Origin of the sequence: Streptomyces sp. NPDC017940 (genome assembly GCF_044328435.1) — a bacterium.
In the GTDB taxonomy this organism is placed as follows: Bacteria; Actinomycetota; Actinomycetes; order Streptomycetales; family Streptomycetaceae; genus Streptomyces.
In genome coordinates this window covers 1-115,343 of sequence record NZ_JBIRHJ010000011.1, presented here as the reverse complement: position 1 = coordinate 115,343, position 115,343 = coordinate 1, and the positions used below count along the sequence as shown (strand labels likewise).

At 71.5% G+C, this 115,343-nt stretch carries 88 protein-coding genes, 1 tRNA gene, 1 rRNA gene and 2 pseudogenes (1 of these 92 running past the window's edge); 35 read left to right on the top strand and 57 right to left on the bottom strand.

The genetic code is table 11. The annotated features are described in order from the left end of the window. The 4 genes from ACH4DX_RS31955 to ACH4DX_RS31940 form a co-directional block, all read left to right on the top strand. On the top strand, positions 1–1,143 hold the 3' portion of the coding sequence (locus ACH4DX_RS31955) for a citrate synthase (protein WP_398157657.1). The gene continues 141 nt to the left of window position 1, outside the view; the window shows 1,143 of its 1,284 coding nt (coding positions 142–1,284); the start codon falls outside the window, past its left edge; its stop codon occupies positions 1,141–1,143. 37 nt (positions 1,144–1,180) lie between these two features. After that, positions 1,181–2,086, top strand: a complete 906-nt coding sequence (locus ACH4DX_RS31950) for a sucrase ferredoxin (RefSeq protein WP_398157656.1) — start codon at positions 1,181–1,183, stop codon at positions 2,084–2,086. 259 nt (positions 2,087–2,345) lie between these two features. Then, positions 2,346–4,016 carry an ATP-binding protein gene (locus ACH4DX_RS31945; RefSeq protein ID WP_398157655.1) on the top strand — a complete coding sequence of 557 codons (1,671 nt, stop codon included), beginning with the start codon at positions 2,346–2,348 and terminating at the stop codon, positions 4,014–4,016. After that, entirely contained in the window at positions 4,013–4,690 is a 678-nt protein-coding gene (locus tag ACH4DX_RS31940) for a response regulator (RefSeq protein WP_398157654.1), read from the top strand. The genes ACH4DX_RS31945 and ACH4DX_RS31940 overlap by 4 nt, the downstream gene beginning before the upstream one ends. 319 nt (positions 4,691–5,009) lie before the next feature. On the opposite strand, the gene ACH4DX_RS31935 is transcribed toward ACH4DX_RS31940, so the two are convergent. Beyond that, entirely contained in the window at positions 5,010–7,133 is a 2,124-nt protein-coding gene (locus ACH4DX_RS31935; protein WP_398157653.1) for a type IIA DNA topoisomerase subunit B, read from the bottom strand. Between the two features lie 441 nt (positions 7,134–7,574). On the opposite strand from ACH4DX_RS31935, the gene ACH4DX_RS31930 reads away from it, so the two are divergent. After that, positions 7,575–7,805 carry a hypothetical protein gene (locus tag ACH4DX_RS31930; protein ID WP_398115826.1) on the top strand — a complete coding sequence of 77 codons (231 nt, stop codon included), beginning with the start codon at positions 7,575–7,577 and terminating at the stop codon, positions 7,803–7,805. A 198-nt stretch (positions 7,806–8,003) separates the two neighbouring features. Here ACH4DX_RS31930 and ACH4DX_RS31925 read toward each other — a convergent pair whose 3' ends face one another. From ACH4DX_RS31925 to ACH4DX_RS31895, 7 genes are all read right to left on the bottom strand, one after another. After that, complete coding sequence (locus ACH4DX_RS31925) at positions 8,004–8,834, bottom strand: serine protease (RefSeq protein WP_398115828.1); 831 nt, start codon at positions 8,832–8,834, stop codon at positions 8,004–8,006. Positions 8,835–9,045: 211 nt separating this feature from the next. Beyond that, complete coding sequence (locus tag ACH4DX_RS31920; RefSeq protein ID WP_398157652.1) at positions 9,046–10,599, bottom strand: RNA polymerase sigma factor; 1,554 nt, start codon at positions 10,597–10,599, stop codon at positions 9,046–9,048. Positions 10,600–11,138: 539 nt separating this feature from the next. Continuing rightward, on the bottom strand, positions 11,139–12,029 hold the full coding sequence (locus ACH4DX_RS31915; protein ID WP_398115831.1) for a FadR/GntR family transcriptional regulator: 891 nt from the start codon (positions 12,027–12,029) through the stop codon (positions 11,139–11,141). Positions 12,030–12,228: 199 nt separating this feature from the next. Next, complete coding sequence (locus ACH4DX_RS31910; RefSeq protein WP_398157651.1) at positions 12,229–14,427, bottom strand: ATP-binding cassette domain-containing protein; 2,199 nt, start codon at positions 14,425–14,427, stop codon at positions 12,229–12,231. 293 nt (positions 14,428–14,720) lie between these two features. Then, the gene (locus tag ACH4DX_RS31905) at positions 14,721–15,482 is read right to left on the bottom strand and encodes an NUDIX domain-containing protein (protein WP_398115835.1); all 762 of its coding nucleotides are present in this window, start codon (positions 15,480–15,482) and stop codon (positions 14,721–14,723) included. Positions 15,483–15,600: 118 nt separating this feature from the next. Beyond that, entirely contained in the window at positions 15,601–17,811 is a 2,211-nt protein-coding gene (locus tag ACH4DX_RS31900) for a glycogen debranching N-terminal domain-containing protein (protein WP_398157650.1), read from the bottom strand. Positions 17,812–18,230: 419 nt separating this feature from the next. Beyond that, a complete protein-coding gene (locus tag ACH4DX_RS31895; protein ID WP_398157649.1) occupies positions 18,231–20,081 on the bottom strand; it encodes a DUF4192 family protein in 1,851 nt (616 codons plus the stop codon). Between the two features lie 133 nt (positions 20,082–20,214). Here ACH4DX_RS31895 and ACH4DX_RS31890 point away from each other — a divergent pair, with 133 nt between their 5' ends. Next, positions 20,215–22,401, top strand: coding sequence for a RecQ family ATP-dependent DNA helicase (locus ACH4DX_RS31890; protein WP_398157648.1), 2,187 nt, complete (start codon positions 20,215–20,217; stop codon positions 22,399–22,401). Positions 22,402–22,612: 211 nt separating this feature from the next. Then, positions 22,613–23,251, top strand: a complete 639-nt coding sequence (locus ACH4DX_RS31885; RefSeq protein ID WP_398157647.1) for a hypothetical protein — start codon at positions 22,613–22,615, stop codon at positions 23,249–23,251. 354 nt (positions 23,252–23,605) lie between these two features. Here ACH4DX_RS31885 and ACH4DX_RS31880 read toward each other — a convergent pair whose 3' ends face one another. From ACH4DX_RS31880 to ACH4DX_RS31870, 3 genes are all read right to left on the bottom strand, one after another. Beyond that, the gene (locus ACH4DX_RS31880; protein WP_398157646.1) at positions 23,606–24,292 is read right to left on the bottom strand and encodes a hypothetical protein; all 687 of its coding nucleotides are present in this window, start codon (positions 24,290–24,292) and stop codon (positions 23,606–23,608) included. A 77-nt stretch (positions 24,293–24,369) separates the two neighbouring features. Then, positions 24,370–25,071, bottom strand: coding sequence for a ribonuclease HII (locus ACH4DX_RS31875; protein WP_398157645.1), 702 nt, complete (start codon positions 25,069–25,071; stop codon positions 24,370–24,372). Between the two features lie 174 nt (positions 25,072–25,245). Then, positions 25,246–25,860: a TetR/AcrR family transcriptional regulator gene (locus tag ACH4DX_RS31870; protein ID WP_398115848.1), complete on the bottom strand. Its 615-nt coding sequence runs from the start codon at positions 25,858–25,860 to the stop codon at positions 25,246–25,248. 128 nt (positions 25,861–25,988) lie between these two features. Between ACH4DX_RS31870 and ACH4DX_RS31865 the strand changes: the two genes are divergently transcribed. Then, positions 25,989–27,557: an MFS transporter gene (locus ACH4DX_RS31865; RefSeq protein ID WP_398157644.1), complete on the top strand. Its 1,569-nt coding sequence runs from the start codon at positions 25,989–25,991 to the stop codon at positions 27,555–27,557. Positions 27,558–27,706: 149 nt separating this feature from the next. Here ACH4DX_RS31865 and ACH4DX_RS31860 read toward each other — a convergent pair whose 3' ends face one another. Genes ACH4DX_RS31860 through ACH4DX_RS31850 form a run of 3 tightly spaced genes read right to left on the bottom strand, consistent with a single transcriptional unit; the run spans position 27,707 to position 30,686 of the window. Then, a complete protein-coding gene (locus ACH4DX_RS31860) occupies positions 27,707–28,615 on the bottom strand; it encodes an ADP-ribosylglycohydrolase family protein (RefSeq protein WP_398157643.1) in 909 nt (302 codons plus the stop codon). A gap of 12 nt (positions 28,616–28,627) precedes the next feature. After that, entirely contained in the window at positions 28,628–29,287 is a 660-nt protein-coding gene (locus ACH4DX_RS31855) for a histidine phosphatase family protein (RefSeq protein ID WP_398157642.1), read from the bottom strand. A 34-nt stretch (positions 29,288–29,321) separates the two neighbouring features. After that, positions 29,322–30,686: an ABC-F family ATP-binding cassette domain-containing protein gene (locus ACH4DX_RS31850; protein ID WP_398157641.1), complete on the bottom strand. Its 1,365-nt coding sequence runs from the start codon at positions 30,684–30,686 to the stop codon at positions 29,322–29,324. 197 nt (positions 30,687–30,883) lie between these two features. On the opposite strand from ACH4DX_RS31850, the gene ACH4DX_RS31845 reads away from it, so the two are divergent. After that, the gene (locus tag ACH4DX_RS31845) at positions 30,884–31,621 is read left to right on the top strand and encodes a TetR/AcrR family transcriptional regulator C-terminal ligand-binding domain-containing protein (RefSeq protein WP_398157640.1); all 738 of its coding nucleotides are present in this window, start codon (positions 30,884–30,886) and stop codon (positions 31,619–31,621) included. A 188-nt stretch (positions 31,622–31,809) separates the two neighbouring features. On the opposite strand, the gene ACH4DX_RS31840 is transcribed toward ACH4DX_RS31845, so the two are convergent. Both ACH4DX_RS31840 and ACH4DX_RS31835 read right to left on the bottom strand, forming a co-directional pair. Then, entirely contained in the window at positions 31,810–32,415 is a 606-nt protein-coding gene (locus ACH4DX_RS31840; protein ID WP_398115864.1) for a YdbC family protein, read from the bottom strand. 33 nt (positions 32,416–32,448) lie between these two features. Continuing rightward, positions 32,449–33,303 carry an arylamine N-acetyltransferase gene (locus ACH4DX_RS31835; RefSeq protein WP_398157639.1) on the bottom strand — a complete coding sequence of 285 codons (855 nt, stop codon included), beginning with the start codon at positions 33,301–33,303 and terminating at the stop codon, positions 32,449–32,451. Between the two features lie 140 nt (positions 33,304–33,443). Between ACH4DX_RS31835 and ACH4DX_RS31830 the strand changes: the two genes are divergently transcribed. Then, complete coding sequence (locus tag ACH4DX_RS31830; RefSeq protein WP_398157638.1) at positions 33,444–33,980, top strand: TerD family protein; 537 nt, start codon at positions 33,444–33,446, stop codon at positions 33,978–33,980. Between the two features lie 91 nt (positions 33,981–34,071). Here ACH4DX_RS31830 and ACH4DX_RS31825 read toward each other — a convergent pair whose 3' ends face one another. Together ACH4DX_RS31825 and nrdR are read right to left on the bottom strand one after the other, a co-directional pair. Then, a complete protein-coding gene (locus ACH4DX_RS31825; protein WP_398115870.1) occupies positions 34,072–36,963 on the bottom strand; it encodes a vitamin B12-dependent ribonucleotide reductase in 2,892 nt (963 codons plus the stop codon). A gap of 131 nt (positions 36,964–37,094) precedes the next feature. Then, positions 37,095–37,637: a transcriptional regulator NrdR gene (gene nrdR, locus ACH4DX_RS31820; protein ID WP_398115872.1), complete on the bottom strand. Its 543-nt coding sequence runs from the start codon at positions 37,635–37,637 to the stop codon at positions 37,095–37,097. A 514-nt stretch (positions 37,638–38,151) separates the two neighbouring features. Between nrdR and lexA the strand changes: the two genes are divergently transcribed. Next, complete coding sequence (lexA, locus tag ACH4DX_RS31815) at positions 38,152–38,937, top strand: transcriptional repressor LexA (protein WP_398115874.1); 786 nt, start codon at positions 38,152–38,154, stop codon at positions 38,935–38,937. A 185-nt stretch (positions 38,938–39,122) separates the two neighbouring features. On the opposite strand, the gene ACH4DX_RS31810 is transcribed toward lexA, so the two are convergent. The 5 genes from ACH4DX_RS31810 to ACH4DX_RS31790 all read right to left on the bottom strand — a co-directional run bounded on the left by ACH4DX_RS31810 (position 39,123) and on the right by ACH4DX_RS31790 (position 48,103). After that, positions 39,123–41,156: an ATP-dependent DNA helicase gene (locus ACH4DX_RS31810; protein ID WP_398115876.1), complete on the bottom strand. Its 2,034-nt coding sequence runs from the start codon at positions 41,154–41,156 to the stop codon at positions 39,123–39,125. Between the two features lie 49 nt (positions 41,157–41,205). Further along, the gene (locus ACH4DX_RS31805; protein WP_398157637.1) at positions 41,206–43,134 is read right to left on the bottom strand and encodes an IucA/IucC family protein; all 1,929 of its coding nucleotides are present in this window, start codon (positions 43,132–43,134) and stop codon (positions 41,206–41,208) included. A gap of 81 nt (positions 43,135–43,215) precedes the next feature. After that, positions 43,216–43,980 (bottom strand): GNAT family N-acetyltransferase, encoded by a 765-nt coding sequence (locus tag ACH4DX_RS31800; protein WP_398157636.1) that lies wholly within the window; start codon positions 43,978–43,980, stop codon positions 43,216–43,218. 177 nt (positions 43,981–44,157) lie between these two features. After that, a complete protein-coding gene (locus ACH4DX_RS31795) occupies positions 44,158–45,990 on the bottom strand; it encodes an IucA/IucC family protein (RefSeq protein WP_398157677.1) in 1,833 nt (610 codons plus the stop codon). Between the two features lie 406 nt (positions 45,991–46,396). Continuing rightward, positions 46,397–48,103, bottom strand: a complete 1,707-nt coding sequence (locus ACH4DX_RS31790) for a diaminobutyrate--2-oxoglutarate transaminase family protein (protein WP_398157676.1) — start codon at positions 48,101–48,103, stop codon at positions 46,397–46,399. 471 nt (positions 48,104–48,574) lie between these two features. Between ACH4DX_RS31790 and ACH4DX_RS31785 the strand changes: the two genes are divergently transcribed. Further along, a complete protein-coding gene (locus tag ACH4DX_RS31785; RefSeq protein WP_398157635.1) occupies positions 48,575–49,801 on the top strand; it encodes a trypsin-like serine peptidase in 1,227 nt (408 codons plus the stop codon). Between the two features lie 303 nt (positions 49,802–50,104). Continuing rightward, the gene (locus ACH4DX_RS31780) at positions 50,105–51,322 is read left to right on the top strand and encodes a trypsin-like serine peptidase (protein WP_398157634.1); all 1,218 of its coding nucleotides are present in this window, start codon (positions 50,105–50,107) and stop codon (positions 51,320–51,322) included. A gap of 224 nt (positions 51,323–51,546) precedes the next feature. On the opposite strand, the gene hflX is transcribed toward ACH4DX_RS31780, so the two are convergent. The 6 genes from hflX to miaA form a co-directional block, all read right to left on the bottom strand. Then, positions 51,547–53,037, bottom strand: a complete 1,491-nt coding sequence (gene hflX / locus ACH4DX_RS31775) for a GTPase HflX (RefSeq protein ID WP_398115885.1) — start codon at positions 53,035–53,037, stop codon at positions 51,547–51,549. A 348-nt stretch (positions 53,038–53,385) separates the two neighbouring features. Further along, positions 53,386–54,909: a M1 family metallopeptidase gene (locus ACH4DX_RS31770; protein WP_398157633.1), complete on the bottom strand. Its 1,524-nt coding sequence runs from the start codon at positions 54,907–54,909 to the stop codon at positions 53,386–53,388. A 104-nt stretch (positions 54,910–55,013) separates the two neighbouring features. Next, complete coding sequence (locus ACH4DX_RS31765) at positions 55,014–57,152, bottom strand: RelA/SpoT family protein (RefSeq protein ID WP_398115889.1); 2,139 nt, start codon at positions 57,150–57,152, stop codon at positions 55,014–55,016. A 253-nt stretch (positions 57,153–57,405) separates the two neighbouring features. Then, positions 57,406–58,302: a diaminopimelate epimerase gene (gene dapF / locus ACH4DX_RS31760; protein ID WP_398157632.1), complete on the bottom strand. Its 897-nt coding sequence runs from the start codon at positions 58,300–58,302 to the stop codon at positions 57,406–57,408. A 229-nt stretch (positions 58,303–58,531) separates the two neighbouring features. Continuing rightward, positions 58,532–59,023 carry a hypothetical protein gene (locus ACH4DX_RS31755; RefSeq protein ID WP_398116130.1) on the bottom strand — a complete coding sequence of 164 codons (492 nt, stop codon included), beginning with the start codon at positions 59,021–59,023 and terminating at the stop codon, positions 58,532–58,534. A 107-nt stretch (positions 59,024–59,130) separates the two neighbouring features. Next, positions 59,131–60,069 carry a tRNA (adenosine(37)-N6)-dimethylallyltransferase MiaA gene (miaA, locus tag ACH4DX_RS31750; RefSeq protein WP_398157631.1) on the bottom strand — a complete coding sequence of 313 codons (939 nt, stop codon included), beginning with the start codon at positions 60,067–60,069 and terminating at the stop codon, positions 59,131–59,133. 182 nt (positions 60,070–60,251) lie between these two features. Here miaA and ACH4DX_RS31745 point away from each other — a divergent pair, with 182 nt between their 5' ends. Continuing rightward, positions 60,252–60,746, top strand: a complete 495-nt coding sequence (locus tag ACH4DX_RS31745) for a hypothetical protein (protein ID WP_398157630.1) — start codon at positions 60,252–60,254, stop codon at positions 60,744–60,746. Positions 60,747–60,770: 24 nt separating this feature from the next. Next, on the top strand, positions 60,771–61,154 hold the full coding sequence (locus ACH4DX_RS31740; protein ID WP_398115897.1) for an antitoxin: 384 nt from the start codon (positions 60,771–60,773) through the stop codon (positions 61,152–61,154). Positions 61,155–61,434: 280 nt separating this feature from the next. Here the strand turns inward: ACH4DX_RS31740 and ACH4DX_RS31735 are convergent, their stop codons facing one another. The 5 genes from ACH4DX_RS31735 to ACH4DX_RS31715 form a co-directional block, all read right to left on the bottom strand. Then, complete coding sequence (locus ACH4DX_RS31735) at positions 61,435–62,184, bottom strand: class III extradiol dioxygenase subunit B-like domain-containing protein (protein ID WP_398157629.1); 750 nt, start codon at positions 62,182–62,184, stop codon at positions 61,435–61,437. A gap of 95 nt (positions 62,185–62,279) precedes the next feature. After that, positions 62,280–63,824 carry a tRNA (N6-isopentenyl adenosine(37)-C2)-methylthiotransferase MiaB gene (gene miaB / locus ACH4DX_RS31730; RefSeq protein WP_398157628.1) on the bottom strand — a complete coding sequence of 515 codons (1,545 nt, stop codon included), beginning with the start codon at positions 63,822–63,824 and terminating at the stop codon, positions 62,280–62,282. Positions 63,825–63,881: 57 nt separating this feature from the next. Beyond that, positions 63,882–64,223: an Asp23/Gls24 family envelope stress response protein gene (locus ACH4DX_RS31725; RefSeq protein WP_398157627.1), complete on the bottom strand. Its 342-nt coding sequence runs from the start codon at positions 64,221–64,223 to the stop codon at positions 63,882–63,884. Beyond that, positions 64,220–64,882, bottom strand: a complete 663-nt coding sequence (locus ACH4DX_RS31720; RefSeq protein WP_398157626.1) for a hypothetical protein — start codon at positions 64,880–64,882, stop codon at positions 64,220–64,222. Before ACH4DX_RS31720 ends, ACH4DX_RS31725 begins: the two co-directional genes overlap by 4 nt. Further along, on the bottom strand, positions 64,873–65,460 hold the full coding sequence (locus ACH4DX_RS31715) for an RNA polymerase sigma factor (RefSeq protein WP_398115906.1): 588 nt from the start codon (positions 65,458–65,460) through the stop codon (positions 64,873–64,875). Before ACH4DX_RS31715 ends, ACH4DX_RS31720 begins: the two co-directional genes overlap by 10 nt. Positions 65,461–65,788: 328 nt before the next feature. On the opposite strand from ACH4DX_RS31715, the gene ACH4DX_RS31710 reads away from it, so the two are divergent. The 7 genes from ACH4DX_RS31710 to ACH4DX_RS31680 all read left to right on the top strand — a co-directional run bounded on the left by ACH4DX_RS31710 (position 65,789) and on the right by ACH4DX_RS31680 (position 71,681). Beyond that, the gene (locus ACH4DX_RS31710) at positions 65,789–66,304 is read left to right on the top strand and encodes an Asp23/Gls24 family envelope stress response protein (RefSeq protein ID WP_398157625.1); all 516 of its coding nucleotides are present in this window, start codon (positions 65,789–65,791) and stop codon (positions 66,302–66,304) included. An 89-nt stretch (positions 66,305–66,393) separates the two neighbouring features. After that, positions 66,394–66,579 (top strand): hypothetical protein, encoded by a 186-nt coding sequence (locus ACH4DX_RS31705; RefSeq protein ID WP_398115910.1) that lies wholly within the window; start codon positions 66,394–66,396, stop codon positions 66,577–66,579. Continuing rightward, positions 66,576–68,000: a DUF6286 domain-containing protein gene (locus ACH4DX_RS31700; RefSeq protein ID WP_398157624.1), complete on the top strand. Its 1,425-nt coding sequence runs from the start codon at positions 66,576–66,578 to the stop codon at positions 67,998–68,000. The genes ACH4DX_RS31705 and ACH4DX_RS31700 overlap by 4 nt, the downstream gene beginning before the upstream one ends. Then, complete coding sequence (locus tag ACH4DX_RS31695) at positions 67,997–68,581, top strand: hypothetical protein (RefSeq protein WP_398115914.1); 585 nt, start codon at positions 67,997–67,999, stop codon at positions 68,579–68,581. The genes ACH4DX_RS31700 and ACH4DX_RS31695 overlap by 4 nt, the downstream gene beginning before the upstream one ends. 180 nt (positions 68,582–68,761) lie before the next feature. Beyond that, the gene (locus tag ACH4DX_RS31690) at positions 68,762–69,610 is read left to right on the top strand and encodes an SAM-dependent methyltransferase (RefSeq protein ID WP_398157623.1); all 849 of its coding nucleotides are present in this window, start codon (positions 68,762–68,764) and stop codon (positions 69,608–69,610) included. A 19-nt stretch (positions 69,611–69,629) separates the two neighbouring features. Further along, the gene (locus tag ACH4DX_RS31685) at positions 69,630–70,571 is read left to right on the top strand and encodes an aminoglycoside phosphotransferase family protein (RefSeq protein ID WP_398157622.1); all 942 of its coding nucleotides are present in this window, start codon (positions 69,630–69,632) and stop codon (positions 70,569–70,571) included. A 114-nt stretch (positions 70,572–70,685) separates the two neighbouring features. Continuing rightward, positions 70,686–71,681: a TAXI family TRAP transporter solute-binding subunit gene (locus tag ACH4DX_RS31680; RefSeq protein WP_398157621.1), complete on the top strand. Its 996-nt coding sequence runs from the start codon at positions 70,686–70,688 to the stop codon at positions 71,679–71,681. 99 nt (positions 71,682–71,780) lie between these two features. Here the strand turns inward: ACH4DX_RS31680 and ACH4DX_RS31675 are convergent, their stop codons facing one another. Continuing rightward, complete coding sequence (locus ACH4DX_RS31675; protein ID WP_398157620.1) at positions 71,781–73,187, bottom strand: sensor histidine kinase; 1,407 nt, start codon at positions 73,185–73,187, stop codon at positions 71,781–71,783. Between the two features lie 9 nt (positions 73,188–73,196). Continuing rightward, entirely contained in the window at positions 73,197–73,886 is a 690-nt protein-coding gene (locus tag ACH4DX_RS31670) for a response regulator transcription factor (RefSeq protein WP_398115923.1), read from the bottom strand. Positions 73,887–74,279: 393 nt separating this feature from the next. Here ACH4DX_RS31670 and ACH4DX_RS31665 point away from each other — a divergent pair, with 393 nt between their 5' ends. The 8 genes from ACH4DX_RS31665 (at position 74,280) to ACH4DX_RS31630 (ending at position 81,124) form a co-directional block, all read left to right on the top strand. Beyond that, positions 74,280–75,056 carry an amino acid ABC transporter ATP-binding protein gene (locus tag ACH4DX_RS31665; RefSeq protein ID WP_398115925.1) on the top strand — a complete coding sequence of 259 codons (777 nt, stop codon included), beginning with the start codon at positions 74,280–74,282 and terminating at the stop codon, positions 75,054–75,056. Positions 75,057–75,102: 46 nt separating this feature from the next. After that, positions 75,103–76,023 (top strand): glutamate ABC transporter substrate-binding protein, encoded by a 921-nt coding sequence (locus ACH4DX_RS31660; protein ID WP_398115927.1) that lies wholly within the window; start codon positions 75,103–75,105, stop codon positions 76,021–76,023. Positions 76,024–76,232: 209 nt separating this feature from the next. Continuing rightward, positions 76,233–76,880 carry an amino acid ABC transporter permease gene (locus tag ACH4DX_RS31655; RefSeq protein ID WP_398115929.1) on the top strand — a complete coding sequence of 216 codons (648 nt, stop codon included), beginning with the start codon at positions 76,233–76,235 and terminating at the stop codon, positions 76,878–76,880. After that, positions 76,877–77,758 (top strand): amino acid ABC transporter permease, encoded by an 882-nt coding sequence (locus tag ACH4DX_RS31650; RefSeq protein WP_398115931.1) that lies wholly within the window; start codon positions 76,877–76,879, stop codon positions 77,756–77,758. The genes ACH4DX_RS31655 and ACH4DX_RS31650 overlap by 4 nt, the downstream gene beginning before the upstream one ends. Positions 77,759–78,076: 318 nt before the next feature. Continuing rightward, positions 78,077–79,966, top strand: coding sequence for an FAD-dependent monooxygenase (locus ACH4DX_RS31645; protein WP_398157619.1), 1,890 nt, complete (start codon positions 78,077–78,079; stop codon positions 79,964–79,966). A gap of 46 nt (positions 79,967–80,012) precedes the next feature. Further along, the gene (locus tag ACH4DX_RS31640; protein WP_346009348.1) at positions 80,013–80,099 is read left to right on the top strand and encodes a putative leader peptide; all 87 of its coding nucleotides are present in this window, start codon (positions 80,013–80,015) and stop codon (positions 80,097–80,099) included. A gap of 72 nt (positions 80,100–80,171) precedes the next feature. Then, positions 80,172–80,720: a cysteine dioxygenase gene (locus tag ACH4DX_RS31635; protein WP_398157618.1), complete on the top strand. Its 549-nt coding sequence runs from the start codon at positions 80,172–80,174 to the stop codon at positions 80,718–80,720. Beyond that, positions 80,717–81,124: a rhodanese-like domain-containing protein gene (locus ACH4DX_RS31630; protein ID WP_398157617.1), complete on the top strand. Its 408-nt coding sequence runs from the start codon at positions 80,717–80,719 to the stop codon at positions 81,122–81,124. The genes ACH4DX_RS31635 and ACH4DX_RS31630 overlap by 4 nt, the downstream gene beginning before the upstream one ends. Before the next feature lie 62 nt (positions 81,125–81,186). Here ACH4DX_RS31630 and ACH4DX_RS31625 read toward each other — a convergent pair whose 3' ends face one another. The 5 genes from ACH4DX_RS31625 to ACH4DX_RS31605 all read right to left on the bottom strand — a co-directional run bounded on the left by ACH4DX_RS31625 (position 81,187) and on the right by ACH4DX_RS31605 (position 86,240). Next, positions 81,187–81,828: a DUF6629 family protein gene (locus ACH4DX_RS31625; RefSeq protein ID WP_398157616.1), complete on the bottom strand. Its 642-nt coding sequence runs from the start codon at positions 81,826–81,828 to the stop codon at positions 81,187–81,189. 422 nt (positions 81,829–82,250) lie between these two features. Continuing rightward, the gene (recX, locus tag ACH4DX_RS31620) at positions 82,251–83,057 is read right to left on the bottom strand and encodes a recombination regulator RecX (protein WP_398157615.1); all 807 of its coding nucleotides are present in this window, start codon (positions 83,055–83,057) and stop codon (positions 82,251–82,253) included. Positions 83,058–83,060: 3 nt separating this feature from the next. Continuing rightward, positions 83,061–84,188, bottom strand: a complete 1,128-nt coding sequence (recA, locus tag ACH4DX_RS31615) for a recombinase RecA (RefSeq protein ID WP_398157614.1) — start codon at positions 84,186–84,188, stop codon at positions 83,061–83,063. A gap of 208 nt (positions 84,189–84,396) precedes the next feature. Continuing rightward, on the bottom strand, positions 84,397–85,743 hold the full coding sequence (locus ACH4DX_RS31610; RefSeq protein WP_398157675.1) for an AI-2E family transporter: 1,347 nt from the start codon (positions 85,741–85,743) through the stop codon (positions 84,397–84,399). Positions 85,744–86,045: 302 nt separating this feature from the next. Further along, positions 86,046–86,240, bottom strand: a complete 195-nt coding sequence (locus tag ACH4DX_RS31605) for a DUF3046 domain-containing protein (RefSeq protein ID WP_398115947.1) — start codon at positions 86,238–86,240, stop codon at positions 86,046–86,048. A gap of 79 nt (positions 86,241–86,319) precedes the next feature. Between ACH4DX_RS31605 and ACH4DX_RS31600 the strand changes: the two genes are divergently transcribed. Further along, complete coding sequence (locus ACH4DX_RS31600) at positions 86,320–87,261, top strand: hypothetical protein (RefSeq protein ID WP_398157613.1); 942 nt, start codon at positions 86,320–86,322, stop codon at positions 87,259–87,261. Between the two features lie 68 nt (positions 87,262–87,329). Here the strand turns inward: ACH4DX_RS31600 and ACH4DX_RS31595 are convergent, their stop codons facing one another. From ACH4DX_RS31595 to ACH4DX_RS31585, 3 genes and pseudogenes are all read right to left on the bottom strand, one after another. After that, a complete protein-coding gene (locus ACH4DX_RS31595; protein ID WP_398157612.1) occupies positions 87,330–87,638 on the bottom strand; it encodes an AzlD domain-containing protein in 309 nt (102 codons plus the stop codon). After that, positions 87,635–88,606 (bottom strand): AzlC family ABC transporter permease, encoded by a 972-nt coding sequence (locus ACH4DX_RS31590; RefSeq protein ID WP_398157611.1) that lies wholly within the window; start codon positions 88,604–88,606, stop codon positions 87,635–87,637. Before ACH4DX_RS31590 ends, ACH4DX_RS31595 begins: the two co-directional genes overlap by 4 nt. Positions 88,607–88,629: 23 nt before the next feature. Beyond that, positions 88,630–89,489 (bottom strand): annotated as a pseudogene (locus ACH4DX_RS31585) (AraC family ligand binding domain-containing protein). A gap of 142 nt (positions 89,490–89,631) precedes the next feature. Here ACH4DX_RS31585 and ACH4DX_RS31580 point away from each other — a divergent pair. From ACH4DX_RS31580 to ACH4DX_RS31570, 3 genes and pseudogenes are all read left to right on the top strand, one after another. Beyond that, entirely contained in the window at positions 89,632–94,314 is a 4,683-nt protein-coding gene (locus ACH4DX_RS31580) for an ATP-dependent helicase (RefSeq protein ID WP_398157610.1), read from the top strand. Positions 94,315–94,745: 431 nt separating this feature from the next. Continuing rightward, on the top strand, positions 94,746–95,546 hold the full coding sequence (locus tag ACH4DX_RS31575; RefSeq protein ID WP_398157609.1) for an Fpg/Nei family DNA glycosylase: 801 nt from the start codon (positions 94,746–94,748) through the stop codon (positions 95,544–95,546). A 10-nt stretch (positions 95,547–95,556) separates the two neighbouring features. After that, positions 95,557–95,867 (top strand): annotated as a pseudogene (locus tag ACH4DX_RS31570) (SDR family NAD(P)-dependent oxidoreductase); the annotation flags it as partial. On the opposite strand, the gene ACH4DX_RS31565 reads toward ACH4DX_RS31570, so the two are convergent. The 10 genes from ACH4DX_RS31565 to ACH4DX_RS31520 form a co-directional block, all read right to left on the bottom strand. Beyond that, the gene (locus tag ACH4DX_RS31565; RefSeq protein ID WP_398115955.1) at positions 95,800–96,060 is read right to left on the bottom strand and encodes a hypothetical protein; all 261 of its coding nucleotides are present in this window, start codon (positions 96,058–96,060) and stop codon (positions 95,800–95,802) included. The pseudogene ACH4DX_RS31570 and the gene ACH4DX_RS31565 sit on opposite strands and share 68 nt — an antisense overlap. Before the next feature lie 13 nt (positions 96,061–96,073). Then, on the bottom strand, positions 96,074–96,544 hold the full coding sequence (locus tag ACH4DX_RS31560) for a Dps family protein (RefSeq protein WP_398157608.1): 471 nt from the start codon (positions 96,542–96,544) through the stop codon (positions 96,074–96,076). A 377-nt stretch (positions 96,545–96,921) separates the two neighbouring features. Beyond that, entirely contained in the window at positions 96,922–97,296 is a 375-nt protein-coding gene (locus ACH4DX_RS31555; RefSeq protein ID WP_030563016.1) for a helix-turn-helix domain-containing protein, read from the bottom strand. A 109-nt stretch (positions 97,297–97,405) separates the two neighbouring features. Then, a complete protein-coding gene (locus ACH4DX_RS31550; protein WP_398157674.1) occupies positions 97,406–98,035 on the bottom strand; it encodes a CinA family protein in 630 nt (209 codons plus the stop codon). Between the two features lie 116 nt (positions 98,036–98,151). Continuing rightward, the gene (gene pgsA, locus ACH4DX_RS31545) at positions 98,152–98,949 is read right to left on the bottom strand and encodes a CDP-diacylglycerol--glycerol-3-phosphate 3-phosphatidyltransferase (RefSeq protein WP_398157607.1); all 798 of its coding nucleotides are present in this window, start codon (positions 98,947–98,949) and stop codon (positions 98,152–98,154) included. Further along, positions 98,946–100,496 (bottom strand): 30S ribosomal protein S12 methylthiotransferase RimO, encoded by a 1,551-nt coding sequence (gene rimO, locus ACH4DX_RS31540; RefSeq protein WP_398157606.1) that lies wholly within the window; start codon positions 100,494–100,496, stop codon positions 98,946–98,948. Before rimO ends, pgsA begins: the two co-directional genes overlap by 4 nt. Positions 100,497–100,580: 84 nt before the next feature. Then, the gene (locus ACH4DX_RS31535) at positions 100,581–101,459 is read right to left on the bottom strand and encodes a helix-turn-helix domain-containing protein (RefSeq protein WP_398157605.1); all 879 of its coding nucleotides are present in this window, start codon (positions 101,457–101,459) and stop codon (positions 100,581–100,583) included. Positions 101,460–101,704: 245 nt separating this feature from the next. Then, on the bottom strand, positions 101,705–104,497 hold the full coding sequence (locus ACH4DX_RS31530) for a DNA translocase FtsK (protein WP_398157604.1): 2,793 nt from the start codon (positions 104,495–104,497) through the stop codon (positions 101,705–101,707). Positions 104,498–104,757: 260 nt separating this feature from the next. Continuing rightward, the gene (locus ACH4DX_RS31525; protein WP_398115967.1) at positions 104,758–105,441 is read right to left on the bottom strand and encodes a two-component system response regulator; all 684 of its coding nucleotides are present in this window, start codon (positions 105,439–105,441) and stop codon (positions 104,758–104,760) included. Between the two features lie 265 nt (positions 105,442–105,706). Next, entirely contained in the window at positions 105,707–111,277 is a 5,571-nt protein-coding gene (locus tag ACH4DX_RS31520) for a HAMP domain-containing protein (protein WP_398115969.1), read from the bottom strand. A gap of 305 nt (positions 111,278–111,582) precedes the next feature. Between ACH4DX_RS31520 and ACH4DX_RS31515 the strand changes: the two genes are divergently transcribed. Further along, a complete protein-coding gene (locus tag ACH4DX_RS31515; RefSeq protein WP_398115971.1) occupies positions 111,583–114,201 on the top strand; it encodes a SpoIIE family protein phosphatase in 2,619 nt (872 codons plus the stop codon). 96 nt (positions 114,202–114,297) lie between these two features. Here the strand turns inward: ACH4DX_RS31515 and ACH4DX_RS31510 are convergent. From ACH4DX_RS31510 to rrf, 3 genes are all read right to left on the bottom strand, one after another. Continuing rightward, a tRNA-Thr gene (locus ACH4DX_RS31510) sits at positions 114,298–114,373 on the bottom strand. Positions 114,374–114,473: 100 nt separating this feature from the next. Continuing rightward, the gene (locus ACH4DX_RS31505) at positions 114,474–115,148 is read right to left on the bottom strand and encodes a DegT/DnrJ/EryC1/StrS family aminotransferase (protein WP_398115973.1); all 675 of its coding nucleotides are present in this window, start codon (positions 115,146–115,148) and stop codon (positions 114,474–114,476) included. Positions 115,149–115,248: 100 nt separating this feature from the next. Next, positions 115,249–115,343: ribosomal RNA gene (gene rrf / locus ACH4DX_RS31500) — 5S ribosomal RNA — on the bottom strand; the annotation flags it as partial.

The following is a 115,343-nucleotide window of genomic DNA, read 5'->3' as shown; positions in this document are numbered from 1 at the left end:
GGCCCCGGCTCGCGCGGCAGCACCTTCGACCCCGAGGAGGTGCGGGCCCTCGTACGCAGGAACAGGCGCGAGCGCGCGGCGGCGACAGGAGCCGATGAACTGTCCGTACGCACCCGGATCACGTTGATCGAGAAGGATCGCTACTACTTCCGCGGGGTGGACGCGACCGAACTGGCCCTGCGCCACTCCTACGAAGAGGTCGCCGAGTGGCTCTGGACCGGCGAGCTGCGGCACGGAGTCCACTTCACGCCCCCGCCGGAGCAGGCCGGAGCCGCGCGCCTGGCCGTGCGCGCCCTGCCGGAGCACTGCGGCCCCACGGACCGGCTGCGGGTGGCCGCCATCGCCGCCGCTGCCGCCGACCCGCTGCGCTTCGACCTCTCCGAGCAAGCCGTCATCGGCACGGCCCGCACCTTGATCCCGACTCTCGTCGCGGCCCTCCCTCCGGTCCTGCCCACCCACCGCGACGGAGGCCCCCTCGCCGGTCGCCTGTGGGGGCGCCTGAGCGGCCACGAGCCCGACGAGGCGTCGCTGCACGCCCTGGACACCGCCCTCGCGCTGCTCGTCGACCACGACCTGGCGGCATCCACGCTGGCGGTGCGCGTGGCGGCGTCGGCGCGCGCCCATCCGTACGCGGCCGTGTCCGCGGGTCTGGGCGTCCTGGAGGGCCCGCTGCACGGCGCGGCGAGCGGCCTCGCCCACCGCATGCTCCTGGAGGTCCTCGACCGCGGCACGGCGGCCCCGGTCGTCGCGGCCGAACTGCGCGCCGGCCGACGCGTACCCGGACTCGGCCACCGCCTCTACCCGGGCGAGGACCCGCGCGCGAAGGCGTTGTTCAGCCTTCTGGAGACCATGCCGAAGGCGGGCCCGGCGCTGGCGGCGGCCCGCGACGTCGTGGTCACCACCGCGCGCCACACCGACCTCCACGCCAATGTCGACCTCGCGCTCGCCGTGCTCACCGCGTCGTCCGGCATGGCCGCGGAGGCGGGAGAGACGGTCTTCGCCGTGGCGCGCACGGCCGGCTGGATCGCGCACGCCCTGGAGGAGTACGAAGAGCGGCCCATGCGGATGCGCCCCGTCGGGCAGTACGTCGGCGAGCGGCCGCCGCAGCCGCTTCCGGACGCGGGCGACCTGCCCGGCGAGTGAGACGGCCCAGGCCGGAAGGCAGGTTAGGCTCACCTCCGTGAGTACGTGCGCGACCGCCTCGCGAGGCCTGAACGAGCCCCTCGCGGGCACCGCGGCCACCGCGAGGACGTGGCTGCTCCTGGAACAGCCGGGCCCCTGGGGCGCCAAGGCGCTCACATCCAGTCATCTGGACCCGGACGTCGGGCGCGCACTGGAGCGGGCCGCCGACTCCACGGGTGTACGCGTCGCTCTCATCCGGCGCCCGGGACGTCACGCGGACTGTGCCGCGGCCCCGCGTCACCAGGTGTACGCCGCGCACACCGCCCCGGGCAACGCCTGGCTGCGCTCCCATGTGGTGGACACGCCACGGCAGTTGCTGGACCTGGACTTCGAGGCGCTGGGCGCGGGTGACCACGGCGGTTTCGGTGCTCCGCACACCGGCGCACCACTCGCCCTGGTGTGCACCAACGGGAAACGCGACCGCTGCTGCGCACTGCTCGGCAGACCGCTCGCGAGCGAACTCGCGGCCTCCGGAGAGGAGGGCGTCTGGGAGATCACTCATCTGGGTGGTCATCGGTTCTCGCCGACCCTGCTCGTGCTGCCGCACGGATACGCGTACGGCCGCACGGCGGCGCACGCCGTGAAGGACATCCTGCAAGGCGTCCGTGACGGGCGCGTGGTGACTGAAGGGTGCCGGGGCAGCTCTGCCTGGGAGCGTCCCGGGCAGGCGGCCGAACTGGCGGTGCGCAGGGCCGTGCGCGAGGAGGCCGCGGGCGCCCTGAGCGTCGTGCACGCGGCGGGTGACGCGCCTCGCTGGGAGGTGACGGTCGCCCACACCGACGGCCGGCGCTGGCGGGTGGCCGTCGCGCAGGGCTCCTCGCTGCCGCCCCGTGCGGAGAGCTGCGGGGCGGCGCTGGGGACGCCGACGCGGATGGACGTGGTGGCGGTCCGAGAGATCGCGTGAGCCTGCCGGCCCCGCCCGGTCACTCGCCACGCCGGGCACAGGGTCGTGCCGGTCACGGGGCCGCGCCGGTCATGAGGCCGCACCGGTCACAGCTGGTCACAAGGACTCTGAGCCTCCGGCCCGACCAGCGAGGCCCCCGCTAGGAGACGCACACGCCGAGAGACGCACGCCGGAAGACGCACGCCGGGACCTTCACGCCAAGAGATCCACGCCACACTGGCTTCGGCGTGGGCCACTGACCGCCGTACCGTTCGTACTCATGAGCCCGACTCCCCCTGTTCGACGACTGCGCCTCGGCCTGCCGCGGCGCGTCTTCTCGCAGGTCCTGCTGATGCAGGTGGCGATCGCCGCCGGGGTCGCCGTGCTCGCGACGGGGCTGTTTCTCGCGCCGCTGAGCGATCAGCTGGACGACCAGGCCATGCGCCGGGCCCTCGCCATCGCCCAGACGACGGCGGCCCAGCCCCGGATCACAGCGGACCTCACCACCACCCGGCCCTCGGTCGACGGGCCTGTGCAGGCCGCGGCGGAGCGGATCAGGAACGCCAGCGGCGCCGAGTACGTCGTGATCATGAACAAGCAGGGTGTGCGCTGGTCCCACACCGACAGCGCCGAGGTGGGCAAGGTCGTATCGACGGACCCCAGCGACGCGCTCGCGGGCCGCGACGTCATGGAGATCGACAACGGTACGCTCGGCCGCTCCGCGCGCGGGAAGGTGCCGCTGCGGGACAAGGGCGGCGAGATCGTGGGCGCCGTCTCCGTAGGCATCGAGTACGACAGCGTGCGCGCCCGGCTGATCCACACGATCCCGAGTCTCTTCGCGTACGCGGGCGGAGCGCTGGCCGTCGGCGCCCTCGCCGCGTACCTGATCTCCCGCAGGGTGCACCGCCAGACACGTGACCTGGCCTTCTCCGACATCTCGGCGCTGCTCGCGGAGCGCGAGGCGATGCTGCACGGCATTCGGGAAGGCGTGGTCGCGCTCGGCAGGGGCGGCCGGATCAGACTCCTCAACGACGAGGCGCAGCGCCTCCTGGGGCTCGGCACGGAGGCGATCGGGCAGCCACTGGAGGCGGCACTCGGCGAGGGGCGCACCACGGACGTCCTCTCGGGCCGTGTCACCGGCACCGATCTGCTCACCGTCCGCGGTCAGCGCGTCCTCGTCGCCAACCGCATGCCCACCGACGACGGCGGCGCCGTCGCGACCCTGCGCGACCGCACGGAGCTGGAACAGCTCGGCCGTGAGCTCGACTCCACGCGCGGTCTCATCGACGCCCTGCGTGCCCAGGACCACGAGCACGCCAACCGCATGCACACCCTGCTCGGCCTGCTCGAACTGGAGATGTACGAGGAGGCCGCCGAGTTCGTCGGCGAGGTGGCGGGCGCTCACCGCGTGACCGCGGAACAGATCACGGAGAAGGTCCACGACCCGCTTCTCTCGGCGCTCCTCGTCGGCAAGGCCACGGTCGCCGCGGAGCGCGGTGTGACCCTAGCGGTCTGCGAGGACACCGCTCTGCCCGACCGCCTCGTGGACCCCGGCGGTCTCGTCACCATCGTCGGCAACCTCGTCGACAACGCCCTGGACGCGGCAGCCGGTCTGCGGACCGGAGACGCGGGTGTCCGGCACGCGCGCGTGGAGGTCGCTCTGCGTACCGAGGGTCTCCTGGGACGCACCGTTGTGCTTCGTGTGCGGGACACGGGCCCGGGGGTGCCTGCGGAACAGCGGGAGTCGGTCTTCACGGAGGGCTGGTCCACCAAGGAGCCGCCCGCGCACGGACAGCGCGGTATCGGGCTCGCCCTGGTGCGCAGGCTCGCCGAACGGCAGGGCGGCAGCGTACGGGTCGCCTCGGCGCCCGGAGGCGGCGCCGAGTTCACCGTCGTACTGCCCGAGGGGCTCACGGAGCCCCGTCCGGCCGCCCCCGAGGAGACGCGATGATCGAGGTACTGGTCGTGGACGACGACGTGCGCGTGGCGGACGTCAACGCGGCGTACGTGGAGAAGGTGCCCGGCTTCCGGGTCGCCGGTCGTGCGCACAGTGCCGCGCAGGGCCTGCGACTCGTCGAGGAACGACCGGTCGACCTGGTGCTCCTCGACCACTATCTGCCGGACGACACCGGTCTCGCCATGGTCCGGTCACTGCGCGAGCGCGGCCACCAGACCGACGTGATCATGGTGACGGCGGCACGCGACGTGGCCACCGTGCAGGCCGCGATGCGGCACGGCGCCCTGCAATACCTGGTCAAGCCGTTCTCGTACGCGGGACTCCGCGCCAAGCTCGACGCGTACGCGACGCTGCGCCGCACGCTCGACGGGGGCGGTGAGGCGGAACAGGCCGAGGTCGACCGGATCTTCGGTGCGCTCTCCGCCACACCCGCGCCCGATCTGCCGAAGGGGCACTCCCCCACGACCGCGGAGCTGGTGCGCAGGGCGTTGATGGCCGCCGAGGGCCCTGTGTCCGCCCAGGAGCTCGCGGAGGGCACGGGGTTGAGCCGGCAGACCGCTCAGCGCTATCTGAAGCTCCTGGAACGCACGGGGAGGGTGCGGCTGAGCCTGAAGTACGGCGACACCGGCCGCCCCGAGCACCGCTACGTATGGTCGTCCGTGCACTGACCGCCACGCCCGCTTCCTGCCCGATGCCCGATCAGGCGGCACCCGTCCCCCTGACGGCTGCACGCTCACCATCCTCCGTCCGGCTACGCGGCGCCCACCCCGGTCAGTGACCGCACCTCCGTCTCCGCGTACGTGGCCTCGTCGGCGCAGTGCGGAGATGCATCACGATGGCCGCCGCGCAGACAGGCAAGCGCGGCGGGCACTAGCCACCAGCGCCTGGTTCCCGTCATGCGCTGCGGCTTCCGTCAGAGCACGGCCTGCGCCACGCGCACCGGCGCTCAGGCGCACCGGCAGGCGGGCGGGCGAGCAGGCAGTACCGTCACGCGTCGATGCGGGAGCGGTCCAGCGTGGCGGCGGAGCTCGTGATGAATTCCTTGCGCGGGGCGACCTCGTTGCCCATCAGCAGGTCGAAGACGCCTTCCGCGGATTCGAGGTCGGAGATGTTGATCCGGCGCAGGGTGCGGAAGCGCGGGTCCATCGTGGTCTCCGCCAGCTGGTCCGCGTCCATCTCACCGAGGCCCTTGTACCGCTGGATCGCGTCCTTGTACCACACGCCCTTGCGCTCGAACTCCAGGAGCGTGTCGCGCAGCTCGCGGTCGGAGTAGGTGTAGACGTACTTGTCCTGCCCCTTCTTGGGCTGGACCAGCTCGATGCGGTGCAGCGGCGGGACCGCGGCGAAGACGCGGCCCGCCTCGACCATGGGCCGCATGTACCGCTGGAACAGCGTCAGCAGCAGGATGCGGATGTGCGCTCCGTCGACGTCGGCGTCGACCAGCAGGATGATCTTGCCGTAGCGGGCCGCGTCGATGTCGAAGGTCCGTCCCGACCCCGCTCCTATGACCTGGATGATCGCCCCGCACTCGACGTTCTTGAGCATGTCCGAGACCGAGGCTTTCTGCACGTTCAAGATCTTGCCGCGGATCGGCAGCAGTGCCTGGAACTCGGAGTTGCGGGCCAATTTCGCGGTACCCAGCGCCGAGTCGCCCTCGACGATGAACAGCTCGCTGCGGTCGACGTCGTCACTGCGGCAGTCGGCCAGCTTCGCCGGCAGCGACGACGACTCCAGGGCGGTCTTACGGCGCTGGGCCTCCTTGTGCTGACGGGCGGCGATGCGCGTACGAGCGGCGGCGACGATCTTCTCCATCACCGCGCGGGCCTGCGCCTTGGCGTCACGCTTGGTGGAGGACAGATACGCCTTGATCTCCCTGGCGACGACAGTGGCCACGATCCGGTTGGCCGCGGACGTGCCAAGAACCTCCTTCGTCTGCCCCTCGAACTGGGGCTCGGCCAAGCGCACCGTCACCACCGCGGTCAGTCCCTCGAGCGCGTCGTCCTTGACGACGTCGTCCTCGGCGACCCGCAGCAGCTTCTGCGTCCGCAGCACCTCGTTCACCGTCTTGGTCAGCGACCGCTCGAACCCGGTCACGTGCGTGCCGCCCTTGGGCGTGGCGATGATGTTCACGAACGACCTGATCGTCGTGTCGTAACCGGTGCCCCAGCGCAGCGCGACGTCCACGCCGAGCTCGCGGGTGACCTCGGTGGGCGTCATCTGCCCGTGCTCGTCCAGGACCGGCACCGTCTCCTTGAACGTGCCCTGCCCCGAGAAGCGCAGCACGTCGCAGACGGCCTTGTCCTGCGCGAGGTACTCACAGAATTCGCTGATGCCGCCGTCGAAGCGGAAGGACTCCTCACCCTTGGTGCCGCCCTCGCCGAGGCCGTACTCGTCGCGTACGACGATGGTCAGGCCCGGCACCAGGAAGGCCGTCTGCCGCGCACGCTGGTGCAGGTTCTCCAGGCTGAGCTTGGCGTCCTTCAGGAAGATCTGGCGATCCGCCCAGTACCGCACGCGCGTGCCGGTACGAGCCTTGGGGATCTTCTTGACCTTGCTCAGCCGTGCCTTCGGATCGAAGGGGGCCTCCGGACCGACCTTGGAGAACGCACCGGGGACACCGCGGCGGAAGCTGATGGCGTGCGTGTGTCCGGCACGGTCCACCTCGACGTCGAGCCGGGCCGACAGGGCGTTCACCACCGACGCGCCCACGCCGTGCAGACCGCCGGAGGCCGCGTACGAGCCTCCGCCGAACTTTCCGCCCGCGTGCAGCTTCGTCATGACGACCTCGACTCCGGAGAGTCCGGTCTTCGGCTCCACGTCGACCGGGATGCCGCGACCGTTGTCCCGGACCTCCACGGAGGCGTCGTCGTGGAGGATGACCTCGATGTGGTCGCAGTACCCGCCGAGGGCCTCGTCGACGGAGTTGTCGATGATCTCCCACAGGCAGTGCATCAGGCCACGGCTGTCCGTGGACCCGATGTACATGCCCGGACGCTTGCGGACGGCTTCGAGCCCCTCCAGGACGAGCAGGTGCCGCGCGGTGTAGTTGGACCCGTCCCGGTCTGCTCCGGTCAGCAACGCTGTGGACGGCACGGACGTCTCGGCGGTCACGCGGTTCGCTCCTCGCTGAATTTCAAGGGAGGCCCTTTGGGGTAAGGGCCCGGCTTCTGGTGCCCGTCAGAGGGTACCGAGGCCTGGTAGAGCCGTTGGCACGCCACCCTCGGCTCGGCCCAGCGTAAACGAGAAGCGTACGGGTGTTCGATCCCTCGATGGAGTGAAGCACACATCACGTTCCCTTCCAGGCATGAACCATTTAGGCTCCGGGCACGTCCTCATGAACAACCGGCAAGCCAGCCGGCGAGGACCTGACCTGACAGACAGCGCGAAACCGTACGACACGTAAGACACGCAATACGGCACATTCGCCGCCAACCGGCAGCAGACAGCCGCCTCGGAAGAAAAATTCGAGGAAAAGCCGCGAGCGGGAACGTTTTCGGCCTGGTTGGATGTTGACCCTGGTACGACAGCTCGTCGAGCTAGAGAAGAGGCGACGTGACTACTGTTCTGACCCCCGCGAGCCCCCTGACGGCCGCTGACCGCTGCGACCGCTGCGGCGCCCAGGCGTACCTGCGCGTCGTCCTGGTCAGCGGCGGTGAACTGCTCTTCTGCGCCCACCACGGTCGCAAGTTCGAGCCGGAACTCAAGAAGATCGCCGCTGAGATACAGGATGAGACGGAGCGCCTGACCGCAGCACCGGCCAGCTCCTCCGAAGAGGAACGCTGACGCCTCGCAACCACGACGAGCGAGCGGCGGGCCACCGAGCCTGCGAGCGGGCGGCTGCCCCTGCTAATCCAGGGACAGCCGCCCGCTCTTGTTCTTCGGTGCCGCTTGGCCGCCAGTCGTGTTTGTCGGTGCCGCCGAGCCGCCAGCCGTGTTCCTCGGTGCCGGACCGTCAGCCGTGCTCCGCGCGTCGCAGGGCCGTCAGCCGTGCCGTTTGGACACCTGTACGGCCTCAGAGGCCCGTGTGTACACCCCGGGGCTCCCCGCGCGGCCGCAGCCCTCTCCCCACGACACCAGGCCAATGAGCTTGCCGCGGGCCACCAGCGGCCCGCCACTGTCCCCCTGACAGGCGTCACGGCCGCCCTGGAGCTCGCCCGCGCAGAGCATGGACTCGGGCGTGTACGTCCCGTCCGCACTGCCCGGGTACGCCTCCTGGCACTCCTTGTCCGCGAGCACCGTCACGTCCGCGGCGTGCAGCAACCGCGCGTAGTTGCCGCGCCCCGTGGTGTCACCCCACCCGTAGACGGTCGCGCTCGTGCCCGGCTTGTAGGCCTCGTCACCGGCTCCCGCCGCCTGGATCACGTAGCTCTCCGGGAGCGGCTGCGCCAGAGTCAGCGTCGCGAAGTCGCCGGCGTTGGTGGAGGCGTCGTACCGCGGATTGATCTTCACCGCGCTGACCGCGATCTCGCTGCCCGCGTTCGTGGCCAGGTCCTCGCGGCCCGCGACGACCTTCAGGTCCGACACCCGGCGCAGCGGTACGCCCAGAACTTCCTTGCCCATGCAGTGCGCGGCCGTGAGGACCGTCGAGCGCCCGACGACGACACCGCCGCAGAACTGACCCGACCGGGTACCCCCGAACCGGTCACGGCTGGCGAGGGCCACCACCCATGGACTGTCGGCCACTCGTACCGGCTTGCCTCCGACGACGACGCTGTCGGCCGTCGCGGGGGACTGGGAGGCCAGGGGCAGCACGGCTGCCGCAGCCCCCAGGACCGCCGCTTGCGCCAGCGTTCGGACGATGGGACGACGCATGCGATCTCCTCACTCTGGGTTGCAATCGCACACCCAGAGTCAGTCACCACTCCACACCCCGCACGTGCGCCACGCGGGCAGGAGCGCGGGACGACGGGACTCCGCGTCCGGGGCGTGACCGCACGCACGAAAGGCCCGCACGCTCCTGTACGGGAGCCTGCGGGCCTTTCCGCGGCATGTGGCTCCGGGCTTGCCCGGAAGCCGGTTCGGATCAGTCCAGGTAGTCGCGCAGGACCTGCGAGCGCGACGGGTGCCGCAGCTTCGACATCGTCTTCGACTCGATCTGCCGGATGCGCTCACGCGTCACTCCGTAGACCTTGCCGATCTCGTCGAGGGTCTTCGGCTGACCGTCGGTGAGACCGAACCGCATCGAGACGACGCCCGCCTCGCGCTCGGACAGGGTGTCGAGCACGGAGTGCAGCTGCTCCTGGAGGAGCGTGAAGCTGACCGCGTCGGCCGGTACGACGGCTTCGGAGTCCTCGATGAGGTCACCGAACTCGCTGTCGCCGTCCTCGCCCAGCGGCGTGTGCAGGGAGATGGGCTCACGGCCGTACTTCTGGACCTCGATGACCTTCTCCGGGGTCATGTCGAGTTCCTTGGCCAGCTCCTCCGGGGTGGGCTCGCGGCCCAGGTCCTGGAGCATCTGGCGCTGCACGCGCGCGAGCTTGTTGATGACCTCGACCATGTGCACCGGGATGCGGATGGTGCGGGCCTGGTCGGCCATGGCGCGGGTGATCGCCTGACGGATCCACCAGGTGGCGTACGTGGAGAACTTGTAGCCCTTGGTGTAGTCGAACTTCTCGACCGCGCGGATCAGACCGAGGTTGCCCTCCTGGATGAGGTCCAGGAAGAGCATGCCGCGGCCGGTGTAGCGCTTGGCCAGGGAGACCACGAGGCGGAGGTTGGCCTCCAGCAGGTGGTTCTTGGCGCGGCGCCCGTCCTCGGCGATGATCTCCAGCTCGCGCTTGAGCTTCGGCGCGAGCTTGTCGGCGTTGGCCAGCTTGTCCTCGGCGAACAGGCCCGCCTCGATGCGCTTGGCCAGTTCGACTTCCTGCTCGGCGTTGAGCAGGGGGACCTTGCCGATCTGCTTCAGGTAGTCCTTGACGGGGTCCGCGGTGGCGCCGGCCGCTGCGACCTGCTGCGCGGGCGCGTCGTCCTCGTCGTCGTCGGAGAGCACGAAACCCTGTGCGCCCTCCTCCGCGGGCTCGCCCTCGCCGGGCTTGCCTGCTGCGGGCGTCTCCTCGGTGACCTCCTCATCCAGGAGCTCACCGGCTTCCTTCTTGGAGGCGGTCTTCTTGGCCGTCGTCTTCTTGGCGACGGTCTTCTTCGCGGCGGTGGCCTTCTTGGCCGTCGCCTTCTTGGCGGCGGCCTTCTTCACGGCCGTGCCGTCCTCGGTGGCGGCTTCGGCGGCGACCGACCTCTCGGGCGCGGCGGCAGCGGCCGGCCTCGTCGTGGTGGTCTTGGCGGCGACCGTCTTGGTCGCGGTGCGCTTGGCAGGACTCTTCGCTGCGACGCTCTTGCGGGGGCGCTTCGGCTCCGCGGCACTGACCATCAGCGTCACACCCTCTTCCTCGAGGATCTGGTTGAGGCTGCGCAGAACGTTCTTCCACTGAGTGGCCGGGATCTGGTCAGCTTCGAAGGCACGACGAACGTCGTCGCCGGCGATCTGCCCATCAGCCTTTCCCCGCTCGATGAGCGCCATGACAGAGACGGATTCGGCGATCTCCGGCGGGAGCGTACGGGATGTGCTGGCCGACACGAACAACCTCTCGGAACGTTGGAAAACGGCTTCCGGCCCCGTCCACTGCGGACCGGAGCCGACGACCGACGGCTAGGGATTGGGCCGACGGCGCGGGCGGGACCCGTGGAGCTCGCACAGCGCCGCGAACGACGGCTGCATTCCCTCCTCGGCTATCACCTCTTAGGTCATCGCGCTGTCAGTAAGAGCGTTACGCCCAATCTACGTGGTCCGAGTCACACCTCGTATGCAGTCAAAAGCGGCTAGACAAGGTCAGAAGTGGCGAGAATTCTCTCATCAGCCGCTCGGATGTGTACGTCGACATCGTGTGACGTACTGCCGCATACGCGTACGTACGAGGGGTCGTCACCGGAGTGCCGGGGTCCGGGCACTACGACGCCGGACTCCGTGCGTCCGCTCCTTCACTCCCCCGCGTCCGCGCCTCCGGGGCCCCCTGGCTCCTTGCGGAGCGAGGGTCCGGCGGCGCGGACGACGTCAACGGGTGACGGAGCAGCGAAACGATGCTGCGCGGTGTGCACGGCGTGCTGCGCTGACGCGGGAGGCGGTCAGTGCTCGCGGGGAGCGGGCACCACGCGCTCCCCTTCCGGGTGAACCGTGAGCAGCTGGCGCATGGCGGCCTCGGCGCCCGGTCCGTCGCCCGCGGCGAGGGCGTCGACGATCCGGGAGTGGTGCACGAGAGAGGCCTCGTTCGGACGGTCACAGCCCGTGACGGGCCCTCCGGAGACCTGGAGCGCGGCCGAGACGATGCCGGACAGGTGTTCCAGCATGCGGTTGCCCGCGACCTGGATGAGCAGCGAGTGGAACTCGGCGTCCGCGCGGGAGAACGTGATCGAGTCGCCCTGGGCGAGCGCGTGGCCCATGATCTCGACCATGTCCGCGAGCCGCTGCTGCACCTCCTCGCGACCGTGTCCGGCGGCGAGGCGGGCGGCCAGTGGCTCGATGGTCCACCGCAGCTCGCTGAGTTCGCGCCGCTGGTCGTCGCGCTGCGGGCCGAACGCCCGCCACTCGATGATGTCCGGGTCGAGCAGGTTCCAGTCGCTGACCGGCCGTACGCGGGTGCCGACGTTGGGCCGGGCGCTGACGAGGCCTTTGGCCTCCAGTACGCGCAGCGATTCGCGGACGACGGTGCGGGAGACCTCGAACCGCTGGCCGATCTCCTCCGGCACCAGGGGACGGTCTGCCCCCAGGTCGCCGGAGACGATCATCTGTCCGAGCTGCTGGACCAGTTGTCCGTGCAGCCCACGGCCGCGGTTGCCGGCGGCTCGTCGGCCCACGCGGCCGAGGTCCTGCTCCATGCCTTCCCAGGCGGGCGCGACCACGCGGTCGGCGCCGGGCGCCTCCGCGTAGGGGTAGCGGTCGAGGTCGCCCGTCGGACCGGCGAGGCCGGACTCTGCGGAACGGGCGGTGGTCATCATGGTGTGCGCAAGGGTACTCACGGATTCAGTTGTCGGCGCGGCTCCCAAGTCCCTTGAGGTCTTTGGTGAAAAGCACACGAAAGGGTGATCGCTTACCTCGCTGCAATTGACGCCTTATCGGAAAGAAGCCGCCGCTCACCGGAGACTTGCGCACAACGCGGGTACGGACGGCGGAAGATTCCCGTCATCGCGCCTGTCATCGCACCTGTCAGTGCACCTGTCAGCGCACCTTGCTTCGCGCCGCGGTGAGCAGGAAGGCGCAGAGCAGAGCGGTGACCGACAACGTCAGCGCGCTGCCGACCGGTTGGGCGAGCATGCGGAGCACCCCGGCGACGTAGCGTTCGATCCCGAAGGGCCACTGCACCAGCGCCAGGTCCCGCAACCGGCCAGGCAGACCGGCCGCGGATCGCACAGACGGCCCCTCCAGCGCCTTCTGCGCGAGCGGTACGACGACGATCGGCACCGCGAGAACCGCAGCGAGCCCGGCGCTCGTGGACCGGAACACGCCTGCCGCCAGCACCCCCGCCCATGCGCAGCCCACCGTGAGGGCCGCCCAACTCGCGCTCGACGAGAGCCAGTCGGCGGGAACTTCGGTGAGCTCCGGTCCGTATACGAGATGCAGCAGCGCGGCGTCGCAGCCGACGGTGAGGACGGCCAGGAGCAGGGCTGTGGCGGCGGCCACCACGAGCTTCGCGACGAGCAGGCCAAGGCGGCGTGGGACGGTGCCCCGGTCCGTGGCGAGGGCGGGGTGGCGGAACTCCTCGCCGAAGGCGAGCGCGCCGAGAAGTCCGGCGCCAAGGGCCGCCGGAGGCAAGGGAAGTTCGACCGGCCATGCGGCGAGCAGGTAGGGCTGCGGTGTGTGGCTGCTGCGGGCGAGAAGGACGCTCATGACCGCGGATACCGCCAGAACCACCGCCACCGTCAGATATCCGGTGCCGACCCCGGTGACCCGGCGCAGTTCGTACCGCACGGGCCGCAGCGGGCTACAGGCGGTACGGACCGCGATGGGAGGCGGCAGAGGGGAGGAAGGTTGTGCTTGACCGGGCCGAGGCGTGGACGCGGACGCGGACGCGGGCCTGACGCCGAGGGCCGCGGAGGGCGCACCGTCTGCGGGAGGAAACAGCGGCGTGAGTCGGTACGGAGCTTTGGCCGTACGGGCGGGGTCGCCCGTACGGGCGGGGTCGACCGGGCGTTCGGCTCGGTCGAGGCGCGCGGGCTCGTCGGGATGCGCGGGTTCGACGAGGTGTGCGGGCTCGACGAGATGCGCGGGCCCGTCGAGAAGCACGGGCCCATCGGGATGCGCGGGCTCGTCGGGATGCGCAGGCTCGACAGGGTGTGCAGGAGTGTTCGGCCGCGCGGGTTCGGCCGCTGGGTCCGGCTCGGTTACTCGACCGGGCCCTGGTGCGCCCGGCGGGCACTCCGGCGTGCGGCGCTCGCAAAGCGCATCGGGGGCGTACGGCGCGGAGGCCGGGGGCATGGGAGTGGGCTCGGGTGCGGGCTCGGCCCGGGTCCGCTCCCCCGACGTCGACGCGGAAGCTGTCGGCGGCCCCGCGACTCCGACCTCGTCGGCGAGTCGGTGGACGAGGATGCCGTGCCGGTACGCCGCTTCGCCCACTTCTGCGCAGGTGCTGCCGTACACCGAGAGTCTGTTGCCGTCCTCCTCCACCACCTCGACGGGCCGACGGCGGGCGCGTGCCTCCTTGGCCAGGAGCACACCGAGGCGCGCCGCGTGCGGGGTGCGCACGACGACGCGGGGGCGCAGGCGGGTACGGGCGAACTCCGCGGCGTCCTGGTCCGCGACGACGCGTCCGGCGTCGAGCGTGACGACCTGGTCTGCGGTCCGGGCGGCTTCCTTCGGGTCGCTGGTGGAGTACAGGACCGTGCCACCCCGTGTCGCGTGCGCCCGCAGGATCGCGTGCAACCAACCGCTCTCCTTTGCCGAAAGCCCGTCGGTGGGACCGTCCAGGACGAGCGCGTGCGGATCGGCCAGCAGGGCGCAGGCGAGTCCGAGCCTGCGGTCCATGCCGCGCGAGAGGCTCCCGAGCCGTTCCTCCCGGAGGCTGACGAGTCCGACGGCCTCCAGCACGTCGTCGGCGCGCGGAACGGGCACGCCCACCGCGGCGCAGAGCATGCGCAGATGTCCTCGCACCGTGCGGGCCGGATGGCCGGGGACCTCACCCAGCAGCACACCCACCTCCTTGGCGGGGTGAGCGATGCGGTGCAGGGGGCGGCCCCTGAAGTAGGTGATCCCACGGCCTTGTTGGAGTTCGAGTGCCAGCCGGAGCACGGTTGTCTTGCCTGCGTCCGGGGCGCCGAGCAGCGCGGTGACACGGCCCGTGTGCGCCTCGAAGGAGACGTCGTCGACGGCAGGCGGGAGTTCCTGGCGTGGATTGCTGGTCAGTCCGGTGGCCTGGATCATCGCTTCTCTCGCCGGATGTGTGACCGCTCGGCGGCCGGGGCGGGTCCGCCGGATCGGGGACGGACGAACCCCGTGGGTACCAAAGCAAGATAACGCGACATTTCAGGCTTTTCGCTGAGGGCGTGAGCCCGCGGGTGTCAGCTGCGGTGCTCGAAGCGACCGAGCAAGGCGTCCGCGAGGCTCGGAGCCGCGCCTTCGTCGCCCTGCCTCGGCACGCACGACGCTCGGGCCGTTCGCCAGGAACCCGCCCGCAGCCCTGTCCTGCGCGGACGCCCCCGCCCGTTGGTGTGCTGTCAGACGTCCGGTCGCAGCATGGGCGGGTTGAGCAGCGTGGCGCCACCCGCCCGGAAGAGCTGAGCCGGGCGACCGCCCTGGCGCGTCGTCGTCCCTCCGGTGGGGACCAGGAAACCCGGCGTGCCTGTCACCTTGCGGTGGAAGTTCCGCGGGTCGAGCGCGACGCCCCACACCGCCTCGTACACCCGCCGCAACTCGCCCACGGTGAACTCGGGCGGGCAGAACGCCGTGGCCAAGGACGAGTACTCGATCTTCGAACGAGCGCGCTCGACGCCGTCCGCCAGGATCTGCGCGTGGTCGAACGCGAGCGGCGCCACCTGCTCCCCCTCACGGCCGTAGCCCCCCTGGGTGAGCAGGTCCTCGACCGGTGCCCAGCGCGCGCTGTTGGCGTCCCCGCCCGCACGGGGCGCCGGCAGATCGGGCGCGAGGGCGAGGTGGGCGACGCTGACCACCCGCATCCGCGGGTCCCGCTTGGGGGCGCCGTACGTAGCCAGCTGCTCCAGGTGCGCCCCATTGACCTGTACGGGGCTCTCCGGGTCGTGGGCGCACAGCCCGGTCTCCTCCACCAGCTCGCGCGCCGCCGCCGCGGACAGGTCCTCGTCGGCCCGCACGAACCCGCCCGGCAGTGCCCAACGCCCCTGGAAGGGCGACTCCCCGCGCCGCACGGCCAGCGCGCACAGGGCGTGGCGGCGCACGGTCAGCACGACCAGATCGACGGTGACAGCGAAGGGCGGGAAGGCCGACGGGTCGTAGGGCGACATGCCGCGATCATAGTCGTCTGCCTGACGATAAACACCTCCTGCGTCATCTGCTTCCAGCCCCTTTCCCCGGGTTCCGTCCATCCTGCCCACCCTGTGCTCCACACCGTCGCCCGGCTCCTCACCCGCTCAACTGCAAGCCGTCGGCCGCCTCCTCCACCATGGCGAGGCCGAGCCTGCTCACGCGCACCGAGAACGGCTCTCCCGCCACCCGCAGCGCCGTCAACCCGAGCTCGCCCAGGGGCGCGCTGCGGACGGGGTTCAGCGTCACCGTGCCCGCCGGCGCGTCCGGGCGGATGCCTGCGAGGAGGGTCAGGAGCTGCACCCCGGCTGCCGCTCCCACGGCGGCCGGGCGGCAGGCCGCCGGGTGCGGAAGGGGCGCGCCGCCCTCCGCGCGCTGCTCGCCCGCGTACATCTCGGGGAGCCGATGGCCGAAGGTCTCCGCTGCGGCGAGCACGCCCCGCAGGAGCGCGCCCGCCTCCTTCTCGTACCCCGCGGCCGCCAGCCCGGCGACAGCGACCGCCGTCTCGTGCACGCGCACCGCCCCACTGCGGTGCCCGAACGGGTTGTACGCGGCCTCCTTGGCGCCCAGGCCGCGAAGCCCCCAGCCCGAGTCCATGACGGGGCCGCCGAGGAGCCTCGCGACCTGTTCCGTCTGCACCTTGTCGAGCAACCCCGGGGCGAGCACACCGGCTCCGAGCAGTCCGGTGTCCAGGAGGTGGGCCGCGCTCCCGGTCAGGAAGGAGAGCGTGCGGCCGTCGGCCAGACGTGCCGCCACCGGTCTGCCGCCTGTCCGGTCCGCGACCCATAACTCCTCCCGGAACCGGCCCCGCAGCCGCTCCGCCCACTGCCTCAGCCCTGCACCTCCCGGGCGCCCGTACGCGTCGAGCAGATCGGCGCCCAGTAGCGCCGCGCGGTGTGCGTGGGCCTGGGTCTCGCAGCGAACGGGTCCACGGGGGTGGGGGTCCGGGAGGAAGGGGCTGTCGCCGACCGCTTCGAGGAGCCAGTGCAGACATCGCTCCGCGGGGGGCAGCAGGTCCGCCACGTCCGCTTCCGATGTCCCCCAACGCCGGGCCTCTGCCAGCAGCGCCGGGAACAGCAGGGTGGCTTCGACTCCCGTGCACCCCGGAGGCAACAGCGGTCCGGCGTTCCTCATCGGCCCCGGGATCATGCCCGACCGCGATCCCGCGTTCTTGAGCTGGCCGCGGGCCAGGGCACGCAGCGTGCCGACGGCGAGCCTGGTGCCGAGGGGCAGCGTCATCCGCGCTGCCGTCAGTGCCTCCGCCGGCGCGAGGCCGCACCGCCAGGGCGCCCCGGCTGCCACGTACACCTCCGCGGGGTGTGCGGGATCCCGCAGGAGCAGCGCCCGCAGGTCCGCCACGGAGGTGTCCAGGAGGCGCGTTACCGTCGGCTCGTCGCCCACGGCCCGGGCGGAGGCCAATGGGCTGCTCGCGCCGTGTCCCACCGGCCGCACCGGCCCACCGCCCTGAGGGCGGATGCGCAGTTCCACGCTCTGGCTGCCCCCCGGCGGCAACTGCACTTCCCAGCGCAGCAGCCCTGCGGAGGCGAGCGCGTCCGTGGGTGCCGGGACGGCGGTCACCACACAGTGCCCCGTCCCCGAGGACCACCGCATGCCCGAGTCGTGGACGCTGGCGGGGAGTTCCGGTCCCGCTCGGCCCGCTGCGACCGCTCCCAGTTCCGCCAGGTCCGTCCCGAGCGACACCTCGACGGGGAGCCTCAGGGGGCGACTGGCCGCGCTGCGCAGCGTGATCCTCTCCGTTCCGTCGGCGTGCCGGGTCCGCTCCACGACGACGTCCGGGTCGGGGCCGCCGTCCGTCGACGGAAGGACGGTCGCCACGAAGCGGGCGCTGTCGGCCGACAGCATCCGGGCCTGCACCGCGACCGGCTCCCGTCCCGCCACGCGTACCTGGCAGCGCGACAGCATGCGCCGGCCCGAACGGTAGAAGCCTTCGAGCCCGCGGCCGTTCAGCTGGCCCTGGTCCGTGGAGACAGCCAGCGCCGGTAGCGCAACGCAGACCAGCGACGCGTGCACGGGCGGCAGCCCTCCGGGGCGATGTGGAGCGGATGCCGGGGACCGTCCTGCGGGCGGACGCCGATAACCCGTCGCGGATGGCCGATTGCTGTCGGGCTGTCCGATGTCGGGCTTCTTGGGCTTGTCGTCGGGCTTCTTGGGCTTGACGTCGGGATTGTTGGACTCGGCGTCGGGATTGTTGGGCTCGGCGTCGGGATTGTTGTGCTTGACGTCCGGTCTCTTGGGACTGACGGAGATGTCGGAGCGGACGAAGGCGGAGGGCAGGGCGGGAACGTGCATGGAGCAGCCTCTTCTGCGTTGTCTGCGCTACGGAGACTCGGTCGCGGTGCGGCGGCGCGACCCGGACATGGGTACCGCCACTCAGGTGAACGGGCCTGGACCGCAGCAAGTCACGCATACGCCTCAGGAAGCCGCCCGTACGGCCGTGTGCCCTCTCGATGACCGCAGCCGCCCGTCCCAGCACGGACCTCCCCGTACGGCGCCCGGGGTCCGTGTCCCCCGGTCGCACTTCCTGGCTGACCGGTGGCGCTCCCTGGGGTGCCGACCGCACCCCACGGTTCATCAACCCCATCTCACGGCTCATCGACCGCCCCTCACGGTTCATCGACCGCCCCTCACGGTTCATTGACCAGCCCTCACGATGCATTGGCCACCCCTCGCGGTTCGCGGTGCGCCGTTCAGGGGTCGCGTGTCGCAATTCACCGGCCGCGCCTCGTGTCTCGCCGGACCGCGGGTCGCCGGTTCCGCGGCCCCGCTCCGGCCCCGCCCGCCGGACGCGACGCGCGTGCGGCAGGGCGTGACCCCCGGCGGCGCTCACGGGGTGCGGAACTCAGGCTCTCGTCCGCCGCGGGTTCAGCCTCGGCCACGGCGCCGGATCCGGTGGTGAAGCCAAGGCCGGAGCCGGTGGTGGAGTGGGTGGGTGAGGCGGGAGAGACCGCGGACACCGGCGTGGCAGACACCCCGCTTCCGGGCACGGATGAGGCCACGCGACCGGTGTCTTCCGCGGTTTCGGGGAGGTCGCTGCGCGCGGAGGAGCCGTTCGTCGTCCGCGTGTGAGCCGACTGGACATGGGCCGACCTGGCATGAGCCGACGGAGCGTGAGCGCCCTGCGCGTCGGAGAGCGCATCCGCATCTGCCGACCCGTCGATGCCGACCGGCACTCCGACGCCGTCCGGCACGGTGGGCGCGCGCATGAGGTCGTCGGCCGGGGCGGACTCCCGCTGCGTGCGCTCACCGCGCAGGATGCGGCGGATCGGTTCCGGGTCACCGTCCGCGCCACACGTCGGGTGCAGCAGCAGAGCGAAGGTGTAGTGCGGGTCGGCACGCAACGCCATGTTCAGTGCTTCCTGGCCCTCGACCACGTCACCGAGCGACCAGGCCACCCAGCCTGCCAGCGTCAGGGGCGCGGCCGCGTGCTCGTGGAAGGGACCGACGCAGCGGCGGGCGAGTGCCCGCCAGAGCCGGAGGGCCGGCGCCGCCACCGGGCCTTCCATCCACTCGGCCGCCCGGTCCCGCGTGGTGCGGTCCTGGAGACCGAGGATCAGTGCGGCAGCTTCGTCGTGCGCCAGCAACTGGTCGTCCTGAAGGTCTGCCTCCAGGATGTCGCGCTTCGGGTGGGCCTGAGCGAGGCGGTCCATCAGACGGCGGGCGAGGCCGAGGGTCTCGTCGGCGATCTCGTCGTGACCGCCGTCGTCCAGGATGCGCGGCACCAGGGCGACGGCGGCGGCATGCAGGGCACTTTCCTGCGCCGCCGCGGCCGCCTCCGACCGCCACGGTGCGAGCCGGGCACGCAGCACGCCCTGGTCCGGGCCCATCTGGTGCCCTGCGTACGCCGAGGCCGCCGCGAGGACCGACGTGCCCTTGGGGAGCAGCGGTGCGCCCTCCGCGGGGCAGCACCGCTGATCGGGGCAGCAGTAGGTCCAGAAGCGGCCGTCGGAGACGCACACCACCTCCAGGACCGGGACGTCGAGGCTGCCGCAGGCGGTGCGCAGGCTCTGGGCCAGGGGGCGGAGGTGTTCCATGACCCGCCGCCCGGCCGACCACGAGCCGTCCCCTGCTGACAACCCGTCTCCTGCTGACGAGCCGCCTCCGACCGGCCACGGGCCGCCTACGGTCGGCCCGAAAGAACCCCTAAGGGACTCGGAGGCGCCCCTGGCCGTCGATCCGAGGACGCCCCCGGCCGGCCCGAAGGTGTCTCCGATCGCCCCGAAGGTGTCTCCGGTCGGCCCGGAGATGTCCCCCGCGGACCCTCCCGGCTCCCGACAGAGGAAGGCCACGACGCCGTCCGGCCGTGCTTCGCGCCGCTCGCAGCCGCTCACCAGGCACTGGGCCAGCTGCTCCGCGACGGACGGCCAGTCCTCCGTGCGTTCCGGAATGCCAAGGCGCACCCGACCGCCGAATCGGCCGCGCGGGCCGTGCAGGGCGATGAGGACGACACTGTCCTCGGGCTGGAATCCGAGCAGGTACGGCAAGGCGTCGGCCAGCTCGGCGGGGGTGCGCAGGGTCACGACGGGGGCGGACGGGTCGGCTGCTTCGCTGTGCTTCGTCATGCGCCGACTCTGCACCGGAAGCTATCCCTCCGGTTGGGCCTGTGGATAACCCCGATCAGGAGCACGCCAAGAGTTGTCCACAGACTGGCGGGCTCGGTCGCACGATGTCTGACCCATCGGGTTGCATGGGGGCATGAGCAACGAAGACCTGCGCACGGCGGCGAATGCCGTCCTCGCCCGCCTCGTCGGCGGTCCCTCCTCCGAACCGGCCGGGCCACAGCCGGACGGCCCTCGTCTGCGCGAGGACCAGTGGCGTGCCATCGAAGCGCTGGTCGCGGAGAAGCGCCGGGCCCTGGTCGTGCAGCGGACGGGCTGGGGCAAGTCGGCCGTGTACTTCGTCGCGACGGCGCTGCTGCGGGAGCGGGGCAGCGGGCCGACCGTGATCGTCTCGCCCCTCCTCGCGCTCATGCGGAATCAGGTGGAGTCGGCGGCGCGGGCAGGCATCCGCGCCCGCACGATCAACTCGTCCAACACGGAGGAGTGGGAGACGATCCAGGCGGAAGTGGCCGCGGGTGAGGTGGACGTCCTGCTGGTGAGCCCCGAGCGGCTCAACAACCCCGACTTCCGTGACCAGGTGCTGCCCGAGCTCGCCGCCGCGACGGGACTGCTCGTCGTGGACGAGGCCCACTGCATCTCGGACTGGGGGCACGACTTCCGGCCCGACTACCGCAGGTTGCGCACGATGCTGGCCGACCTGCCACCCGGTGTGCCGGTGCTCGCCACGACGGCGACGGCCAATGCGCGCGTGACGGCGGACGTCGCCGAACAACTCGGCACCGGCGGCGGATCGGACGCCCTCGTCCTGCGCGGCCCGCTCGACCGCGAGAGCCTCAGCCTCGCCGTGCTCGAGCTGCCGAACGCGGCACACCGGCTGGCCTGGCTCGCGGACCACCTCGACGACCTGCCGGGCTCCGGGATCATCTACACCCTCACGGTGGCCGCCGCCGAGGAAGTCACGGCGTATCTGAGTCACCGCGGGCACACGGTCGCCTCGTACACCGGAAAGACGGAGAACGTGGACCGCCAGCAGGCCGAGGAGGACCTGCTGGCCAATCGTGTCAAGGCCCTCGTCGCCACGTCCGCCCTCGGGATGGGCTTCGACAAGCCCGACCTGGGGTTCGTCGTCCACCTCGGTTCGCCGTCATCGCCGATCGCCTACTACCAGCAGGTGGGCCGGGCGGGACGCGGGGTCGCCCACGCCGAGGTCCTGCTGCTGCCCGGCAAGGAGGACACGGCGATCTGGAACTATTTCGCCTCGCTGGCCTTCCCGCCGGAAGAGCAGGTGCGCCGCACACTGGACGTGCTGGCGCAGGCCGAGCGGCCCATGTCGCTGCCCGCCCTGGAGCCGCTCGTCGAGCTGCGCCGGTCACGGCTCGAGACGATGCTCAAGGTCCTCGACGTCGATGGTGCGGTACGGCGCGTCAAGGGCGGTTGGATCTCGACGGGCACACCTTGGATGTACGACACCGAGCGGTACGCCTGGGTCGCCAAGCAGCGGCAGGCGGAGCAGCAGGCCATGCGGGAGTATGCCGCCACGAAGGGCTGCCGCATGGAGTTCCTGCGGCGCCAGCTCGACGACGAGGAAGCCGCGCCGTGCGGACGTTGCGACAACTGCGCGGGCGGGCGGTTCGACGACAACGTCTCCGACACGGCGCTGGAGACGGCACGTGGTGAGCTCGCTCGACCCGGCGTCGACGTAGAGCCCCGGAAGATGTGGCCGACAGGTCTGACAGCCGTGGGCATGACGCTCAAGGGACGCATCGCCCCCGGTGAACTGGCCTCGCCCGGCCGAGCCCTGGGCCGGCTCTCGGACATCGGCTGGGGCAACCGCCTCCGGCCCATGCTCGCGCCGCAGGCTCCCGACGGCCCCGTTCCCGACGATGTGACGAAGGCCGTCGTGGAGGTGCTGGCGGACTGGGCCAAGGGGCCGGGCGGCTGGGCGTCGGGCGGCGCGGACGCGGGGCCTCGCCCGGTCGGCGTGGTCACCATGGCCTCGCGCTCCAAGCCGCAGCTGATCCAGTCCCTCGGCGCACGCATCGCGGAGATCGGCCGCCTCCCCCGGCTCGGCTCCCTGGAGTACACCGCCGATGCCGAGGTCGCTCACGTGCCCAGGAGCAACAGCGCGCAGCGGCTGCGCGCGCTGGACGGTGCGCTGACGGTGCCGCCCGCCCTGGCCGCCGCTCTCCGGAAGGCGGACGGCCCGGTGCTCCTGGTGGACGACGCGACGGAGACCGGCTGGACACTCGCCGTGGGCGCGCGCATGCTGCGACAGGCCGGCGCCAAGGGGGTGTTGCCGCTGGTCCTGGCCGTACAGGGGTGAAACGGGCTTGGGCGCGGCATGTCCTGGGCAGGGATATGTAAGACGTATCGCCGCATACGGGGCGTCGGCTTCAATTGCTCGTTGCCGCAAGCCAGTACGGCGGGAAGAATCGAGAGTGCTCCCGCGCGGTTCCCTGGTCCGGTAGGGCTGTGCCGAGGTGCGCCCCAGTCCGACGCCGCCCTCTGCCGGGGGTGCAGCCGAAGGGAGGACCGTGACCTTCGGATCGACTCCGTCCACCGCTGCATCGAAGTCGGGCCCATCGGCTGTCTCCGCGATACCCGATTCCGGTCACCCGCCGACCCGCATGCTGGAGCCCGCCGAGTGGTCAGCCGCCGAGATCCCCCTGCTGCGGAGCCCCCGCGAAGTCGTGAGCGGGCTGCACGCGCGGCATCGGCCCACACCGGCCACGGCTGTCGTGGCCGTCCTCGACCAGGAGGAGCGGGTCAGGGCATCCGCGTCCTTCGCCAGGCGGTCGCACGTGGCCGACGGTTGGGTGTTCCGCAACGCCCTGCTCGCACAGTTGCGTCGAGTCGTCCCGCACGATCTGCGCCGCCGCACCCCGGTGCGTACGGCCGTGCTGCTGTACTGCCGCGAGGGGGACGGTCGTTGGACGCGGGAGGACGGCGCGTGGATGTGGGGGCTGCGGGACGCGTGCACGCTGCACGGGCTGCGGTGCGGTGCGTACATCACGCTGACCAGGGAGGGTTGGCAGGTGCTCGGTGAGGGGCGCGGGGGCCGTCGGCCCAGCGCCGGTTCGCGTCCGGAGGACTTCGTCGGCGCCGAGCCGCCTGCGCCGTCGCGTACGGGCGCCTCGGCATCGGAGTTGCTGCGTCGCGTCTCCGCTCGCTGAGGACGGGTCCCGCTCGCCGGGGACCGGAGTACTCACCGTGGATCGGTCCCGCGCCGGAAGCGGCGGCCTGACGCGGCTACGCCGAGCCCGGACCGACCAGAGCCTCGCGGCGCCACTCGGACGCAAGCGGATCCACACGTCACGCACCGCGCACCGCGCACCACGCACCACGCACCACGCACCACGCACCACGCACCACGCACCGACTAGTTGGCTCCGAAGGCCACATATATCGCTACGGCCTCATGCGTACCGTTCGAAGGCAGCACGAAGGCATGGGTGGTCGCGGCCGGGCCCGACCGGACGCGGGGCGCCGCGGCGCTCAGGCCGCGGCGTGCCCGCCGGGCGGGGGCGTCAGACGCCCGCGCCCAGCATCGCGTTGATCCGCTGCGGGTCGCCGCAGACGACCAGCAGGGTCGTGGCCCGCGTGAGCGCGGTCGGCAAGGCCGCGACGGCCGTCTCCTCTCTGCCGCCGTTCAGGGCCACCACGACCACAGGACGGGCGGCGGCACGGGGCAGGGAGGCGGCGTCGGCGTAGAAGACGTCGTCTCCGGCGTCGTGCTGTGCCCAGTAGGCGTCCTCGCCGAAGGACAGCTCGTGCGCCGCCCACGGATGCTGATCGCCGGTGGTGATCACCAGGACGTCGCCGGGGACACGACCCGAGTCGAGCAGCAGGTCGACGGCTTCCTCGGCCGCGTCCAGCGCGCCGTCCACAGCAGCCGGGATCAGCTGGATCTGCGGCACCGCGGTGGAAGGTCCGGTGGCGGAAGAGCCGGTGGTGGAGGTTTCGGGAGCTGCCGGAGCCGAGGGCTCCGGCTGCACGGCCAGGGCGGTGGGCCCGGGCTTGGCGGCCGGTTCACGCGTCGCTCGCTGAGCGGGCGGTATCGGCCGGGCAGGACCCGGACGGCCGGGCCGCGGCGGCGCCGCGGGACGCGGACCGGGTACGGGGCGGGGGGTCGGCGCGGTACGGCTGCTGGCCGGGGTGGCGCGGGGACCCTGGGCACTCTCGTGAATCTGAGGCTCCTCGGGAATGAGAGGCATGCGTTGTTGTCTATCAAACGCCGACGCGACACGCGTCGGCGGGTGGCACCTGAGTGCGACCGGAACTGCGGAAAACATCAAAAATCAAAGCCGAGCTGGCCCTCAATTTCCGGAACGTTTCCCTCCGCCCAGCTGCGGGCCTTCTTGAGATGCCGCCACTGGGGCAGCGCATCAAGATACGCCCACGTGAGCCGGTGGTAGGGCGTGGGGCCCTGTTCCGCCAGTGCGGCCTTGTGTACCGGCGACGGATAACCGGCGTTGGCCGCAAAACCGAAGTCTGCATGGTCGATGCCCAGTTCGGCCATCATTTTGTCGCGCCGAACCTTGGCGATCACCGATGCCGCGGCGACGGCCACGCAGGACTGATCGCCCTTGATGACCGTACGAACCCGCCACGGCGATCCGAGGTAGTTGTGCTTGCCGTCGAGGATCACGGCCTCCGGACGGACCGGCAGGCCCTCCAGGGCACGGACGGCGGCCAGCCGCAGGGCGGCTGTCATGCCCAGGTCGTCGATCTCCTCGTGCGAGGCGTGACCGAGGGCGTGCGCCGTGACCCAGCCCTCCAGCACCCCGGCGAGTTCGAGACGTCGCTTGGGGGTGATCAGCTTGGAGTCGGTGAGCCCCGCGGGCGGGCGGCGCAGTCCCGTCACCGCCGCGCAGACGGTGACCGGCCCGGCCCAGGCGCCGCGCCCGACCTCGTCGACACCGGCGACGATCTTCGCTCCGGTGGTGGCGCGCAGGGAGCGCTCGACGGTGTGGGTGGGTGCTTCGTACGGCATGGCGCCAGACAGCGTACGCCGCCGGTGGTCACTCGCGACACCCCGGGTCGCAGCACGCCTCGACGGCACACCGGAAGCGACGAGACGCCGCACCGGAAGCACCCCCGCCTCGACCCGGCGGAGCCGGCCGACGGGACCGGTCGACGGAACCGGCCGTCGGGCCGGGCCCCTGCGTCAAGGGCGCAGCATCGGCATCACGACCTGGTCGATGAGCCGAATGAATTCCTCGTCCGACCATTCGCTTGCGCACACCTTGGAGCGATACATCATCATTGCCGGAATGACATCGCAGACAAACTCGTCCGTTGCGGCGGAACGGACCTCTCCGCGCTCTATTCCACGTCGCATGACCTGTCTGATGAGCTCCACGCTGGGCTCGATGACGCTCGCGACGATCACTTCTTGGAAGCGCTTGGCGGTTGCCGTATCGCATTCGTGAATGACGGCCATCAAGGCATAGCCGGTGCGTGACGTCATCGCCGAGCGCATCTGTCGGCACATGCGCAGCAGGTCTTCCCGGACGCTTCCGCAGTCGGGGACGTCCTCGGGCTTCGGCAGCCCGGCCCGCAGGGCGTCGACGACCAGGTCCTGCTTGGACGGCCAGCGGCGGTAGACCGCGGCCTTGCCCGTCTGCGCGCCCGCGGCGACACCCTCCATCGTCAGGCCGCTCCAACCGACCGTACTGAGCTGATCCAGCGCGGAATCGAGGATCGCGCGCTCCAGCACGAGACCTCGACGGCGCGAGGAGGCCGCCCGGGCGGGAGCGGCCCTCCAACGCGAAGTAGCCATCTGCACATCTCCGTTGAGCGATCAATGACGGCCCCCAGTGAACGCTTGCGTTCCCTGCCGGGCTGTCACTACCGTATGGCGCCAAAGTGAACGCCTGCGTTCACTAAGGCACTTGTGGGGGATCCATAGTGACGACCTCTCAGTCGAGTTCTCAGTCGAGTCAAGATCGAAAGCCTGGCGCGGCCCGCCGCGAAGGTCATCCCAATGTCGCGCTCACCATCATCGCGGCCTGCCAACTCATGGTGGTACTGGATGCGACGATTGTGAACATCGCGCTTCCACACATCCAGGACGCGCTCAAGTTCTCGACGACGGACCTCACATGGGTCGTGAGTGCGTACACCCTCACCTTCGGCGGTCTGCTGCTCCTCGGCGGCCGTGCCGGTGACATCCTGGGCCGCCGCCGTGTGTTCATGACGGGCATCCTGCTCTTCACCGCGGCCTCGCTGCTCGGCGGATTCGCGCAGGAACCCTGGCAGTTGCTCGCGGCGCGCGCTCTCCAGGGCGTCGGTGGCGCGATCGCGTCGCCCACCTCACTGGCCCTGATCACGACGACGTTCCCCGAGGGGCCCGAGCGGAACCGCGCGTTCGGCGTCTTCGCCGCCGTCTCCGCGGGTGGCGGCGCCATCGGCCTGCTCGCGGGCGGCATGCTCACCGAGTGGCTCGACTGGCGCTGGGTGCTGTTCGTGAACGTTCCCATCGGCATATTGATCGCCTTCCTCACACCGCTCTACATCAGCGAGTCCGAGCGCCATCCGGGCCGTTTCGACCTCGTGGGCGCGCTGACCTCCACGGCCGGTATGGCCTCGCTGGTCTACGGCTTCATCAGGGCGTCCGAGGACGGCTGGCGCGACGGGCTCACCCTGGGTTCGTTCGGCGCGGCGATCGTGTTGCTGCTGGCGTTCGTCCTCATCGAGAGCCGGGCCAAGGAACCGATCACGCCACTGAAGATGTTCGCGGATCGAAACCGCTCGGGAACGTACGTGATCATGCTCAGCCTGGCCGCTGCCATGTTCGGCATGTTCTTCTTCATCGTGCTCTTCGTCCAGAACGTACTGAGCTACACCCCCATCGAGGCCGGTCTCGCCTTCCTGCCCGTCACGGTCGCGATCGTGATCGGCGCCGGACTGTCGCAGCGCTTCCTTCCGGTCCTCGGGCCCAAACCGTTCATGGTGGTCGGCTCGGCCATCGTCGCCCTCGGCCTCGGGTGGCAGACGTTCATCACCCCGGACAGTTCGTACGTGGGCGGGGTGCTCGGGCCGATGCTGCTGTTCGGCTTCGGCATGGGCCTGAACTTCGTGACGCTGACGCTGACCGCGGTGTCCGGGGTCGCCGTGCACGAGGCGGGCGCCGCCTCGGGGCTGCTCAACGCGACACAGCAGGTGGGCGGGTCGCTCGGCCTGTCCATCCTGACCACGGTCTTCGGTGCCGCGAGCAGGGACGAGGCCAAGGAGCAGGCCCCGGACTTCATGGCGAACGCGTCGCCGCAGGAGAAGGCGTCGCTCGCCAAGACCGGCGAGATGCCCCCTCCCTGGGGGCACGAGGTGCTGTCCACCGGCATCTCGACGGCCTTCATTCCTGCTGTCGCCATGGCCGTACTCGCGCTGATCGTCGCCGTGCTGGTGATCCGGGTGCGCAAGAGCGATCTGGACGCACTCGCCGGCACGGCGGGCGCGGCAGGTCCTGCGGGAGGCTGACGGAAGCCGTGTGCACCGGGCCCGTCATCGTCGCGAGGCAGGCCCGGCGCCCACGCAAGGCCCTGCCCCGCCCCGCCCTCGTCTCCAGGCGATCCGGCGATCCGGGTACCCACGACCTCCAGGCAGTCCGGTACCCACGCGCGGGTCCCTCAGAGACCGGCCACCGGTACCCACTCGGGCAAGGGCTCCGTCCGCTGTAGCCATGCGGCGGGCGGCGCCCCGCCCGCACCGGCGGAGACCACTCCGCCCACGATCGCGCAGGTGGTGTCCATGTCACCGCCGACCCGCACGGTGCCCCAGAAGGCCCGCTCGTAGTCGCCCAGGGACCGTGCCGCGGACCACAGCGCGAACGGCACCGTGTCGTGAGCCGTCGTGCGGCGCCCGCACCCCAGCACGGCGGCCACCGTCCCGGCGTCGTCGTAGTCGAGCATGTCGCGCGCCCGGCGCAGTCCGGCGCCGACGGCGCTGCGGGGCACCAGGTCGATGACGCCGTCGAGCAGGGCCCTGGGCGCCGGGGTGCCCGCGGGGTCCGCCGCCAGGGCGGCCGCGGCAGCCACGGCCATGGCGCCGACGACGGCCTCCCGGTGCTGGTGGGTCGGGTAGGCGGAGATCTCCGCCTGGTGCGTCGCCTGCTCGGGGTCCTCGGCGTACCAGGCGCCGAGCGGAGCGATCCGCATCGATGCCCCGTTCCCCCACGAACCCTGGCCCTTGAACAGGGCGGAAGCCAGTTCCCGCCAGTCCCCGCCGTCGCGGATCCGGTCGAGCAGCTGGTTCACCGCCCGGCCGTACCCCCGGTCGGCGTGGTGGTGCTCGGCGAAGGAGTCGGCCAAGGCGTCCTGGTCGATCCTGCCGTGGGCGGCGAGTACGGCCAGGACGGAGCAGGCCATCTCGGTGTCGTCGGTCCAGGGCCAGGGGCCTTCGGGCAGCTCGCGCCGCTTGAGCAGCGGGTGGTGCGCGGGTCTGAAGAACTGCGAACCCAGCGCGTCGCCCACCGCGAGACCACGCAAGCTGGCGAGCGCGCGGCTCAGGCGCCGGTCATGAGAGAGGTCAGCGGTCATCGCTCTGTCACCCTATCCGGTGATGCCGTACGGTTCCGGCTCACGCCAGTGCTCGAACGGTCGGTCGAGTGTGTACTTGCCGTCCTCACCGAGCAGCAGCGCTCGGGTCTCCCCGTTGCCCGGGTTGGACAGGGACTCGAACTCGGCCACGGACCAGTGGAACCAGCGCATGCAGAACAGCCGCATGGTCAGCCCGTGGGTGACCAGCAGGACGTTCGGCGGGTGGTCCGGCGCCTCGAAGCTGCGGTAGAGGCTTTCGAGGAAGGACCCGACGCGGTCGTAGACGTCGGCACCGGACTCGCCCTGGGCGAAGCGGTAGAAGAAGTGCCCGTAGGCGTCGCGGTAGGCCTTTTGCAGCTTGACGTCGTCCCTGTCCTGCCAGTTCCCCCAGTCCTGCTCCCGCAGCCGTGGCTCCTCCCGCACCCGCACCAGGTCGGGGTCGAGGCGCAGCATTCTGAAGGTCTCGTGGGTGCGCCGGTAGGGCGAGACGTACACGCTCACCCGTTCTCGCCCGAACAGGTCCCGCAGCCCCTTTCCGGTGTCCTCCGCCTGCTGGAGGCCCGTTTCGGTGAGCGCGAGAGCGTGGTCGGGCTCGCGTTCGTACACGGTGTCGTCGGCGTTGCCTGCCGATTCGCCGTGCCGGACGAGGACGATGCGCCGCGGTCGTGCCATGGGTCGACCCTAGATCGGGCCCTCCCCGTGTCGCTCAGGCGGGTAGCCGGCCGGACTCCATCCGGCGTATTCGGCCGGTGAAGCGGCGGCGCAGGTGCCGGTCGTGCGAGACGACGACCAGGGCCCCCGCCCATCGCTCCAGGGCCTCCTCCAGCTCCTCCACCAGGGCGAGTGCCAGGTGATTGGCCGGTTCGTCGAGCAGCAGCAGGTCCGCGGGTCTGACCAGGAGCCGTGCCAGGGCGAGCCTGCGGCGCTGCCCCGCGGAGAGCGAGCCTACGGGGACATGCAGGTCCCGGGCGCGGAACAGGCCGTAGGACAAGAGCAGTTCGGCTTGCTCGTCCTCGGTGAGGGGCAAACCCTCGCCGAAGGTCTCGAGCACTCGCTCGGCGGGACGTCGCACCGGAATCTCCTGGGCGAGGTAGCCGATGCGGCCACGGCGGGTGACCGTGCCCTCGTCCGGTTCCAGCACGCCCGCCATGGTGCGCAGCAGCGTGGACTTGCCTGCGCCGTTGCCGCCGTGGACCAGGAGCCGCTCACCGGCGGGGACCGCGAGGTCGGGGACGAACAGCCGGTCCCCCACCCGCACGTCCCGCAGTGTCACCAGGTCCCCTTCGACGGCTCGTCCGCCCCCGTCGGTGCCGGCGCGGGGGAGCGCGGTGAACCGCAGCGGTTCGGGTGGCTTGGGGACGGGGTCGTCGTGCAGCCGGCGCAGCCGTTCGAGGATCGCGGTGGCGACACGCTCCAGGAAGGTCCGGTCGTGCGAGACCGCGACGACCGTGCCGCGGTGTGCCGGCAAAGCGGCTTCCAGCCAGTCGAGGGCGCTCTCGTCGAGGTGGTTCGTCGGCTCGTCGAGGAACATCACCTCCGGGGAGGCGGCGATCAGGCAGGCCAGGCCGAGGCGTGCCTGCTCGCCGCCGGACAGGCTGCCCAGTCGTCGTGTGCGGTCCGTGTGGGCGAGGCCGAGACCGTGCATGGCCTTGTCGACGCGGGCGTCGGCTTCGTACCCCCCGCGCAGTTCGAAGGCCGTCAGCAGGTCGCCGTACTCTGCGAGCGTGGCGCCTGAAGCACCGTCGAGAGCGGTTTCCAGCTCGCGCAGGCGCCCTTCCATGGCGCGGAGTTCAAGGAGAGCGGCGTCGATGGCGTCCCCGACGCTTCGATCCCCGGGCAGTTGCGGTGTCTGGGCGAGGAACCCCGCCCCGCCCTCCGCGACCGTGGTCACCTCGCCCCGATCCGGCCGGTCCCGCCCGGCCAGGAGGTCCAGGAGCGTCGACTTCCCCGCGCCGTTCTCCCCCACGATCCCTATGCGCTCGCCCGGGCGGACCGTCAGGGAGACGCCGTCCAGCAACAGGCGGTCGCCCCGGGCCTTGGTCACGTCGCGTACCGAGATCTGCGTCGGCATGAGCTCCCCCCGCTTCCGTGCGTGCGGCGTTCCCCCACCAGGCGTTCCCGCACCAACAGGCAAACGCAACCCTTGTCGCATTACGATGAGTGTGGCACGGCCGCCAAACTAATGCAACCAAAGTAGCCATTAGGCTCGTCAGGGGTGCGGACGCCGTACGGACCACGACAGACCTCAGCGGAACCCGAAAGGCCGAGATGACGAACGAGCGCGTTCACGCCGACCAGAGCACCGCGTCGGCCGCCGCCGCCACCCCTCCTCCCCCGCCCGCTTCCTCCGGGGACACTTCCCCCCAGCCTGCTGCCCCCCAGCCCGCTGCTCCCCCGCCCACGTCCCCTCCGCCCGGCACCCGTCGGCCGGGCGGCCGCACCGCCCGTACGCGTGCGGCCGTCCGCGACGCCGTCCTGCACGGGCTCAGCGACCACGGCTATCCCGGCCTGACCATCGAGTACGTCGCCGAACACTCGGGCGTGCACAAGACCACGCTGTACCGGCGCTGGGGTGGCCTGGAGGGCCTGGTGGCCGACGCCCTCGACATGGCGGGCGAGGACCCGTGGAACCCGCCGGACACCGGAAGTCTGGAAGGCGACCTGCGGGCGCTCGCACGTGAAGTCGTCGACGCGTTCGCGGACGAGTCGAAGGCCGCGGCGCCCACCGCGTTCGTCGCCGCCTCGTTCCAGTCCGAGCGCGCGGCGGATGCGTTGCGCGCCTTCTACAGCGAGCGGTTCTCGCGCTGCGAGGCGGTCGTGGCGCGGGCCGTGGAGCGGGGTGAGGCGGAACGGGGAACCGACGCCGCGGCGCTCGTCCGCGCGGTGTCGGCGCCGCTTCTGCTGCGCCTGTTCATCACGCGTGAACCGGTCGACACGGCGCTGGCCGACCAGTCCGCCGCCGCGGTGTTCGCCGCAGCGCGTGCGGGGGCTTTCGCGCGGCCCTGATCAGCGGGACGTCACCGTCAGATGGGGCTCGCACCACTAGCGGACGGGGCATCGCACCCCAGCAGACAGACCCCGCACCACCCGCGCGCGGGGCTCGGACCACCTGCGCCCGGACCCCCGCACACGCAAAGCCCCCCACAGCGGAGGCGCGGGACGAGGCGGCGCCCCGAATGCGCGCCCCCGACCCCTCACACCGTCCAGGACGGCTCCAGCTGCACGACGTCTCCCGTGATCGCCGCCACGTCAGCCTCCGTCTGTGCGCGCAGCGCGAGCCGTTCCACCCGCTCCACGCGGTACTTCCCGTGCTCGGCGGCCGACTGCCACATCGACAGGACGAGGAACTCATGGCCCGGGGCCTCGCCGAAGAGTCCTCGCACCATGCCGGGAGAGCCCGCCATGGCCGGGTTCCAGACCTTCTCCTGCATCAGCGCGAAGTTCTCCACGCGCGCCTCATGCACGCGACAGTTCGCCACCCGCACCACGTCGGCGTCCGTGAAGCGCGGCTCGAAGCCCGTCTTCACGTCGAAGCGATGGTCGAACAGCTTGGCCTGCGGGTTCTTGTACGTACCCACCTGAGCCGAGGCGAGCCGATCGTGCGAGCGCGCCATGAACGAGTCGTAGAAGGCACGGCTCTCCCAGAACGCGAAGACGTGCGCCACGTCCGGTCGACCACGACTCCATCCTCCGCCCTGTCCCCGGAACCCCGGCTCCCCCAGAAGCCCCGCCCACTTTCGCTGCGCCCGCTCGAATCCCCGGCGGTCCACGACGGTGCAGCGAATCCACTTGACCAGCACCGCGCCATCGTACGGCCCAGCGCGTGGCCCAGGTCACGCGCCGGGGTAGTGCACCCGGACCAACCGGGCGAAGTCGTCGTCGTCCAGCTCCACTCCGAACTCCCGCAGCATCGTGAGGCGCAACTCGTCCACAGGGACCTCGCGTTCGTCCACCGATCCGTCGGGGCGTGTGCGTGTCAGCCGTGCGCCGATCAGTCGCCGGCGTACGTCGAACCCGGCCCGTTGCAGCACGGGACGGCGGACGAACGGCGATCCGGGGTGGGTCGAGCTGTAGTGGTTCATCACTACGTAGTCGACGGGCAGGCACCGGGCCGTCGTGTGGGCGTACAGGTCGAACCAGCCGTCGGAGCGCTCCGTGCGCAGCACCCGCACGCCTTCCTCCTCGGCCGCGACGCCGTAGCGCCACTCTCCTTGGCGTACGTCCTGCGGCATCGCGGCGCCCGTACGCAGCGGGACGGGCTCCAGCAGGCCGTCGGCGCCGAACCCGACGTCGCAGTGCCAGTGTTCGCCGTCCGCCTCGACGTCCAGGAGCATGTGCGTCACCGCGCGCGTGGAGGATGCTCCAGCCCGTACCCGGGCGGCCAGGCCCTTGACGGTGAAGCCGATGCGCTCCAGGGCGGCGGCGAACAGGAGGTTCTGTTCGTAGCAGTAGCCGCCGCGCCGTTGGCGCACCATCTTGTCCTGGAGCGCGGCCAGGTCGAGGAGGACCGGGCGGCCGAGCATGATCTCCAAGTTCTCGAAGGGGACGGAGTCCACGTGCGCGCGGTGCAGGGCCCGCAGCGTCGCCAGGTCCGGTTTCACCTCGCCGCCGTACCCGATCCTGCCCAGGTACGCCGCGATGTCCAGTTCTTCGCCGTTCCAGGTCGTGCGACCGCCGTTCCACGTCATGCGAGCAATGATCGCTGCCGCCGGCCCCCGCGCAAACCGGATGTTCGTCGCCCCGATGTCAGTGGCAGGCCGTAGCGTGTGTTCGTAGCACTGACAACGCGCTAGGCACTGACAACGCGGCAAGGACGAGGGGGAGTTCGGTGAGCAGCATCCGGAAGGGGCTGACGAAGGTCGAGGTCGGGCTGAAGTGGGACCCGAGCCCCATGGGGGCGTCGCCTCACGATCTGGACATAGTGGCCGCGACGTACACCGCGGATGCTGCCGATGACCCACGGGGTCGGCCGGACTACCTGGTGCACTTCGACAGCCGCTCGCCCGACGGGACCATCTCGCTCAGCAGGGACAGCAAGACCGGCCAGGGCTTCGGATACGACGAGGTCATGGTCCTGGAGTTGCAGCGGCTCGCCGAGCGCTATACGCGTGTGGTGGTCGGCGTGGTCGTCCAGCAGCATCCGGATGGCACGGTCTTCGGGGACGTGGCCAACGCCTCGGTCCGGGTCCGGGAGGGGCACACCGATCTGGCGGAGCACGGCTTCGCGGAGGTCGCCGGCTGCACGGCCGCCGTCGTCGCCGAGTTCACCCGGGAGCCGGGCGGCACCTGGACGTTCCGCGAGCTGCTACAGGGCTTCGAGACGGACCTCGTGACCTTCGGGTCCGAGATGGGCAGCGCCCGCTGAGCCCTCCCGCCCGCGGGAAGACGATGAGGGGCGGCGGGACCGTCCTGGCCCCGCCGCCCCTCGCCTCACCTCACGGCGTCACGCTGTCGGCTCAGCTGCAACCGCTGGTGGACCCGCAGCCCTCGCAGATGTAGCACGAGCCCGCGCGCTGCATCTTCGTACCGCAGGAGAAGCACAGCGGCGCGTCGGCCTGGATGCCGAGCTGCATCTCGACCAGTTCGGCGCTGGTGTGCGCCTGCTGCGGAACGTCCTCAGCGGCTTCCGGCTCCGGCGCGGCGACCGCCTTCAGGGTCTCCGTCTGGCGCGGGGCGGACTGAGCGAGGCCCTCCACGTCGACGTCCTCGTCGGACGGCTCGTACGAACCGGTCTCCAGGTGGCGCTGGCGCTCCTCGGCGGAGTGGATGCCGAGCGCCGAGCGGGTCTCGAACGGCAGGAAGTCCAGCGCCAGGCGGCGGAAGATGTAGTCGACGATCGACTGCGCCATCCGCACGTCCGGGTCGTCCGTCATACCGGCGGGCTCAAAGCGCATGTTCGTGAACTTGGAGACGTACGTCTCCAGGGGCACGCCGTACTGGAGACCCACGGAGACGGCGATGGAGAAGGCGTCCATCATGCCCGCGAGGGTCGAGCCCTGCTTGGACATCTTCAGGAAGACCTCGCCGAGACCGTCGTCCGGGTAGGAGTTCGCGGTCATGTACCCCTCGGCACCGCCGACCGTGAAGGACGTGGTGATGCCGGGACGGCCCTTGGGGAGGCGCTTGCGCACCGGGCGGTACTCGACGACCTTCTCGACCGCCGTACGGATCGTGTCCTCGGCCTTCTCGGTGATCTCGGCCTTCTCCTCCTCTTTCTTCTTGGCGGAGAGGGGCTGGCCGACCTTGCAGTTGTCGCGGTAGATGGCGAGCGCCTTGACGCCCATCTTCCACGCCTCGAAGTAGACCTCTTCGACGTCCTCGACGGACGCGGTCTCGGGGAGGTTGACCGTCTTGGAGAGCGCTCCGGAGATCCACGGCTGGATGGCCGCCATCATCCGGACGTGGCCCATCGCCGAGATGGAGCGCTCGCCCATGGCGCAGTCGAAGACCTCGTAGTGCTCGGGCTTCAGACCGGGGGCGTCGATCACATTGCCGTGGTCGGCGATGTGGGCGACGATCGCCTCGATCTGCTCCTCCTGGTAGCCGAGGCGGCGCAGGGCCTGCGGCACGGTGCCGTTGACGATCTGCATGGAGCCGCCGCCGACGAGCTTCTTGAACTTCACCAGGGCGAGGTCGGGCTCGAGGCCGGTCGTGTCGCAGGACATCGCGAGACCGATGGTGCCGGTGGGCGCGATCACCGAGGCCTGGGAGTTGCGGAAGCCGTTCTTCTCGCCGAGTCGCACGACGTCCTGCCAGGCCTCCGTGGCGGCGGCCCAGATCGGGCTGTCCAGGTCGTCCACGCGGACGGCAGCGGTGTTGGCGTCGGCGTGCTGCTTCATGACGCGGTTGTGCGGCGCGGCGTTGCGGGCGTAGCCGTCGTAGGGGCCGACGACCGCCGCGAGCTCCGCGGAGCGCTTGTACGAGGTGCCGGTCATCAGCGAGGTGATCGCGCCGGCGAGGGCGCGGCCGCCGTCCGAGTCGTAGGCGTGGCCGGTCGCCATCAGCAGGGCGCCCAGGTTGGCGTAGCCGATGCCGAGCTGGCGGAAGGCGCGGGTGTTCTCGCCGATCTTCTGGGTCGGGAAGTCCGCGAAGCAGATGGAGATGTCCATCGCGGTGATCACGAGCTCGACGACCTTGGCGAAGCGCTCGGACTCGAAGGACTGGTTGCCCTTGCCGTCGTCCTTGAGGAACTTCATGAGGTTCAGCGAGGCGAGGTTGCAGGACGTGTTGTCCAGGTGCATGTACTCGCTGCACGGGTTCGAGCCGTTGATGCGGCCGGACTCCGGGCAGGTGTGCCAGGCGTTGATCGTGTCGTCGTACTGGATGCCCGGGTCGGCGCAGGCCCAGGCCGCCTCGGCCATCTTGCGGAAGAGGGACTTGGCGTCGACCTCTTCGATGACGTCGCCGGTCATGCGGGCCCGCAGGCCGAACTTCCCGCCGGCCTCCACGGCCTTCATGAACTGGTCGTTCACCCTGACCGAGTTGTTGGCGTTCTGGTACTGGACGGACGTGATGTCGTCGCCACCGAGGTCCATGTCGAAGCCCGCGTCACGCAGCGCGCGGATCTTCTCCTCTTCCTTGACCTTGGTCTCGATGAAGCCCTCGATGTCGGGGTGGTCGACGTCGAGGATGACCATCTTGGCCGCGCGGCGCGTGGCACCGCCGGACTTGATCGTTCCCGCGGAGGCGTCGGCGCCCCGCATGAAGGAGACCGGTCCCGAGGCGTTGCCGCCGGAGGAGAGGAGTTCCTTGGAGGAACGGATGCGGGAGAGGTTCAGGCCGGCGCCGGAGCCGCCCTTGAAGATCATGCCCTCTTCCTTGTACCAGTCGAGGATCGACTCCATGGAGTCGTCGACGGACAGGATGAAGCAGGCGGAGACCTGCTGCGGCTGGGGCGTGCCGACGTTGAACCACACCGGGCTGTTGAAGCTGAAGATCTGGTGCAGGAGGGCGTACGCCAGCTCGTGCTCGAAGATCTCGGCGTCGGCGGGCGAGGCGAAGTACTTGTAGTCCTCACCGGCCTTCCGGTACGTCTTCACGATGCGGTCGATGAGCTGCTTGAGGCCCACCTCTCGCTGCGGCGTGCCGACCGCACCGCGGAAGTACTTGCTCGTGACGATGTTGACCGCGTTCACCGACCAGAAGTCGGGGAACTCGACGCCACGCTGTTCGAAATTGATCGAACCGTCGCGCCAATTGGTCATGACGACATCGCGGCGCTCCCAGGCCACCTCGTCGTACGGATGCACGCCGGGGGTCGTGTGAATGCGCTCGATGCGCAGACCCTTGCCGCCCTTGGCTCCCTTGGCGCGGGAACCTCGTGCGGGGCCGCTCGTCGTCTCGGTCATGCCGCCTCCCTGTTTCAGGCTAAAACGCCCTGAAGTACCACGTTCTTCCCGTGGCACGGTGTGTGTCTTGCGTCGCGGACAGCCCTGGGGCACCCCGTGACGAGTCTGGTTCGTCGCCGGACCTGGAAAGGTCAGTCGGCGGCGGTGGCAGGCTGAGGGACTTCGACAGTCCCACCGGGCCCGCGGCCGGTCGCGTCCCGCTCCGCGCCGGAGCCGCCCGGGGCGTCGTCGCCCCGTCCGCGCAGCTCCTCGATCGCGGCCTCGAAGTCCTCGAGCGAGTCGAACGCCCGGTACACGGACGCGAAGCGCAGATAGGCCACGAGGTCGAGTTCCTGAAGCGGTCCGAGTATGGCGAGCCCCACGTCGTGGGTGGTCAGTTCGGCGCTTCCGGTGGCCCGGACCGCTTCCTCCACCCGCTGGCCGAGCTGAGCCAGCGCGTCCTCCGTCACGGGCCGGCCCTGGCATGCCTTGCGGACGCCATTGATGACCTTGGTGCGGCTGAACGGTTCGGTGACGCCGCTGCGCTTGACCACCATCAGTGAGCACGTCTCCACCGTCGTGAAACGGCGGGAGCAGTCCGGACACTGACGGCGCCTGCGGATCGACGTGCCGTCATCAGTGGTGCGGCTGTCGACCACGCGACTGTCGGGGTGCCTGCAGAAGGGGCAGTGCATGGAACTCCCAACCCTCCTTCACGGCATGTCTCACAGACCTCAACAGACCCTTGGGGCCCTCGAAGCAGCCCCCAGCATAGGCGATGCCCACGGGCTTGAAAGACCAGGGACCACAACTTCTGGGCTGCGGCCGCAATGCAACCACTAGATCTGGGGTTTGCCGTAAATTTCGGCACCTCGCGTGTCGCCCGGGCGCGCCCTTGCGCGACAGGCCCACACGCCCGGCGTACGACCCCTCGACCCCGAGCCGACGCCACTCGGAAGGACCCCCTACCGGGTTGACGGCGCACCGAGTGGCACTATGGAGCCCCGCCCCACGGAGCCGGGACTCCGGCGGTGAAGCGTACCGTAATGAACCGAATTTCCTTTCGGTCCGCGCGATAGCCATACACCTCGACACATGGTCACGTCAGGTAATCTTCGATTTTTCACTCGAACGTGTGTTTGGCGCAACCTTTCGAAAGCAACTACCGTTGGCTAACTAGGGAGAACATCTCGAGAGGGGCCGACCGACGTGACCACCACCGCAGACAGCGCCACCATCACTGCCCAGGACCGCTCCCAGAGCCGATTCGAGCCGGTGCATGCCATGAATGACGCAGCCACGAACCAGGAGGGGCCCAAGCCCGCTCGCTCCCTGCCGGGCCGACCTCCAGGGATCCGCGCGGACAGCTCCGGGCTCACCGATCGCCAGCGGCGGGTGATCGAGGTCATCAGGGACTCGGTGCAGCGGCGCGGTTACCCGCCGTCGATGCGGGAGATCGGGCAGGCGGTCGGCCTCTCCAGCACCTCTTCGGTGGCCCACCAGCTCATGGCGCTCGAGCGCAAGGGCTTCCTGCGCCGCGACCCCCACCGCCCCCGGGCGTACGAGGTGCGCGGCTCCGACCAGCCGAGCACCCAGGCCGCCGACACCACGGGCAAGCCCGCCGCGTCGTACGTGCCGCTGGTCGGCCGCATCGCGGCCGGTGGCCCGATCCTCGCCGAGGAGTCCGTCGAGGACGTGTTCCCCCTCCCCCGCCAGCTCGTCGGCGACGGCGAGCTCTTCGTCCTGAAGGTCGTCGGCGACTCCATGATCGAGGCCGCCATCTGCGACGGCGACTGGGTCACGGTCCGCCGCCAGCCCGTAGCGGAGAACGGCGACATCGTCGCCGCCATGCTCGACGGCGAGGCGACGGTGAAGCGTTTCAAGCGCGAGGACGGGCACGTATGGCTGCTCCCGCACAACTCCGCCTACCAGCCGATCCCCGGCGACGAGGCGACCATCCTCGGCAAGGTCGTCGCGGTCCTGCGCCGCGTGTGAGCCTGCGCCCCTGACCGGGCCCCGGAACCTACTGCGCCGGTTCCGGGGCTCGACTCTTTTCCGATCGGCGCAGGCCATATCCTCCCGATCGGCGCAGGCCATGCCTTTCCCGATCGGGACAAGGCCACCCGTACCCGACGCACACCACGTGCCATCGATGCAGGGCGCATGCCCGGGGGCTCGGACTACGCCTCAGCCCCCTCGGCTTCCTGCACGCCCGCAGCCCCCGCTCCCGCAGCCCCCGTACCGGTCGACTCCGCCGCCTTCGCGGTCGCGTCGATCGCCGCCAGGGAACGACGCACCTGATTACGGTCCGTCGTGTACCAGAAGTCGGGCAGTGACGCCCGCAGATAGCTTCCGTAGCGGGCCGTGGCCAGACGCGGGTCCAGGATCGCCACCACACCGCGGTCCTCCGACGCCCGGACGAGGCGGCCCGCCCCCTGGGCCATCAGCAGGGCCGCGTGTGTCGCCGCGACCGCCATGAAGCCGTTGCCGCCCGCGTCGTCGACGGCCTTCTGCCGGGCACTCATCAGCGGATCGTCGGGGCGCGGGAAGGGGATCTTGTCCATGACCACCAGCTGACAGCTGGCTCCCGGCACGTCGACGCCCTGCCACAGCGAGAGCGTGCCGAACAGGCAGGTCCGCGTGTCCGCCGCGAACCCCTTGATCAGCTCGCCGAGGGTCTCCTCGCCCTGCAACAGGATCGGCATGTCGAGGCGGCCCCGCAGTTCCTCGGCCGCGGACTGCGCCGCCCGCATCGAGGAGAACAGGCCGAGCGTCCGCCCGCCCGCCGCCTCGATGAGCTCCGTCAGCTCGTCCAGCATGTCGTCACGCGTGCCGTCCCGACCCGGCCGGGCCAGGTGCTGCGCCACGTACAGAATGCCCTGCTTGCGGTAGTCGAAGGGTGAGCCCACGTCGACGCCCTTCCACACCGGGGCGTCCTCGGACCGGGTGCCCTCCGGGGCGAGCCCCAGGGAGGCCCCGACGCCGTTGAAGTCCCCGCCGAGCTTGAGCGTGGCCGAGGTGAGGATCACGGAGCGGTCGGTGAAGAGCTTCTCGCGGAGCAGGCCGGACACGGACATGGGCGCCACTCGCAGGGAGGCGCCGAAGCGGTCGTGGCGCTCGTACCACACCACGTCGTACTCGGAGCCGTTCGTGATGCGCTCCGACACGTCGTGGATCGACTCCACGGCGGCCAGGGCCTGCTTGCGGACCGCGTCCTCGTCCTGGACGGACTTGTCGCGCGTGGAGCCGAGGGCCGAGATGACCGTGCGGGCGGCGTCCCGCAGCGCCATCAGGGCATAGCCGAGGTCCTCCGGCACCTCCTCGAGGCGCCCGGGCAGCGCCAGCTCCATGAGCCGCTCGAAGCCCTCCGCGGCGGTCTGGAGCTGATCGGCGGCCTTCTCGTTGACGAGCTTCGCCGCTCGCCGCACCGCGCGGTTGACCTGTCCCGGGGTCAGCTCGCCGGTCGCCACGCCGGTGACGCGGGAGACCAGCTCATGGGCCTCGTCCACGATCAGCACCTCGTGCTGGGGCAGGACGGGGGCGCCCTCGATGGCGTCGATGGCGAGGAGCGCGTGATTGGTGACCACGACGTCGGAGAGCTTCGCGCGCTCCCGGGCCATCTCGGCGAAGCACTCCTGGCCGTACGCGCACTTCGAGGCGCCGAGGCACTCCCGGGAGGACACCGAGACCTGCGCCCAGGCGCGGTCGGAGACGCCCGGGGTGAGGTTGTCGCGGTCGCCGGTCTCCGTCTCGTCCGCCCAGTCCCGCATGCGCAGCAGGTCCCGGCCCAGCTTGCTGGTGGGTGCCGCCGCCTCGAACTGGTCGAAGAGGCCCTCCTCCTCGTCCTGCGGCACGCCTTCGTGGAGGCGGTGCAGACACAGGTAGTTCGACCGGCCCTTCAGCATGGCGAACTCGGGGCGGCGGCGCAGCAGCGGATGCAGCGCGTCCACCGTGCGCGGCAGGTCGCGCTCCACCAGCTGGCGTTGCAGGGCGAGGGTGGCCGTCGCGACGACGACCCGCTCCCCGTGCGCCAGTGCGGGCACCAGATAGCCGAGGGACTTGCCGGTGCCGGTGCCGGCCTGGACAAGGACGTGGGAGCCGTCGTCGATCGCCTCGGCGACGGTCTCGGCCATCGTGACCTGGCCGGGCCGCTCCGTGCCGCCGACGGCGGCGACAGCGGCGTGCAGGAGCTCGGGGAGGGAGGGCTTCGTCATAGCTCGACCACCCTACGACGCCCCACTGACAACGCCGACAACGCGGCGATCAAGGCTGGTGCAGAGGGTTGGGCACGGTCCCGTGGACGGCGGCGTGCGGGCGCTCGGCACGGTCGCGGTAGCCGTCGAGGTGCAGCCGGTTCCGGTTCAGACACAGGCGCTCGATACGCGGTGTGAGCAGGTCGAACAGTTCGTAGCGCTCCTTCAGCTCCGGAGCGCGCGCCTGGTGGCGCAGGATCTCGGCCCGGACGAGGGACCAGAAGTCCCCTTCGGGCACACCCAGTTGTTCCTCGCAGAGCGGGGCGAGATAGCGGAAGACTCCTACGAAGAGCCCGGCGTGGATGAACTGGGTCAAGAAGGCCGGTGGCTCGGTCAGCAGGATGTCACGTACGTCGTCGGGCATGGTGGCGTGCTCGGCCACGCGTTCCGCGCTGACGTTGACGTCGTCCACGAAGTCCTTGACCGCGAGGCGGACGGGCACGTCCTTGTCGTCGAAGACGACGATGGCGTTCTCGCCGTGCGGCGAGAAGACGGTTCCGTACCGATAGAGGAACTGGAGCAGGGGCGGGAGCAGCGCGGCGAACAGATGCGTCAGCCAGGACGTGGGGGTCATTTCGGAACGGGCTACCAGCTCGGCCACGAAGGCGCGGCCCTGCGGATCGGTGTGCAGCAGCGCGGCGAGGGTGCGGGCGCGCTCGCCCGGCGCGAGGTGGCGCGTCAGGGGCTCGCGCCAGATCGCGCCCAACAGTTCCTTGTACTGGTAGGGAACTTCCGGGAGCGAGTCGTACACCGGATGCTCCACGGTCACGGACGCGACCTCTCCGAGGAGGATCACCCGGCACTCGTCGCGCAGGAAGGGGTCGCTGTCGCGCAGGGCCTGCACCCAGGAGGTGACGGCCGACGCGGCGAGCGTGCGCTCGGTGGGCAGACCCCGCCAGACCAAGGTGTTGAGGACCGACAGGGGCAGCTTGATCGTGTGACGGTCGGGACGGGTGGTGTTCAAGAAGGTCCGGATGGACTGCTGGGGCAGACGCAGATCACCGTCCGGGGGCAGTGGAACGATCATTCCAGCGGCCACGGACGGTGCGAAGAGGGGCAGGACGACGTCGTCCCACTGCCAAGGGTGCACGGGCAGGTACAGATACTCGCGCGGATCGAGGCCGCGTGAGCGGAGTATGGCGGCGTACGTCTCCCGGGTGGCGGGCCCCAGCTCCCGGGCGTACAGCTCGTCGGGGGTGTCGAGGCCCGGCACGCCCCTGTAGGTGGCGATGGCTGTGTGTACGGCGATCCAGGGGATGGCGGTGCTGGTGCGGGCCTCGGGGGCCCACTGCCGTGCGTCCGTCGCGGAGAAACCGATGCGCCCCTTGTTGAGGACGAGCCAGGGGTGGCCGGTCTGGTGGCCCTCGAGTTCCGCGTAGCCGAGGTCGGCGAGCTGTCCTGCGGTGAGGGCACCGTGGTCGAGGCGGGTGTCGGCGCTGAGGGTCACCGTCAGTTCGCGGATGAGGTGACCGAGGGTCGCGCCGTCGAGTTCGAGGGTGCGGCGGGCAGCGGTGAGGAAGCGCAGCGGGTCGGTGCAGGGGCGCGGGGCGCCGTCGGCGTCGGTGAGGGTCAGGCTCTCCGGTTCCACACGCCAGCAGCCGTACGCGCCTCTGCCGGCCCGGAAGGTGAGACGGGGGCGGGTTTCCCCGGGCGCGGTGGGTTCGTCGAGAAGGACCGTGTAGGTGGCTGCGGCTGCGCTTGCCGCGTGGGCGGCGCCTGCCGCGTGGGCGGCGCCTGCCGCGTGGGCGGCGCCTGCGCATCCTTCCTCGGTCCTGTCGTGCTCGGCGGCGTCCTGCCCGGTGCGTACCGGCCGCAGGATTTCTTCGTACGCGAACTCACCGACGATCTTCGCAAGGAGCCGGCGCCCGGCCGCCTCCCAGCGTTCCCGGTTCAGCTCGGGCGGGTCGTAGAGGTCGGCGGAGGCGGAAGGATTCGGCACGGGGACTCCTCGGGGAGGGAACCGGATCAAGTCGAGCGGTGCAGAAGGAACAAAAGGAGTAGAGGCCGCCGGAGCGGCTGGTCACAGCACGGCACGCAGGGCCCGGTCGCGGACCATGAGCGCCGCCCGCTTGTCCGGCAGTTCCACCTCGGCGGCGAAGCGGAAACCCCCGCTGAGGAAGGCGGAGACGGAAGGGGTGTTGCGCAGGTCGGGTTCCGCCACGACGCGTGCGCAGGAGCGTCGGTTGTCGAGTACGAGATCGGCTGTCGCCCGCAGCAGGGTGCTGCCGAGGCCGCGGCCGCGATCGGCGACCTGGCCGAGGAGCAGGTGGAGCCCGGTGTCGTGGGGGCGTGCGGGGTAGTGGCGGGCCAGCGGGTCCAGGTCGGCCCGGTAGATCTCCCAGTAGCTCATCGGGGCGCCGTCCAGGACGCCGAGGCAGGGAACGCTGCGTCCGTCGCCTTCGAGCTGGGGCCGCAGATGTGCCTCGGTGACGGAGGCGGGCCCCGCCAGTTCCCAGAAGGCCGCCACGGCGGGGTCGTTCATCCACCGGCTGATGAGCGGGAGGTCGCGTGCGAGCCGGACGGGGACGAGCTGGAAGACGCCCTGCCCGGTGGTGACCGGACCCCAGGTGGCGACGTGGTCGAGCAGGTCGCCACGGGCGGGGTCGGAGGGCGGGGCGCCTTCGGGGGTGAGGAGCGAGGTGGGGTCACCGCTGTCGGCGAACAGCGCGACGAGTTCGTCGGGCAACCGCAGGTCCAGGGTGTCTTCGCCGTCCGTGGCAGCCGCGGTGGCGGGCTCGGTTCCGGCGTCGGTTCCGGCGTCGGTGCTCGCGTCGGTGGGAGGCACGACGTCGCTCCTCTCGGAGGTGGGGATGCGGCAGGGGTGGGCCTGGTCCTCAGGAAGGGGTCATGGTCGTCGGAGGGGGTGCGGGGCGCTTACGCCGGGGGCGCCACGAAGGAGGTTCGCGCCGCCGGGGAGTGCGAGGGTTCGGCCCCCGGGTGCGGGTGCGAGGGCGAGGGCGGGTCATGTGTGGTGGAGGGGATTCGGAATGGTGACGTAGACGGATTGGGTGTCGACGGGGCCGACGAGTTCGTCGAGGCCGTGCAGCCGGGTCAGCAGATTGGCCTTGCACCGCAGCACGGGTGATTCGAGCAGCCGCGCCGGCAGTGGGGTGCGCAGCCGGTCCGGTCCGGAGGCGGTGTCGGTGAGGAAGCGGCGGAACGCGGCGAGCAGGATGCGTTCGTCGGCGAGGCGTTCCGCGCCGAGCGCTCCGATGAGTCCGAGCACGTTGTTGATACCGAGGTAGTAGGCGAAGCGTTCGTCGGTGACCTCGTCGGAGACGAAGGTGTCGCTGTTCCGCCCGATGCCGGGGAGCCGCTTGTCGAGTTCACCGCGGCGGGACTCACGGAAGTAGTAGCCCTGGTTGTCGCGGTAACGGCCGCCGGTGGGCCAGCCGTCGGGGTCGAGCAGCAGGAGGGTGTTCTGCTGGTGCGCCTCCAGGGCGACGCCTGCTTCGCTGTCCAGCCAGAGTACGGGGCGTACGACGCTCTGGAGGTAGCGCAGGAACCACTCCGTGGCGACGGCTCCGCGGGGGCGGCCGGTGTGGCCGGCGAGACGGGTGATGAGCGCGGCGAGCCGTGAGTGCATGGGCGCCCGGTCGTGGCCCGCGGTGTGGGTGTTCGGCTTGGGTGAGACGAGCCCTGCGATGCAGGTGGCGTCGTCGTCGGGACGGAACGGGTTGTGCCGGATCATCACCTCGCAACCGGGGGCGGCTTCGCCATCGGGTCCGGTGACGGCGAGCCAGGCGGGGTCGCGTACCACGTCGAAGCCGGGGTGGGCGGCCTGCCACTGCTCGGCGAGGCCGCTGCGGAGCAGCCGGTGGACCTCGACGCCGCGGTGGAGTTCCTTGCGGAGGTTCTCACGGCGGGAGTTGGTGATGCGCAGGGCGAGCGACAGCTTCAGCATCGCGGGGGCGCCGGAGCGGTAGAGGGTGCGTACGGAGGATGTGGGGTGCCAGGGGTCTCCGTGGGGGCCGAGGTCCCTGAGGAGACCGGCGTCCAGAAGGGCGGCGGTCGCGGGGCGGTGTCGGAGTTCGCGGATCTGCCAGGGGTGCACGGGCAGTGCCGCGTGTCCGTCGGGCAGGGGCAGGCCGGGGCCGGCGAGTCGGGCGGTGAGCTGGTCGGCCGGGATGGTGCGGCCGCGTTCGGTCCAGGCCGAGTCCATGGTGAGCACCGAGCGGTGGACGGCCAGCCAGTGCAGGGGGAACGCGCCGCGCAGCTCGGGTGAGTAGAGCCGCGCTTCGCTGTCGGAGAGGCCTTCGCGGCTCTTCGGGGTCGGGTGCAGCGGGTGCCCGAGGAGCAAGGACTGTTCGGCGGCGAGGAAGAGGTCGGGGGTGTCCGCCGGGTTGTTCCTGCGGTCGGCGATGAAGTCGGCGGTGCGGCGGGCGGAGTCGGCGACGCGGGCGACCAGATCGGCGCCGTCGGGGATCTCGCGTTCGGGTACGTCACGCCCGGTCCCCTCCGGCTCGCTCGTGCGGGCTGCCTCCCGGTTGAGGAGGGCGGCGACGGTGACGGCGTCGGCGGGGGGCGCGGTGCTGGGGCCGTCCTCCAGGTGGGGCAGGCCGAAGCGGTGCCAGCCGGTGGGGGACCAGTAGTCCACGGGGACGAGGAGTGCGGTGCCGCTGCTTTCGAGGGGAATGCGCAGGGTGCCTTGCTCCGGTGCGGGAAGGGCGTTCTCCCGTACCCAGCAGCGCAGCAGGTTCTCGACGGCCGCGGCCTGTGCGGCCGTGCGCGGGTCGGGGTGGTCGAGGAGGTCGCGGAGGTCGGCCGTGCGGTGGCGCAACCGCTCGGCCTCCAGGCTTCGGCCCTTCTGTCGCGGGACTGTGTGGGGTTCCGTTGCCTGCGGGGACTGCGGGGACTGCGGGGACTGCGGGGACTGCGGATCCTGCGAGGACTGCGGGTCCTGTGGGGCCTGAGGGGGCTGGGGGCCCTGGGCGGGTTGAGGGGTCTGAAAGGGCTTCGGGGATTGTGTGCCGCGCGCTCCCGATGGGTGGGGCGGGGGACAGCCGTCGGATGGGGGGGTGGCGTTCAAGAGGGTTCCTCGGGTGGTGATCGGGCTCCGTGGCGACGGGCGGCGACTGGGGACAGGCGGGACATGGACCTGGGTGGGGACGTGGTGGGTGGGGACGTGCTGGGAGGACACGTAGGTGGACGGGTTCGCTCGGCCCGGGTCCGCCTCGGTCAGGGGCCGTGCACAGGGGCGGTCATGAAGGGCTGCTGCTGTGGCGGCCTTCGGTGTCGCGGTGGTGGGACCGCTCCACCGCGGTGAGTGCGTCGGCGAGGCGGTCGAGGACCGCGTCCGCCTGTTCGTCCGTGATCGTGAGGGGAGGCAGCAGGCGTACGACGCTGGCGTGCCGTCCGCCGAGCTCGACGATGAGCCCGCGGTGCAGGCAGGCGCGCTGTACGGCGGCAGCCAGTTCGGGCGCGGGTGGATGCGGGCGGTTGTCGGGCAGTCCGTACGACGCCGGGTCGCCCGGGCTGCCCGGGCCGCCCGGGCCGCCCGGGGGCATCGCGGAGGTCGGCGCGGCAGTCGCGGAGGTCGGTGCGGCGGCCCCGGCAGTCCCGGCAGCCCCGGCAGCCCCGGTAGCCGCAGAGTTCGGCGCCGCGGACGCGGAAACGGGCACGCCAGGAGCAGAGCCCGGCGCCGCAGGGACCGGCCGGTCCGGCCCGGCGGACGGGCGACCGTGTACGAAAGCGTCGTACTCACCCCCCAACTGTCCCGCCAACCCTGCCGCCGCAGACGGCGTTTGACCGCGATTCGGGTCGACAAGTTCGATCCCGAGCATCAGACCCCGGCCCCGGACGTCACCGACGCAGGGGTGCTGGGCGGCCAGGGACCGCAGACCGGCGAGCATGCGGGCGCCGATGTCCGCGGCACGCTCGGCGAGGCGGTTCTCGCGGACGTGGGCGAGGGTCGCGGTACCGGCGGCCATGGCGAGCTGGTTGCCGCGGAAAGTGCCCGCGTGGGCGCCGGGGGGCCAGACGTCGAGGTCGTCGCGGTAGACGACGACGGCGAGGGGCAGGCTGCCGCCGATGGCCTTGGACAGGACGAGGACGTCGGGGACGATGCCGCTGTGTTCGACGGCCCAGAAGGCGCCGGTCCGGCCGACGCCGGTCTGCACCTCGTCGGCGATGAGGGGGATGCCGCGGTCCGCGGTGATCCGGCGCATCCGGCGGAGCCAGGCGTCCGGGGCGGGCAGGACGCCGCCTTCGCCCTGTACGGGTTCGAGGATCATGGCGGCGGGCGCGGGGACGCCGGACTTGGGGTCGTCGAGGAGGTTCTCGGTCCAGCGGGCGGCGAGTTCGGCGCCGCGCGGGCCGCCGACACCGAAGGGGCACCGGTAGTCCTGCGGGTAGGGCAGCCGGGTGACGCGTACGTCCCGTGCGCCGCCGGACGCCGCGCGGGCGCCCGCGGTCATGCCGTGGTAGGCGCCGGTGAAGGAGAGCAGTCCTTCGCGTCCGGTGGCGGTGCGGACGAGATGCAGGGCGGCTTCGACCGCGTCGGTGCCCGCGGGCCCGCAGAACTGGATGCGCGCCCGGTCCGCGAGGGCGGGCGGGAGCGTACGGAACAGCTCGGTGGTGAAGGCGTCCTTGACGGGGGTGGCCAGATCGAGGACGTGCAGGGGCGCCCCGGAGTCGAGGACGCCCCGGATGGCTTCGAGCACGACGGGGTGGTTGTGGCCGAGGGCCAGGGTGCCCGCGCCGGAGAGGCAGTCCAGGTAGCGTCGGCCGTCGGCGCCCTCGATGGTCATACCGCGGGCGCGGACGGGCACGATGGGGAGGGCGCGCGCGTAGGTGCGCGCGGCGGACTCGCGCGCCGACTGCCGGCGCAGGATCGCCTCGTACGCCGGCGCAGCGGCAGCGGCAGCGGGAGCAGGGGCGGAGGCGGCAGCGGGAGCAGTGGCGTGCACCACATCTTCGGGGTCCGCGGGCACCACCGCGGGAGCAGGGTCGGTCACGGCCACGGCTGTTGGTCCTCCCGCTGGGACGTGGCGCGGGCCCACCGCATGCGGGCGGGCGCGCGTGCGAGTTGGCGCGAGGGCTGAACGCGCAGGGCGTGTCCCCCGTACGTACCAACGACGGCGTACGCGCGGGATCACGGGTGTACGGAAGATCCTTGCCGTGACGGAACCGTTGCTGTTCCGTGGGCCGTCCCCAACGGCACCGGCATAGTGTGGGGTGCCGTTCATCAGGACCGAGGTGTTCCGCACCGCGGTCCCCGGGCGTCCGGCACCACGGGCGGGCAGGACCCGGAAGCACCGCGTCCGGGCGCTCCGCACCAGGAGTCCGCGACGACCGACGCCGTACGGCATGACGCATGCCGCACGACGCGACGATGTACGGCATTTGGAACGATATCGAGGCCCAGGGGGATTCTCACCATGCGACCCATACGTCCGCTCTTCACCTCTCGTCGTGGGAGGAGCGCGCGCGGCAGGACCTCCCCCGTGGCGGCCGCCGTCGCGCTCGGCGCGGCACTCGTCCTGACCGCGACGGCCTGCGGTCCGGGCGACGACAACACGGACGACTCCTCCGCCTCGCAGCCGGGTGGCAACGACGACGGCAAGTTCAAGATCCCGGGTGACCTCCAGGACCGGCTCAAGGAGCACGGCATCGACCTGGACAAGTGGCGGGACGGCGCCTGGAAGGACTGGGACAAGGACGACTGGCTGCGCGAGGCGGAGGACTTCGTCAACCCGGTCATCGAGGGCCTGTGGGACCCGGACCGCATGCGGGACGCCGACAAGAACCCGGACCGCGGCGTCGAGGAGTCCGACATCTCCGGCGACCAGGGCGTGACGGACCCGACCCCGGCACCCGTCGAGGCGGCGGCCCTCGAGACGCCGTACCACGACCAGGTGCCGGAGGCCGGAAAGCTCTTCTTCGACGGCCCCGAGGGCTCGATGGTCTGCTCAGCGACGGTCGTGCAGGACCCGAAGAACCCGGGCAAGTCCAACATGGTGTGGACGGCGGGCCACTGCGTGCACGCGGGCGCCAAGGGTGGCTGGTACCGGAACATCGCCTTCGTCCCGTCGTACAACGACAGCGGCAGGCCCACCGCCGAGTTGCAGGGCGCGCCCAAGGAAGAGGTCGCCCCGTACGGCGTCTGGTGGGGCGACTGGGCGCAGACGTCCGACCAGTGGATCGAGCAGGGCGGCCCGACGGGCGGTAAGGGTGCTCCGTACGACTTCGCGGTGATCCATGTGACGCCGGAGAAGGGCAGCGAGGGCAAGTCCCTGGAGGAGACGGTCGGCGCGGCCGTGCCGGTGGAGTTCAACGCTCCGGCGGTGGCCCGGATCAAGGACATGACGGCGACCGGCTACCCGGCCGCCCCGCCGTTCGACGGCCAGAAGCAGTTCCAGTGCGCGGGCAAGCCGGGCCGGCTCTCCATCAGCGAGCCCGACCCGACGATGTACCGCATCGGCTGCACCATGACCGGCGGTTCGTCCGGCGGCGGCTGGATCGCCGCGGGTCAGGACGGCGAGCCGGCGCTGGTGTCCAACACCTCCATCGGTCCGGTGACGGCGGGCTGGCTCGCGGGGCCGCGCCTCGGCGGCGAGGCCAAGGGCATCTACAACGCGGTCAGCAAGAAGTTCGCGGGGCAGTAGCACCCGGCACTCGCGGTGATGCCAGGTGCTACGGGTAACACCCGGTACTACCAGCAGCACCTGGCACTCCCGGTAACACCCGGTGCTTTCGGTAGCACCCGGCACTCCCGGTAACACCCGGCACTCGCTGAGTACGCGTACGACGGCGGGGCGGCGGGGCGGCGAAACCTTCACCGCCTCGCCCCCGTTCGTCCCCAATTCCCCAGGCATAGTGGGTGCTCATGTCGGCCGGAGCGGCGGATGCCACGCCCACGCCTGACACGCACATGGCAAATACCAGTTCACAACGGGGGTAATCACTCCATGCGTTCCCTTCGTGCGCCCTTCGCGCGCAGCGGCCGTCGCGCCGCCCTCGCCGCGACCGGGCTCGCCGCCGCGCTGGCGCTCACCGCGACGGCCTGCGGTCCGAGCGAGGACAAGGCGGGTGACCAGGCGGACTCCGACGCGGCGCAGGACGCGGACAAGGGCTCCGACTCCGGTTCCGATTCGGGCGGCGGACTCACCGGCGACCTCGCCGACCGGCTGCGGAAGCACGGCATCGACCCGGACAAGTGGAAGGACGGCGCCTGGAAGGACTGGAGCAAGGACGACTGGCTGCGCGAGGCCAAGGACTTCGTCAACCCGGTCATAGACGGGCACTGGAAGCCGGAGCGGATGCAGGAGGCGAAGGACCCGAACAAGACGATCGCGGCCAAGGACGCGACCGCCGACCAGGGCGCGACCGATCCCGAGCCGTCGCCGGTCAGGGCCGAGCCCGAGAAGACGCCGTACCACGAGAACGCCGCCCCGGTCGGAAAGATCTTCTTCGACTCCCCCGAGGGCTCGATGGTCTGCTCCGGCACGGTCGTGAAGGACCCGCGCAACCCGGGCAGGTCCAACCTCGTGTGGACGGCGGGACACTGCGTGCACGCGGGCGCGCAGGGCGGCTGGTACCGCAACATCACCTTCGTGCCCTCCTACAACGACCTCGGCAAGTCCGAGGCGGCGCTGAGCAACGCGGCGCCGCAGGAGATCGCGCCGTACGGCCAGTGGTGGGCGGACTGGGTCTCCACCTCCGGCGAGTGGATCGACCAGGGCGCGGCTTCGGGCGGCGCGGGTGCCCCGTACGACTACGCCGTCATGCACGTGAAGCCGCAGGAGGGCACCAAGTCCCTCGAGGAGACCGTGGGCAACGCGCTGGACGTCGACTTCTCGACTCCCTCGGCGCGGAGCGTGAGCTCCATGGGCGCGTGGGGCTATCCGGCGGCGGCGCCGTACGACGGCCTGATGATGCACAAGTGCATCGACAAGCCGGGCCGTCTGTCGCTCGACCCGGCGACGCCGACGATGTACCGCATCGGCTGCACCATGACCGGCGGTTCGTCGGGCGGCGGCTGGTTCCGGGCCGTGGGTGACAAGACCGAGCTCGTCTCCAACACGTCGATCGGCCCGGCCGGGAACACCTGGCTGGCGGGCCCCCAGCTGGGCACCGGCGCGAAGCGGGTCTTCGACATGATGAGCGAGAAGTACGGGGCGCAGTGACCTCGGGCCGGCGGGCCCGGGCCCCTGCGGGGGCTGAGCGCATGGTGAAGGCCCCGCCCCCTCGTGAGGGGGCGGGGCCTTCACCATGAACGCCTGCCCGCGTGTGCCTGCCCGCGTGTGCCTGCCCGCGTATGCCTGCCCGCGTACGCCTGCCCGCGTCAGCGGGGTCGTGCCGCCGCGGTCGGTACGCGGCGGCAGCAGCGGAGCCGGTGCGCGGCTCGCCGTCAGTGCGCCGCGGGAACGAACGGCGCGAGTTCCGCCGCGAGTTCCTCGTGCACCCGGGCCTTGAGCAGGGTGCCCTCGGCGGTGTGCTCCTCGGAGAGCACCTCGCCGTCGGCGTGCGCACGCGATACCAGCTGACCGTGGGTGTACGGCACGAGGGCCTCGATCTCGACCTCGGGCCTGGGCAGTTCGGCGTCGATGAGCGCGAGCAGCTCCTCGATGCCGGTACCGGTCCGCGCGGACACGACGATGGCGTGCTTCTGCGTACGCAACAGCCGCTGGACGACCAGCGGGTCGGCCGCGTCCGCCTTGTTGATCACTACGATCTCCGGCACGTCCGTCGCGCCCACATCGCGGATGACCTCGCGCACGGCGGCGAGCTGCTCCTCCGGCGCGGGGTGCGAACCGTCCACGACGTGCAGGATGAGGTCGGACTCGCCGACTTCCTCCATGGTGGAGCGGAAGGCCTCCACGAGGTGGTGCGGCAGATGCCGGACGAAACCGACCGTGTCGGCCAGGGTGTACAGCCGACCGCTCGGGGTCTCCGCCCTGCGGACCGTCGGGTCGAGGGTGGCGAACAGGGCGTTCTCCACCAGCACTCCCGCGCCGGTGAGGCGGTTCAGGAGGGAGGACTTGCCCGCGTTCGTGTATCCGGCGATGGCGACCGAAGGCACCTTGTTGCGCTTGCGCTCCTGGCGCTTGATCTCGCGGCCGGTCTTCATCTCCGCGATCTCCCGGCGCATCTTCGCCATCTTCTCGCGGATCCGCCGCCGGTCCGTCTCGATCTTGGTCTCACCGGGACCGCGGGTGGCCATGCCGCCACCGCCGCCGCCACCCATCTGCCGGGAGAGCGACTGGCCCCAGCCGCGGAGCCTCGGCAGCATGTACTGCATCTGCGCGAGGGCCACCTGGGCCTTGCCCTCTCGGGACTTGGCGTGCTGGGCGAAGATGTCGAGGATCAGGGCGGTCCTGTCGACCACCTTGACCTTGACGACGTCTTCGAGGTGGATGAGCTGGCCGGGGCTCAGCTCACCGTCGCAGACGACGGTGTCCGCACCGGTTTCGAGCACGATGTCACGCAGCTCCAGGGCCTTGCCCGAGCCGATGTACGTGGCCGGGTCGGGCTTGTCGCGGCGCTGGATGACTCCGTCGAGGACGTGCGCGCCCGCGGTCTCCGCGAGTGCGGCGAGCTCGGCGAGGGAGTTCTCCGCGTCGTCGACCGTCCCGGAGGTCCAGACGCCGACGAGCACGACGCGCTCAAGGCGGAGCTGTCGGTACTCGACCTCGGTGACGTCCTCGAGCTCGGTGGAGAGGCCCGCCACGCGGCGCAGGGCCGCGCGCTCGGAGCGGTCGAGCTGATCGCCGTCCCGCGCTCCGTCGATCTCGTGGCTCCAGGCGACGTCCTCTTCCATCAGGGCATCGGCCCGAAGACCTTCGGGGTAGTTCTGCGCGAAGCTCTGTGCGTCCTGGGAAGGGGAAGAAGAGGAGGTCATTGGGTCCTTTACGTCGATGGGAATCCGATACGGAGAGCGCGTCCGAGCGTCTGCCGCCCTGTCGCACCCGCACACCGTCGTGGCGTACGTCTCGTGTGCCACAGCGCCACCCGTTCATGTCCGACAACGCTCACAGGCTCCCGGAGATTCCCGGGACCAGCCGGAACCGTCCCTGAGATGTCCCCGAGGGGATCTCCCGGACGGGCCGCGCCGTCGACCTGAAGATGGTCGCACGGTACGGCCCGTCTCGTCACCTGAGTTTTCCGTGTGCTGCCCAGCCCTTTTGGGCTGACTATTACTGTCTGCGTCTGCTGCCGAGCGCTTTCGGGCTGTCGCCCAGGCCGGTCCCTACTTCTTGGCGGGTGCCGCCTTCTTCCCCGGCGCCGTCGTGGTCCAGTCCGGGTGGCCCGGCATCGGCGGCGTCTTCTCGCCGTACAGCCAGCCGTCGAAGAACCCGTCCAGATCACGTCCCGCGACGTCGGACGCGAGCCGGACGAAGTCGGCCGTCGTCGCGTTCCCGTCCCGGTAGGTGTGCACCCAGGCCCGCTCCAGCGCCTCGAACGCGGGGCGTCCGATCTCCTCGCGCAGGGCGTAGAGCACGAGGGCGCTGCCGTCGTACACGACGGGCCTGAAGATGCTGATCTTCTGGCCGGGCTTGGGACCCTTGGGTGCGGCGGGCGGCCCGCCGGCCGCGCGCCAGCGGTCGGAGAGACCGTAGGCGTAGCGCATGCGCTTCTCCATGGGCTGGCGCGCCTTCTCCTCCGCGTACAGCGCTTCGTACCAGGTGGCGTGCCCCTCGTTCAGCCACAGGTCGGACCAGGTGCCCGGGCTGACGCTGTTGCCGAACCACTGGTGCGCCAGTTCGTGCACCATGATCGCGTCGACGTACCACTCGGGCAGGTCCGCCCGCGTGAACAGCGCCTTCTCGAAGAGCGACAGCGTCTGCGTCTCCAGTTCGAAGCCGGTCCTGGCGTCGGCGACGAGCACGCCGTACGTCTCGAACGGATAGCGGCCGACCTTGTCCTCCATCCACGACATCTGGCCGGGCGTCTTCTTGAGCCAGGGCTCCAGGACCTTGCGGTCCTTCGTCGGCACGACGTCGCGCAGCGGCAGGCCGAGGGGCCCGGTGCGGTGCAGCACGGTGGAGCTGCCGATGGACACCTGGGCCAGCTCGGTCGCCATGGGGTGGTGGGTGCGGTACGCCCAGGTGGTGGTGTCGGCGCGGCGCGTCCTGTCCAGGGGCAGGCCGTTGGCGACGGCGGTGAGGCCCTTGGGGGCGGTGACGCGGAAGGTGAACTGCGCCTTGTCCGCCGGGTGGTCGTTGCACGGGAAGACGTGGTGCGCGACGTCGGCCTGGTTGGCCATGGCCAGGCCGTCACCGGTGCGCACCCAGCCGCCGTCGCCCTTGGCGGACACCGGGTCGCTGGTGTGCCGCACGGTGATCCGCAGTCGCTCACCGGCCCGCACGGGTGCGCCCGGCGTGACGACGAGGTCCTCGCCCGCGGTGGTGAAGTCGGCGCGGGCGCCGTTCACGTCGACGGAACGGACCTCGCCGTGCGTGAAGTCGAGGTTGACGCGCTCCAGCGGTGCCGTCACGGTGGCGTTGATCTTCGTGAGCGCGTCCAGGGGCTTGCTGTTGTCGCCGCGGTAGGTGAAGGCGATGTCGTACGACGTCACGTCGTACCCGGGGTTTCCCAGGTGCGGGAAGAGACGGTCGCCGATGCCGAGCGGCGCGGCCGGCTGCGGGGCGCTCGCGGCGAGCAGGGCGGCGGAGGTGGCGGTGGCGAGGACGCCGACCGCGACGCGGACGGCCTTCGGCCGGGCCCGGAAGCCCTTCGGCCGTGGCATCTCGGTGCGGGTGGTGGAGAGCATGAAACACCGCTATCAGCGCGGGCCTTCCCCATCGGGACGGCACGCGCCGAGCCCACCCGAACGAGTCGGCAAGGGGTGGTGCGGGCCCTTCCCGCGAAGGGCCGTCAGCGCGCGGCTGCGGCCCGGCCCTTGGCCCGGGTCACGTCGTACACACCCGGTACGTTGCGCATCGCGCGCATGAGTCCGGGCAGCTCGCCGGCGTCGGGCAGTTGCAGGGTGTACGTGTGGCGCACGCGCTGCTGGCTGGGTGGTTCGACGGTCGCCGAGATGATCGCGGCGCCCTCCAGGGCGATGGCTTCCGTGAGATCGGCCAGGAGGTGCGGCCTGCCGAACGACTCGGCGATCAGTGTGACCCGGCACTCCGTGGCGTCGCCCCAGCGCACCCCGACCTCCGGGCGCCCCACCTCCGTCATGCGCGCCACCGTGGGACAGCCGACGCGGTGGACGGTGACGACGCCGCCGCGCACCGTGAAACCGGTGATCTCGTCGGGCGGCACGGGCGTACAACAGCCGGCGAGCCGCACGGTGGCGCCCTCCCGGTCGGCGACGACGTCCGCGGCGGCCGGGCGCAGCGCCGCGGACACCTGAGGCCGCTGGGTGGCCGCGGGCACCGCAACGGGGGCGGGGTCCGGGGCCACCGGCGCGGGCGTGGCCGGCGCGGGGTGGGTGCTCAGCCAGCGGCGGATGGCGATCCGCGCGGCGGGTGTGCGGGCGTGGTCGAGCCAGTCGTGTGCGGGCCCGGACGCCGGGTCCTGGGCCATGAGGAGCTGCACGGTGTCGCCGTCCCGCAGGACCGTGCCGAGGGCCGCGAGGCGGCCGTTGACGCGGGCGCCGATGCAGGCGTGGGCGTCCTCGCCGTACTGCGCGTAGGCGGCGTCCACGCAGCTGGCACCGGCGGGCAGCCCGAGCGTGCCGCCGTCGGGGCGATAGACGGCGATCTCGCGGTCCTGGGCGAGGTCCTCGCGCAGCGTGGACCAGAAGGTGTCGGAGTCGGGGGCGGCCTGCTGCCAGTCGAGGAGGCGGGAGAGCCAGCCGGGGCGGGTGGGGTCGGCGCGCTCGCCGTCGGCCGGCTGTTCCTCGGGGGGCGGGGCGTAGGGGTTGCGCAGGGCGACGACGCCCGCTTCCGCGACCTGGTGCATCTGGTGGGTGCGGATGAGGACTTCGGCGACTTCGCCGTCGGCGCGGGCCACGGCCGTGTGCAGCGATTGATAGAGGTTGAACTTCGGCAGGGCGATGAAGTCCTTGAACTCCGAGACGACCGGCGTGAAGCAGGTGTGGAGTTCGCCGAGGACTCCATAGCAGTCGGCGTCCTCGTGCACGAGGACGAGGAGGCGGCCGAAGTCGGCGGGGCGCAGCTCGCCGCGTTTGCGGTGTGCGCGGTGGACGGAGACGAAGTGGCGTGGCCGGATGAGGACTTCCGCCGCGATGCCCGCGTCGCGCAGCACGCCGCGCACCTCTTCGGAGATGTCCGCGAGCGGATCGTCCCCGGCTTTCGCCTTCGTCGCGAGCAGCTCTTTGACCTCGGCGTACTCCTGCGGATGGAGGATCGCGAAGACCAGGTCCTCCAGCTCGGTCTTCAGGGCCTGCACGCCGAGCCGTTCGGCGAGCGGGATGAGGACGTCACGGGTGACCTTGGCGATGCGGGCCTGTTTCTCGGGGCGCATCACGCCGAGCGTGCGCATGTTGTGCAGCCGGTCGGCGAGTTTGATCGCCATCACGCGTACGTCGTTGCCGGTGGCCACCAGCATCTTGCGGAACGTCTCGGGCTCGGCGGCGGCTCCGTAGTCAACTTTTTCCAGCTTGGTGACGCCGTCGACCAGATAGCACACGTCGTCGCCGAACTCGGCGCGCACCTGCTCCAGCGTGACGTCGGTGTCCTCGACGGTGTCGTGGAGAAGGGAGGCGGTCAACGTCGTGGTCTCCGCGCCGAGTTGGGCGAGGATGAGCGTGACGGCGAGCGGGTGTGTGATGTACGGCTCACCGCTCTTGCGCATCTGGCCGCGGTGCGAGGACTCCGCGAGGACGTAGGCGCGGCGCAGGGGCTCCAGGTCCGCATCCGGGTGGTGGCCGCGGTGGGCCTCCGCCACATGGCCGATGGCGTCCGGGAGACGGTCGCGGGTGGCCGGTCCCAGCAGTGCGGCACGACCGATTCTGCGCAGGTCAAGTCGGGGGCGGGCGCGCTTTCGCTGGCCCGGGGCCGTTGTGGGGCCGGGCGTCGCTGGATTCGTCGCCTCCGCACTCATGGGCACCTCCGGCAGCTTCGACCGGCGGTGAGCGAACGACTGCGTGCTCCGTCCGGGCCGGTGCTTGATGCTATCGAGCCCATCACGCGGCGCTGACCCGCTCTCGCCGAGCGTGAAACGGATCACCCATTCGAGCGACAGTTCCGTGGAGCGTCGTTTCGACAGGGGCGAGCGCGGTTTCGACCGGGGCGCACGGGCGGGAGCGGGCGCGCGGCCCGCGTCCCCCTGTGCGCCGTGCGGCCGAGCCCCGCACTCAGGCCGACTCTCCCGCCGCGGTCAGCCGTCCCGCGTCGATCTCGCCCTCGGCGACGATCACCGCGGGGCCTGTCATCGCGATCTCGCCGTCCGGCGACTCGGTGATCGACAGGCGGCCGCCGGGCAGATCGACGGTGTACGTCACCGGGGTGCCGGTCCTGGCCGGGTCGAGGCCGTCCCTGCGGGCCGCAGCGACGGCCACCGCGCACGCGCCCGTGCCGCACGAGCGGGTCTCGCCCGCGCCGCGCTCGTGCACGCGCATGGCGACGTGCCGCGGGCCGCGGTCGACGACGAACTCGACGTTCACGCCGTCAGGGTAGGCCGACGCGGGGCTGAACGGGGGCGGAGTCAGGAGGTCGCCCGCCTGTGCCAGGTCGGTGACGAAGGCGACCGCGTGCGGGTTGCCCATGTTCACGTTGCGCGCGGGCCACTGATGGGCGCCCACGGAGACCGTCACGTCGCCTTCGGGGAGCACGGCCCTGCCCATGGAGACGGTGATGTCGCCTTCCGGGGCGCCGTCCGCCGCGGGCTTGGCGATGTGTGCGTGCTTGACGCCGCCGCGGGTCGCGACGGGCAGGTCGCCCTCGCCGACGAGCCCCGCGTGCTGGAGATAGCGGGCGAAGACGCGCACGCCGTTGCCGCACATCTCGGCGACGGAGCCGTCGCCGTTGCGGTAGTCCATGAACCACTCGGCTTCGCCGGCCAGGTGCCGTGCTTCCGGGTGGGCCGCGGAGCGCACGACGTGCAGGACGCCGTCGGCGCCGATCCCCGCACGGCGGTCGCACAGGGCGGCGACGGTGGCCGGGGACAGCTCGACGGCGTTCTCGGGGTCGGGGACGATCACGAAGTCGTTCTCGGTCCCGTGCCCCTTGAGGAAGGCGATCCGCGTGCTCATCCCTCGATCGTACGGGGTGGCTCCGACAAACCTTCGGGGGCCGTCCGCGGGGCCGGTATGCCCTGGTGCGGGCTGAGCCGGGGGCCGAAGCCCGGGAGCCGAAGCCCGGGAGCCGGATCTCGGCGGAGTCGGGGCGCAGCGGAGTGAAGCTGCGCGGGGCTGGTGCTCGGCGGAGCCGGGACGCAGGGCGGTGATGCCGGGCGGAGCTGCCGCTCGGCGGAGCCGGAACTCAGCGGAGCCGGGCCACGCGCCAGACGGCGAGCACCGCGACGAGCACCACGATCAGCGTGTACGCGGAGACGACCCGCCAGTCCAGCCGCCGCCCCGAGCCGCGCTCCGGCAGGCCGGGCCAGGTGTGGCCGACGCGGCGGGCGGCCATCATGCCCCAGCCCGCGGCACAGGAGCTGATGAGCAGCCCCAGCATGGCCACGACGGCACCGCCGTCGCCGAACTCGAAGGCCAGCGGGAAGGCGAACATCAGGGAGCCGACGGCGGCCAGGATCACGATCGGCGCGAGCTGCCAGATGCGCAGCCTGCGCTGCGGCCGCAGCTCGACCTCGACCTGCGGCTCCGTCGTCAGGGCCTCGTCGGAGGGCCCGTCGTCGGTCACGCCTCCGGCCACGAGTCCGGCGCTGTCCGGTCCGTCCGGGCTGAGCGACTCACCGTGCCGTGCGGTGTGCCGCTCGCCGTCATGTGCGGTGTCACGAGGGCCGGCCTCCATCGCCACGCGCCCTCCCACTCCGGCCTCAGCTGGTCGATCGATGGTCGATGATGGCACGCCGTCAGGTGCCCCGATGACCGGCTGAGCGTCCCGATGCCATCACGTGATCAGGCTGTGACCGCTCGTTCGACCAACGCCAGTGCGCTCCCCCGGAGTTCCCCGCGGTCGGCCACGGCGCCGCTCAGCCAGTGCACCCGCGGATCGCGGCGGAACCAGGAGTCCTGTCGGCGGGCGAAGCGCTTGGTGGCGCGCACGGTCTCGGCGCGCGCCTCGTCCTCGGTGCACTCACCGGCGAGCGCCGTGAGCACCTGCTGATAGCCGAGCGCGCGGGCGGCCGTGCGCCCCTCCCGTAGCCCCCGCGCCTCCAGCGTGCGCACCTCGTCCACGAGTCCGGCCTCCCACATGCGGTCCACGCGCGTGGCGATGCGTTCGTCGAGCTCGGGCCTGCCCACGTCGACGCCGATCTGCACGGTGTCGTACACGGACTCGTGTCCGGGCAGGTTGGCGGTGAACGGCTTGCCGGTGATCTCGATGACTTCGAGGGCGCGCACGATCCGGCGTCCGTTGCCGGGCAGGATGGCGCGCGCCGCGTCCGGGTCGGCCACGGCGAGGCGCGCGTGCAGCGCGCCCGGGCCGAGCCGGGCGAGCTCCTCCTCCAGGCGCGCACGTACGGCGGGGTCGGTGCCGGGGAACTCCAGCTGGTCGACGGCTCCGCGCACGTACAGTCCGGAGCCGCCGACAAGGACCGGCCAGCGGCCCTCGCCGAGCAGCCGGTCGATCTCCGCGCGTGCCAGCTTCTGGTACTCGGCCACGCTCGCCGCCTCGGTGACGTCCCAGATGTCGAGGAGGTGGTGCGGAACGCCGTCGCGTTCGGCGGGCGTCAGCTTGGCGGTACCGATGTCCATCCCCCGGTACAGCTGCATCGAGTCGGCGTTGACGACTTCGCCGCCCAGGCGCTGGGCGAGGAAGACACCCAGATCGGACTTTCCGGCCGCGGTCGGCCCGACGACGGCGATGACCCGCGGGGCGGGAGCTGCACTTTTCACCGCACCAGTCTCGCAAACCACGGCGCACGTGCCCGAACGAGCTACGTGACGACACGGCTCCGGGGTCGTTGCCTGTTGCGAGGTCCCGGCCGCCGGTTTCGAGAACCGGTGACCCGGGCGAAGCAATCGGACGCACCGGGCGGCGCGGGATTTCGCCCACACGAGTAACGTATGGAGTAGATATGGGCGTTTTTGCACGGTTCCGCCGGAAGTCCAAGGGCACGGAGGAGGCCTCGGCCGCTGAGGCGGCGGTTGACGGCCGGACGGCCGAGCAGGAGGCGGCTGGCAAGCCCTCCGAGGCCGAAGGCGGGGCCGCGGCGGACGACGCCAAGGGCGAGGCGAGGAGTGCTGCGGACACCGAATCCGCCTCCGCTTCCGCTTCTGCCTCGGGATCCGACCCCGTTCCGGACTCCGGCGCTGTGACCAGTTCCGGTTCCGGTTCCGGTTCTCAGGCCGAGGCTTCCGGCTCTCTCGCCGGTGCTGATGCCGAGGCGACGGAAGCGGGCGCGTCGGCTGCCGCCGACAGGGGCGCAGGCGCTGACGGCGCCACGGTCGCCGAGGGCGCCGCCGGTGCCGACGATGCCGCTGCCGACGGCGCGGACAACGTGGAGATCCCCAAGCAGCAGTCCGCGCAGGAGGCGGCCGACAGCGAGGCCGGTGAGAGCGCCCGCAAATGACTCCCCCGCGAGGAAGGTGACCCCATGGGCTTCCTGAACCGTCTGAAAGACAAGCTCGCCCCCGCCAAGGGCAAGGCCTCCGACCTCGCGCAGCAGCACGGGGACAAGATCGACTCGGGCCTGGACAAGGCCGCGCAGCTGGTCGACCGGAGGACCAAGGGCAAGTACAGCAAACAGATCCGGACGGGGACGGGCAAGGCGAAGGAGGCCTTGGACCGTTTCGCGGAAGAGGACGACGGCCGTCGGCAGGACGACGGCCGCGGACAGGAAGACGGCCGTGGACAGGTAAACGGCCGCGAGGGGGACGACGGCCGCAAGGATGTCGGCGGTCGCACTCCCCCCGGCGGCACCCGGCCGCCGTCACCGCCGGAACCGCCGTCGTCACCGACACCCCCCGCGGCTTCCTGAGCACACCCTGCACAACCGGTTGACGGCCGCGGAGCGCACTCGGCTCCGTGGCCGTCGGCCTGTGTACGGTACGGCCGCGCGCCGCAGGGCTCGCCTGTGCGCGGTGCCGTGGCCGGGCGGAGGGCCCGGCTACGTACCGGGAAGCATCACCGCACCGCACCGTACGGATGACAGAAGGCCGCGTACAGGCGCACGCTGGCGCGTGTGGGCGCATAAACGCGCGTGCAGGGAACCAGCAGCAGCGCGAGGCACCCGCGACCGCCCCGCGAGAACCGGGCCCCTACGACCAGGCCGCCACCAGGTATCCCACGCCGTACGGCGCGTCATCGAAGAGCAGCTCGCCGCTCAGGGCGGCCCCTCCACGGGCACCCGCAGCGCCCGCCAGCACCTGCCAGGGGGCGCGTCCGGCCGCCTTGAGCTGTCCCGCGAGGTCCGCGTCCAGTTCCTTGAGCGCCGTCACATCCGCGGCGGCCAGCGCCCGCGCCACGGCCGCGTCGAACTCCGCCGCCCGCTCGTCCAGATATCCGGGGGCCTTCAGCGTCCGGCACGCGCTGGCGTCACCCATCACGAGCAGCGCCACCCGCTCCGCGCGCCCGGCGATCTCTTCCCCGAGCCGGACGCACCGCTCGGCCTCGAGGGGTTCCGCCACACCGAGGCCTTCGAGGGGCGCGGCCGACCACCTCGTGCGCTCCAGAAGCCACCCCGCTACGGCCAGCGACACCGGTAGCTCCCCCGCCGCACCCTCTTCGCCCCCGTGGGAGCCGGCGGCACCCGTGGGGGCCGCTCCCAGGCGTACGTCGAGGTCCACACCGAAACCACGGAACGAACCGCGCGCCCCCTGGGCGTGCGTTCCCCGGCCGCGCGCCCCCGCCGGGCCCACGACGACCAGGCGGTCGGGCCGGGACGCCGCGAGCACCCCGATCACGTCGGAGCACGCCGCCCGCGCGGTGTCCAGTTCCGGTGCCGCACCCGCGGCGACCTCGGGGACGAGCAGGGGCGGGCAGGGGCAGACAGCCGCGGCGACAAGCATGATCCGCAGCGTAACGGGTCCAGTCGCGGCCGCCCCCAGTCGCAGCCGCCATCGCCCCTAGGCGCAGCCACCCCTAGCCACAGCCACAGCCACCCCTAGTCGCAGCCGCAGCCGCTCCCCGCGGCCGCCGGCAGCGGCTGCGGCACGCCCACCTTGGGCAGGCCGAGCAGGACGCCCGTGGGCTTCGCGGCCTCCGCCGCGTTCCGCTTCTCCCAGGCGTCGCCCGCGCGAGTGCGCCGTACGTCGAGGACGGCGCCCTCGGCGAGGAGGTGGTGCGGCGCCGCGTACGTGATCTCGACGGTCACCACGTCACCGGGGCGGACCTCGGTGTCGGGCTTGGTGAAGTGGACCAGGCGGTTGTCGGCGGCACGGCCGGAGAGGCGGTGGGTGGCGCCGTCCTTGCGTCCCTCGCCCTCGGCGACCATCAGCTCCAGGGTGCGGCCGACCTGCTTCTTGTTCTCGTCCCAGGAGATCTCCTCCTGGAGGGCGACCAGGCGCTCGTAGCGGGCCTGTACGACCTCCTTGGGGATCTGGCCTTCCATGGTGGCCGCGGGGGTGCCGGGGCGCTTGGAGTACTGGAACGTGAACGCCTGGGCGAAGCGGGCCTCGCGGACCACGTGCAGGGTCTGCTCGAAGTCCTCCTCGGTCTCCCCGGGGAAGCCGACGATGATGTCCGTGGTGATGGCGGCGTGCGGGATGGCGGCGCGCACCTTCTCGATGATCCCCAGGTAGCGCTCCTGGCGGTACGAGCGGCGCATCGCCTTCAGGACGGTGTCCGAGCCCGACTGCAACGGCATGTGCAGCTGGGGCATCACGTTCGGCGTCTCGGCCATCGCGGCGATCACGTCGTCCGTGAAGTCGCGCGGGTGCGGCGAGGTGAAGCGCACCCGCTCCAGGCCCTCGATCCGCCCGCAGGCGCGCAGCAGCTTGCTGAAGGCCTCACGGTCGCCGATGTCGGAGCCGTAGGCGTTCACGTTCTGCCCGAGCAGGGTGATCTCCGAGACGCCCTCGCCGACGAGCGCCTCGACCTCGGCGAGGATGTCACCGGTCCTGCGGTCCTTCTCCTTGCCGCGCAGCGCGGGCACGATACAGAAGGTGCAGGTGTTGTTGCAGCCGACGGAGATCGACACCCAGGCCGCGTACGCGCTCTCGCGGCGCGTGGGCAGCGTCGAGGGGAACGCCTCCAGGGACTCGGCGATCTCGACCTGCGCCTCTTCCTGTACGCGGGCGCGCTCCAGGAGCACCGGCAGCTTGCCGATGTTGTGCGTACCGAAGACGACGTCCACCCAGGGCGCCTTCTTCACGATGGTGTCGCGGTCCTTCTGGGCCAGGCAGCCGCCGACGGCGATCTGCATGCCGGGACGCTGCGTCTTCCTGGGGGCGAGGCGGCCGAGGTTTCCGTAGAGGCGGTTGTCGGCGTTCTCGCGGACCGCGCACGTGTTGAAGACGACGACGTCCGCGTCGCCGTCGGAGCCCTCGGGCGCACGCACGTAACCGGCGTCCTCCAGGAGGCCGGAGAGCCGTTCGGAGTCGTGGACGTTCATCTGGCACCCGTAGGTGCGGATCTCGTAGCTTCGCGCAACGGCCACTTCGTCCACTGCTTCGTCCACTGCTCCGGTACGGACACTGCTGCTGGTCATCCCTCAAGGGTAAGGGGGCACCCATGGTGCACCTCACCCCCTCGTCCGCCCCGCCCGTCACACGACGCCGGTCACCGTCACCTCGATCTGCGCGGAGCCGTTGTCCCCCGCCTCCGTACGGAGGGCGTCGAGGACGGCGGAGCGCACCGCGCGGGTCACGTCCAGGGCGCGGTGTCCGCGGTTGAGCACCACGTACACCTGGATGTCGAGGCCCTCGGAGCCCTTGTGCCGCCGTACGCGCACCCCGGAGGCACCGGCGCCGCCCCGCGCCGCTCCGAGCCCCACCGATGAGCGCAGGAGCCCGGCGAGGCCGGGCCGCAGGAAGGCCACGCCGCGGGTGGCGAGGACGGCGGCGCCGACGGTGTCCTCCAGGGTGCGGGGAGCCTGCTGGTCCGTCATCGCTGCCGCCCTTCCGCCGCGTCCTCGTCCCCGTCGAGCAGGTCGGTGACCACGACGTCGACCGCCGCGATCCGCATGCCGAGCTCGTGGTCCGCGGCCCCGACGATCCGGGCGCGCACCTCGTCCGCCACGCGTTGCAGGTTCCAGGAGAGCCCCGCCTGTACTTCGACGCGGACCCTGGCCGGTCCCCGGGGGAGCCGTCCCGGAGGCGGCGGGGAGGCGGACGCGTCCTGCGGGGCGGCCTCGACGCGGCAGCTGCCCGCGCGGACTCCCGGCAGGGTGTCGACGGCGGCCCGGAACGTCCGCGCGGCCGCCGCCTCCACGATCCACGCGTCCTCGTCGACCTCGCCGAGCGGGAGCGTGCGTCCGGGCCGCAGCTCCAGGCGGACCACGTCCATGACGCGGTCCGTGAGCGCGGCGGTGTCCCACGGCGGTACCGGCGGCTCGTCGTCGCGTGCCCGCGCGACGACGCCCTCCAGTGCCCGTAGGGCGCGCAGGGCCTCGGTGCAGTGCGCGCAGCCGGCCGTGTGCGGGTCCGGCTGGCCCGCCTCCGCCAGCTCCCACACCCGCGCCAGCTCCCGTCCGCAGGGAAGGACGTCCTCTTCGGAGGCGCCGTCGAACGATGTGCCGTCCGGTGCCCCGCTCTCGTTCATCGCCATCCGGCCATCGCCTCCGTCAGATAGCGCCGGGCCCTGAAGACACGGCCGCGGGCCGCCTCCTGGCTGATGCCGACCGTCTCGGCAATGGACTCGTAGGGCACGTCGTCCAGTTCCCGCAGGACCCAGCACACCCGCTGCTCCGGAGACAGCCCTTCTATCGCCCGTGACAGGTCGGCGACGGCCGCGTGGGCCTCCGCCGCGCGCGGCGGCGACACCTGGTGGTCGGGCGCCTGCGGCTCCGGAACACTGTCCAGGGCCGTCACCGGCTGCCGCGAGCGCAGCAGGTTGAGGCAGCGGTTGGTGACGATCCGGTGTATCCACGTGCCGAACCGGGCGTCCCCGCGGAACTCCGGGAGCTTGCGCCAGGCGCTCACGAACGACTCCTGTACGGCGTCCTCGGCCTCTGTCGGGCTGCCGAGCAGCCGCGTGGCGAGGCGCAGCAGGACGGGCGCGTGACGGTGCACGAGCGCCTCGAAGGCCTCTTCGTCGCCCTCGGCCGCGCGTACCGCCAACAAGGCGTCCTCGTGCGGCAACGGCGCATCCGCGTCCTCCGGCTCTCTGCCCCGGTCCCCGGGCACACGCGGCTCCTCTCGCTCCGGTCGTGCTCGTACGACACACGACGAGCCGCCCGCGTTACGCGGCGCAGGCACGCTACCCCTCGGCAGAAGAAATTGCCGGGAGGCGCGTAACGGATTCGGGGCATCCGTGTCAGTGGGAGTGAACAACTCGAACGCGAAGAGGGTGCGGCGCCCGCTCCGGCGCGCGGGACGCATTCGGGGGCAGAGGTACGGAGGGAGGGGCAGAGACGACTCAGCCGACCGCCCCACACCCCCTCGCACTGCCTACTGCGTACCTCGTACCTCGTACCGAGCTTCACCACATCGCACATGACTAGGAGATACCGATATGGCGACACAGGAGTTCACCTCGAAGCCGACGACGTCCGGCGGCAGCGAGACGGACGGCGCCGGCGGTTCGCGGAACCCTGAGGGAGCCACCACCCTCACGGGCCGCACCGGCGCCGACGAACCGGCGGCGACGCGCGGCAAGACCTCCATCGCCGACGTGGTGGTCGTCAAGATCGCCGGTATGGCGGCGCGGGAGATCCCCGGAGTGCACGACATGGGCGGCGGCCTGTCCCGCACCATCGGCGCGGTGCGCGACCGCGTCCCCGGCGGCCGTCCGAACGTGGGGCGCGGTGTGAAGGTGGAGGTCGGCGAGCGGCAGACGGCGATCGACCTGGACATCGTCGTCGAGTACGGCGTGCCCATCACGGACGTCGCCCACGACGTGCGCGAGAACGTCATCGCGGCCGTGGAGCGCATCACCGGCCTGGAGGTCGTCGAGGTCAACGTCGCCGTCAACGACGTGCACCTGCCCGACGACGACCGGGACGCCTCCGCCGAAACCCGCGTGGAGTAGCACCGCGAGCACTGTCCCCGATGTGTGGCCCCGCGGATCTCCCCGGCGGCGCCCTGCCCGATGTCCTTCTCTGCGGTGTGAGGTGAGTGGTGAACAAAGCCCTGGTGGGCCTGTTGGTGGGCATGGCGCTGGGATTCGCCGGGTGGTTCGGCGGGTTCGGTGCGTTCTTGCTGGTCGCCGCGCTCGGCGCGGTCGGTTTCGTCCTCGGACGCCTGGCGGACGACGGCGTCGACGTCCGCGACTTCCTGTCGGGCCGTGACCGGGAGCGGCGATGAGCGGTCCCGCCCCGGAGCCCGGTCCGGCACCCGTCGCCGGGCGCGGGGCCGTCCCCGCCGCCGAGCGCGGCGCGACCACCGTCGCGGACCGGGCGGTGCGCCGCATCGCGGAACGGGCCGCCACGGAGGCCCTGGGGCCCGGCGACGTCCGGGTCGGGCGGGGTTCGGCGGCCGTGCGTGGCCGCCGGGCCCGGGTGGGGGTCACGGTGTCCGTGCCCTACCCGGGTGTCCTGGACGACACCGGTGCGCGCGTGCGGGCCCATGTCGTCGACCGCACGTCCCGGTTGACGGGCCTCTCCGTGGACCCGGCACGGATTCATGTGCGGGAATTGTCCGTGCGGGAACTGCCCGGGCGGGAGCCGTCCGCGCAGGGCGCCCCCGGGCAGGGCGCCCCCGGGCAGGAGGAAGCCCCCGTACAGGGTGCGGCCCCCGTACAGGTAGACCTCCTACAGAAGAAGAGCGTGCCCGCGCAGGCGGCCGCTTCGCTTCGGAAGGCTTCCGTCGCCGAACCGTCCTCTACGGAGATGCCGGTTTCCCGCGGCGACCGTCGGCGGCCGTGGTCCGAACGCCGGGTGCCCGTGGCCGTGTTGGTCCTGGCCGCGGCCGCCGTCTCCGGAGTCGTGCTGTACGACGTGGTGGCGGTGCACGCGGCCGGTCGGCCGCCCGCGCGGTGGCGGGTCAGGCTCATGGAGTGGCTGTCCACGCACGGCCCGGAGGCGGGGACGGCGATGAACCTCGTTGCCGCGGCGGCCGTGTCGGCGCTCGGCTTGTGGCTGCTGTTCCTGGCGGTCACCCCGGGGCTGCGGCGCCGACTGCCGCTGACGCCACCGCTGTCCGGCGTACGGGCCGTCCTGGAGCGCGGGGCGGCCGCTGCGCTGTTGCGGGACGCCGTCGCGGAAGTGCCGGGCGTCACGAAGGTCCGGGTGCGGTTCGGACGCCGCCGGGCCCGGGTGCGCGGCGGACTGGAGTTCGGGGACCCCGTCACCGTCCGCCAGGAGGCCCTCAGAGCGGCCCAGGAGGCGCTGACGGAGATGGGCCTCGCCAGGCCGCCCAAACTCCGCGTACGGCTGCGCAGGGAGCCGTACTGGCGGGCACCGGAGGCCTCGTCGCAGACGCCGGAAGGATTGCAGGCGCCGGAGAGGCCGCAGACGCCGGATGAGCCGCAGGTCCCCGGGGAAGCGCAGGGCCCAACAGAAGCGCAGGGCCCGCCAGAGCCGCAGGACCCCAGGAGAACGCAGGCCCCGGCACAACCCCAGGCCCCCGAGAAAGCACAGGACCCGGCACAACCCCAAGCCCCCGGGAAAGCGCAGGACCCGGCACAACCGCAGGCCCCGGGAGACCCAGGCAACCCAGGAGACCCAGGCAACCCCCGAGACCCCGAAGGCCCGCAGGAGCACACCGGGAGGAACACACCCTCATGAGCGCACTCCGTCGAGGCGTGAACCGCGCGACGCTGCTCTGCGCGGCGGCGGCGCTCCTGGGCGCCGGCGCCGCCCTGGCCACCACGGCAGATCCCGTTCGCGACCGGCTGCCGTCCGGCTGGCCGCTCCTGGACACCGACCGCGTGTGGCTGGGCGAGCGCACGGTCGACGGCTGGCGCGACCACGGCTGGTGGACGCCCGCGGTGATCACGGGCTTGTCCCTCGCCCTGCTGCTGTTCCTGTCCTGGGCCGTTCTGGAGTTCCGTTCCGGGCGCCTGCGCGTCCTGCAACTGGGGAGGCCCGGTGTGACCCTGGCGGGCCCGGCGCTGGCCGCCGCGATGGCCGAGCGCGTACGGGCCGTCGACGGCGTGGCCCGGGCCCATGTGCGTCTCGTCGGGCGGCCCCTGCGGCTGCGGGCCCGCATCACCCTCGTCCTGACCCCGGAGGGCTCCCCCCGCGCCGCACTGCGTCAGGTGTCCCTCCAGGCCGTGGCGGAGGCCCGTGCGGCCGCGGCCCCGAGGGAGCTCGACGCGGAGGTGCGGATGAGCGTCCAGAGCCACAAGGCCCGGCGCATCCGCTGAGCCGCGCGCCCCAGCACCGACACGGGGCGCCCCGAACGCCGCATCGGGGTGCCCGCGCTCACCCCGTGGGCGTGCGCCGTAAGCCTCCCTTGTGCAAGTCGGTGCGGAAGCGGCAAGTCCCCGCAGTAGATTGCCTGTTGACGTCATCACCCGGACAACGTCACGCCAGGAGGCGATCACGTGACCGCGAGTTCATCCCCGCAGGGCGAATCCGGCTCCCCGCAGGACGCGGCCGCCGCCGTGCGCGACCGGATCAACACCGCGCAGCCGCACACCGCCCGGATCTGGAACTACTGGCTCGGCGGCAAGGACAACTACGCGGTCGACCGGGAGGCGGGCGACCGCATCCGCGCACTGCACCCGGGAATCGGTGACTACGCGCGCGCGGACCGGCTGTTCCTCGGCCGCGCGGTGCGGCACCTGGTGGCCGACTGCGGCGTACGCCAGTTCCTCGACATCGGCACCGGCCTGCCGACCGCCGACAACACCCACGAGGTGGCCCAGCGGATCGCCCCGGAGGCACGCATCGTCTACGTAGACAACGATCCGCTGGTGCTGACCCATGCGCGCGCCCTGCTGACCAGCTCCCCCGAAGGACGCACGGACTACCTGGACGCCGACATGCGCGATGTCGACTCCGTCCTCGCGCACGCCGCTAAGACCCTGGACCTCAGCCGGCCGGTGGCGCTGATGCTCCTCGGGGTGGTGATCTTCATCGAGGACGACGAGGAGGCACTCGGTCTCGTACGCCGCGTGCTGGACGCGCTGCCGCCGGGCAGCCACCTGGTGCTCTCGCACACGATCACCAGTCCTGCGATGCCCGACGTCGACGCGGCCGTGGCCTTCTGGAACGAACACGGAACACCGAAGCTCACGCAGCGCACCCCCGAGCAGGTCGCCCGCTTCTTCGACGGTCTCACCCTCCTCGAACCCGGCGTGGTGTCCTGCTCACGGTGGCGCCCGGACCCGACCGAGCAGGGCGATCCCGACGAGGTGGCGATGTTCGGCGGAGTGGCCCGCAAGGACTGAGCCGATCAACAATGCACGCATGCAGTCGCCCACGCCGTCCTCGAACGACGCCCGCCCGCACGACAAGTTGCACACCGGTGAACCGGACGTCGACGTGCCGCTGGTGCGCGGCCTGCTCGCCGCGCAGTTCCCTGAGTGGGCCGGACTGCCGGTCCAGCGGCTCCCTTCGTCCGGCACCGTGAACGCGGTGTTCCGGCTCGGCGACACCATGACGGTGCGCCTCCCGCGCACCCCCGGGGGCGCCGACGACGTGGCCATGGAGAGCCGCTGGCTGCCGTGGCTCGCCCCGCAGCTCCCGGTGGCCGTCCCCGCCGTGCTCGGCCGCGGCGAGCCCGGCGAGGGCTACCCCTGGTCCTGGTCGGTGCACCGCTGGCTCGACGGTGCGCACCCGGTCGCCGGTGGCCTGACGGCGCCCGGCGCCCTGGCCGCGGACCTGGCCGCGTTCGTCACGGCGCTGCGCCGTGTCGACACCGCCGACGGGCCGCCCGCCCATCGCGGAGGCCCGCTGGCGGGAGAGGACACCGAGACGCGCAAGGCCATCGCCGAGCTGCGGGAGCACGACGAAGGCTTCGACCTGGACGCCGCGACCGCGGTCTGGGAGTCGGCCCTGCGCGCCCCCGCCTGGGACGGCCCGCCCGTCTGGGTCCACTCCGACCTCATGCCCGGCAACCTCCTGACCCGTGGCGGCCGCCTCCACGCGGTGATCGACTTCGGTACCGCGGGCGTCGGCGACCCCGCCTGCGACCTGATCGCCGCGTGGAACCTCCTGCCCGCCCACGTCCGCGCGCGGTTCCGCACCGGCACGGGCGCCGACGACGCGACATGGGAGCGCGGGCGCGGCCGGGCGCTGTCCATGGCGCTGATCCAGCTGCCGTACTACGCCGCGACGCATCCGGTGATCGCCGCCAACGCCCGGCACGTCATCCGCGAGGTCCTCGCCGACCACGCCCGACAGGGCTGACGCGCCCCGCCGCCGCCTCGGCCGACCCCCGCCCCCGCCCCTGGGCCCCGCCTCCGCCTCCTCCGGGGAACCGGCCCTGGCCAGCACGGCGTACGAAGTGGCAGGATCGCGGCCATGCTCGCGGCCCTGCCCCCTCTCAGCCGGCGCCGGGCCCTCCAGGCCTCGGCGGCCGCATTCGTGGTGTGCGGGCTGCTCCTGTGGTGGCTGCTCCCTGTCGGCGGGAGTTCGCCGCAGGGCCGGATGACGTTCAGTACGGGCGTCAAGGGCGCCGTCTACGAGCGGTACGGGAAGCTGCTGCGCAACGCCGCCGCCAACGACATGCCGGACGTCGGCATCAAGCTCCTCAACAGCGAGGGGTCACAGCAGAACGTCGAACGGGTGGCCACCGGGATGGCCGACTTCACCATCGCGGCGGCCGACGCCGTGGAGGCGTACCGCCTCGACAACCGGCCGGGCGCGCGCCGGCTACAGGGCTGCGCGCGCCTGTACGACGACTACGTACAGCTCGTCGTCCGGCGCTCGTCCACGATCGAGAAGGCACAGGACCTGCGGGGCAAGCGCGTCGCCGTGGGCCAGCCGCGCTCGGGCGTGCGGCTGATCGCGGGCCGGGTCCTCAAGGCCGCGGGGCTGGACCTGGACAAGGACCTCACGGCCCTGCCCGCGGGCATAGACACCGCTCCCGACATGCTGCGGCACAACGAGATCGACGCGTTCTTCTGGTCCGGCGGGCTGCCCACGACGTCGGTGCGCGAGCTGTCCGAGCGCCTGGACATCCGCCTGGTGCCGCTCGGCGACCTGGTCGACGCGCTGCACCAGCAGGGCGGCGCGTCCCGCTACTACCGCGCCGCGGTCATGCCGGCCGACGCCTACCCGCACGCCCAGCAGCACGGGTCCGTGCCGACGCTGGCCGTGGCGAACCTCCTGGTGACCACGGACCGGGCCGACCCCGAGCTGACCGAGGGCCTGACCCGTACGGTGATCGACAGCCGGGACCACATCGGCGCGCGCGTGCACGCGGCGCAGCTGGTCGACCTGCGCACCGCCCTGTACACGGATCCCCTCACCCTGCACGAGGGCGCGCGCCGCTACTACCGGTCGGTCAAGCCCTGAGCCAGACCCCTCGCGGGGCTCGCCCGAGCCGGAACCGGGAGCGTCGGGGCCGGAACCAGGGGCGTCGGAGCCGGAACCAGGGGCTTGCCAGGAAGGGGCCTAGGGCGCCTGGCGGGGAATCCCCACCGTCACCTTCAACCCGTGCGGCTCATGACGCTCGTACGCCATGCTGCCACCGCCCGCGGCGAGCAGCGCGCGGGAGATCGACAGGCCGAGCCCGGACCCCTTGACGTTCTGGTGCCGGTTGCTGCGCCAGAAGCGGTCGCCGACGCGGTCGAGTTCGTCGTCCGTGAGCCCGGGGCCGCCGTCGGTGACGACGACGGTCGTGGTCGAGCCGGCGGAGGCGACCCGTACCAGGACCTCCTCTCCTTCGGGTGTGAACTTCAGGGCGTTGTCGATCACCGCGTCCAGGGCGCTCGACAGGGCGACCGGGTCGGCCCAGCCGGTCGTCGCCGGGCACCGCCCGGTGAGCCGGACGCCGCGCTCCTCGGCGAGCGGGCGCCACGCGGCGACCCGCTCGGCAGCGAGATCACCGATGTCGGTGAGCCGCAGATCCGCCGCCGCGTGTTCCGCGAGCGCCAGGTCGAGCAGGTCGTCGAGGACCTGCGCCAGGCGCTTTCCCTCGGTGCGCACCGAGGCGATCTCCTCGTTCCCCTCGGGCAGTTCGAGGGCCAGGAGCTCGATGCGGAGCAGCAGGGCGGACAGCGGATTGCGCAGTTGGTGCGAGGCGTCGGCGACGAAGGCGCGCTGCTGCTCGAGGACGTCTTCGACGTTGTCGGCCATCTCGTTGAACGACCGGGCCAGGCGTCTGAGTTCCGGGGGCCCGCCGGCGGCGGCGACCCGCGAGTTGAGGCGTCCGGTGGCGATGTCGTGGGTGGTGGCGTCGAGGACCCGTACCGGCCGCAGGATCCAGCCGGTGAGGCGCAGCGCGGCACCGACCGCGAGGAGCATCGCCGCCGACTCGCCGGCGGCGATCAGGAGCCAGCCGTGCAGCGTCTTGGCCCGCATGCGGCCGGTCGGCGAGTCGGTGACGACCACGGCCACCACGTCGCCGTCGCGGATCACCGGCGAGGCGACGACGATGCGTCCGCCCTCCTCCCAGGGCCACACCTGGGGAGGGTCGTGGCTGCCGCGCGAGCGCAGGGCCTCTTCGAAGGCGCCGCTCACCCCGTCGCTGCCGGTGGGCAGGAACCAGTCGCCCGGGGCGTGCGCCATGGGGAAGCGGTCGCGGAAGAAGACGCCCGCCTTGATGCGGTACACCTCGTGGTAGTAGTCGAGCTCCTTCTGGAGGGTCGCGCGCCGCTCGTCCCTGTCCTGCACGCGGGAGCCCGTCGGGCGCTGGGTGACGAACTGGGCGAGCGCGGCGAAGCGTGCCGTGTCGTCGATGCGGTCGACGACCACCTTCTGCTGCTGTGCCGATGCCACGCTGACCGCGAGCGGGAAGCCGAGTGCCAGCAGTACACCGGCCATCAGGACGATGAGCAGCGGCAGGAGGCGGGCGCGCACCTGTGCCCGCTACGACGCCGGGGCGACGAGCCGGTAGCCGACTCCGCGCACGGTCTCGATCAGGGCGGGCATGTGCAGCTTGGCGCGCAGGGACGCCACATGCACCTCCAGCGTGCGACCCGTGCCCTCCCAACTCGTGCGCCACACCTCGCTGATGATCTGTTCGCGGCGGAAGACGACCCCGGGGCGCTGGGCGAGCAGCGCGAGCAGGTCGAACTCCTTGCGGGTCAGCTGGACGGCGGCTCCGTCCACGCTGACCTGGCGGGTGGGCAGCTCGATGCGGACGGCGCCGAGGCGCAGCTCGGTGTCGGCGGGCGTCGGCGGGGCGTCGGCGGCGGGGCGACGGATGACGGCGTGGATGCGGGCGATGAGTTCCCCGGTGTCGTACGGCTTCACCACGTAGTCGTCGGCACCGAGGTTCAGGCCGTGGATGCGGGAGCGTACGTCGGCGCGGGCGGTGACCATGATGACGGGCGTGGCGGTGCGTTTGCGGATCTTTCCGCACACCTCGTAGCCGTCCTGGTCGGGCAGGCCGAGGTCGAGGAGCACCACTCCGAAGGGTGCCGCTTCGCAGGGCAGCAGGGCCTGGAGTGCCTCCTCGCCGCTGCGTGCGTGGGTGACGGCGAAGCCGTGCCGGGCCAGGACCGCGGACAGGGCGGCGGCCACGTGGTCGTCGTCCTCGACGAGCAGCAGTCTCATGCGGTCCCCCTCCAGCCCATCGGCCCCCCAGTGGTCGATCAGTAGTCAGTGGTCGATCGGACGGTAGTGGTTCATCCGTCGTTCCGTCGTCGTCAGTGGTTCATCGGCCGTTCCCTCGCCCCTCACGCCGTGCTGTGGGTCCGTTCGTGAGCACCCGGCACGCGCGCGTGAACGCACCAAGGCATCCACGCCGATGGATAAGGACCGCGTCAAGACCTCTCGGGTCACGGACACGTTCCGTTATGCACCCGGTACGCAGCTGGTGCGCCCCCTTCACACGGAGTGTCCGGTTGCGGCCGGATCGTTATGCTCAATTTCCCCTCAGATGTAATGACGCTGGTCGCACCGGGTTACTACTGTCCTCCCAACCCGAGGAGGATGGAGCAACAAGCCGTGACCGAAGTATCGGTGACCAAGGACGCCAAGCCCACGGCGGACGACCTTGTCGTGCTGAAGGGTGTCAACAAGCACTTCGGCGCCCTGCACGTCCTCCAGGACATCGACCTGACCATCGCCCGCGGCGAGGTCGTGGTGGTGATCGGCCCCTCGGGGTCGGGCAAGTCGACGCTGTGCCGCACGATCAACCGGCTGGAGACCATCGACTCGGGCGCGATCTCGATCGACGGCAAGCCGCTGCCCCAGGAGGGCAAGGAGCTCGCGCGGCTCCGCGCGGACGTGGGCATGGTCTTCCAGTCCTTCAACCTCTTCGCGCACAAGACCGTGCTCGAGAACGTGATGCTGGGCCAGGTCAAGGTGCGCAGGACGGCCAAGGCCGAGGCTGAGGAGAAGGCGCGCGGCCTGCTCGACCGGGTGGGCGTCGGCTCGCAGGCCGACAAGTACCCGGCGCAGCTCTCCGGCGGTCAGCAGCAGCGCGTCGCGATCGCCCGCGCGTTGGCGATGGGCCCCAAGGTGATGCTCTTCGACGAGCCCACATCGGCGCTCGACCCCGAGATGATCAATGAGGTCCTCGAGGTCATGCAGCAGCTGGCCCGCGACGGCATGACCATGGTGGTCGTCACGCACGAGATGGGCTTCGCCAGGTCGGCGGCCAACCGCGTCGTCTTCATGGCGGACGGCCGGATCGTCGAAGAGGCCGTGCCGGACCAGTTCTTCAGCAACCCGCGCAGCGACCGGGCCAAGGACTTCCTGTCGAAGATCCTTAAACACTGAGGCCTCACGCCGTCTCAACGCCAGTCAAGACAAAGGATGTTCACTCATGAAGCTCCGTAAGTCCGCTGCCGTCGCAGCGGCCATCGCTGCGCTCTCGCTGACGGCCACCGCGTGCGGCGGCAAGGACGGCTCCGCCGGCGACAAGCCCGAGGGCCCGGCCAAGTCCGGCGGCAAGGAACTCAGCTACACGGTCAAGAAGGACGCCGCGGTCGACTCCCCGGTCCTCAAGGCGGCCAAGAAGCGCGGCAAGCTCGTGATCGGCGCCAAGGCCGACCAGCCGTACCTCGGCTTCCAGGACCAGTCGACCAAGAAGTACTCCGGCTTCGACATCGAGATCGCCAAGATGATCGCCGCCGACCTCGGTTTCTCGGCAGATCAGATCGAGTGGAAGACGGTCGACTCCGGCGCCCGTGAGACCGCGGTCTCCAAGGGCGACGTCGACCTGATGATCGGTACGTACACGATCAACCCCGAGCGCAAGAAGCAGATCGACTTCGCGGGCCCGTACTTCCACGCCGGTGCCTCCCTGCTCGTCCGCAAGGACGAGAAGGACATCAAGGGCCCGGACACCGTCCGCGGCAAGAAGGTCTGCTCGATCGTCGGCTCCACGCCGTTGCAGAACATCAAGAAGCCGAAGTACGGCGCCAAGGTCACCGAGCTCTCCAAGTACTCGGAGTGCGTCGCGCAGATGCTGAACAACCAGGTCGACGCCGTCACCACGGACGACGCGATCCTGATGGGCTACGCGGCGCAGAACAAGGGCAAGCTCAAGGTCGTCGGCGAGACCTTCTCGGACGAGCCGTACGGCGTCGGCCTGAAGAAGGGCGACGCCGCCTTGCAGAAGGCCGTCGCGGACGCCGTCAAGGCGCACCAGGCGAACGGCGACTACAAGAAGGCCTTCGAGGCCACCATCGGCATCTCGGGCTCCGAGTACCAGGAGCCGCCGGCCTTCACGGACCCGAAGTAGTCCCGGACGTCCCGCTCCGCACCCGCCGCCGCGCGGTCCGGAGCGGGACGTTCCCTGTCAGAACCGAGCCGGAATCGTCAGAACCGAGCCGGAATCGCTGTCGGCCAGTTCCGAAGACCCGCCGCCCCGCCGATGTCACCCCGCCGATGTCGACGGGCTGGGCCTGTCGTGAACCCTGCGACCCGTCGCGAACACCTCGCGGAGAATTCATGGACGTATTGCTCGACAACCTGTCGCTCTTCCGCGAAGGGTTCTACGGCACTGTCAAGTTGACCGTCGTCAGTGCGCTGGTGGCCGTCGTGGCCGGTGTCGTCATCGCGGGGTGCCGCGTCTCGCCGGTGCTGCCGCTGCGGATATTCGGCACCGCCTGGGTCACCCTGCTGCGCAACACCCCGCTGACGCTGCTGTTCCTGGTGGCGTTCTTCGTGGTGCCGAAGGTCCTCTTCCCGGACCTGGACTCCTTCGCGCTCGCCGTGGCCGCATGCGGCTTCTACACCTCCGCGTTCGTGGCGGAGGCGGTCCGGTCCGGCATCAACACGGTGCCCCTCGGTCAGGCCGAGGCGGCCCGCTCGATCGGCCTCACGTTCACCCAGAGCATGCGCCTCGTCGTGCTGCCCCAGGCCACCCGGAACGTGGTACCGCCGCTTTCCAGCATCTTCATCGCCCTGACGAAGAACACGGCCATCGCGGGCGCCTTCGACAACACCGAACTGTTCAACGTCTCGAAGACCCTCAGCAACGACGGCTACGACATCGTGATGATCTTCGTCTGGATCACCGTCGCCTACCTGATCATCACGTACGCCATCAACGGCCTCTTCCGGGTCCTGGAGCACCGTTTGGAGGTCGCCCGATGAGTGCGAACGTCCTCTTCGACGCCCCGGGCCCCAAGGCCCGTGTCCGCAACATCATCTACACCGTCATCGGCGGCCTCGCCGTCGTCGGCGGCATCGTGTGGATCATCCTGCGGCTGAACGACAAGGGCGAGTTCGACCCGGACCTGTGGGACATCTTCAACTACTCCGGCATCCGGCAGAACATCCTCGACTCGCTGGTCGCCACCCTGAAGGTGTTCGCCCTCGCCGGTGTCCTCTCGCTGGTCTTCGCCGTGGTCCTGTGCGTGGCGCGGCTCTCCGAGCACCGGCCCGTGCGCTGGGTCGCCGTCGCCTTCATCGACCTCTTCCGGTCGATTCCGCTGCTCATCACGATCTTCGCGTTCTGGGTCGGTCTCGTCGGTGACATGACGCCGTTCTGGGCGCTCGTCCTCGGCCTGACGATCTACAACGGATGTGTGCAGGCGGAGGTGCTGCGCGCGGGCATCAACGCGGTGCCCAAGGGCCAGAAGGAGGCCGCGTACGCGCTCGGCCTGCGCAAGACGCAGGTCATGGCGACGGTGCTGTTCCCGCAGGCCATCCGGTCGATGCTGCCGTCGATCATCAGTCAGCTCGTGGTGACGCTGAAGGACACCTCCCTCGGCTTCATGATCCTCTACCCGGAGCTGCTCCAGTCCGCCCGGCTCATCGCCAACAACACTCCGGTGAACGGCGTCTATCCGTTCGTCCAGACGGTCACCGTCTTCGGTGTCATCTACATCTCGCTCTGCATGCTGCTCTCCGCGCTCGCCACCTGGCTGGAGCGGCGCGGGCGGCGCGCGAAGACGGGCATCACGGTGGCGGCCGCGACCGAGCCCACCGCGGCGACGGAGGTCGCCGACGGGGCGCCGGGGCCGAAGTAGACGACCTGGGGCCGAAGGGTGTCCCTGGTATGAACGTGTGCGGGTCCGCCGGGGTTCCGGCGGACCCGCACGCGTTCCCGCCCTTCGCGGGGCACGGCGCGTTCCCGCCCTCCGCGGGGCACGGCGCGTTCTCTCCGGGCCGCGGCGCGTTTCGGCAGGTCATGGGCGATTCCAGGGGTTCCGCCCCCGAGCGTCCGGCTTGACGGGGTGGCACGCAGTCTGTTGCATACGTTCTGTGATCGTGCACCGGGCTCCAACTGCCATTTCCTGTACGTACGTCCAGCGCGCGCGGACCGTGGTGACAGGAGGCCGTGCCCCGTGGACCCGGTGATCGTCGTCGGCGCGGGCCCCGTCGGTCTCACCCTCGCCCTGGCTCTCGCACGTCACTCCGTCCCCACCGTCGTCCTCGACGAAGGCCCCGGCAAGGACGAGCACCGGCCCGCCCGGACCGCCGTCCTGCGGGACGACACCGCGGCACTGGTGGAACGTCTCGCCTTCCGCGGAAGGGACACCGGCACGCGCTGGAGCGGCTGGCGTTCGATGCGCCGCAAGCAGACGGTGCGACAGTTCACGTTCAGTGACGAGCAGCCCTCCCCCGTGCACGTCCCCCAGCACGCGCTGACCGGCGCCCTGCGCGACGCCGCCGCCGACGAACGCCTCGTCAGGATCGCCGTCGAGAGCAAGCTCGACAGCCTGGAGCAGCACGCGTCCGGGGTCACCGCGCACACCCGCGGCCCCAAGGACGCCTGGTGGCGCGGCAGCTACCTGGTGGGCTGCGACGGCCCCCGCTCGACCGTGCGCAAGCTGCTCGACGTCCGCTTCCCCGGCCGCACGGCGGTGGAGCGGCACGCGGTCGCCGCGCTGCGTACGGAACTTCCGTGGCCCGGTGAGGCGTTGTTGCACCGTAGCCCTCCCTGGCGCGGCGGCGGCGCCGAGATCTCCGCGCGGCCGCTCGACCACGGGGCGTGGCGGATCGACTGGCTGCTGCCCCCGCGCGGCGAGCTCGTGACGCCCGAAGCCCTCGTGGCCCGCATCCGCGAGACCCTCGCCGGGTGGTGCGGCGGCGCCGTTCCGTCGTACGAGCTTCTCGACACCGGTGTGCACACGGTCCACCACCGCCTCGCCCGCCGGTGGCGGGTGAACCGCGCCTTCCTCGCCGGTGACGCCGCGCACCTCCTGGGCGCGCTCGGCACCCAGGGCCTCGACGAGGGCCTGCGCGACGCCGACAACCTCGCCTGGAAGCTGGCGCTCGCCTGGCACCACGGCCCGCACGAAGCGCTGCTCGACAGCTACCAGACCGAACGGCGCGGCGCCGTCACCACCCGCTTGCGCACCGCCGACCAGGCGCTGCCCCTGCTGCGCGGCGGCAAGGGCCTGCGCGCGTACCTCCCCGGCTCCGCGCGCGGCCAGGACGCCCTGCTCATGGACGGCCATGTGGGCAGCGGGCAGTTGGGCACACCCGCGTCCTACGCCGACTCGCCGCTGGCGGCGGAACCCTCGGACTCCGTGGTGCCGGTGGGCACGCCACCGGGCACCCCGGTCGTCGACGTGCGGGTGACGGCGCCCGACGGATCCTTCGTGCCGCTGCGGAGGCGGCTCGGCCGCGGCAAGCTGCTCGTCGTGCTCGTCGCCCCCGGCACCGTCGTGTGGGAGCGGCGGCACTGGGTGTCGGCCGGGATCATGCCGCGGCTCGCGGCGGCGGTCACCGCGCTGCCCCACCCCGCCGAACTCCTCGTCGCGGAGAGCTACCCCGGCGCCGCCGCGCACACCGTCCTCCTCGTACGACCGGACGGCCATCTGGTCACCGCCCTCAGCGGCGTGCACCCCGCGGAGCTGTACGCGGCGGCCGAGGCGGCGCTGGGCAGGAACGGGGGGCGCGGGCAGCGGGCACGCGCCTCCGAGGGCGGAGGAGACGGAGACACCGGAGAAGCGGGGGACGGCGGAGAAGCAGGGGAAGCGTCAGAAGGCGGCGAAGCCGGGGAGGACGGGCAGGGCGGACAGGGCAAGCAGGGCGGGGAAGCCGCGGGAAGCACGGGCGGCGGCGTGCCCGGGGAGCCGGTCGGGGTGCCGTCGGGACCGGCGTCCGAACGCCGGTCCGAGACTGCGTCAAACGCCCGCAGCCATACCTCGCCCACCCCTCCCACCAGCGCCAAAGGTGATTCTCGAGGTCCTGGAGCGGCGCCCGGGAACGACCGACCGACCAGATGATGAGCGTGAGTTGACCGGCCTTCTGCTCCATGGTCTACTCCGGACCATGACCGACACCGCTGTTCGCCTGTGGCGGCGGGTCCACATGGACCTCGTGCGCTACGCAGGCTGCGTGTGTCGGCCGTCCTGCTGAATTCGCCATCTTCACCTCTCTGCGCGCGCCGTGTGCCGGCGCGCCGTACCGCGAACTCACTGGACGGTCCCCATGTCTGCTTCCGTACCGGCTTCCGCCTCCGTACCGACGCCCGCCCGCCCCGCGGGCACACCCACCTCGGCCGAGCTTCTCGACTTCGCGCGCCGCGCCGCGGCCGACGCCGACCTGGTCGCCTCGCTGCCGCTGGACCCCCAAGGTCGTACCTGGGTGCGCCTGAAGGGCCCCCGGGGCAGTGAGGCCTGGCTGATCGGCTGGCCACCGGGCACCGGCACCGGCTGGCACGACCACGCCGAGTCCGTCGGCGCCTTCACCACCGCGGCGGGCACCCTCAAGGAGAACTCGCTCGCCGCTCGCCTCCCGACCGACGGCTGGAAGACCCTGGAACTCACCGAGGGCGTCGACCGGGAACGGAAGCTCGCCACGGGCCAGGGCCGGGCCTTCGGCCGCAACCACGTGCACGAGGTGCTCAACGAGTCTCCGACCGAGCACGCCGTCTCCGTGCACGCCTACTATCCGCCGCTGCCCCAGATCCGCCGTTACAGCCGCACCGGCGCCGTACTGCGCCTCGAGCACGTCGAGCGCCCGGAGGACTGGCAGTGAGCACCGACCACCCCCCGCTGGGCATCGACGAGTTGCTCGACCGCGTACGACTCGGCCTGGACCGGGTCACTCCGGAACAGGCACACGCCATCGCGGGCTCGGGCGGGCTGCTCGTCGACACCCGGTACGCGGCACTGCGCGAGCGCGACGGTCTCGTCCCGGGTGCCCTCGTCGTCGAACGCAACGAACTGGAGTGGCGCCTCGACCCCCAGGGGAGCCACCGTGCCCCCGAGGCCGTCAGCCACGACGTGCGCGTCGTGGTGTTCTGCAACGAGGGCTACGCGTCGAGCCTCGCGGCGGCCTCCCTGCGGCAGTTGGGGCTGCGGCACGCCACGGACCTCATCGGGGGCTTCCAGGCGTGGAAGGCCGCGGGGCTGCCCGTCGAGGAGAGCGGGCTCTCCTAGAGCGGCTTCCTCCCGAGCCGCTTCACGTCCCCGGGCCGGGGAGCACGCGCGCGTGGGGGCGCCTAGCCCCGGCCCGGCGGTCGTGCGGCGTGCGGCCGACGCCTCGCGGCCCACAGCGACAGAAGCACCGAACTCACCGCGGCGAAGGCGCACCACGTCGAGATGTACTCCTGCCGCCACAGCACCACGGACACCGCCGCCCCGAAGGCGATCAGGGCACCGAACAGCACCAGGCCCCGGTCGCCGGACAGGAACAGGGAACCGATGGTGGCGAGGAGATAGCCGCCGACGATCAGCCCCGCGTGCGACAGCCCCAGGGAGTAGCCGACGGTGTGGCCACGGATCTCGGCCGTCACGGTGCGGGTCGCGAGGGCGTAAGCCAGCGCCGCCGCCGTCGCGATGCCCGCCGCCAGGGGGACGAGCAGACGGCGGCGGGCGCCCGGTGGCGCGGCGCACAGCACGGCCGCCGGTACCCACAGGGCGAGGAGCGGCAGCGCGAGGACGGCCCAGGCGGTGGTGGCGGGCCCGGTACCGCCGTCGTTGCGCCAGACCGCGGCCTCGATGATCTGGTGGGCCCCCAGAAGGAGCGGCAGTGCGGCGAGCGGCAGGTCACGGCGGCGGCGGGCCGCCAGGGCCACCGAGACGACCCCCACGGCCGCGATGCCCGTACCCGCGACGAGGTCGGCCGTTGCGCTCCAGCACATGACAGCAACGCTACGACCGCTGCGGCGCGGGAGCGCGCCGAAGCGTTTTGCGGGGCTGTGTCATTCAGGGCCGACCGACGCTATGTCACGCAGGACCGGCTAGCTGGCCGGAGCTACTTCACGTAGGGCCGGGCTAGCTGGCCGGAGCTACTTCACGTAGGGCCGGGCTAGCTGGCCGGAGGTACGTCACGCGGGGCCGGGCAACCCGAGCGAGCCGTGTCACGCAAGGCCGGGTAACCCGGGAGCGAGCCATGTCACGCAAGGCCGGGCAAGCCGACCGGAGCCACGTCACATCCGGCCCGGCAAGCCGATCGGAGCCATGTCACGTAAGACCGGGCTACCCGAGCGCAAGCTATGTCGCGCAGGGTCGGGCAAACCGACCGAAGCCACGGCACGCAGAGCCGGGCGAGCCGGGGACCTGCTCAGAACCCCTCGTACCCCAGCTCCTCCGTGTCCTCCCCCTCTTCCTCCAGCGCCTGCCGCACCACGCGCAGAGCCATGCCTTCCGGATAGCCCTTGCGGGCGAGCATGCCCGCGAGGCGGCGGAGTCTCTTGTCGCGGTCGAGGCCGCGGGTGGAGCGGAGTTTGCGGGCGACGAGCTCCCGGGCGGTGGCCTCCTCCTGGTCCGGATCGAGCTGGCCGACGGCCTCCTCGATCACCGACGGCTCCACGCCCTTGGTCCGCAGCTCCCGCGCGAGTGCCCGCCGGGCCAGGCCCCGTCCGTGGTGCCGGGACTCGACCCAGGCGTCCGCGAAGGCCTCGTCGTTGATCAGGCCGACCTCTTCGAAGCGCGAGAGGACTTCCTCCGCCACGTCGTCAGGGATCTCCCGCTTGTGCAAGGCGTCGGCCAGTTGCTTGCGCGTGCGCGGGGTTCCGGTGAGCAGGCGCAGGCAGATCGCCCTCGCCCGCTCAGCCGGGTCCCCCGTGGGCGGCTCCCCGTCCTCGGCCCTCGACGAGGACGGGGAACCGCTGTCCTGTGGGCTGCCGAAACCGCCGCGCCGTCGCCGGCCACCGCTGCGAGAGCCCCTGTCGCCCTGCCCCGCGCCCTGCCGCTCGCCGCCCCTTCGACCACTGCCCCGCCGACCGCCGCCCTGCTGGCCGCCGCTCTCGTCGTCGTCCGGGGCCCCGGGGTCGGCATCCTCCAGGGCGTACTCGTCCTGCCCGACGGCGGTGAAGCGGTCACGCTCCGCGGGGACTGCGTGCTCCGCCCAGTCGGTTCGTCGTGTCACGGCCTAGCTCTTGGCCGCCGCGGCCTTGGACTTGGTGGCCTTGACCGCGGGGGCGGGCACCGTCTTGGCGGTGTCCTCCACGGCCGGAGCGGCGGCTGCCGCCGTGTCGGCACCGGGCTCCGCCACGGCCTCCGGGCGCACGCCGACGCCCAGCTTCTCCTTGATCTTCTTCTCGATCTCGTTGGCGAGGTCGGGGTTGTCCTTGAGGAAGTTGCGGGCGTTCTCCTTGCCCTGGCCGAGCTGGTCGCCCTCGTACGTGTACCAGGCGCCTGCCTTGCGGACGAAGCCGTGCTCCACGCCCATGTCGATCAGGCCGCCCTCACGGCTGATGCCCTGGCCGTAGAGGATGTCGAACTCGGCCTGCTTGAAGGGCGGCGCGACCTTGTTCTTGACGACCTTGACGCGGGTGCGGTTGCCGACCGCGTCCGTGCCGTCCTTCAGGGTCTCGATACGGCGGATGTCCATGCGCACCGAGGCGTAGAACTTCAGCGCCCGGCCACCGGTCGTGGTCTCCGGCGAGCCGAACATCACGCCGATCTTCTCGCGCAGCTGGTTGATGAAGATCGCGGTGGTCTTCGACTGGTTGAGCGCACTGGTGATCTTCCGCAGGGCCTGGCTCATCAGGCGGGCCTGGAGACCCACGTGCGAGTCGCCCATCTCGCCCTCGATCTCCGCGCGCGGCACCAGGGCGGCGACGGAGTCGATGACGATCAGGTCCAGCGCGCCGGAGCGCACCAGCATGTCGACGATCTCCAGGGCCTGCTCGCCGTTGTCCGGCTGGGACAGGATCAGGTTGTCGATGTCGACGCCGAGCTTCTTCGCGTACTCCGGATCGAGGGCGTGCTCCGCGTCCACGAAGGCGACGGCGCCGCCCGCCCGCTGCGCGTTGGCCACGGCGTGCAGCGTCAGGGTCGTCTTGCCGGAGGACTCCGGGCCGTACACCTCCACCACGCGGCCGCGCGGGATGCCGCCGACGCCGAGCGCGACGTCGAGCGCGGTCGACCCGGTGGGGATGACCTCGATGGGCTCGTTCGGCCGCTCGCCCATGCGCATCACTGCGCCCTTGCCGAATTGCCGTTCAATCTGTGCGAGCGCGGCGTCGAGCGCCTTCTCGCGGTCGGTTCCTGCCATGGGTTCCACCCGATTTGCTTGAGTCGATCGCTTCACGTCAAAGACGCTAACGCCTGCCACTGACAATGCGCCCCGACGCCCTCCCGGCCTGTGGACAACTCGGGCCGATCCGTCCGCCGCAATCCACCGGCGCGGCCCGGGGACACCCCCGCGAACCCCCGGACGACGCCGCCGGAACCCCCATCAGAATGGATGTTCGAATTTACTGTCAAGCGCACCACGCGGCACCGGTCCGAGCTGTCCCGGCAGCCGACGACGGCCCCGTTCCCGTGCCGCCCCGCGGCTCCGCGGCATGCGCCGGCCGCGGCTGCCGCGGACCGTCGGGCGGCGTCCGATCGCCGTCGGCGGGCGGCGTCCGATCGTCATCGGCGGGCGGCGTCCGATCGTCATCGGCAGGCGGGGTCCGGTCGCCGTCCGCGGGCGGGGCCGCCTGCGGGCCGGGTCCCTCCGGGCCCGTCACCAAGCGCCGCACGCGCGCGAGGAGGGGCGATCCGCCGCGCCGGTGGTGCCCGTGGACGCGCGGGTCGTCCGTCACGTCGTACCGCTTCACGTACGCCCCCAGGAACGCCTGGAGCGTCGCCACCGCCGGGATGGCGATCAGGGCGCCGACCGCGCCCAGGAGCGCCGTGCCCGCGATGACGGACCCGAAGGCGACCGCAGGGTGGATGTCCACGCTCTTGGCGGTGAGCTTGGGTTGCAGGACGTAGTTCTCGAACTGCTGGTAGATCACCACGAAGACCAGCACCCACAGGGCGTACCAGGGGTCCACGGTGAAGGCGATCAGCATCGGCAGGGCGCCCGCCAGATAGGTGCCGATCGTGGGGATGAACTGGGAGACCAGGCCGACCCACACCGCGAGCACGGGGGCGTACGGCACGTCGAGGAACTCGAGCAGGATGTAGTGCGCGATTCCGGAGATGAGCGCCATCAGGCCGCGGGAGTAGAGATAGCCGCCGGTCTTGTTGACCGCGATCTCCCAGGCGCGCAGGACCTCGGCCTGCTTGGCGGGCGGCAGCACCGAGCACAGAGCGCGCCGCAGCCGCGGGCCGTCGGCCGCGAAGTAGAACGAGAACAGCAGGATCGTCAGGAGCTGGAACAGACCGCCGAGCACCTGCGCGGAGACGTCCAGGACGCCACTCGCGCTGTTCTGCACGTACTTCCGCAGCCAGTCGGAGTGGATCAGGCTGTCCTGTACCTCCACCCGGGACAGGTCCGTGTCGAAGTTCTGGTTGATCCAGCGGATGACCTTGTCCAGGTACTCGGGGAAGTCCTCGACCATGTCGACGATCTGACCGGCGAGCATCGACCCCATCATCGTGATGAACCCGGCACTGGCGATCACCACGCCGAGGAAGACGATGCCGGTGGCGAGGCCGCGGCGCAGGCCGCGCGCCGCCATCCAGCTCACGGCGGGCTCCACGGCGAGGGCCAGGAAGAACGCGATCAGGATGTTGATCAACAGCCCGGTGAGCTGGTGGAAGGCCCAGCTGCCGAGCTGGAAGCAGGCGAACAGCGTGAGCGCGAGCACCATGGCGCGCGGCAGCCAGCGCGGCATTCCGGTGCCACGGCCCTGGTCGGTGCCCGCGGGGGGCTCGGGGGGCGGCGTGGTGCCGGGCGGCACTGTCTGGGGGGTGATGTGCGCGGTCTCGTCTATGGGTGCCACCGTGACAGTCTCGCCCACAGCGCCAGCATCCGGCCGCCGCCCCCTGCTTCCGGGGCCTGCGCGTGTTTCCGTAGACCCTGCGCGGTCACTGCGGCCCCGTGTCCGGGGGCTTCCCAGCCCTGGGGGCAGCTGATGTCCGGGGGCTTCCCAGCCCTGGGGGCACGGGGGCTTCCCAGCCCTGGAGGCAACTGATGTCAGCGGTTCTCAGCCGGTACGTCCATGGCGGAGCACACCGCGCGCCATACGTCCTTGGCGTCCCAGCCCGCGTCCAGTGCCTGGTGCACCGTGCGCCCGCCGAGTTCCGTCATCACATGATCGCGCGCGAAGGTGTCGGCGTACCCCGCACCGAAGTGCTCCGCCATCCGCTCCCAGAAGACCGTCAACCGCATGCGTCCAGTATCGCGCCCCTGAGAGTGCAGCCCCGCGCGGAGGGCTCCCCGGCACCGCGTTCCGCCCTACCTTCGGAGCATGGCCGAAACTGGAGCGTCCCCGCACGCCGCTTCCTCTCCGCTCTCCCCCTTGCAGCGCGCCGAGCAGTTCGTCTGGCTCACCGCCCGCGTCCTCGAACAGCGGCGGTTCGCGTTCCACTTCCTGGAGGGCGGGGCCGAGGCGGTGGAGACCGCACTGGCCGCGTACGGCAACGAGGACGGCGGCTACGGCCACGCCCTCGAACCGGACCTGCGCGGTCCGGTGAGCCAGCCGCTGCACACCGGGTACGCGCTGCGCGTCCTGGACTCCGTCCGGCGCTGCGGGGGCATGCGCGTGGAACGCGTGTGCCGCTATCTGACCTCCGTCTCGACGCCCGACGGCGCCCTGCCCGCGGTCCATCCGAGTCAGCGCGGCTACCCCTGCGCGCCGTTCGTGCCGGTGGTGGACCACCCGCGGAGCGAGCTCCTGTCGACCGGTCCCGTGGTGGGTCTTCTGCACCGCAACGAGGTGTGGCACGCCTGGCTGTTCCGGGCCACCGACTTCTGCTGGCTGACCGTGGAGTCCCTGGAGAAGTCGCATCCGTACGAGATCCAGGCGGCCGTCGCCTTCCTGGACGGGGCACCCGACCGCCCGCGCGCGGAGGCGGCCGCGGACCGGCTCGGCCGCCTCGTGCGCGAACAGCAGCTGGTGGTCCTCGACCCGGCACGCGCCGACGCCACCCCGGTCTCTGCGGGGTACGCGCCCGGGGAGCACCACTTCGCGCACGACTTCGCGAAGGCGCCCGGATCCCTCGCCCGCGCGTGGTTCACGGACGAGGAGATGGCACAGTCCCTGGACTTCCTGGTGGACGAGCAGCAGGAGGACGGCGGCTGGCCGATCCGCTGGCGCCGCTGGGCCCCCGGCGCCGCCCTGGAGTCACGTCCGATCGTCACGATCGAGGCGCTGCGTACGCTGCGGGCGTACGGCCGGACCATCGCCTGAGGGCCGCACCGCGCCTGGGGGCCGCACCGCGCCTGAGGGTCGCACCGCGGCTGGGGGGGCCGCACCGCTCACCCCGCGAGCGCCCGCATTCCCGCCGTGACGGCGACGGCGGCCCCGATGACCACCAGGAAGGGCGCGCGCAGCAGCAGGGCCAGGAGGGCCGCTGCGAGGCCTGCCGCCCTGGCGTCGAGCACGAGTTCCCGGCCGTCGGCGAAGGCCTGCTGGGCCGTGAGCGCGGCGAGCAGTGCCACCGGCAGGAGGGCGGCCAGGCGCTGTACGAGCGGCCGCTCCAGCGTGCCCTCGGACACGAGAAGCCCCGCGAGCTTGACGGCGTAGCAGCCGACGACCGTCACGGTGACGGCGATCCAGATGTTCAACGATCCTCTCCTTGCACACGGTTCGGACGCGGCGCGTCGTCGCGCGGAGTGTCGGCGCTCCCGCGCGGAGTGTCCGCCTCCGCACCCGGAAGGCCGTCGTCCTTCCCGCGCCCTCCCCGCCCCAGCCGTGTCGTGTGTCTCTCTACGTAGAGGACGGTCGGCACGGCCAGGGCGGCGGCGAGGACCGGCACCCCCGCCGGGAGGACCGGCAGCAGCCCCAGGCCCAGGAGTACGGCCACGGCGGCGACGGCCCGCTGCCGCCCGCTCCGCACCATCGGTGCGAGGAGGGCGAGGAAGACGGCCGGGCCCGCGGCGTCGAGCCCCCAGGTGTCGGTGTCGCCGATCGCTTCCGCCCCCAGCGCGCCCAGGAACGTGGTGAGGCCCCACAGGAAGTACAGGCTGGCGCCCGTGACCGCGAACCCGAGGCGGGCGGCCCGCCGCCCCGGCTGCGCCAGGGCCACCGCCGTCGTCTCGTCGATCACGAAGTGGGCGGCGAAGGGCCGCACCGCGCGCGGGAGGGCGAGCAACTGGGACAGCCGCAGTCCGTAGAAGGCGTTGCGCATGCTGAGGAAGACGGCGCCCACGGCGGCCGTGACCGGACTCCCTCCACCCGCGAGCGCCCCGACAAGGGCGAACTGGGAGGCACCGGTGAACGCCAGCAGGCTCAGGGCACAGGTCTGCGGCACGGTGAGGCCACTGCCTGCCGACGTCACTCCGAAGGCGAACCCGGAGAGGCCGACGGCGATGCCGACACCGAGCGCGTCCCTGACGACAGCGGAGTCGGCCCGCCCCCCGCCACCGACGCCGCGCCCGCCGGTACCGACACCCCGCTCACCCCTGTCCGGATCCTGCTCGTCCTCGGAACCGGCGGCCTCGCCCGAGGGCCCGTGCGACACGGTGTCCAGGGACGGTTCGCCCGACCGGGACGCGCCGGAAATGCCTGCGGATGCTATGCGTTCTGCTGCCACCCCGCGGACGCTACGAGGGACGCTTACGCGCGGTCTTGTACGTTCTTGCGCTCCCGCTGGTAGGCCCCGGGAGGCACCCCCACGATGCGGGCGAAGTGCCGGTTCAGATGCGGTTGGTCGGTGAAGCCGACGGCGACGGCCGCGGCGGCCGGGGACGTGCCCGCGTCCAGGAGGTGGCGGGCACGGCGCACGCGCGCGTCGGTCAGCCAGGCGTGCGGCGGCATGCCGTACGCGTCGCGGAAGGCACGCAGCAGCGCGAAGGAGCTCACCCCGAGATCTGCGGCGAGCCGCTCCAGGCTCGGCGGGTCGGCGAGCCGCTCCTCCAGGACGGCACGCGCGCGTGCCGCCACGCGTTGTCCCGCCGAGCGCACGGCGCGCCGCGGCAGATGGCCGCCGTTGCGCCGCAGCAGCCGGGTGACGGCGACCCGCAGGAACGTGTCGGCGGCCAGCGCGTTGCCCTCCTCCGCGGCCCGCAGCACCCGGTGGACCAGGGTCACCGCGTACGGGTCGTCGAGCACCGGGAGGACGAAACCGGGCGCTCCCCTGAGGGTGGTGGTCTCCGCGGCGATGGCGGCGACGACCTCGGGCGCGGGGTAGACGGCTCCGTACCGCCAGCCCTCGGGTGCCCCGGCGCGGCCGGTGTGGGCGGTGTCGGGGTTGATGAGGGCGAGGTCCCCGGCCCGGCGTGCCGGTCGGCACCGGTGTGCTGGAACACGTCGACGCCTTCGCGGATCGCGGCGAGGACGAAGTGCTCGTGGGTGTGGCGGCTGAACGTCTTGCGCACGTAGTGGGCGCGCAGCAGGTCGACACCGGGCAGCTCGGCGTAGGTCCAGTGCCGCGCCTGCTCGGCCGCACGGGCCGCGACTCCCGCCGGACCGGCCACGCCACCCCCCGGACCGGCCAGGTCCCCCGCAGAACCGGCCACACCCCCCGTCGAACCAGCCATGCCCCCATTCTGCGCCACGGACGCAACCCGTTTTCCGCAGGTCGGAGGCATTGTCAGTGGCGGGGTGCACGATGGGTCCATGGTGAGGTCCGCACGCAGTCCCGACGACGCCCTCGACGGCTTCTCCCCCGCGACCCGCGGCTGGTTCACGGGGGCCTTCTCCGCTCCGACGTCCGCCCAGGCCGGTGCCTGGCGGGCCATCGCCGAGGGTGCGGACGTGCTGGTGGTGGCGCCGACCGGCTCCGGCAAGACCTTGGCCGCGTTCCTCGCCGCGCTCGACCAGCTGGCCTCGACCCCGCCTCCCGCCGACCCCAAGCAGCGGTGCCGGGTGCTGTATGTGTCGCCGTTGAAAGCCCTCGCCGTCGACGTGGAGCGCAATCTGCGCAGCCCGCTGACGGGCATCCGCCAGGAGTCCGTGCGCCTCGGCCTGCCCGAGCCCGAGGTGCGGGTCGGCATCCGCTCGGGGGACACCCCGCCCGCCGAGCGCCGCGCCCTGTCCACGCGCCCGCCGGACATCCTGATCACCACACCGGAGTCACTGTTCCTGATGCTGACGTCCGCCACGCGGGACGCCCTGACAGGCATCGAGACGGTGATCCTGGACGAGGTGCACGCCGTCGCGGGCACCAAGCGCGGGGCACATCTGGCACTGTCCCTGGAGCGGCTCGACGCCCTCCTGAAGCGTCCCGCCCGCAGGATCGGCCTGTCCGCGACGGTGCGCCCCGTGGACGAGGTCGCGCGCTATCTGTCGCCGCAGCGCCGCGTCGAAGTCGTCCAGCCCGCGTCGGGGAAGGAGTTCGACCTCTCCGTGGTGGTGCCGGTCGAGGACCTGGGCGAGCTGGGCGGCTCCCCGGCCGCCGACTCCGACGAGGGCGCCGAGCGCCCCTCGATCTGGCCGCACGTCGAGGAGCGCATCACCGACCTCGTGCAGGCACACCGCTCGACCATCGTCTTCGCCAACTCCCGCCGTCTCGCGGAGCGCCTGTGCAACCGCCTGAACGAGATCGCGTACGAGCGCGCGACGGGCGAGGCACTGCCCGAGGACCAGAGCCCGGCCGAGATCATGGCGCAGTCGGGCGCCGCCAAGGGCGTGCCGCCGGTCCTGGCCCGCGCCCACCACGGGTCCGTCTCCAAGGAGCAGCGCGCCCAGGTCGAGGAGGACCTGAAGGCGGGCCGACTGCCCGCGGTGGTCGCCACGTCGAGCCTGGAGCTCGGCATCGACATGGGCGCGGTGGACCTGGTCGTGCAGGTCGAATCGCCCCCCTCCGTGGCGTCCGGCCTCCAGCGGGTGGGCCGCGCGGGGCACCAGGTGGGAGCCGTGTCCACGGGAGTCGTCTTCCCGAAGTACCGCGGGGACCTGGTCCAGGCCGCCGTGGTCACCGAGCGGATGCGCACGGGCGCCATCGAGTCGCTGCGCGTCCCCGCCAATCCCCTGGACGTGCTGGCCCAGCAGCTCGTCGCGATGGTGGCCCTGGACTCCTGGCAGGTGGACGACCTGCTGGCCGTGGTCCGCCGTGCCGCGCCGTTCGCCTCGCTCCCGGAGTCGGCGTTCACCTCCGTCCTGGACATGCTCGCCGGGCGCTATCCGTCCGACGCCTTCGCGGAGCTGCGTCCACGCGTGGTGTGGGACCGCGTGGCGGGCACGGTCACGGGCAGGCCCGGCGCCCAGCGCCTCGCGGTGACCTCCGGTGGCACGATCCCCGACCGCGGACTGTTCGGCGTCTTCCTCGCGGGCGCCGACCCGAAGAAGGGCGGCGGCCGCGTCGGCGAGCTCGACGAGGAGATGGTCTACGAATCCCGCGTGGGCGACGTCTTCACACTCGGTACGAGCTCCTGGCGCATCGAGGACATCACGCGCGACCGCGTCCTGGTCTCCCCCGCGCCCGGCGTGCCCGGCAGGCTGCCGTTCTGGAAGGGCGACCAGCTGGGCCGCCCGCTGGAGCTCGGCCGGGCCCTCGGCGCGTTCCTGCGCGAGGTCGGTTCGATGCCCCGGGACGACGCGCGGGCGCGCCTGCTGGCCGCGGGCCTCGACACCTGGGCCGCGGAGAACGTCCTGACGTACCTCACCGAGCAGCGCGAGGCCTGCGGGCACATCCCTGACGACCGCACCATCGTGGTCGAGCGCTTCCGGGACGAGCTGGGCGACTGGCGCGTGGTGGTGCACTCGCCGTTCGGCGCCCAGGTGCACGCCCCCTGGGCGCTGGCCCTCGGCGCCCGCCTGACCGAGCGGTACGGCATGGACGCCCAGGTCATGCACGCCGACGACGGCATCGTGCTGCGCCTGCCCGACGCCGACCTGATGGGCCTCGGCCTCGACCTGCTCGACCAGGATCCCGCGAAGCACGCCGACGCCCCCGTCTCGGCGTTCGACTCCGATCAGCCCCCCGTGGGCGCGGGCGACGTGGCCTTCGACAAGGGCGAGGTCCGTCAGATCGTCACCGACCAGGTCGGCGGCTCGGCGCTGTTCGCCTCCCGCTTCCGCGAGTGCGCGGCCCGCGCGCTGCTGCTCCCGCGGCGCAGCCCCGGCAAGCGCACCCCGCTGTGGCAGCAGCGCCAGCGCGCCGCCCAGCTCCTCGAAGTGGCCAGCGAGTTCGGCTCCTTCCCAATCGTCCTCGAGGCGGTCAGGGAGTGCCTCCAGGACGTCTTCGACGTACCGGGCCTGACCGAGCTGATGGGCGACATCGAGTCCCGCAGCGTCCGCCTCGTGGAGGTCACCACCCCGGAGCCGTCCCCGTTCGCCCGCTCCCTCCTGTTCGGGTACGTGGCCCAGTTCCTGTACGAGGGCGACTCCCCCCTGGCCGAGCGCCGCGCCGCCGCGCTGTCCCTCGACGCCCGCCTCCTGGCCGAACTCCTCGGCCAGGCCGAGCTGCGCGAGCTCCTCGACGCGGACGTCCTCGGCACCCTGGAGCAGGAACTCCAGTGGCTCACGGAGGACCGCCGCATCAAGGACGTCGAAGGCGTGGCGGACCTGCTGCGCCTCCTCGGACCGCTCACGGACGCGGAGCTGGCCGAGCGCGGCGCCGAGCCCGAGTGGGCCACGGACCTCGCCGGCGCCCGCCGCGCCATCCGCGTCCGCATCGCGGGTGCCGACCACTGGGCGGCGATCGAGGACGCGGGCCGTCTGCGGGACGCGCTCGGCACGGCACTGCCGGTCGGAGTCCCGGAGGCCTTCACGGAGCCGGTGAAGGACCCCTTGGGCGACCTCCTGGCGCGCTTCGCCCGCACGCACGGCCCGTTCACCTCCGCCGCGGCCGCCGCCCGCTTCGGTCTCGGGGCCGCGGTCACCGACGGGGCGCTGCACCGCCTCGCGGCCAACGGCCGGGTCGTGCAGGGCGAGTTCCACCCGGCGGGGATCGGCCAGGAGTGGTGCGACGCCACCGTGCTGCGCCGACTGCGCCGCCGCTCGCTCGCAGCCCTGCGCCACGAACTGGAGCCGGTGCCGCCGACCGCCCTCGCCCACTTCCTGCCGCAGTGGCAGCACCTGAGCGGACACGGACTGCGCGGCATCGACGGCCTCGTACGCGCCATCGAACAACTCCAGGGAGCGACGGTCCCGGCCTCGGCCCTGGAGAAGCTCGTCCTGCCCTCCCGGGTCAGCGGCTACACCCCGGCCATGCTCGACGAACTGACGACGGCCGGAGAGGTCGTCTGGGCCGGGGCAGGCGCGCTCCCCGGCAAGGACGGCTGGGTCACCCTCTATCTGGCGGACGCGGCCCCCCTGCTCCTCGCCGCCCCGCACCCTCTGGAACTGACGGCGCTCCACCAGTCCGTCCTCGACACCCTGTCCGGCGGGTACGGCCTGTTCTTCCGCCAGATCGCCGACCAGGTCCGCGCCACCACGCACCCCGAGGCCACCGACCCCCAACTGGCCGACAGCATCTGGGACCTGGCTTGGTCGGGCCGTCTCACCAACGACACGCTCACCCCCATGCGCGCCCTCCTGGGCTCCGGCCGCACCGCGGGCGCGACGGCCCACCGCGCCAGACGCAGCGTCCCGCGCGGGCGGTACGGCACGCTGACGGGCGCGGCCCGCCCCGTCTCGCGCACGGGTCCGCCCACGGTCGCGGGCCGGTGGTCCCTGCTGCCCGCCCGCGAACCCGACACGACCCTGCGGGCCCACGCCCTGGCCCGTACGCTCCTCGACCGGCACGGCGTGGTGACCCGCGGCGCGGTCGGGGCCGAGGGTGTGGAGGGCGGTTTCTCCGCGGTGTACCGCGTCCTCTCGGCCTTCGAAGACAACGGCCAGGCCCGGCGGGGCTATGTGGTGGAGGGCCTCGGGGCCGCGCAGTTCGCGATGGACGGCGCGGTGGACCGGCTGCGGGCCGGGGCGAGCGCCCGTGAGCGCGGCGACGGCTCCCCGCGCTCCGACTCCCAGGTCGTGGTCCTGGCCGCCGCCGACCCCGCCAACGCGTACGGTGCCGCGCTGCCGTGGCCCGAGTCACCCGACGACGCCGGCCACAAACCGGGCCGCAAGGCGGGCTCCCTGGTCGTTCTGGTCGACGGCGAGCTCGTCCTCTACATGGAGCGCGGCGGCAAGTCACTCCTGGCCTGGCCGACACCTTCGGGAGACAAGCCCCCAACCGACGACCCACGCCTCCTGGCCGCCGCCGAAGCACTGACCACCGCGGCCAAGGCGGGCGCCCTGGGCACGGTAACGGTAGAACGAATCAACGCCGCCCCCGCCCTGACCTCCCCCTACTCCCCCCTCCTGGAAACCTCAGGCTTCCACGCCACCCCAAAAGGCCTACGCCTCCGCCCCTGACCCACACCCTCTATGCCCCCACCCCACCAAGCCGCAGAAGCGGGACAACCCCGAAACCCCAACCGGCGAAAGCAACAAGACCCACGGAGCCGCAGAAGCTGAACAACCCGGGGAACCGGGACAACGAGAACCGCAAGACGCACCCGAGCCGCAGAAGCTGAACAACGCGGGGAACCCGGACAACAAGAACCGCAAGACGCACCCGGGCCGCAGAAGCCGGACAACGCGGGGAACCCGGACGACAAGAACCGCAAGTGGCACGGAGCCGCAGACGCTGAACGCACAGGAGGGGTCGTGGCGGGATGACCGAGCGCAGCGTGCCAAGCAACACACTGACGGCGCGATGAAGAAGACAGTGTCCACTACGCGAGCACGGCCATCCCGCCACGACCCCGCCACCCCCACAAACGGAAAGGCGAAAACGCCACCCCATGCCAGAAGGAGACACCGTCCACCAGGCGGCCAGCCGCCTCCACACAGCCCTGGCAGGCCACCCCCTCACCCGCTCAGACCTCCGCGTCCCCAAACTCGCCCTGACCGACCTCACCACCCGCACCGTCCTGGACGTGACCCCCCGCGGCAAACACCTCCTCACCCGCGTCGAAGGCAACCTCACCCTCCACTCGCACCTGGGCATGGAAGGCTCCTGGCGCCTGTACACCCCGGGAGAACGCTGGCGCGGCGGCCCCGCCCACCAGATCCGAGCCATCCTCGCCACCGAGGAACGCACAGCCGTCGGCTACCGCCTGCCGGTCCTGGAACTGCTCCGCACGACCGACGAACACCGGGCGGTGGGCCACCTGGGCCCCGACCTCCTGGGCCCGGACTGGGACCCGGAGCAGGCCCTGCGCAACCTCCGAGCCACCCCCGACCGCTCCCTGGGCGAGGCCCTCCTCGACCAGCGCAACCTCGCGGGAGTAGGCAACGTCTACAAGAGCGAGATCTGCTTCCTGCTCCGCATCACCCCCTGGGTGACCGTAGGCGAGCTTCCCGAGGAGACGGCGACCCTCGTCCCCGCCCTGGCGAAGAAGCTCCTGGAGGTCAACCGCAACCGCCCGGCACGCATGACGACGGGCGTCGACAGCCCGGGCCGACGCCTGTACGTGTACGGCCGCGCATCCCGCCCCTGCGTCCGCTGCGGCACCCGCGTACGCCAGGCGGAACAGGGCGACCCGACCCGCCCCCGCCCCACGTACTGGTGCCCGACCTGCCAGAAGGGCCCCACCCCCTGAACGCCCCCGCACCGCGGCGAAGGCTGCCGTCGTACAGCTGACGAAGACGCTGGCGGCGGAGGCATGCCCGTACGGCATCCGGTCAACGCGGCGGCTCCGGAATGGATCCGTACGCCGATGACGCGCCGCCACGAGCGGGAGGCGCAGGAGGCGGTCGAGACCGCACTGGCGCGCAGATCACCGCTGGGCAGGGTGGGCGAACCCGAGGACGTCGCGCAGGCGGTACTGCACCTGGCGTCGGACGCGTCGGCGTTCACAACGGGCCAGATCCTCCGCCCGAACAGCCTCCGCCCGAACGGCGGGGTGGCCCTGCCGTGGTGACACGGACACGCCTCCGCCGAACCTGCCGCATGGCCGTGGCCCTCGGCACACAGTGCACCGGCAGCAGACTGAGCCCCCACCCCCCGGCGGCGACGGCACCTTCGAGCACGCCCGCGTCGGGGGCGAGGGCGAGCCGGAACACGGCCCACCACCACAGCGCGGTGAGGCCAAGGACCGCCGCCCACCGGAGCACGGCCCGCGACCCGCTATCCGTTCTCGGCCTGGAACATCCAGTGATGTTTTTCCAGGTCACCCGTGATCTGGATGAAGATGTCCTGGCTGACCGGATCCGCTTCGCCGGTGGCGTTCACCCGCTCCCGCATCCGCGTGATCACCGCGCCCAGCGCGTCCACGAGCGTCCCGACCGCGTCGACGTCCTTGACCCAGCCGTCGGCGACGTTGCCGATGCCGCTGCTCGACGCCACCGTCGCGGCCCGCCCGTCGGGTGGGACCCCGAGGGCCGAGGCCCGCTCGGCCACGGTGTTCGAGTGCTGCCGGGCGGTGTCCACGACTTCGTCGAGCTGGAGGTGCACGGAGCGGAAGCGGGAGCCGACCACGTTCCAGTGAATCTGCTTGGCCACCAGGGACAGATCGACGAGGTCCACGAGTGCCCCTTGCAGCGCCTCGGACACCGTCCGGAGGTCGGCGTCGGCCAAGGGACTCTTCACGACATACATGTTTCCTCCGGCGTGATGCGTCTCGGCAGTGAGGGAGAGTCGCCCCGACCCACCATCACGCAAGCGCGCGAGTACGGCCACTCCAGCCCAGACCAGCACCCACGCCGCAAGGGAAGCAGAAATCACCCCACTGCCAAGCACCCCGCACCTCTGCGCCCCGGACACGACAAGACTTCCGAACCCCCGCACACGAGAACCCCGGCACGCGAGAACCCCCGCACGCGAGAACCCCCGCACGCGAGAACCCCTGCACACGAGAACCCCTGCACACGAGAACCCCCGCACACGAGAACCCCCGCACACGACAAAAACCCCGACCGATCACCCGGCCGGGGCTGTCTGTGCACGTTCGTGTGCGCGTGGGGGCGACCCGAGCGTCAGGCGGCGACGACGCCGACCGCCTCCGCGGGCGCCTTGATGGTCACCCGTTCCGGTGGCACTCCGGTCACCGAGACGGCATTGAGCATCGGGCGCACCGGTGCGCGCACCGGTTCCGTGGCCGCTGCCGACTCGGCCAGCTCGGCGAGCGAGAGCTCGTCGCTCACTTCCCGCATGAGTTCGGACATCCGTACGTCAAGCGCGTCGCAGATCGCGGAAAGCAGCTCGGAGGACGCCTCCTTCTGCCCCCGCTCCACCTCGGAGAGATAGCCGAGTGAGACTCGGGCGGACGAGGAGACTTCGCGCAGAGTACGGCCCTGGCGCTGGCGCTGCCGACGCAGCACGTCACCCAGCAGGCGACGGAGCAGAATCATCGGTGGCTCCCTCCTCGGACCGCGTAGCCGCATCCTTCTCGCCCCACCGTACCGCCTCGCGCGGCGGCCGTGCGGGGAGCGATGTCGTGTTCACTCAGGGCTGCAAACATCAAGTCCCCCCGTTCTGTTCCGTATCCTGTGTCCGCCCATTCCCGGTCCGTTCGCCGGAGAGCTGGTCGAGAAGCAGTTCCAGCACGCTCCGGACGCTCTCCATACGGATTTCCGTACGGTTTCCGTTCAACCGCAGCGCGGCCACTTTCCCCTCAGAGCGAAGCGCGGAACTCGAGGCGGAATCGAGGCAACCGTCAGCTCCAGGCCGGTCCGACGCCTCCGTACCGCCCCTGGCGGCCCCGGCGACGGGCCGCCGGCCCGCGGGCCCGGCGACGGCGACGAACACCGTTCCGACCGGCTGGCCGTCCTGTCGCTCCGGCCCGGCGACGCCGGTGGTGGCGACGCCCCAGTCCGTGCCGAGCAGCTCGCGCACCCCGACGGCCATCTGCAACGCGACCTCACCGTCCACGGCGCCGCGCTCGGCCAGGAGGTCGGCGTCGACACCGAGGAGGTCGCGCTTCACCTCGGTGGCGTACGAGGTCACCGAGCCCTTGAAGGCCTGCGAGGCACCCGGGGCCGCCGTCACCTCGGCGGCGACGAGGCCCCCGGTCAGCGACTCTGCGGCGGCCAGCGTCTCACCGCGCTCGCCGAGCACCCGCAGCACCTCGGCGGCGGACTTGGCGAGCAGGGCCCCCTCGGCGATTCGCGCGGCCACCGCGGCCCGGGCGTCCTCCACCGGGTCGACCGCCTCGGCGTCCCCGGCAGCGCCCTTCGAACCACCCACTCCGTCCCGCTCCGGATCAGTCACTTCGCCGCCCTCCCAGCAGGTGTGGTCCCGCCCTCCGACTCGACCCCGGCGCCGGGAACACCTTGCACGCCGTCCGGAGCGACCCCGGCGGTGCCGGGTACGGCCCCCACGGCCCCGGGGTCCTCCACGGCCTCGGGAACGGCTTCCGCGGCCCTCCCGAGGCGCCGCAGCACGACCGCCTGCTTCACGTAGTCGAGGCCGGTCACGACGGTCAGGACGACCGCCACCGCCATCACCCAGAAGCGCAGCGTGGCCAGCGGCCCGGTCAGCGCCAGGACGTACATCCCGACGGCGGTGCCCTGGGCCAGGGTCTTCATCTTGCCGCCGCGGCTTGCGGGGATGACGCCGTAGCGGATCACCCAGAAGCGCAGCAGGGTGATCCCGAACTCACGCCCGAGGATCACCCCCGTCACCCACCACGGCAGATCGCCGAGCGAGGACAGACAGATCAGCGCCGCCCCCATGATCGCCTTGTCGGCGATGGGGTCGGCGATCTTCCCGAAGTCCGTGACCAGGTTGTACGTGCGCGCGAGGTGACCGTCGAAGAGGTCGGTGATCATGGCGATGGCGAACGCGGCCCAGGCGAACGAGCGCCAGGCCGGGTCGTAGCCGCCGTCGGCGAGGAGCAGCATCACGAAGCCGGGCACGAGCAGCAGCCGGACCATGGTCAGCAGGTTGGCGACGTTCCACAGACTGGCCTGGTCGACCGCGGCGGCGCCCAGCTTGCCACCGCGCACCGGCTTCGCGCCGGGCGCGCCGGAGCCGCCCGCCGCGGATGCCGGGACCTGGGTCATCTGCCCGTCCCCTCGCCGACGCCGTGGGACCGGCCCGGTCGGCCCGTGCCGAGGGCCTCGGGACGGGCCTCGGGGCCGACACCGGCCCCGTCCGCCAGGAGCTCGCACTGCTCCGCCACCAGATCCACGCCTTCCGTTCCGACGACCTTTGCCACGACCATACGGCCGACGCGCAAGGCCTCACCGGTCGTCGGGTCCGCGAAACGGATCTGGCCGTCCGTTTCCGGGGCCTGGTGCGCGGCCCTGCCGAGGGCGCCGTCCTCGTCGTCGACGGACTCGATCAGGACTTCGAGGCGCTCGCCGACGCGCTCCTCGGCGCGTTGCGAGGTCAGCTCCTCGGCGAGCCGTGAGACCCGCGCGAGCCGCTCGTCGACGACGTCCTGGTCGAGCTTGTGCTCGTACGTCGCCGCTTCCGTGCCCTCCTCGTCGGAGTAGCCGAAGACGCCGATGGCGTCGAGCCGCGCGCCCGTGAGGAACCGCTCGAGCTCGGTCACGTCGGCCTCGGTCTCGCCGGGGAAGCCCACGATGAAGTTGGAGCGCACACCGGCCTCCGGGGCCTTCTCGCGGATCGTCTCCAGGAGCTCGAGGAAGCGATCGGTGTCCCCGAAGCGGCGCATCGCGCGCAGCACGCCGGGCGCGGAGTGCTGGAAGGAGAGGTCGAAGTACGGGGCGACCTTCTCCGTGGAGGTGAGGACGTCGATGAGGCCGGGGCGCATCTCCGCGGGCTGGAGGTAGCTGACCCGGACGCGCTCGATGCCGTCGACGGCGGCCAGCTCGGGCAGCAGCGTCTCCAGGAGGCGGATGTCACCGAGGTCCTTGCCGTACGACGTGTTGTTCTCGGAGACCAGCATGATCTCCTTCACGCCCTGCTCGGCGAGCCAGCGCGTCTCGCCGAGCACGTCCGAGGGGCGGCGCGAGATGAACGAGCCGCGGAAGGACGGGATGGCGCAGAAGGAGCACCTGCGGTCGCATCCGGAGGCGAGCTTCACCGAGGCGACGGGGTTGCTGCCGAGGCGGCGGCGCAGCGGCGCGCGCGGCCCGGAGGCGGGCGCGACGCCTTCGGGCAGGTCGACGGGCGCGTGCCCCGGCAGGGCGACGTCGGAGCCCGCGTCCTGGCGCTCGGCGGGGCTGATGGGGAGCAGCTTGCGGCGGTCGCGCGGGGTGTGCGAGGCGTGGATGCCGCCGTTGAGGATGGTCTGGAGGCGGTCGGAGATGTCGGCGTAGTCGTCGAAACCGAGGACTCCGTCGGCTTCGGGGAGCGCTTCGGCGAGATCCTTGCCGTAGCGCTCGGCCATACAGCCGACGGCCACGACGGCCTGGGTGCGGCCGTGGCCCTTGAGGTCATTGGCCTCGAGCAGGGCGTCTACGGAGTCCTTCTTGGCGGCTTCGACGAAGCCACAGGTGTTGACGACGGCTACGTCCGCGTTCTCGGCGTCCTCCACGAGGTTCCAGCCGTCCGCCTCCAAGCGGCCTGCCAGCTCCTCCGAGTCCACCTCGTTACGGGCGCAGCCAAGCGTGACAAGGGCGACGGTGCGGCGTTCGGGCATGTAATCAAGACTACTTCGTCCATGCGTCGGCGCCCGCCGCCAGGGTTCTGGGTGCCCGCGACGGGCGCTCGGAGCGGGGGCGCGTCAGCCGACTTCCGGGTCGCCCTTCGTGTACGTGAGGCGCTCGACCTGGCCCGGTTCGAACTCGTTGTCGACGGGCTTGCCGTTCACGAACAGCTTGATCGCGCCGGCGTCGCCGAGCACCAGGTCGATCTTGTCCTTGTCCTGGAAGGTCTTGGTCTGGCCCTGCTCGAGCAGGCCGTCGAAGAGCAGGCGGCCGTTGTGGTCCTTCACCGAGATCCAGCTGCGGCCGTCGGTGGCGTCGACCTTGACGGTCACCTTGTCCCGCGGGACTCCGGCGATCGCGCTGTCCGAGGGGTCGGGCTTGGGGTCGGCGGGCTTGGTGCCGCTGGGCTTGGGGGCGGGCTTGCTCGCGGGCGTGCCCTCGGCGACCTGCCGGCCCGCGTCGCTGTCGTCGTCGCCGCTGAACGCGGTGTAACCGACGAAGGCGATGACGGCGACGATCGCGGCGACCATGGCCGCGGTCCAGTTCGGCCTGCGGGCGTCGGAGCGGATCCGCTCGGCCTCGAACAGCGGCGCGGCCGGTGTCGGGGCGGGCGGCCTGCCGCCGTGCCCCTCGTCGTACTGGGCGATCAGCGGCGCGGGGTCGACGCCGACGGCGCGCGCCAGCGTACGGATGTGCCCGCGGGCGTACACGTCGCCGCCGCAGCGCGAGAAGTCGTCCTGTTCGATCGCGTGCACGATCGGGATGCGCACCCGGGTGGACGTGCTGATCTCGTCGACGGTCAGGCCCGCGTCGACGCGGGCCTGCCGCAGCACATGCCCGATCGGGGTGCGGTCCTCGGCGGGATGGTCCTCCGCGGGACGTTCGGCCGCGGGGCTGTCCTCTGCGAGGCGGTCGTCCGAAGGGTGGTCGTCTTCAGGAGAGTTGCCGATGGACACGGGTGCGCCTTTCGAGCGTGTAGCCACCTGCCGGACATTCAGTCTAGGGGGGCCGAGAAAGGGTGGGGCAACCGGGCGGACGGACTTTGTACGCCATCGGAATGGCCGGACATCCTGATGGTGGGGCATGGAGTGGTTGTTCCCCTCAACTTGACGTGAGCCGAAGAGAAACGGTTGCTTTCATTCTCGAACGGGTGGGCCGCTCCTCGTACGAGTGAATCGGTTGCGTACGGGTGAACCGTCCGTCAGGAAGCCTCCCCGCGGATCACGGCGAGCACTCCATCCAGCTCGTCGGGTTTCACGAGAACGTCACGTGCCTTCGAGCCCTCGCTCGGCCCGACGATGTTGCGCGACTCCATGAGGTCCATGAGACGCCCCGCCTTGGCGAAGCCGACGCGCAGCTTGCGCTGGAGCATCGAGGTGGAGCCGAACTGGGTGGAGACGACCAGCTCGGCGGCCTGGCACAGCAGGTCGAGGTCGTCGCCGATGTCCTCGTCGATCTCCTTCTTCTGCTGGGTGCCGACGGTGACGTCGTCCCGGAAGACGGGCGCCATCTGGTCCTTGCAGTGCTGGACGACCGCGTGGATCTCGTCCTCGGTGACGAAGGCGCCCTGCATGCGGGTCGGCTTGTTGGCGCCCATCGGCAGGAACAGGCCGTCGCCCTTGCCGATCAGCTTCTCGGCGCCGGGCTGGTCGAGGATGACGCGGCTGTCGGCGAGCGAGGAGGTCGCGAACGCGAGCCTGGAGGGAACGTTTGCCTTGATCAGGCCGGTGACGACGTCCACGGACGGCCGCTGGGTGGCGAGCACCAGGTGGATCCCGGCGGCGCGTGCGAGCTGGGTGATGCGCACGATCGAGTCCTCGACGTCGCGCGGCGCGACCATCATCAGGTCGGCGAGCTCGTCGACGATCACCAGGAGGTACGGGTACGCCTTCAGCTCGCGCTCGCTGCCCTCGGGCGTCTTGAGCTTGCCCTCGCGCACGGCCTGGTTGAAGTCGTCGATGTGCCGGTAGCCGAACGCGGCGAGGTCGTCGTAGCGCAGGTCCATCTCGCGTACGACCCACTGTAGGGCCTCGGCCGCCCGCTTGGGGTTGGTGATGATCGGTGTGATCAGGTGCGGGATGCCTTCGTAGGCGGTCAGTTCGACGCGCTTGGGGTCGACGAGGACCATGCGGACGTCCTCGGGGGTGGCCCGCACCATGATCGAGGTGATCAGGCAGTTGATGCACGACGACTTGCCGGAACCGGTGGCTCCGGCGACGAGGATGTGCGGCATCTTGGCCATGTTGGCCATGACGTAGCCGCCCTCGACGTCCTTGCCGAGCGCGACCAGCATCGGGTGCTCGTCCTCGGCGGCGTCCGCGAGCCGCAGCACGTCGCCGACCTTGACCATCTCGCGGTCGGTGTTCGGGATCTCGATGCCGACCGCGGACTTGCCGGGGATCGGCGAGATGATCCGCACGTCCGGGGAGGCGACGGCGTACGCGATGTTCTTGGCCAGCGCCGTGATCTTCTCGACCTTGACGGCGGGGCCGAGCTCGATCTCGTAGCGCGTGACCGTCGGGCCGCGCGTGAAGCCGGTGACCCGCGCGTCGACCTTGAACTCCGTGAAGACGTTCGTCAGCGATTCGACGACCGCGTCGTTGGCGGCGCTGCGGGCCTTGCCGGGGCCGCCGCGCTCCAGGAGGTCGAGCGAGGGCAGCGAGTAGGTGATGTCTCCGGAGAGCTGTAGCTGCTCCGCGCGCGGGGGCAACTCGCGCGGCGTCTCGGGGGCGGCCTTCGTCAGGTCGGGGACGGCACCGCCCGCGGGCTCCTCGGGCGGGTTCCTGCGGCCTGCCACCGGGGCCCCGGACGGATTCCCGCGCCCGGCCACCGGAGCTTCGGTCGCGCGGGCGGAGGGCACGGGCGCGGACCGCTCCGCCTCGTCGCGGTCCCCGGAGACGCCCTGGGTGAGGTCGGCGACCAGGGCCGAGGGCGGCATGCCGTGCATGACGGCGCCGTCGAGCGCCGCGGCCGCGGCGGCGGCCACGTCCACCGCGTCCTGGGACCGGTCCGTCCCGGCCCTTCCCGAGCCGCGACGGGGCCTGCGCCGCTTCGTCAGTGCCGCTTCCTCGGCCTCGTCGGGCGAGGACCCCTGCGGGCCGCCCGCGGGCGTTCCGCGCCGGCGTGCGCGGGCGGGCAGGGCCTCCCGCCACTGCTCCTCGTACCGCTCGTCGTCGCTGTACTCGGTGTACGCGTCGCTCTCCCCGTACGCGCCTGCCTCCTGGTAGGCCGCCCGGTCCTCGACGACGCCGAGCCGCACCCCGAGCTGCCGCAGCCGCTGCGGGATGGCGTTGACCGGGGTCGCCGTGACCACGAGCAGGCCGAAGACCGTCAGGAGAACCAGCATGGGCACGGCGAGAACCTCGCCCATGGCCTTGTTGAGCGGCGTGGCGGCACCCCAGCCGATGAGCCCGCCCGCGTCCCTTATCGCCTGCATGCCGTCCGCGCGCGCGGGCGAGCCGCACGCGATGTGCACCTGTCCGAGCACGCCGACGACGAGCGCGGACAGACCGATCACGATGCGGCCGTTGGCGTCGACCTGCTCCGGGTGCCGGATGAACCGCACGGCCATGGCGGCGACCAGTATCGGCACGAGCAGGTCGAGCCGCCCGAACGCGCCGGTCACCAGCATCTCGACCAGGTCGCCCACCGGGCCGCGCAGATTGGACCAGGTGCCCGCGGCCACGATGAGGGCGAGGCCGAGCAGCAGCAGCGCGAGGCCGTCCTTGCGGTGCGCCGGGTCCAGGCTCTTGGCGCCGCGCCCCACACCTCGGAACATCGCGCCCACGGCGTGCGCGATGCCGAGCCATATGGCGCGCACCACGCGGTACAGACCATTGGTGGGGCTCGGCGCCGGCTTCGGGGCAGGCGCCTTCCTCGCCACGGGCTTCTTCGCGGGCGCTTTCCTGGCAACGGCCTTCTTCGCCGGAGCCTTGGTCGGCGCGGCCGCCTTCTTCGCGGGCGGCTTCTTGGCTGCGGGCTGACGTGAGGCCATGGGTGTGAGGTTACCGGGGGAGACGGCGGTGGACACGTGTGCCTACTGCTTCACCCATCTGTGTCGCCCTTGCCGAGACCACGAACTGACGGGTGCTCTCAGCGGGCGCAGGGGGCCGGGGCCGCCGCATGGCGCCGCGGGCGTACGGAACTTCCGCTTCCGGGGCCGCGCGTTCCCCCGCCAGGCTCCGCTTCCGGACGCACCGCGGCCCCCGGAACCTTCGCTTTCCCCGCGGGCGGGCCGGGAGCCGCTCGCTCGCCTCAGTTCTGCGAAGGCACGGAGGCGGCGCCGCTGCCCGTGCCCGGCTCCAGCGCGTCAAGAGCCCTGCGCAGGCCGGTGAGTTTGCGTTCGAGATGGGCTGCCGTCGCGACGGCCGCCGCGTCCGCGGAGTCGTCGTCGAGCTGCTTGGAGAGCGCCTCCGCCTGTTCCTCGACGGCCGCGAGGCGCGCGGACAGCTCGGCGAGGAGACCGGCGGGCTCCTTGGTCTCCGCGGGCGCGGCCTTGGCGCCGCCCTCGAGCTGGAGGCGCAGCAGCGCGGCCTGCTCACGCAGTTGGCAGTTCTTCATGTACAGCTCGACGAACACCGAGACCTTCGCGCGAAGCACCCACGGGTCGAAGGGCTTGGAGATGTAGTCCACGGCACCCGCCGCATACCCGCGGAAGGTGTGATGGGGGCCGTGGTTGATGGCGGTGAGGAAGATGATCGGGATGTCCCGGGTCCGTTCCCGCCGCTTGATGTGCGCCGCGGTCTCGAATCCGTCCATGCCCGGCATCTGGACGTCCAGCAGAATGACTGCGAAGTCGTCCGTCAGCAGAGCTTTGAGCGCTTCCTCCCCGGACGATGCCCGCACCAGCGTCTGATCGAGCGCAGAGAGGATGGCCTCCAGCGCCAGCAGATTCTCCGGCCGGTCATCGACCAGGAGGATCTTGGCCTTCTGCACCATGGCCCGCCCTCCTCGCCCCGGCGGTACACCGGGCGCCGCCCCAGAGGACGACTCCCTTGCGCCGTCCGTCCTTGTGCCGGTCATCGTAGCCGCACCCCGCCCGTCGCCACACCCTGTCACCGCGATGTCACTGTGCACGTAGCAGAAACGCAGCGGCGGAGCAGAAGGTTCCCCGTACACCGCGGTTCTACACGACGTCGGCAACACTCCGTCAGCAACTGCGTGTAGCGACGCCGCGTCCGCCCGCCGTCCGCGAACCGCCCCGTCACTCCGTGTGCATCCACTGATCCATGACCGACAACAGGTGATCCGGGTCGACCGGCTTGGTCACGTAGTCCGACGCCCCGGAGTCGATCGCCTTCTCCCGGTCGCCCTTCATCGCCTTTGCGGTGAGCGCGATGATCGGCAGCCCGGCGAACTGCGGCATCCTGCGGATCGCCGTCGTCGTCGCGTACCCGTCCATCTCCGGCATCATGATGTCCATCAGGACGAGGGTCACGTCGTCGTGCTGCTCCAGGACCTCGATGCCCTCCCGGCCGTTCTCCGCGTACAGCACGGACAGGCCGTGCTGCTCCAGGACACTGGTGAGCGCGAAGACATTGCGGATGTCGTCGTCGACGATGAGCACCTTCTCACCGCCGAACCGGAACCGCACCCGTGCCGCCGGCACCTCCTGCCCCTGTCCCTCGGGCCACTGCTCCGGCGTTCCCGCGCCCGCGGCGGCGGGCTGCCCCGGCAGCGGCGGCGCGGGTTCCGCGGTGGGAGGTGCGGCCCTGCGGCGGCGCCGGAACAGCGCGGCGGGGCCGGGAGCGGCTTCTGGCGGCCCGGCGGGCGACGACGGGAGCGCGGGCCGCCCGCCGTTCCGCAGGGACTCCTGGGACGCCTGGGAACCGTTCCGCTCCCCCGCCTCCCTGGGTTCGAGGAGTTCCCGGGACTCCAGGGCGGGCAGTTCGGGCGTCGCGGGAGGCGGCGGCAGCTGGGTGTAGCCCTGCGGCGGCAGTTCGCTGGGGTGCAGCGGCAAATACAGCGTGAAGGTGGAGCCGCGCCCCGGTTCGCTCGCCGCGTGGATCTCACCGCCGAGCAGCCGCGCGATCTCCCGGCTGATCGACAGACCGAGGCCCGTACCGCCGTACTTGCGGCTCGTCGTGCCGTCGGCCTGCTTGAAGGCCTCGAAGATCACCCGCATCTTGCTCGCCGCGATGCCGATGCCGGTGTCGGCCACGGAGAACGCGATCAGGTCGGCGTCCGCGTCCCGCAGCGAACCGGCCTCCAGGAGCTGCTCCCTGATGGCGTCGGGCACGTCGTTGCCCGCGAGCCGGATGACCAGTTCCACCGCTCCGGAGTCGGTGAACTTCACCGCGTTGGCCAGCAGATTGCGCAGCACCTGGAGCAGACGCTGTTCGTCCGTGTGCAGCGTGGCGGGCAGCTCCGGCGACACCCGTACGGAGAAGTCGAGCCCCTTCTCGGCGGTCAGGGGACGGAAAGTGGCCTCTACGTAGTCGACGAGTTGGACGAGCGCGATACGGGTCGGGCTGACGTCCATCTTGCCGGCCTCGACCTTGGACAGGTCGAGGATGTCGTTGATGAGCTGGAGCAGGTCCGAGCCCGCGCCGTGGATCGTCTCGGCGAACTCCACCTGCTTGGGCGTGAGGTTCGCGTCGGCGTTGTCGGCCAGCAACTTGGCGAGGATGAGCAGCGAGTTGAGCGGCGTACGCAGCTCGTGCGACATGTTCGCGAGGAACTCGGACTTGTAGCGCATGGAGACCGCGAGCTGCTCGGCGCGCTCCTCCAGGACCTGCCTGGCCTCCTCGATCTCGGTGTTCTTGACCTCGATGTCGCGGTTCTGCTGCGCGAGCAGCGCGGCCTTGTCCTCCAGTTCGGCGTTGGACTCCTGCAACGCCTTCTGCCGGTTCTCCAACTCGGCGGACCGCTCACGCAGTTGCTCGGTGAGTTCCTGCGACTGCTTCAGCAGGATCTCCGTCTTGGTGTTGACACTGATCGTGTTGACGCTCGTCGCGATCATCTCGGCGATCTGGCTGAGGAAGTCCTTCTGGATCTGTGTGAACGGCTGGAACGACGCGAGTTCGATGACGCCGAGCACCTTGCCCTCGAAGAGCACCGGCAACACGATGACCTGCGCGGGCGGCGCCTCACCGAGCCCGGAGGCGATCCGCAGATAACCGGACGGCGCGTTCTCCACGAGGATGGTGCGCCGCTCCTTGGCGGCCGTGCCGATCAGCGTCTCACCGGGCCGGAACGACGTCGGCATCGACCCCATCGAGTAGCCGTAGCTGCCCTGCATGCGCAGCTCGTACGCGTCCTCGTCACCGTCGCCGTCGAGGTCCTTCGCGTCGTCGAGGGGCATCGCGAGGAAGAACGCGCCGTGCTGCGCCGAGACGACCGGCGTCAGCTCACTCATGATCAGCGAGGCGACGTCCTCCAGGTCGCGGCGGCCCTGCATGAGGCCGGAGATCCGCGCGAGGTTGCCCTTCAGCCAGTCCTGCTCCTTGTTGGCGAGCGTGGTGTCGCGCAGGTTCGCGATCATCGTGTTGATGTTGTCCTGGAGGACCTGGATCTCCCCCGCGGCGTCCACATCGATCTTCAGATTGAGATCGCCGCGGGTCACCGCCGTGGCGACGGCCGCGATGGCACGCACCTGCCGGGTCAGGTTCCCGGCCATCTCGTTCACCGACTCGGTCAGGTCGCGCCAGGTGCCGTCGACGTCCCGCACCCGCGCCTGACCGCCGAGCTGGCCCTCGGTGCCCACCTCGCGGGCGACCCGGGTGACCTGCTCGGCGAACGACGACAGCTGGTCCACCATCGTGTTGATGGTGGTCTTGAGCTCCAGGATCTCGCCGCGCGCGTCGATGTCGATCTTCTTGGTCAGGTCGCCCTTGGCGATGGCCGTCGTGACCATCGCGATGTTGCGGACCTGCCCGGTCAGGTTGGACGCCATCCCGTTCACGGACTCGGTGAGGTCCTTCCACGTGCCCGAGACTCCCGGGACGCGGGCCTGCCCGCCGAGGATGCCGTCCGTGCCCACCTCACGGGCCACCTTGGTGACCTGGTCGGCGAACGAACTCAGCGTCTTCACCATGGTGTTGAAGGTGTCCGCGAGCTGCGCGACCTCGCCGCGCGCCTCGATCGTCACCGTCTTCGTGAGGTCGCCGTTGGCGACGGCCGCGGCGACCTGCGAGATGTTCCGCACCTGCATGGTCAGGTTGTTCGCCATCAGGTTGACGTTGTCGCTGAGGTCCTTCCAGATGCCCGTGACGCCGACCACGCGCGCCTGGCCGCCCAGCTTGCCCTCCGTGCCCACCTCGCGGGCCACCCGCGTGACCTGCTCCGCGAACGACGACAACTGGTCCACCATCGTGTTCACCGTCGTGACGAGTTCGAGGATCTCGCCCTTCGCGTCCACGGTGATCTTCTTGGACAGGTCGCCCATGGCGACCGCCGTCGTGACCTCGGCGATGTTGCGCACCTGGAGGGTGAGGTTGTTCGCCATGCCGTTCACGGACTGCGTCAGGTCCTTCCACGTACCCGACACACCCTGCACCTCGGCCTGACCGCCCAGGATGCCGTCCGTACCCACCTCGCGGGACACCCGTGTCACCTGCTCGGCGAAGGCCGAGAGCTGGTCCACCATGGTGTTGAGGGTGTTCTTCAGCTCCAGGATCTCGCCCCGGGCGTCCACGTCGATCTTCTGCGACAGGTCACCGCGCGCCACCGCCGTCGCGACCTGCGCGATGTTGCGCACCTGCGCCGTGAGGTTCCCGGCCATGCCGTTCACGGAGTCGGTGAGGTCACGCCACACACCGGCGACGCCGGGCACCTGCGCCTGTCCGCCGAGCCGCCCTTCCGTGCCCACCTCGCGCGCCACGCGCGTCACCTGGTCGGCGAACGCGGAGAGCTGGTCGACCATCGTGTTGATGGTGTTCTTCAGCTCCAGGATCTCCCCGCGCGCGTCCACGTCGATCTTCTGCGACAGGTCACCGCGCGCCACCGCCGTCGTCACCTGGGCGATCTGACGCACCTGCGACGTCAGGTTGCCCGCCATGAAGTTGACGGAGTCCGTGAGCTCCTTCCACGTACCGCTGACGCCGTCCACGCGCGCCTGACCGCCGAGCCTGCCCTCCGTGCCCACGTCCCGCGCCATCCGCGTGACCTGGTCGGCGAACGACGACAGCTGGTCCACCATGGTGTTCACGGTGTTCTTCAGCTGAAGCATCTCTCCGGAGACGTCGACCGTCACCTTCTGGGAGAGGTCGCCGTTCGCCACCGCCGTCGTCACCTGCGCGATGTTGCGCACCTGGCCGGTGAGGTTGCGGAAGGCGGTGTTCACCGAGTCGGTGAGGTCCTTCCAGGTGCCCGCCGCACCCGGCACCTGCGCCTGCCCGCCGAGCTCGCCCTCGACGCCGACCTCCCGCGCGACGCGCGTCACTTCGGCGCCGAACGCCGACAGCTGGTCCACCATCGTGTTGACGGTGTTCTTCAACTCCAGCATCTCGCCCGCGACATCGACGGTGACCTTCTGCGACAGATCGCCGTTCGCCACCGCCGTCGTCACCTGCGCGATGTCCCGCACCTGCGTGGTCAGGTTCCTGAAGACCGTGTTGACGGAGTCGGTGAGGTCCTTCCACGTGCCGGCCGCGCCCGGCACGTTCGCCTGCCCGCCGAGCTGCCCCTCCGCACCGACCTCGTTGGCGACGCGCGTGACCTCGTCCGCGAACGTCCGCAGCGTCTCCGTCATCTGGTTGATGGTCTCGGCGAGCTGCGCCACCTCGCCGCGCGCGCTCACCCGCACCTTCTGCGACAGGTCACCGTTCGCGACGGCCGTGGTCACCTGGGCGATGCCCCGCACCTGCGCCGTCAGGTTGCCCGCCATCAGGTTCACCGAGTCGGTGAGGTCCTTCCACACCCCCGCGACGCCCGGCACCTGCGCCTGCCCGCCCAGCTCACCCTCCGTACCGACCTCCCGGGCCACGCGGGTGACCTCGGAGGAGAACGAGGAGAGCTGGTCCACCATCGTGTTGACGGTGTTCTTCAGCTCCAGCATCTCGCCGGCCACGTGCACGGTGACCTTGCGCGACAGATCCCCCTTGGCCACCGCCGTCGTCACCAGGGCGATGTCGCGCACCTGCGCCGTCAGCCGGTACGCCATGGTGTTGACCGAGTCCGTGAGGTCCTTCCACGAACCGGACATACCACGCAACCGGGCCTGCCCGCCCAGCTTGCCCTCCGTGCCGACCTCGCTGGCCACCCGCGTGACCTCGTCGGTGAACGTCGACAGCTGGTCGACGAGGTTGTTGACCGTACGCCCGACCTTCAGGAACTCGCCGCGCAACGGATGGCCGTTGCCCTCGTCCGCCTGCGCGCGCAGCTCCATGCGCTGCTCCAGGTCGCCCTCCGCGACCGCGGAAAGCACCCGGCCGACCTCGGAGACCGGCCGCACGAGGTCCTCGACGAGCGCGTTGGACGCCTCGATCGCGGAAGCCCAGGAGCCCTCCATGGCCCCGCCCTGCAACCGCTCTGTGAGCTTTCCCTCACGCCCCACCGTGCGCCGCACCCGCGACAGCTCGCCCGTGAGGTGGAGGTTGCGGTCGGCCACCTCGTTGAAGACGGCGGCGATCTCCGACATCACGTCGTCGCCGGACACCGTCAGGCGCTTGCGGAAGTTCCCGTCCCGCATCGCCACCAGGGCCGTCAGCAGCCTGTTGAGGGCCGCCGCGTCCACGGTGGCGGTCGTCCCGTGCCGGGGTTTGCGCTGGCTGCCCGGGGACGGGCCGTCTTTCGCGCGCGCCTTGGCAGCCCGCGTCGCAGCGCCAGACTCCACTGTGTCCCTCCCGCAAGGGTCGACCGTACTGCTGGGGTTCCGTTTGGCAGCCTCCCCAGTGTTTCACCATGGCCGAACAAGGCCATAACAGTTCGGCAGCTTCGCACACCGTCCGCACACCCTCCGGGCGGAAACACCGGCGACCGGCATCAGCACGGACGGCGAAGGTAAGTAACCTGGCATCCGGCTGTCCAACCACCCCGGTCCTGCCCGGCCAGGGCGGTGGCACACATAACAGCGGGCATCGGAGGGGCGGCCGCACCATGGGACTGCAGATTCCCGGGGGACTGAGGACGAGGAGCTCTGTGATCACCGCGCGCGCGGCTGCGACTTTCGAACCCGTCGGGCGTTCCGTCGCGACGGCACGCTCGTTCGTCCGCGACACGCTCCAGGGGTGGGGCTTCACGGATGTCGTCGACGACGCGGTCGTCCTGACCAGCGAACTCGTCACCAACGCCGTCGTGCACGCGGGCACGGCCGCCGATGTCCTGTGCCTTCGTACGGAAGACGCCGTCCGCATCGAGGTCTCGGACCACTATCCCGAGCGGGAGATCCCGCTACAGCACTCCCCCGCGACCATGGGCAACCCGGACCGCGAGGGCGGCCGCGGCCTCCAGCTCTGCGCCGCGCTCGCCACCCGCTGGGGCGTCGACTACACCCCCACGCACAAACAGGTCTGGTTCCAACTCGACCTGCCCGACCGCCCGGTGGGCACCCGCGCCGCAGGCCCCCAGCTCCCCCTCGACCTGCTGCCCGTCACCGACGGCCGCGTCCGCGTCGCCGTCGTCCAGATCGACCGTACGGGCGCCATCTCCGCGTGGAACGAGGACGCGGAGGAACTGTTCGGGTACGCCGCCGAGCAGGTCACCGGCAAACCCCTCACGGACTTCGCCGCCTGGCCGCACACCCCCGGCACCAGCACCGGCATCGCCGACGCCCTGCGCCTGTCCCGCTGGGAGGGCAGCTACGGCATCCGCGACTCCGGCGGCCGCGTCATCCCGGTCTACGCCTCGCACCTGCGCGTCCGCGACACCGACGGCGAGCCGTCCACGGTCTGCCTCCTGGTCCGCGACGACGAGCGCGCCGTCCTGCAAACCCCGCTGCGCGGCCCGTCCCCCGAGTCCGGCACGCTCAGCGAGCCGCACACCGCCGACCCCTTCGAGATCTTCATCGGCTCCCCCGCGCCCGACGACCTGGACGGCCTCCTCCAGCGCACGGTCGAGCGCGCACGCGACATGCTCGACGGCGACGCGGCCTTCCTGCTGCTGGCCACGGACGACGAGACGGAACTGGAGGTCCGCGCCTCCACGGGCCTGCCCTCGGCCCGCCAGCGCTTCGCCCGCGTACCGGTGGAGGCGGGTCCCGGCCGGTACGGCTCCGCCCGCATGCCCGCGGTCCACGAGGACCTCACGGTCGTGCCGGGCGCCGTCCCGCTGCTCAACGGAACCGGCATGCGCTCGGTCGTCACGGTCCCGCTGAAGGTCGAGGGCCGCCTCACGGGTTCCCTCGGTGTCGCCGCGGAGGCCCGTGACCGGTACTCGAACGAGGAGGCCCTGCGCCTGCAATTCGCCGCCGACCGCATCGCTCTCTCCGTCGAGTCGGCCCGCCTCGGCGAGCTGGAGCGGCTGCGCAGAGGCTCGCTGTCGTTCCTGGTGGAGGCCTCCGACCTGCTCGCGGGCACGCTGGACCGCGACCAGACGCTCGCCCTCATGGCCCAGATGACGGTTCCGACGCTGGCCACGTGGTGCGCGGTGTACACCATCGCCGACCAGGCCTCCGAGCCGTATCTCTCGTATGTCCTGCACGAGGACGAGGACCGCATCGACGGCGTGAAGGCGCTCCTCACGAAGGTCGACCCGCCGGACCCGGTCCCGACCCCCGGCGCCCGCGTCTGGGCGGCGCCGTCCGAGGCCGCGCACCAGGCCGCCCTGCGCACGTCGATGCGGAACCTGGGCCTCGGTGAGCCGATGACGGTCGGCTCGGGCATCGGCACGACGCTCGCGACGGCTTCCGCCGTGGGCGGTGAGACGGTGGTCCTGCCCCTGGTCGCCCGGAACCGCGTCATCGGCATGCTGGTCCTCGGCAAGCCGTCGGACGAGCACTTCCGCCAGGAGATCCTGGAGCTCGCCGAGGACCTGTCCCGCAGGGCCGCCCTCGCCCTGGACAACGCCCGCCTGTACTCGGAGCGCACGGCGATCAGCCAGTCCCTCCAGCGCAGTCTCCTGCCGCCGGAGCTCCCGCAGGTCCCCGGTGTGGAGGTCGAGGTCATCTACCGCGCGGCCGGAGAGGGCAACGAGGTCGGCGGCGACTTCTACGACCTCTTCCCGATCCGCGACGGCGCGTACGGCTTCGCCATCGGGGACGTCTGCGGCACGGGCCCGGAGGCCGCCGCGGTCACGGGCCTGGCCCGGCACGCCCTGCGCCTCCTCGCCCGGGAGGGCTTCGGGGGTCCCGCTGTCCTGGAGCGCCTGAACGCGGCGATCCTCGACGAGGGCGCCCGCAGCCGCTTCCTCACGCTTCTGTACGGGGAGTTGTGGCCCCAGGAGGACGGCTCCGCGGTCCTCAAGGTCGTCTGCGCCGGCCATCCGCTTCCGCTGCGTCTGCGCCAGGACGGCACGGTCGAGCCGTACGCGGAACCCCAGCCGCTGCTCGGCGTCATGGACGACCTCGAGCTGTACGAGCAGACCATGACCCTCGACCCGGGCGATGTCCTGCTGTGCGTCACCGACGGCGTCACGGAACGCCGCGAGGGTACGCGCATGCTGGGCGACGACGGTCTCGCCGATGTCCTCACAACTTGCACGGGTCTCACGGCGGGGGCGGTGGCGGCCCGCATCATGCGCGCGGTGGAGCGGTTCGCGACGGACGCTCCGTCGGACGACATGGCGATCCTCGCGATGCGCGTTCCCGGCCTCGACGACTGAGGGGCGGGAGCGGGCGTCCCGCGGGATACAGCGAAACCCGGGGGACACAACGAAAAGAGGGCCACCGTCCAGGACGGTGGCCCTCTTCTTTGTCTCTGGAGCCCCCAAGCGGAATCGAACCGCTGACCTTCTCCTTACCATGGAGACGCTCTACCGACTGAGCTATAGGGGCCAGTTGCGCTGGGCGGGTTTTCCCCGCGGCAACGAAAGAAATCATACCCGATCACGGCAGGGCCCCGAACCGTCTTGTTCAGAAGGCGGGCTGAACTTGTTCAGAAGGCGGGTTGGAGGAGTCCTCCGAGTGCGTTGCAGGCGGAGACGATCCGCTGGAGTTCACGCCGTGTCAGCGTGGCGTCGACGGGCAGCGCGAGCGTTTCGTCGGCGGCCCGCTCGGTTTCGCGCAGTTCCACGTCCCGCCAGTATTTCGGTGTGCGGTGCAGCGGCGTCTTTACGGGTACGTGGCAGTCGACTCCGCGTGCGCGGACGGCTCGTGCGAAGGCGTCCCGGTCGGGTCGGCCGTTGCCGGGGACGCGGACGACGTACTGGTCGCCGTGGGGGGCGTTCGCGGCCGGTGTGATGACTCCGGTCAGCCGTCCGTTGAGGTAGGTGGCGTAGGCCCGTCGTTGGGCGCTTCCGGCGCGCTGCGCTTCGGGTTCCCGGTGTTCGAGGACGAGGAATCCGTTGCGGCGGCCGAGGGCACGCAGGCCGGCGGTGTCGGCCTGGTTCCCGAAGCGGTGGACGACGATCACGGCGGCGGTGCGGGGGGTGGTGACGGCGTCGACCGCGACGGGGTCGAGGCAGTACGTCAGCGGGTCGATGTCCGCGAACACGGGCATGGCGCCGGCGAGCACGACGGCCTCGGCGACTTCGGCGTTTCCGTACGCGGGCACGATGACCTCGTCACCGCTTCCGACTCCGGCGGCCCGCAGCATTGCATGTGTCCCCATGTCTGGGGATGGTTGTCGCGCAACGTGAACAGCGCGTGACGTGCAACAAAAAAGAGCTGGTCCCCGAACCGAAGTTCAGGGACCAGCTCTTCTACGTTTAGTTCGGCGGCGTCCTACTCTCCCACAGGGTCCCCCCTGCAGTACCATCGGCGCTGTGAGGCTTAGCTTCCGGGTTCGGAATGTAACCGGGCGTTT

Bases quoted from the DNA above. Each gene is read 5' to 3' on its own strand.
- miaB (WP_398157628.1), bottom strand. From the start codon at position 63,824: ATGACCAGCAGCAGTGTCCGTACCGGAGCAGTGGACGAAGCAGTGGAC.
- ACH4DX_RS31580 (WP_398157610.1), top strand. From the start codon at position 89,632: ATGGTGAGGTCCGCACGCAGTCCCGACGACGCCCTCGACGGCTTCTCC.
- ACH4DX_RS31660 (WP_398115927.1), top strand. From the start codon at position 75,103: ATGAAGCTCCGTAAGTCCGCTGCCGTCGCAGCGGCCATCGCTGCGCTC.
- ACH4DX_RS31575 (WP_398157609.1), top strand. From the start codon at position 94,746: ATGCCAGAAGGAGACACCGTCCACCAGGCGGCCAGCCGCCTCCACACA.
- ACH4DX_RS31810 (WP_398115876.1), bottom strand. From the start codon at position 41,156: ATGACGAAGCCCTCCCTCCCCGAGCTCCTGCACGCCGCTGTCGCCGCC.
- ACH4DX_RS31925 (WP_398115828.1), bottom strand. From the start codon at position 8,834: ATGCGTCGTCCCATCGTCCGAACGCTGGCGCAAGCGGCGGTCCTGGGG.
- ACH4DX_RS31525 (WP_398115967.1), bottom strand. From the start codon at position 105,441: ATGGTGCAGAAGGCCAAGATCCTCCTGGTCGATGACCGGCCGGAGAAT.
- ACH4DX_RS31600 (WP_398157613.1), top strand. From the start codon at position 86,320: ATGGCCGAAACTGGAGCGTCCCCGCACGCCGCTTCCTCTCCGCTCTCC.
- ACH4DX_RS31770 (WP_398157633.1), bottom strand. From the start codon at position 54,909: ATGCTCTCCACCACCCGCACCGAGATGCCACGGCCGAAGGGCTTCCGG.
- ACH4DX_RS31945 (WP_398157655.1), top strand. From the start codon at position 2,346: ATGAGCCCGACTCCCCCTGTTCGACGACTGCGCCTCGGCCTGCCGCGG.
- ACH4DX_RS31680 (WP_398157621.1), top strand. From the start codon at position 70,686: ATGCTCGCGGCCCTGCCCCCTCTCAGCCGGCGCCGGGCCCTCCAGGCC.
- ACH4DX_RS31655 (WP_398115929.1), top strand. From the start codon at position 76,233: ATGGACGTATTGCTCGACAACCTGTCGCTCTTCCGCGAAGGGTTCTAC.
- ACH4DX_RS31505 (WP_398115973.1), bottom strand. From the start codon at position 115,148: ATGGGGACACATGCAATGCTGCGGGCCGCCGGAGTCGGAAGCGGTGAC.
- ACH4DX_RS31940 (WP_398157654.1), top strand. From the start codon at position 4,013: ATGATCGAGGTACTGGTCGTGGACGACGACGTGCGCGTGGCGGACGTC.
- recA (WP_398157614.1), bottom strand. From the start codon at position 84,188: ATGGCAGGAACCGACCGCGAGAAGGCGCTCGACGCCGCGCTCGCACAG.
- ACH4DX_RS31860 (WP_398157643.1), bottom strand. From the start codon at position 28,615: ATGACCGCTGACCTCTCTCATGACCGGCGCCTGAGCCGCGCGCTCGCC.
- ACH4DX_RS31625 (WP_398157616.1), bottom strand. From the start codon at position 81,828: ATGTGCTGGAGCGCAACGGCCGACCTCGTCGCGGGTACGGGCATCGCG.
- ACH4DX_RS31740 (WP_398115897.1), top strand. From the start codon at position 60,771: ATGGGCTTCCTGAACCGTCTGAAAGACAAGCTCGCCCCCGCCAAGGGC.
- rimO (WP_398157606.1), bottom strand. From the start codon at position 100,496: ATGCCCGAACGCCGCACCGTCGCCCTTGTCACGCTTGGCTGCGCCCGT.
- ACH4DX_RS31640 (WP_346009348.1), top strand. From the start codon at position 80,013: ATGACCGACACCGCTGTTCGCCTGTGGCGGCGGGTCCACATGGACCTC.
- ACH4DX_RS31695 (WP_398115914.1), top strand. From the start codon at position 67,997: ATGAGCGCACTCCGTCGAGGCGTGAACCGCGCGACGCTGCTCTGCGCG.
- ACH4DX_RS31785 (WP_398157635.1), top strand. From the start codon at position 48,575: ATGCGACCCATACGTCCGCTCTTCACCTCTCGTCGTGGGAGGAGCGCG.
- ACH4DX_RS31720 (WP_398157626.1), bottom strand. From the start codon at position 64,882: ATGGCGATGAACGAGAGCGGGGCACCGGACGGCACATCGTTCGACGGC.
- ACH4DX_RS31870 (WP_398115848.1), bottom strand. From the start codon at position 25,860: ATGGCTACTTCGCGTTGGAGGGCCGCTCCCGCCCGGGCGGCCTCCTCG.
- ACH4DX_RS31850 (WP_398157641.1), bottom strand. From the start codon at position 30,686: ATGCCGACGCAGATCTCGGTACGCGACGTGACCAAGGCCCGGGGCGAC.
- ACH4DX_RS31735 (WP_398157629.1), bottom strand. From the start codon at position 62,184: ATGCTTGTCGCCGCGGCTGTCTGCCCCTGCCCGCCCCTGCTCGTCCCC.
- ACH4DX_RS31650 (WP_398115931.1), top strand. From the start codon at position 76,877: ATGAGTGCGAACGTCCTCTTCGACGCCCCGGGCCCCAAGGCCCGTGTC.
- ACH4DX_RS31780 (WP_398157634.1), top strand. From the start codon at position 50,105: ATGCGTTCCCTTCGTGCGCCCTTCGCGCGCAGCGGCCGTCGCGCCGCC.
- ACH4DX_RS31910 (WP_398157651.1), bottom strand. From the start codon at position 14,427: ATGATCCAGGCCACCGGACTGACCAGCAATCCACGCCAGGAACTCCCG.
- ACH4DX_RS31835 (WP_398157639.1), bottom strand. From the start codon at position 33,303: ATGACGTGGAACGGCGGTCGCACGACCTGGAACGGCGAAGAACTGGAC.
- ACH4DX_RS31670 (WP_398115923.1), bottom strand. From the start codon at position 73,886: ATGAGACTGCTGCTCGTCGAGGACGACGACCACGTGGCCGCCGCCCTG.
- ACH4DX_RS31605 (WP_398115947.1), bottom strand. From the start codon at position 86,240: ATGCGGTTGACGGTCTTCTGGGAGCGGATGGCGGAGCACTTCGGTGCG.
- ACH4DX_RS31700 (WP_398157624.1), top strand. From the start codon at position 66,576: ATGAGCGGTCCCGCCCCGGAGCCCGGTCCGGCACCCGTCGCCGGGCGC.
- ACH4DX_RS31560 (WP_398157608.1), bottom strand. From the start codon at position 96,544: ATGTATGTCGTGAAGAGTCCCTTGGCCGACGCCGACCTCCGGACGGTG.
- ACH4DX_RS31875 (WP_398157645.1), bottom strand. From the start codon at position 25,071: ATGCCGTACGAAGCACCCACCCACACCGTCGAGCGCTCCCTGCGCGCC.
- ACH4DX_RS31710 (WP_398157625.1), top strand. From the start codon at position 65,789: ATGGCGACACAGGAGTTCACCTCGAAGCCGACGACGTCCGGCGGCAGC.
- pgsA (WP_398157607.1), bottom strand. From the start codon at position 98,949: ATGACCCAGGTCCCGGCATCCGCGGCGGGCGGCTCCGGCGCGCCCGGC.
- ACH4DX_RS31635 (WP_398157618.1), top strand. From the start codon at position 80,172: ATGTCTGCTTCCGTACCGGCTTCCGCCTCCGTACCGACGCCCGCCCGC.
- ACH4DX_RS31530 (WP_398157604.1), bottom strand. From the start codon at position 104,497: ATGGCCTCACGTCAGCCCGCAGCCAAGAAGCCGCCCGCGAAGAAGGCG.
- ACH4DX_RS31905 (WP_398115835.1), bottom strand. From the start codon at position 15,482: ATGTCGCCCTACGACCCGTCGGCCTTCCCGCCCTTCGCTGTCACCGTC.
- ACH4DX_RS31890 (WP_398157648.1), top strand. From the start codon at position 20,215: ATGAGCAACGAAGACCTGCGCACGGCGGCGAATGCCGTCCTCGCCCGC.
- ACH4DX_RS31895 (WP_398157649.1), bottom strand. From the start codon at position 20,081: ATGACGAAGCACAGCGAAGCAGCCGACCCGTCCGCCCCCGTCGTGACC.
- nrdR (WP_398115872.1), bottom strand. From the start codon at position 37,637: ATGCACTGCCCCTTCTGCAGGCACCCCGACAGTCGCGTGGTCGACAGC.
- ACH4DX_RS31855 (WP_398157642.1), bottom strand. From the start codon at position 29,287: ATGGCACGACCGCGGCGCATCGTCCTCGTCCGGCACGGCGAATCGGCA.
- ACH4DX_RS31765 (WP_398115889.1), bottom strand. From the start codon at position 57,152: ATGAGTGCGGAGGCGACGAATCCAGCGACGCCCGGCCCCACAACGGCC.
- ACH4DX_RS31825 (WP_398115870.1), bottom strand. From the start codon at position 36,963: ATGACCGAGACGACGAGCGGCCCCGCACGAGGTTCCCGCGCCAAGGGA.
- ACH4DX_RS31755 (WP_398116130.1), bottom strand. From the start codon at position 59,023: ATGGAGGCCGGCCCTCGTGACACCGCACATGACGGCGAGCGGCACACC.
- ACH4DX_RS31725 (WP_398157627.1), bottom strand. From the start codon at position 64,223: ATGACGGACCAGCAGGCTCCCCGCACCCTGGAGGACACCGTCGGCGCC.
- ACH4DX_RS31555 (WP_030563016.1), bottom strand. From the start codon at position 97,296: ATGATTCTGCTCCGTCGCCTGCTGGGTGACGTGCTGCGTCGGCAGCGC.
- ACH4DX_RS31610 (WP_398157675.1), bottom strand. From the start codon at position 85,743: ATGCCGCGCTGGCTGCCGCGCGCCATGGTGCTCGCGCTCACGCTGTTC.
- dapF (WP_398157632.1), bottom strand. From the start codon at position 58,302: ATGAGCACGCGGATCGCCTTCCTCAAGGGGCACGGGACCGAGAACGAC.
- ACH4DX_RS31745 (WP_398157630.1), top strand. From the start codon at position 60,252: ATGGGCGTTTTTGCACGGTTCCGCCGGAAGTCCAAGGGCACGGAGGAG.
- ACH4DX_RS31900 (WP_398157650.1), bottom strand. From the start codon at position 17,811: ATGCACGTTCCCGCCCTGCCCTCCGCCTTCGTCCGCTCCGACATCTCC.
- ACH4DX_RS31845 (WP_398157640.1), top strand. From the start codon at position 30,884: ATGACGAACGAGCGCGTTCACGCCGACCAGAGCACCGCGTCGGCCGCC.
- ACH4DX_RS31685 (WP_398157622.1), top strand. From the start codon at position 69,630: ATGCAGTCGCCCACGCCGTCCTCGAACGACGCCCGCCCGCACGACAAG.
- ACH4DX_RS31880 (WP_398157646.1), bottom strand. From the start codon at position 24,292: ATGCCTCTCATTCCCGAGGAGCCTCAGATTCACGAGAGTGCCCAGGGT.
- hflX (WP_398115885.1), bottom strand. From the start codon at position 53,037: ATGACCTCCTCTTCTTCCCCTTCCCAGGACGCACAGAGCTTCGCGCAG.